The following is a 115,343-nucleotide window of genomic DNA, read 5'->3' as shown; positions in this document are numbered from 1 at the left end:
CTTATCGTAAGGCCCGACGAAATAGGGCTGGGTGCCCCCGGTGAGATCAGCCCTCCCAGGTGCCGGAAGCGCATTGGCGTCGATCACCTCAAGCTTTGGATCACCCCCCAGCTGAACTGTCTCAGCACATCCTCCAAGCGCCAACAGAATAGGGCCCGTCAGAGAGTAAAGACATAAGAATTTCTTGTTCATTGTGCTGCAACAGTCAAAAGAGTAAAAAATCAGGGATGCGCAATGGGAAGGCCAATCCTTGCTTCTGCCTTCATCTTGCTGATCCAGACGAAGGCGAGGGACGCAAGGCATGCGAGCGCCGGAACCCGCAACGGATAGTCCGTCACCGACGCAAGCCCTAAAAGCAGAATAAGGATAAGGCCAAGCCGCCCGAGATTACGGGAACAGGGATCTTCTCGGCCCTTGCTGCTGGCAACGGTAACTGCATGCATGAGCCAGAGCAGACAGGAAGAAGCGATGACGACGACGGGCAGGCCCCCCTCAAGAACGATCTCAATCCAGTCGTTATGCACATGGTTCATATATACTGGCGACAAGAGGCCGTCCGGCTCGTGGATCAGGTAGACACTTTCGAAACTTCCTTGCCCCGTTCCCCAGGGCAGATAATTCTCGACCATGCCCATCACAGTCGGCATGATCCGCGCGCGCAGTTCGGTGGACTCATCGGTATGGACAAGCCTTTGTAGGGCCATGTCGCGTCCCGCGTAAACTGCGAACGAAAGGATCGCGATGCTACCAACCAGCCCGAAGGCGAGGACGGCTCTTTGCTTCGCGACATTCGGTGAGGTGCGGCGCCCCGACCGCTCAATCCGACCTTGTTTGAACAGAAAGACAGAAGCGATCGAAAACAAGCCGACCAACAGACCGGCGCGTGATCCGGTGACGAGTATCGACGTTGCGATAAACGCACCGAGGATGATCGCCGCGAACCTGCTCAGAAAACCGCTAGCGTTTCCCGCCCATTGGGAACGATGTTGCTCAACGATATAGGCAAGCATCGGGATCACACAGGCAAGAAATGCCGCCTGGTGATTTCGATTGGCGAATATACCGACGGGCAAGTGTCTGTTCGTGACATCATAGAGGTAAAGTGCACTTCCAGGTTCGCCCGCCATCTGCAGAAGAGCCCAGGTTGTCGTCAGAAGCCCAATTGCAAATAGCAGATAAACGAAGCTTGCTAGCGCACTAACTCTAAGCTGCACCGCCAGCACCAGACATGCGAGGGGCGGCACAACACTCCACAATCCATTATATGTAGCCGCAGAGGCCATTGTCATGGGGCGCCAGACTCGCTCGGCCTCGATTACCTCATCAATCTGGCGAACGAGTACGCGATCCGGAAGCGCCTGCCAGAGGATAGGCGGCAATGGCATCAACTGACAAACGATCAGCAGGAATATCGAACCTCCCGAAAGAAGCAGAAACCGGTTGGATCGGTAATCCATGGCCGACAACCTGAAGAGTCCGATAAAAAGGACAACCAATGAGACCGCCCTCAGCACTACGAGGGAGGCAACATCGTCCCTGGCGGTTCCACCGCAAGAAAATGCGAGGATTAAAAGCAACGCAAGCGTATAACGAGCAAACTTATCGTTATTGGGCTGTGAAATTGTCGATCTCGAAAGGCAACAGCCGCGGTAGGCATTCAGCATAGCTACCGCACTGCGGGTCAAAACACCCACACATGATGATTAAGCGCAACTGCTAGTGAGATTGCGCGAGAGATGCAAGGACCATTTCGTTTAGCTACAATGGCATAGCGAGCCTTTTATATGCTGCCGATTGCGACTCTCGGAACTGCGCGGGTGTTAGGTACCGGCTGACCCCGCTCGGATGGCAATACTCGTATGCAGCGAACGTTACTGAATGAACAACGGTTTAAGCCTGCTTTGATACCTGCTAGATCGTCATTCTCTAGCCCTGCTGCAGACTGCGAGCTATCCGGCAAACTCCCTAACGCGCGCCAACCCAAGCTATAGTCAATTCCTCGCATATACATCAGCGTAGCGGATGATATCGTCTTCTCCGAGATAAGCGCCGGTTTGGACCTCGATGAGAAGCACGGGCAGCTTCCCGGTGTTTTCCAGCCGATGCCTGGCTCCCAAAGGAACGTAGATCGACTGGTTCTCCGTGATCAGGGATATCTGGTCCTCGATAGTGACCTGAGCCGTGCCGGCGACAACAATCCAGTGCTCGGCGCGGTGGTGATGGCTTTGCAGGGAAAGGGACGCCCCTGGCCTCACCATGATTCGTTTGACCTGGAAGCGATCTCCCGAAGCGATACTCTCGTACCAGCCCCATGGCCGAAGATCGCGGTTGGACATGTTCGCCTGTTTGACCCCATTTTCCCGAAGCAGAGCCACCGCCTCGCCGACACGTTGGCTTTCAGACATAGGCGCAACGAGTACGGCGTCCGGCATAGCGACCGCGATCATGTCTTGCAGGCCGATACCGACAAGATGTAGCCCTTCCCCTTCTGTCCTGAGAAGCGTTCCAGAACAGTCTATCGCCGTCACATCGTTCGAACAAACATTTCCTACTGCGTCCTGGCGGCCTTCGTTCCACACGCTTGCCCAACCACCGAGATCAGACCATCCAGCCGTGAGCGGCATCACTGCGAGATTGGAGATCTTCTCCATAATCGCATAATCGATCGAGATACTTTCTACCCCACGCCAGGGTTCCGGCTCCAGCCGAGTGAAGTCAAGATCCAGCCGCGCAGCAGCCAGCGACGACGCGACGGCTGCTGACATAGCGGAAGCATGCGCCGAATAAGCGTCAACGATCGCCTGAACCGAGAATAAGAAGATGCCGGCATTCCACAGGAAATTACCAGCCTCGATCATTAAAGAGGCCCTTTCTGCGTCTGGCTTTTCTACAAACTGCCGCAGTTCCTGTGGGCCGCTGACGTTTAGCTCCCCTGGTTTCAACTCCAGATAGCCATATCCCGTTTCAGCGTGAGAAGGGACTATACCAAATGTGACGATATCACCCGCCAACGCCCGCGGTTTCGCCGCCTCGATGGCCGCATGAAATGACGCGACGTCCGCGATCTGATGATCGGACGGCATCACGAGCATCAGCGCTTCAGGATGCCGATCGCGAAGCCACAGTGCGGCGGCAAGAACTGCAGGCGCCGTGTTACGTGCCTCCGGTTCAATCAACACCCCGTCAGGTTTCACGCCCAGGGCCGCCAGTTGCTCCACTATCGTGAAGCGGAATGGCTCGCCCGTCACAATGATGGGCCGATCGAAAGCGGGACCGAGAACGCGCCGGGCTGTCGCCTGGAACAGGCTCTCGTCGTCAAGCAGTCGAGCAAACTGCTTTGGAAATGACCGCCGGGACAGCGGCCAGAGCCGAGTTCCAGACCCCCCGCAGAGGATGACGGGACATAGAGGGACAGGTTTAATCATAATGGTCCGCTTTTTTCGATGGGAAATGCCTGCCTGTCGAACGTGTTCGAAGCCGTCCGTCAGACAACGTGAAGGGAAAGATCAACATACAAATCAATCAAGATCGGCCTGTCACTACCGCGGAATAGCGCTCCCGCCTGGCGGCGAGCAACGAACGCGCAATTCCGGTAATTGGCCTCTCAACATATCGGAAAACAACGAACCCGATAATTACCGACAATATCGTACAAAGTAGGATATAAGACGTAGCTGACAAATAGCTCGAGTTAGCAGCAGTTATTCCCACTCTTTTCCAGATCATCGTAGTCATTCCAATCACGAATATATGCGACAGATATAGCGAGTATGATGAATCACCAAGGGCTTGGAGAAGAAGGTGCATTCCGGGTCGAACTTTAATGCTTGAAGAGACAGCGAAATACACCAAAAGAGCTGAGAAAGCTCCAGCTGTCCAAAGTCTGGAATCGACCGAAGAACAGAACACAATAAGGGCAAAAGCCGCAAACGCCGCGAAAGGAGCGATTCGACGGGATGCTAACCATCCTTTTAGATAAGCCAATCCCACTGCCATGCCGAGCACAAACTCGAGCGCAATCGGATTCGAGAGAAAACGGGCTATTGCCCCCTCCCCCGGCAATAAATGGACAGCGATGACCGAAATAACAATTATCGCCGTTGAAGGCAGAACGAACCTGCCTATGCTACCTGAAGAAATAAATAGCGCAAATAATAAATAGAAGTAAATTTCGTATGTTAATGTCCAACCCGGCACTAACATGGGCATGACAGCCTGCGGTATGCCGGGATGAAAATGCGGTATGAACAACAGGCTCTGGATGACGTGTCCAGTATCCAGAACTGCGGAGTTAAAGATACCGGGGCGTATGATCAAACCGATAACCATCAACACCGACATGAGCCAGTACATGGGTGCAATCCTGACCAACCGCTTTTCCATAAAGAGGTACGGCGAAGGCGTCGCATTTGCTCTACTGACCGAATAGATCATGACGAAGCCACTGATAATGAAAAATATGTCGACGCCAAACTCGCCCCACGCCAACACGTGTGCGCCAAGGATAGGCCGCACTTCTGCTCACGTGGAACAGTACGACCATCAACGCAGCTATTCCACGAAGGTACTGAATAGACAGGATGTCTGCGTGGTGTGACCGTTTCATCGCATATGCATCCCTGTTCGCGGCCTGACGGCGGCAGAATGTGCAACTGGACCAGTGGGACTTGCAGGATGCAGGCTTTCGTAAAGTGCGTTCATTCGGCTCACCGAAAGACTCTCGCAGAATTCCATTTTGAAGCGCCGTCGAGCTCCGCATGCGAGCTCGTTGCACAACTGGTCGTCCAACAATATCCGCGTACAAGCTGCGGCCAGGGCCTTGGGGTCATTTGGCGGCACATTCAATCCGCTTTCGCCGTGCTTGTTGACCCACGGCACGCCGGAACCTGCAATGTTGGTCGCCACCACTGGCAGCCCGTGAGACATCGCCTCGATCAACACCACACCGAAGGCTTCCGAACGCTCGACCGAGGGCATGCAATACAACTCGGCGAGAGAGAAGAGCTCATGCAAAGCCTCATCTTCAAGACGACCGGCGAGGATCACCCTGCTCTGTCCACCCGTCGCCATTATCCGCCCCTCGAGGTCCGCCCGCAGAGGACCGGATCCGACAACCACGACTATCGCTTCATCGGGCAGCATCGATGCGGCCCGAATCAAGGTGTCGAAGCCCTTATAGGGCACCAACCGCCCAACGCTCAGGATTACCCGTCGTCCTTCCAACCTTGATCTTAGATCAGGAGGGATAGCGCTGCGGGAGCTTCCCGCGAATAGACTGACCAAACCACTCTTGTCCGGGACTCCCAGCGGCACTACAGCAATCTTATGGCGGAAGGGTTGAAGCACAGCGGAGGCATCCGCATAAGGGGGCGAGGTACAAATGATCTTGTCCGCCCGGCGGAGCATCAGCTTCTCTACCGGGCGTAGGAAGCGTCCCAAAATGCCCTTGCCAACCACGTCGCTATGCCAGTGAACGATCAGTTTCGTTCCAGTCCCCAGAAGCGCGCTGGCCAGTGCCGCCAACATATTGGGAGCATGCAAATGGACAATGTCTGCTTTTCGCCCTTCCTTCAGAAGCCACCGGAAATAGCGCCACCCGATAGGTTGTGATGCCTGTGAGAAAGCAATTGGCGCACGCAGCACCCGCACGCCATGAAGATCGATCTCCTGTCGTGCTTCCCCTTTCCCGAAGCATGCGACGGTGACGGTGTGCCCATCGGCGGTCGCGCCTCTGGCCAGGCTCTCAGTCACGCTTTCTATACCACCCATGTCCGGTGGATAGTATTTTCCCCAGTGTACTATGCTTGCCATGATACCTCTAAGAGCTGTTTAGACATCGATTTGTCTCACGTCAGGCGACAGACGTATGATCCGATATCCAGACCGTAATCCGATCAGGCTCGAGCGGATTACGCGTCATTCTTCCTTTGTTTTCCGCATTCTCCCCTGGCGGGCGATGTCGCCCGCTTCGAAATGCTTTAGACTTGGACAAACAGGAGCGATCGGTGGTGTCCTTTGCGAAGATGACACACCATCCAGTTGCTCTATTAACGAGAAACAGATCGCCTTAAGTCGATGATCACATGCGTGGGCGATACCAGTCGGCATGGAAACATGGATCGGCATTAATTACTCTATGAAGTCCGCTATTCGACCATTAGGAATGCTCCGATGACCAATAGACGGCTCGGAACGGCCGAAATGGCAGACCCGCGCTTGACGCGGACAAGATCGTCGATGGCAAATGAAACATCGTTTTCGGCACCGATGTCCCGTTGCGATGGCGAAATCCGATTTCATCTTTACTTTTGGAAGCGGGTGCGCCGATCTCCTTTGGCAGTATTCCTCAATACAGACCGTGGACGACGCATGCGCTTTCTTGCACCAGAATAATGCCATCGCCATGAATAGCGCCATTCTGCGGGATCACATGATCTAGGTCAGCACTAAAATGTTTCAAGATGCTCCACACTGGTTTCGCCACGCGCATAAGTTGGGCGATCCGATGGTATCGTCCCGAAAACGCAAGCGATATGGCATAGGAACGGTCTCAATTCTTAGCAGCACAAAATGTAAAACACACCGTCTCGCCAACTTCTCCAGCAATATAGCGTCCACTCACCCGCGGGATGTGATCAATCGCCTTCAGGGGCGAAAATTTTCAGCCAACGATCGGTTCGGGCTCGCAGCCGCAAACGATGATATCTTCTAGCTGATCACGCCGACAACATTCAATCGTCAACGTAGAACGCCGCGAGCATTCTGCCATGCCAACTCAAGTGGGATAAGATTAATTATGACTGCTGGCGAAGGTTACCCGAGGAGTAGGGTCAAACAGATCATTCCCACGAATATCCCGGTTGAAACAACCCACAACTCTGGGTACCATGCGCCCTTGCGATACATCGCAAAGCACTGGACTAGATAATATCCCAGCATCAGTGCCGCATAACCACCCACGAAAGTTTCGAGCACATGGTCTGGCGCGTCAGTTCGCGACACCTCTGCAACGATTATGAGCAAGATGAAGCTTGCAGGAACCAAGAAAATGGAAGTCCATATCGCGACTTTTCCCGATCTTTTGAGCCTCGTATTGAGCAGATCATTCATTGCGATTGCCGACCACAGTATTGTTTGAATTAATATTATTTCACCCGCCATCTCGTGGCGATGAAATGTGTCAACGAATCTATCCCCTAATAGCCATCCCAAATGTTTGGCCAGAGACCATTGCCCGAAAATGCAAGCACCGACGATAGAAGCGATTATGGGAAGAATTTTCCTAATCCGCGCTTCATCCCAACTGAAGATCTGTCGAAACTGCCAGATAATTACGATCTGATGCGCGACGAGCGGCAACGCCGTGGCCCTATATAATACGGAGTAGAGGCCTACCACAGCATCCGAAGCACCGAAACTGAGAATGGTTCGCCCAGCCGTACTTACGAAAACGCCCAGAAGCGCGGTAGCCAACAACGGCGCGGCAAGTCGCAGATTGTCGTAGATGTCGGACAAGGCAAAAGTCGTTCGTACCGCCAGATACGCGCGCACCGTTGTCATTAACAGCACCACCCCGTAACCTAGCAGAAGCGCAAAAATCCAGCCTATTGATCGGCCGCAGCAAGCGAAGAGAGCACCGCCCGCCAACGCAACCAACCAGAACGACGCCTCTAGTATCACCGCTTCGGAACTTTGACCCCGCGATTTCAGCACTGTCGCCCAAAATCCCTGCAGCATAAGCAAGCCGGTTGCTAGCGGAACTAATAGCCATGGCGAACCAATATCATCGACAAAAAATGATCCTGACGCAGCAATCGCCAGCATAGCAGCGCTACTAACCACGATTAGAAGAAGCAGCGTGTCCCAACGGGCGCTACGGTCCTTGCGGATAAGGATTAGCGGTACCGTGTTCGAAAGTCCGAGCGCAGCCAAAATCGAAAGGAAGCTTCCGATAGCCTGTGCTGTCTCGATGCGACCGTAATCGGCCACCGGCAGAAGATTGGCCAATGTAATTGGCGCGAAGAATAGAGCTGCGCGAGCACCAACAAAGACCCCCCCGAAAATTGCCGTACGAACGTAGGTATTCATTTCAATCTTACGAACACCCGCTCGAGTAGCATTGAACGGTCAATTTCTTGCAGATCGCTACGCTGGGACGGCTCAGCGGGAACTGGCAGCGTTCGCATTGGTGCTGACACATAAAAACCTGGCTCTAATAGGTTTCGCGATACTGTAAGCCCCGCACCGACGACAATTTTGTCAGCAATCAAAATTCCGGCCAGGATTAGTGCCCTCGAACCGATATAGACATTATTGCCTACGACTACACGACCATCCACGCGATAACGCCCAGCACCCTCATCGGCATGTACATAACCATGAGTCCACACCTGTGAGCCTTGTCCGGCAAGAGTGGTGTAATCTCCAAGCAGCACCGACATAGTACAATCAATCTTGTGAGACGCGGTAATTTTCGCCCATGTTCCAAGTTTCAGTTGCGCGCGCTGGAGCGTGACCCCTCGTGGTGCTCGTGATACTATATTTCGATTCCCAATCCCTGAATTATTGCCCAGCCACATGTCGATTGGCCCAGTACAAAAGTTCATATGTCCAATATAAGCACCGGAGCGCATTACTAAACGATCGATCCGGATCACTGAGCCATGGCCGATCCGACATCCCGCTCCCAAGTAAAGTCGGCGGGCTGAGACCAATGAGAACCCTACACGCACACCCTTATCTATCTTACCTCCAATCGCGTTTACCACCAGCCGTACAACTGGAGTCGGGAAAATAAACAGGAGAAGCGCCCGGAATATCTGCATCGAGGTTTCTTTCAATCAACGAAGATAGATTCTGTTGATCCAAGGATCGAGAAGCTCTGGCTGTGTATTGGGACGAACGGGCTTCACAGGAGAATACGGCAGCGGGTTGAGCGAATAGACGACCTGGAAGATCAGTCTGCTGCCGTCTTCTACCGGCTGCCCCTTATGGATGCCATAGGTATTCTCGAAGAATGCCTCTCCCGCCTTACCGGTCATAGTTTCAAATCGGTCTGAACCAAAGGTATTGAACACCTCCTCATCACTAAAGCGACGTATCTTGACTAATCGAGAGTCATTTCCGGAACCACGCACGTAAACATGCGGTCCGCTCCTGGGTCCAACATCAGTAAGGTATACGAACAGTTTCACAAAACGCCAGTCATCGACATCGCGATGGCAGTATTCGACATGCTGTGGTCCGCCCTCTGTGGGATAGCTCCACCAACATGCCATGTACCCGATTGTCGGCCTGCATCCCAAATAGGTGCTAGCAATGTCGAGTATACGGGAATCGTTCGCCAAATGAAGAAGCCAAGGAGCGGCGAGGATATCCTCAGCGCGATGGTGCGCAACATGAGCCCGTTTATCGCGGTGTTCCGAATCCGGTAGAAATTCAGCGCTGCGAACTCGGTACGGGTCAAACACTTTCTTGCTTAGGAAATATTCCCGTAATTCGGCGCATTGATCCGTGGTCAACACTCCGCCCATATGATGAATTCCGACCGTGTCGAGATTCGCTGCGCCTGCCTCAGCGAGTTGAGGTGCGGTAATCCGGGCCTGGGGACGTCGCCTCGCGACAAGTCCAGCGATAGCGTTCCGCGCATCTGGTGAGAGGATGCGGCGCTGTGCGTAGAATGGCCACCACCGAGGATCAGTGGCTACCTTAATGACAGTACGTAATTTCGACATGTCTCGGGCTCACGCTTTGCATTGAATATGTCTGTTCGGAACCTAATCTGATGTTCTGAATGGGGTGGTAATACAGGCGCGCACAACTACCCATTGATCTGTTGAGCAGGAATACCCGCCACCACGGCCCCGGCTGGCACTGGCTTTGTGACGATTGATCCAGCAGCCACAACTGCGTTCTCCCCGATGGTAACTCCGCCGAGGATGATTGCCCGCGCTCCAACCCAAACACCTTTTTCGAGAAGAACAGGCTTTGATATATGTCCGTATGGCGGAGTCCTGTTGGAGAACTCTAGTCCAGCGGTCTCAATCATTACATCGTGCGACAGACGAACATTGTCCCTTAAGGTAATTGAGCTGTGAGCACCCAAGACCACACCTGTACCTATGGTGACGCCGTCACCCAGAAGGATGTTCTCGGGATACTTGATTTGAACGCTCCAGTGGCATACGCAGCCGATTCCGCGTTCTTTCACCAAGGTGCCAAAGCGGATTCGCCCCCATAACCACGACAGACGCTCATATAGCCAGATTATGGTGTGCATGGTTATGCGAGCGGCATACGTTGAAAGTAATATCCGCTCCAGGCGAAGAACCCATATTCTCATCGATGGACACTCATGAGGACAATGCAATACAATGTACAGATCATTCCAAAGATCAATTAGATTCTCGAATCGTTACTATAGATCTAGCAAAACCACGAGAAATAACCCAAAATATTATGGCCGCATTTAATGTATACATACCTTTTGATAATAAAAAATCTGTGACGGGTGCAAAAAATAATACAACACACAGAAATGTGTATAATGGCTGCGCCCCTATATCGCCCCGAGCCGAAGCCACGCCTAGACGACGAGCGCAAAAGCCGCACAACATTGTTATCAAAGGCGCTGCCCACGCGAAATCCACCCACAAGGGGCCGAACAGCGAGGTGAACACGCCGACACGTGGGAAAATTTCCATAACATCGACTTGTTTGGCAAGACCAAATATGCTTAGCGCCTTGACATACGCATCTAAGTGCAACAATCCGTAGGAGTGGACCTGATGGTCATTGTTAAGCCACAGTAATTGAAACTCAAAAAAAGAATGCGTGTAATACTGAAATAAAGGCAAGGATGCGGTGAGGAAACTTGCAAGGAAGTCCGATCCCGTCCTCAGACCTCGCTCTGCCCATGCCGTGGGTGTCACAGTGTAGCCGTAGGCCGACATATAGATAGAGTCGACGGGATCGATCCCCATTCCATCGAGGCGTTCAGTGAAGACGATCGCCGAGATCGCGCCCAAGCCTAATACCGATAAAAGGCCAGGCCATCTCATCGGCTTGGGAAACATTTGCCCCGAGTAACTCGTTAAAGCGATGCCGAAATAGATCATCGCCAGCCCGACCATCAAGGACGAACGGGATAGTAGCACAAGTGCATCCAGCGACGGGACGAGGAATAAAATTAAGGTGAGAAACAGAACCGTTCGGCTTCGTTTAATCCAAGGCGTCCCAAGATAAATCAGGAGAGGGAAATAGCCGAACGGATAGATAACACTGGAGATCATCGACAACGGTCCTGCGCCATTGTCGATCAGCTCTGCGCGCATCGCCAACGCATCGAGACCTGCTGTACCACGTACGTAGTATGTATCTAACTCCTTAAGAATATTACCGATCGTCCCTAAGATAAAGGTGGACAAGAGCAGCATCCGTGCACGCTTCTTCATCCATTCTGACGATCGCGCTCGACCAATAGCGTTTGGTAGCGTAGCACCAGCAATTATGCTTCCGCCCCAGAAGCTTACGCAGCTCAATATGATGAATATTACACTACCAAGTTCCACTGATACTGTTGGCGTCACCGGCGTAACGAAAAATACGACCAGATAGACGCAGAAACCTAGCAGCAGGACCCGTTCAGGATGGTAGAGCATCTATCAGATCTCGTCATCGAAGGCAGTCCACAAGCACGGCGTGTTTGCCTCAACAGCCCGAGCTAGCGTCCGACCCAGAACGCCGTGGAAGTGCTTAGGAGCGATGCCATAACCCGGCCGCACCGAACGCACATCGCCTTCCCCGACCACCGCCCCAGCAGGCAGATCACGGACGAAGTATAGAGAACGACGGAATTGACGATTGCCTACCTCGCTTGACTTCAATCCATAATCAATTTTCCCGAGCGCCTCCCATACGGTCTTTGCACTATGGCACAGGGCGACTAATTCCGCAGGCTCGAGTGAAAAGCTATCATCCGGCCCGCCTCCCGAGCGATCGAGAGTGAAGTGCTTCTCGATAATTGCTCCACCCAACGCTACGGAGGCGATCGCAGTGGTATTATCCAGCGTGTGATCTGAAAGCCCTACCACATGTCCGAAGCGTTGGGCCATATCTGTCATTGTACGCAAATTGTAGTCTGCCGCCGGTGCTGGATAACCGCTGACGCAGTGCAACAGCGCCAGTTGGGTGCAGCCACTGTCACGCGCCGCAGCGGTCGCTTCAGCAATCTCCTCAGCGTCCGCCATACCGGTCGATATGATCAGGGGTTTTCGAGTGGAGGCGGCATAACGAATCAAGGGGAGATCAACGGCCTCGAACGAGGCAATTTTATAGGCCGGTGCCCCAAGATCTTCGAGCAAGTCGACAGCAGTTGCATCAAACGGTGAGCTGAAGATGGTGATCTCTAGCCGACTGGCCTCGTCGAACAGCGACTTGTGCCACTCCCAGGGCATATGAGCTTCTTCGTAGAGGTCATAGAGTGTGCGCCCGTCCCACAGGCCGCCCCTGATCCGGAACTGCTCGCTATCGGATTTCAGAGTGATTGTGTCGGGACGATAGGTCTGTAGCTTCACAGCATCAGCACCGGCCTTCGCAGCCCCACGCACGATGCGTAGCGCTGTTTCCAGGTTGCCGTTGTGATTGGCCGAAAGTTCAGCGATTACATAGGGAGGATGATTGCTGCCGATAGCGCGGCCATTGATCACTATCTGCTCAGACATGGTGAGCTTCCTTTCGGTGCAATAACTTCGGTAGCAGTTCCTCGCGCTTGGCCGCCCACTCGCCGGACAGCAGTCCCAGCCGGTAGATATCAGTCAATTGGCCGTCAACGCGGTGCTGTTGGCGGAAGATGCCCTCCACTTGGAACCCGAATTTCTGATGCAGCTTGATGACCGACTTGTTGAAAGCCAGAACCTCACAGTAGATTTTAACCAAATTCAGATCGTTAAAAGCATATTCAAGCGTGAGATATTCCATCCGCACGCCACTTCCCTTTGGCGCATCAGGAGAGGCATAGAACGCCCAGCAGCAATTTGCGCTGTCGCGGTCTATTTCGGTCAAGCCAACAATCCCCGAGGGTATTTCCTGGAATTCGTACATGAAGTAGCGGACGTCTTCGCGCTCGCGCACATTCGCCCACCACGCCAGATGCTCATCAAGCGAAATTACATGGCGAGTGTACATGTTTGCCCGCACGTTCGTTGCATTCCGCCAGCTAAGCATCAACTCCAATTCTTCAGGCGAAATTGCGCGAATACGTCCAAGTGCATTCATGCCATATCTCCATCTCTTCCTGTTCTGTCGAACAGCCAGTTATTCAAAGAATCAACACCGGAACCGTCACAGATTTGGGCAGCACTGTGTGCCATCCGCGGCAGTAGCGACATGTCCTCGTCGAATAATTTCAGGCAATGCGCGAGGCTAGCTGAAAGGTTCATTCCCACGTCGATCGTCATTGCGGCACCGGTCGCGGCGAGGGCACGGGCAGCGTCGCGCTGGTTTTCTGCTAGCACCAATTGCAGAGTTGGTAGACCTAATGCGCAGCGTTCCCACGATGTGGAACCCGCAGCTCCGATCGCCAGATCGCTTTCTGCCATTATCTGGGCCATGTTTGTGGCATTGACTATGACCCGGGTCGGCCACGGCAGTTGGGAGGCCGCTGCTCGCACCTCGGCAACCCAAGGCGCGCTGGCGCCCATCACGACAGTTATCTCGTAATCAAATGGCAAACCAGCACTTTGGAGCGCCTCAAGCACGCGGCGAGTAGCGTTGTTCTTGTCGATACCGCCCAGGGTAATCAAAATGCGGCGCGGAACCGGCATATTTCGACGAGCTAGCGCTTCCCTCCTTTTTTCAGCGAACTCCGGGCGCAGGAGGGCGAAGCGCGGGCCGACGAATAGCTGGCAGATGTCAGGCAACAGCCCAGCATAATCAGACTCTTTGCGGCCTGCGTTCTGATCGAGTAGAATATCCGCGTCGTGCTCCCGATCGGCAAGGTCGTCAATCACAAGAAGGCGCGCGTTGGGAGGCCGAACGGCGGCTTCCCAACGGCGGTCAAGCGCATAATGATCGACGACAAGCCAGTCGGGTGCGAAAGCATTTATGTAGGGGACGCAATCTTTCGCGTCTTCCTGCCAGCGCATCCCAAGCCACGATGCGTGCGCGGGTGATATTTCGTCAAGAGGTCGAAATAATTTCCCGGGTGGCGGCAGGAGTATCAGTCCATATCCGCGCTCGCGCACAAGCCCGCCGAGATGTCCAGGAAAATCACGACAGAGGAACAGAACTTCGGCTCCGTTGCCAACTAGCGCGTTGGCTAGTGTCAGGCAACGCATAACATGACCGGTGCCGATCGACAGCGATGCATCTGCACGGAAGAGGACGCGAGAGAAGGGAATGGTCACGAGGACACCTAATATGTGTATGTCGTGATTGTAGCTTCAATCGCGTCAGCGACACAGGCGATGTTCTCTAGCTTCATGGCTCGGCTATCAAACAACGGCTCATTCACAATGCCGGGATAGGAAACTCGAACAAAATGCTCCAGCAACCAGCGTCCTGTGCCTTCGTCGCCCACACCTGACTGCGATTCCTCAAGGAGCAGCCGCACCGCATCCTCAATGGTCCGACCGTGAAATGCTGGGAGTTTGGCAGCAATTATCGGATGTCTGAGCGAAATGCAGCGTCCCTTACCGAACACGGCTTCCAGGCCCACCGTCCCGGTCACGGTCATCGTCCCGATAGTTTGGCTCTGCGCCTCGGCCATATTCATCGTCATCGGCAGCAGCACCAGCCGCCGCTGACGCCGAGCCAATTTTATGAGCTCTTCTGACACTTCATATTTGGCCTTGGGGTTCAATTTGACCGCGACTACGACGTCTTTTGGCGCAGCCCGCATGATCGCTTCAAGCGTGGCGACCTGATCGGCATAAGGATACCCCCATATATCAAGGTTTGCCTCAGGCTGCATTTGCAAGGGGTAAAGCAGCGCCCGCTGGCCGGACGGCACCGGTCGCGCTAACTCATTCCATGCCTTAAGCCTCGCACTTACCTTGCGGTTTAGCAACAACTTATGCGCAAGCGAAGGCGTGTTATAGCGTTCTCCGCCCAACCGGGCCGTCCAAGTCCGCGCTGATGAGACTGCCTTGCGCACCTTCTGCAGCCGATCAGGTTTGCGCATATATGTCGGAATGGTTTGTCCCGTCGATATTGACCGTACGTGCTGGTCGATTTTATCCAGACTCCATACTTCACCACTCCCACCGAGAGGATTTTGGGTGTCATCCTGAAGAATCATCAAACGATCGGCCGGATAACGGGTCATGCTAGGATGAAGATAACGAAGTCCGCGGCGCTTGCAGGCACGGATCACCAACTGCTCATGGAACAGAGTTGATTCACCGATTACCACATCGGGCATTAATGCATCCAGCGCGGCTTCGATCCTAGCTTCGTAATAGGTGTAGTGCCTATCGCCATTTCCGAAATGCGATCTGCCGCGGTCGGCTGCAAGCGCAGCATTGAGCTCGGCCTTCGGTGCCCGCAATTCAGCCTTGCGCGGGTAAGGTATCACCACAACCGCATCGGATTTCGAGCGACTTGCACGCGGTTTGAATGCATGATTTTGGACGATCCAGCCGATGGCATGGCCGCGTTTGCCCAGTTCGCCGGCTACCGCTTCCCAAAACACGGTCTTGCCGCGATTTTCGATGAAACAGATCCGGCTCACGCCCCTTTCCTGCCCATGCTTGCGTTTAGGACGGACATCAGCAATTCGGCCCGCACCCAATCTTCTTCGGTGTCAATGTCCTGAACCCGGTGACGCTCGATGACGGTGCCGTAAGCACCTTGGGCAAGAACGCCTGCGCCGGAATTCGCCCAATCGCCTGCCTTTGCCCAATAGAACTGACCGGCATCGTGCCAAGTTTCCTCAAGGTCCTGAGATCGTGTGAGCATGTGTTCTTGCTTTATCATCTCGATCGCGCCTTGCGGAGAACGCCGGAGCGCGCGCTGGATCGGGAACGGGAAGGTCGTCACGGCAACGACAAACCGGGCTTCCTCTCGCTCAAGAGTTGCAAGCCCCTCAGCAAGGTCGCTTCCCTGCACGAAGGGAGCTGTGGCATATAGACAGCACACCGGCGTCGCGGGGGGTATGGCGAGCCGAGTGGCAGCATCGGCAATTACACGCGCGGTTGGCGTCTTATCATCCGACAGCTCTGCACAACGTAGGAACGGTACCTCGACACCCATCTGCGCGGCCAATTCAGCAATTTCGGCATCGTCTGTTGAGACGACGATCCGATCGAAGCACTGTGCTTCGATGGCAGCTGAAATTGACCAAGCAATCATCGGCTTTCCAAGGAAGGTGCGAATGTTTTTACGGGGAATTCTTTTCGATCCGCCGCGGGCAGGAATGACACAAAGTGTCATTGCTCCAACGCCATCATGAGCGTAGCAACCACCCTGTCTTGCTGCGCGTCCGTCATGACATGGTACATTGGGAGACTGATAGCTTCCGCGTAATATCGTTCGGCTTCGGGGAAGTCGCCCGGACGGAAGCCCATTGCCTGATAATAGGGTTGGGTGTGGATAGGGATGTAGTGTAAATTCACGCCAATGCCAGCCGCCCGCATTGCTTCGAATACGGAACGACGGCGGGCGACGGGCACGCGGATGACATAGAGATGCAGACCCGAATAGCTATCGGGATGCTGCCATGGCAGTGTAATAGGAAGGCCAGCCAGCAACTTGTCATAGCGACGGGCCAACTCGTGGCGACGCGCAACGAAAGCCTCCAGACGCTTCATCTGGCTGATGCCGAGCGCCGCCTGCAACTCAGTCATACGATAGTTGAAGCCCAGCGCGACCTGCTGATAGTACCAAGGACCATCCGGCGTGTGAGTCATTTGATCCGGATCACGGGTGACCCCATGACTCCGAAGAAGCTCCATGCGTGAAGCAAGCACCGCGTCGTTCGTAAGCGCCATACCACCTTCCGCCGTGGTCACTATCTTGACCGGATGGAAGCTGAACACGGTGATATCGCTATAGCGCCCGTTGCCAATAAACTCGCCGCGATACCGACCGCCGATCGCATGCGAGGCGTCCTCAATGATGCGAAAGCCGAAACGCTGACCCAATGCGTGGATCGCCGCCATGTCGCATGGTTGGCCCGCCAGGTGGACTGGCACAACCACTTTGGGAAGTCTTCCCTGGGTTTCCGCTGCAACCAGCTTTCGTTCCAGCGCTCTAGGGCACATGTTCCATGTTCTTGGGTCTATGTCGACAAAGTCAACCTCAGCGCCGCAATAGAGTCCGCAGTTCGCTGATGCGACGAAGGTGATCGGGGTCGTCCACAGCCGATCTCCCGGCCCCAAATCAAGTGCCAAGCAGGCGATATGCAGCGCCGAGGTGGCGCTGTTGACAGCAACGCCATGGGCAGCGCCGACGTGCGCAGCTACTGCTGCCTCGAACCGCGGGACCATTGGACCCTGTGTAAGGAAATCAGATTGCAGGACGCCGATGACAGCATCGATGTCCTCCTGGCTGATATCCTGACGTCCATAGGGGATCATCAATCAGATGCTCCCGATCTTCTGGCGATTTTCCTCAATCCAGCGGCGTAAGGTTTCCGGCGCCATCCATTCGCTGTTGTTGTCGCTCGTGTAGCTGAAGCCCTCCGGCACGCGCTTGCCATCCTTGATCCGCGCATGGTCCTTGTCCCAGTCATGGATGGCTGGCAGGATCTTGAAATGCTCCGGATATTCATATGTGTAATATGCATCCTCAGTGCTGATCATCTGCTCGTGCAGCTTCTCACCAGGCCGAATGCCGACAACCTCCTGACGTGCCTCTGGAGCAACTACGCGCCCCAGATCCGTCACTTTCATTGATGGGATCTTCTTTACGTAAACTTCGCCACCCTCCATGTCGGTGAAGGCGTGCCAGACCAGTTCCACACCCTGCTCTAGAGAAATCATGAACCGCGTCATGCGATCGTCTGTAATTGGCAGCACACCCTTGTCGCGGATCGACATGAAGAAAGGTATCACGGAGCCGCGTGAACCCATGACGTTACCATATCGCACAACCGCAAAGCGCGTATCCTGATTGCCGGCATAGGAATTGCCGGCAACGAACAGTTTGTCGGATGCAAGCTTGGTTGCACCGTAGAGATTGACTGGACTACTGGCCTTGTCGGTAGACAACGCCACGATGCGCCGCACCTTCTTGTCGATGCACGCATCGATTAGATGCATTGCTCCGCTCACGTTAGTCTTCACGCACTCGAATGGATTATATTCGGCAGTAGGCACGATCTTCGTCGCCGCAGCATGAACGACATAATCAACCCCATCGAGGGCGCGATGCAAGCGCTCACGATCTCTGACATCACCGATAAAGAAGCGTACACGGGGGTCATCTTGGAACTTCTTGGCCATCTCCCACTGCTTCATCTCATCTCGCGAATAGATGATAACCTTTTTCGGAGTATATTTGGCCAATGTCATCGGCACGAAGGTATTCCCGAACGAACCTGTTCCTCCGGTAACCAAAATTGTTGAATTGTTGAGCATTAATTCTCCATGAGAAGATGTATCGGACAATCCACTAAAGGTTATCATTGATATTTAGTGATGTTGGTTGGTGAATCGAAAAAAGCTCATTTATTTTAACAATGCCGCTCGCTCGTCACATCCAAATTCTACAAGATTTCAATGCATAAAATCTTAGGATGGGACCTATAAGGAAAATTATCTTCTAATGCGTGAGGCAACTAGTCAGGTGCATAAACGCATCCCGCAGGCCCGGGACGAGCGTGAAGAAAACTCAGATGCTAATTCGCCGCGATCAGAGCTGCCTTCATTCAACAACAGAAGACATCGCGCGACTGTTTGCCTGCCGACTTCACGGCAGCTTTGGCCATACCGAAATCCGAGTGCGGTATGATCTAGAGCATTCGATGTTCCCCGGCTAATCCGATTCAGTGCCAAAGCTACCGCACGGCAGGTGAATACGCCTTCCGTTCTATTGGGTGCAGGCAATATCCCTTCACCAATGCTTGGCCGCGTAAACGATTGCCTCGAATTTGAAAAGGGGTATCATCTTGATACGTTTGATCCAGCGGGGCGGGCAGCGTGAATTTTTGATCGGGGTGCATTGCGTGTTTAGGCTCTCCCCACCATCGGAACTTGACTTAGCCCACATCGCGAACGAACCTTAAGCGCTGTACAAATGAACGTCCGAAGGGTTGAGCCATGATGGACTGGAACACTTACTTAACTACCCGGCATAATTCTGGTCAGCCTATCATCAAGCTGCTCGATCCGGCCATTAGCTACGGCACGGAGCAGGATGATGCTCTCCGCCCTACGCCGGGTGTGCAGATCGGCCGTGTGATCAACGTCGTTTTGCTCCTTGGCTTGCTGCTTTATTTCTGTTCTGCAAGGTGATGCTCATTCATGCGGGGGACGGGACTGGAAGAATTCCCGACTTGTTTCCTGGCTTACGCTTCTTTGAACATCGGCGCCCGCCCTAACATGGCCAGCATGCCCCGCCTGGGCGACCGTCTTGTCCGCAGCATAGGACCTCTTTCCTTGCTCGATTAAGGCAGGCACTGCCTCGGCGTGTCCCATGTCAGGTCCTGTCGGCAAACCGTCCAACTCCCGAAGGACGTAGCTCCCACGAACATCGTTATAGCCGCCGATGGCGCGGTGAGGCACAGTGCCCATCTCGGATTCGTGAAGGCGGTCCTGGACCGTGATGCGGATCGATTCTTGCTTCTCACCCATCCAACGATCTATCATCCTCTCACGCACCATGTACTGATGGTCGGTGAGATCCGTTGCCCACAATTCTGGCGCATCGAGCCCCGGATTGTTGAACTGCTCGTTGCGATACCACCGCGCCAGGTCCTGGCTGAGATTTTCACTGAGCTGCATACCATGCGTCTCAGCATAGCTCGATCCCGTGAAAGCTGCTGGGATAGTTCGTCCAGCTTCTCAGCCGATTCATGGTAGGAGCGAGCACGCGACAAGGCATCCTCCTGGCCCTGAGAGGAGGAAGTCATGGTTGAAGCACGGCTGAATGTCCCACCCCTATCATAAGTGCCGGCCGATAAAGACACATTGTTTCCAGTCGAATGTTCGTCGCGTACGCCGTTGAAGGAACTACTGGATTCATCGCTACCTCGAATTTCCTTGAATCCTTGGTTCAAGTTGTCCTGCTGGTTCCCGGTAAACCCAACACTCCCGCTGAGGTTTGAGCCAACGCCGGAATGGCCACCCTTTCCGCCTAAACCAAGCTGACCGCCCAAGCTGCCACCGGTCTGTTCAATCCAAGATATGGACCAATCACGCCCACGACTTTCAGACTGGTTCAATGTGGTCGAGGATCGTTGATCAAAGCCCGAAGAGCTGCTGCCTGTGCTGCGGTCAAATTCCTCCATTGAGGTGTTGGAGCTGCGCCCTTTGCTGCTATCCCAGCCGGAAGAGCGTTCGCTGGACACACTGGATGCGCTTCGGTCCGTCTGCGTGCTGGTGAGAATATCGTTCGCAGCTGCCCTGTAGGCCTGCGCCTGGCGGTGTGCTTCATGGGCTTGCTCGCGCAGTTCGGACACGAAGCCTGTGCTTGCCGTCGGGGTGAAGCCTAGCCGTGAAATGGCCTGGCTCGTATCGATGACCTCCTGCCCGTTGCCGAAGCTTGCGACGGTCGCGCCATTATCCTGTCGCGCGCTAAAGGCCGACGCTCCCGCCTGGAAGTTCGGCGCGCTATTCCATTGATCGCTCTGGCGCATATTCGAGGTCTGGTTCGCCCAGCTCACATTTCCATAGGAATAATTGCCCGTGCTCTGTTCAACGGCTGCCGCTTCAGCAGCATTCTGGGCTGGGGCCAGCATCGACATCGACTGCCCCGCGATCGACATGGCGCCGCGCGCCAGACCAGCGGCGAGGAAGGGGACGCTCATCAGCATGAAACCTGCGATCGTCGCTGTCTCTGCATTGACAGCGCCAATGCCCTCGAAGGATCCAAGGGTGAGCCCGCCCCCCGCCGCTGCGGTCGCCGCGTTTTGCGCGCGGGTCATGCAGATCATGTGAAGGATCACATAGAGCGGCCCCCAGGCCGCAAGGTAGAAGAATCCGGTCGCATAGCCCTTGAGCGCTGTCACCCCGGTCTGCGGCATGAGGAACAGCGGAAACAGGACCGGAAACATCGCGAAGAAGACGACCGTCAGCACGACATTGAGGATCGGAACCCAGGTCATCGCCTGCTGCGCGATGCTGTTATAGGTGTTGCGGGCCTGGATGTCCGCCCGGGTCTGCGCGAAGGCGTCGATCGCGCTGCCGCTCATATTGTGGCGCGCCTGCATGAAGGCGTGGATTGCGCTGTTCTGGCGCATCGTCTCGGCAAAGCCTCCACTCGCCTGCGTGAAGGCCTGGTTGACGATCGGCACGTCATGACGCAGCTTCGCCTGCGCCAGCGTTTCGCTGAGCCGGGGATAGACTTCCATCCCCCATATCTTCGAATTGGCCTCGATCATCGATGCCCATTGGGCGTCCAGCATCTCATAGGCCTGGGCACATGTGACGATATAAGGCGTGGCCGTGCCGCCGCTGCGTTCCAGCCACTCCTGCGAACGCGATTGCGTATCCGAGGCGATTGCGCTCCATAAATCGGTGGCGTTCGCCAAATCGGTCAGCGATTTGCGATACAGCATGATGTCGCCAAAGACGCACTGCTTCATATACTGATCGAGATTGGCGGAAAATTCCGCATCGCGAATGGTGAAATGGCGCGTGGCGTCGAAAAGACGCGCGCCGTAAATGAGACCGTTGCTGCTGTAATCGAGTTCATCGGGCATCACGAACACCGTCTCGGCGGTACGGGTGAGATAATCCCCGACCTGCGTCGTGAAGCCCGCAAGAACGCCGAGCCCCAGCGGCACATTGGCGATCGTGGCGGGGGCAAGGCCTGGATTGATCCGATCGGTGACCTTGACGTCCACCGTTGGAACCATGAGGCACATGTAGATGGCCGTCGACTGAAGGAACCAGTTGACGCCTGCTCTCACATTGAGGGTAAAGGCGAGCGCCAGCAGCGAGTAGATGAGGCCCATCACCATGACCACGCGGATCATGGAGCGGTAGCCCCCGCCTCCCGTCCAGGCCGCCACGGCATTGAAGGTGTTGACGAGATAGTCGCCGCCGCCAATCGTGAAGACCTCCAGCATGGCGCTTGCCTCTCTTTATTGAAGCCCCTGGGCGCTCAGGCCGCGTGAAAAGCCCAGCGCCGCCGACATGCCGGGCGACATCATGTTCTGCAAAGTCGATTCCAGGAAAAGGCTTCGATCAATGACCTGGTAGGTCAACTGGAGCTTGTTGCTGAGCTTGACTTCCCGGCTCACGAATTTCTGCCGCGTGGCCGCGATCTGTGCCTTCCACTGCTCGGCTGTCGCCTGGTCGGCGGTCTGGTAATGGACCTTCGCCTGCTCGACCCGGTCAAGCATATTGTCGAGCATCGCATTCAGTATATCGACCGCCACGATCTCGGAGAGCGCCTCGATTTCTCCATTCGTGAGCGCATTATGGGCCAGCGCCTGCACGGTCACGATCTTGTAGAGCGGAATTGTCGCTATATTGAGCAATTGTCTTTCCGCAGCCGTCAGCGTCCCGTTCGTGCGCGCGTTGACGCTCATGTCGCTGATCATCTGTCTGATCCGGGGACGAAGAGCCGCGGAAGAAGGAATGGTGAGCGTCGCCTCGCCTACATCGTAGCAATTGCTGTCATTGCAGGTGAGCACCTTGACCGCAGGCGCATTGTCCGTGCCGTCGAGCAGCGCCGTCACGACCGCTTCCTCCGCAGGTCCGTAAATGACGACCTCCCCACCAACGGCCGGGTCGGTCGCAGGACGGGTGACGATGGTGCCCACCAGCGTCATCACATATTCGGAGAAATCCTGATCAAACGCCCCAAACTTTGCCGATTTCTTGAGCGCCTCCCAGGTGTAGTTATGGCTTTCTCCGACCAGATGATCCCTCATCGCCATGTCCGCGTTGGCCGCGATCGTGCTGTCGCGGCTGCCGCCATTGTTGCAGCCCTGGCGCGAGGCCGCCCAGTCGGAGAAGACACCTTGGGAGTTGCCGATCGCCTCGCATATCGTGGCGCGCGTGGTGTCCATCGTGGGCCAGATGCCGCCCACAAGCGCCTGCGCCGTCTCGCAACTCGAAATGTTCATCTGATTGAGGAGCTGCGCCTTCTGGCTGAACTCGTCCATGACCTTGCCAATTTCCGGGGAAACGGAATCGATCGCGAGCTTGAAGGCGAACCCCAGGGCATTGTTGGCCGTAGCCTTCAGCATCGCCACGATCTCGGACGCGTTGATGAACGAGAAACTGCCGCTGAAGAGATCGATGCCACCACATCCCGCACGGGCGGAAGGGAGCTGGAGATTGAAAGGAGCGACGCTTTTCTGGGGAAAACGCGTCCAAACATTGCCCAGCGAATAATAGCCCGCTGACTGGCCCTGAAAGGCCGAGGGCCCCGTCACATTCGCCGCCCCGCCCGCTTCGCTGAAGAAATTGTTCATTTCCGAGGCCACATTGGCGTCTGCTACGCCGATCACGGCAAAATGAACGGCGGCCGTCATCGCGACCACCGACCCGGCCCCTTTCAGGAAGCGGCCGATCCCCCTGGACCTTTTGCCCTTCGCCATCAGAAATCGCTCCCTGTCTTGATGTTGGTGAGCATGAAGATGCGGTCCATGATCTCGTCGGCCGACAGGATGCCGAAACCGACGGGGATGGTGCGTCTTGTAACAGTGTCGAACAGCACCAACGCCGGCGTCTCGTTGCCAGGCACGCCCATCCGCTGGCGTTGCCCCGCATCGACGACATAGTCGGGGAAATCCCGTGTAGGACCGCCATCCATGGAGATCGCCATCACCGTCATCTCGTGACTGTCAGCAACCGAGCGCAGGATCGGTCCGAAAATGTCGCAGGCGCCGCAGTTCTGGGCATAGAAATAGAAAAGGCCATAGCGCTGCCCAAGGCTTCTGAGCACAGCATCGCGATCGGCCTTGCGATTGTCGAGCCAGGCGCGCTTCCCCACGGTGTTGACCGGGCGCTGAAGAGTATAGTCAAGCTCGGGGTGCTGCCAAAGGGCGCGCTGCCATGTATCCGAGAAAGTGGATGCACGGTCGAGCTGTTCGCGTTGGAAGCGCACATAGGCGATCACATTCTCTTCGCTCGGCTCAAGAATGGCCCTTGCCTTGAGTTCGTCGAGATCGCGCTTGATAGCCGCCACGCGATCGGCCGCGCTGGCCGGCGGCCCCTTCCGTGCCGGCGTCTTGTGCTCTTGAGGCTTGCGGCAATAGAACCACTGGCCGAGCTGGCGCTCCCCGCAATAAAAGTCGCGCGCCTCGCCCCGCTCGTCCACTTGCGTGCCCGACATCTCCTGTCCCTGCGTCTGTGCAGGTCCGGCTCCCCCCGTCAGGACCAGCAACAGCGCCAGGTACCTGGCAATTCGCTTCATAGCGCCACCTCCCCGCTCATTTCGCCGCCAGCAGGTCGGCAAGCCGGCGGCAGGCCTGATTTCAGGCACTGCGGCCGCTTCCTTCCGCATCGCCTGGTCGTGGGCTGCCTGGATGGCATGTCACTGGCCGTGCAATTCATAATAATCCTGGATCTTCTGCTGGATGTCGCTCATCGTCTGGGCTTCATCGGGCATGCGCGCGGCGTCCATGAAATCTGAATAGACGTCGGTGAAATCCATTTTCGAGAGATCCAGACGCGCGAACTCATCGACGGTGAAGCCCTCGCACTGCTCGTTCTTCGGCTTCCCGAAGGGCTTGCCGATCTGGGGCCGCCCCTGCTCCTGAAGGATGCGCGAGAGTTTGCTCTCAAAGCAGCAATAGGTTTTCCGCTTCGTCGTGCAGACGCCCAGCACGCTTGACGAACAATAGCTTCCGACAAAGGTGCAAAAGCCCATGCGGTCCTTCACATCGAGCATCTTCTCCTCGGTTGAACACATGAAGGTGGTGAGGAACTGCGTCGCGACGCCGGCCAGCACCGCGACATTGCCGCTGATCGCCCCGGAGAGCGCCGCGCCGCCGATCCCGAGCGGCAGCAGCCCGGAGACCTTGCCTGCACAGCAGTTCACTACGCCGAAGATCGGCTTGTGACAGGTGTCGCGGGCGCCAGGAAACACATGCATGTCATCGGGATCGAAATCCTTGCCGGCCGTGTCGATGGCCTTGAGGGCAACAAGCGCATCCTTGAATTCGTCGGACGCTTCTCGTGTGATCGCCTCGCAATCGCCGTTGATACAATAGACGTCATCGCCACAAACATAGCTGGGCGGCTGCTCTGCCTTGCCGCCCGGCACGGGGCAGCGATAGACTTTCTCCATCATCCGGCAGCCCTCGCCCGAGCGTTCCTCGTCCAGACAATTGTCATATTGCCAGCTGCATTGCGGATTGCCCTGCAGCTCGCCGCAATCATTCTGCGGGTCTTCGGTATGACAACCACCGTCCGGACTTGCGATGGCGCCTGCCGGACACTGCTGATGCGAGGCGGCTGCCTGGCTATGGGCTTGCGAGCATGTCTGGTCCGACAAGGTGAAATTTGCCGGGCAATAATAAATGGGTTGCGCCGCGACGCTGGCCGTACATTGCGTACCCGATAGCACAAAGCCAGTCGGGCAGCTGTAGATCGGCGTCGCCGCCTGGTCTTCGGTCCGGGTACAGCTTGTGCCGCTCAGCAAATAACCGGTCGGGCAGGAATAGACGGGCATGCCGGGCAACGTGTCGGTTCGCGCACAGCTGGTGCCATTGAGCGCGTAACCGGACGGACAGGCGTAGCTCACCGAAGCGGCGATCTGTTCATTCACCGTGCAGGTCGTCCCTGAAAGGCTTCCGCTGCCGGGACAGCTATATTGGACATTGGCCTGTTTATATTCGGACCTGACGCACGTCCGGCCGGACAAGGCATAGCCAGCAGGGCAGACATAGGTGACAGACGCGCCCGTCACATTGGTGCGATAGCAGGTCGTTCTCTGCAAACTGCCGCCTTGCGGACAGGTGTAGGTGACGACGCCATTCTGGACGACGTTCGACACGCACTGGTTATAGGCGGGATCGAAATTCCAGAAGGCGCTCGGGCAGGTATAGGTCGTCAGCGGCTTATAGAGGCACCAGCGATCACCGTATTTCTTCTCCTCCCGAAGAAATTCTATGCTGCCAGGATTGGTGCCCGTCGGAGCGCATTTCCTGCTCGCAAATTCCGCCTTGCGCATGACGCAGTGCGGACCGCCGGAAAAGCCGCTGGGATTGTAGTAATAATAGGGGCAGGCATAGGCAGGCGTCGCCGATGTTGTACTGGTCGTGACGCATTTGTCGCCCTGCACCGTGCCGCCGCTTGGACAGCTATAGGTGGCCGTCGCCTGATAATTGGCGCTCTGCGAACAATTGCCGTTCTCAAGGCTGTATCCGGGCGGACAGGAATAACTCTCCGTGGCAGGCTGCGACAGTTGGCGTGTGCAGGTCGTTCCACCCAGGGTCCATCCGGGATCGCAACTATAGGTCGCGGTGGCGGCGTAGCTGAAGTTGCGCACGCAGGTCGTGCCTGAAAGCGAATAATCGCTCGGGCAGGAATAGACCGGAGTCGCCCCGATGGTAACAATGGTCTGGCAGACCGAACCCGCCAGATTATATCCATTCGGGCAGCTATAGCCGGTCTGGTCGGCACCCTGGCTGACAGTTTGGCTGCACCGGCTGCCATTGAGCGTCCATCCCCCAGGGCAGCTATAGGCGCTGACACTGGCGGGCTCGGTCTGCGCGCATCGCGAACCGTCGAGGGTCCATCCCGCGTCGCAACTATAGCTGATGCTGGCCTGGATGACCTCAGTCATGGAACAGCTCGTGCCATCAAGCGTCCAGCCGGCGGGACAGGAATAGACCGTCTCGCTCGGAACGGATGTGACGACGACCCCCATGTCGCAGGTCGCATCATGGAAGACCTGCTGCTCTTGCGCCGGCAGCGGCGTGCATTCTCTCGAAGATCCGCCGATCTGCTCGCCGCCAAGATGTTCGGTCGGGTCGCTTTCGATCTGCCTCGCGCGCGCTGTCACATCCTCCAGCTCCTCATTGCTGAAGGTCGGCCGCACCTTATCGGCGTCGGTCGCGATCCTGTAGATGTCGCTCGATCCCTTGAGCGCGTTGCTGTCGTTCACGAGCCTGTCGGGATCGCCGAAATAATCTGCCTGCGGGAGGTCCGTTCCCTGGTAACCGGGCACGATCGCCGCCTGCGCATCATTCCGGGGTATCCAGGCATCATCGCTCCGCATCGCATTGCCGAGCGCCTTCCCTTCCTCCCGCGCCTGGTTGACCGTCATCTGGGCCGGCGCGGGATGAGGAGTGCCAAGGAGAGCCAGCGCGAGGAGAAAGCGTCGCAGCCTCATGGGCGGTTGGCCGTGAGGCTGGAGAGAGCGATCGCGGCGATCCGCGCGCCCGGCCCGTTACCCTCTGAAAAGCTGCTCAGCGCATAATGCACCGTCACATTGCCGGTTATGCGGTCATGAGGCGGCACGTTGGTGCGGCAATCGAAGCCCGAGCAGGGGTCAAAGTCCGACGAGACCGCCACATAGGTCGGCACCGCCTGCACGTCGAACGCGCGGAAAAGGCGCGGATCTATGCCGATATTGGGCAGATCCTGCTCGTCCACGATCTTGCCCAGTCGCGCGGAAAAGGCCTTCATGCTGTTATCGGGGAAGCCTCGGAAGACGACCAGCCCGCCCGCCTTGGCCGTGTCCCGTACCATTTGCTTCAGGGAAGCCGGCGGCATGGAGAAGCTCGCAAAGGCGATGAACTGTGGCGCCTCGCCAGCCTTGCGATCGAGATTGGCGGCCGCCCCTGCCACAATCTCATCGAAGTCGACCGCTCCCTCAAGCCCAGGCGGCAACGCACCTGCAGCCATCTCGCGCATGGCCTGAATGCCGCCCTTTTGGACGCCGGCCGCCTCTTTGCGGAAACTGTCGCCCCGATCCTTGACATGACTGGCAAAGGCTTCCGCTTCTTTCTGGAACCCGGCGGCCCGCGCCTTGATCTCCTGGACGTCAAGGCCCTCGACCGACTGTGCGAGAAGCGCGGAGATCCCGGCCATCCCCAGCACCGCAGCCGCGCCCGTACGAAACCAGCATGTCTTCATGGTCGCATCGCCCGATATTGCGTCTTCAGCTGGAGCCTTTCCTGGCCGGGCCCGGGTTCGACCCCGCGCACCTCAAGGGCCAGCAGGAGCGTGATCGCGCCAACGACAGACAGAAGGCCGATGATGGCTGCCATGACGATCTGCGCCGCGCTGACAACATAGTCCTGGACGCGCGCGCGCCAGGGCCGCCCTCCTTCGCCCGGATTCAAGCATCGGCCACACCGCGGACAGGATTCGCCGCCCGGAACTTCTTCGCTCACATCACGCAGCAATTTCTTTTCCTCCAGACAAGGTAGCCCATGTCTTCGCCGCCTGCAGGATAGGCCCGCCCGGCATCGGGAGGCATGGTGGAGGCGCCGATCGGCGAACAGGCAAAGCGCCCCGAGACCGTCGGGATCGGGTTCACCATCTGGAACCGATATTGCTGCTTGCGCATGATCGGCATGACATATTTCTCGCACAGGCCCTTCGCGCCCATCGTTCCCCATGCCAGCGCCTGGCGGTGCATCTTGTAGGCGAAGCGGGAGAGGGCGAGGCGCGACGACTGGACGTGGCCGATCGAGGAGGCGATGTTGCCGTTCATGGGATACATCGACCCCTGACAACCAGCACACCAGAAAAGGGAATCAATCGGCATCGAGGCCGTCGCGCTCACGCAGTCGGCCGCGCACGCTGCCTGCGCGACGGGATTGGCAAAGACGATGGCTTCCGGGTTGATGAGGCCCGACAAGGCGTCGTCCTGCCAGAGCGGATCGACCTCGGTCATATAAGCGATGTCGAAGCTCGCCTGCTCGAAGCAGACGAAGTCCGTGAGCAGCTCCATCCAGTAGAGCAACGGATACACATACCAGTGCACATGCCATTTTGCCGTGCTCTGCGATCGCCCGCCAACCATGGAGGGGCCGGCCATATAGCCCTGGCCAATGTCAAAGCCCGGCGCGATCCTCACGCCGCCCAGATTGGGGAAGCACCAGGGCTTCATCGTTACATCGGCAAGGCGCGCCGGCTCCCAGAAGCCGACCGATATCCCGACCCGCGGGATAGGATCGGCGCAGGCGCAGATCGGCGAGCCGGGATTGGAAGCATCCGGGCGGTTGCCCGGCCAGATCTTGAGGCCGCCCACCGACAGCGGGAAAAGGCACGACCAGCAGACATCGGTGATGGGATTGACGAACTTGCCGTTGCAGGTCGGCGCAGCTTGCGCCTCTGGCGCTATTGCAAGACCAAGCAGCATCGCCCAGAACGCAAGGACCGCGGCGCGAAGAAGGCGCGTCATTCCATCTCCTCCCCGTTGCCAGGATGGCCCTTGTCGTCCGCGCGCCGCTTGGCGCCCCAGTAGAGCCGGCTCTGGAGGAGCGTCGCGACGATGAGCAACGCGGCGATCCGTGGCGCGGCTGAACCGATGAGTCCTCGCAAAGGCGTGATGAGCCCCACGGCAAGGGCCGTTGAAAGGCACAGCAGCTGCCAGGTCCGTCTCTTCGCGCGCAGGGGGACGGTCTCGGGAGCCGCCATGGGCGTGCGCAGCAGATCGAGCCAGAGAGGCATCAGCCCGCCCCTCCCTGCTTAAGGACCACCTCGCTCACCCGCATGACCTTGCCTGCGGTCTTCACGACAGCGGGCGTGTGCCTTATTCCGAACCGGCTCGTCAGCCGCCCGGCCTGGTCAAAATAGAAGCGGCGCTGCCGGCGCGTCATCTCCTCGATCGGCGAACCCGACACGAGGATGATCTTGGCCTGCGCCTCGCCATAGCGCGACAAGGCCCAGGCCATCTGCGCAGGATCGTCCCCATGGACGAAGACCAGCTCCTGGCGCGGCCGCACGAAGTCCAGCGGGTTGATCTTCTGCCCGGCGGCAGCGATCAGCCGCCCCCCATGGTCCCGAATATCCCGCTCCAGCACGATTGAGGGATCATAATCCCAATTCCTGGATCGCTCCGCCCGCGTGATCCCGGCCACCGGATCGGGCTGGCGTACCTTCCTTTCGACGCGCCTGGCAAAGGCAGCCTCCATCCGCGCCAGCTCCCCACTCGCCTCCGCGCGCCTGAGGCGGGTTTCGATCATTGTCAGCAGATCCGGCTCGATCACGGGAAAGACATGCCCCGCCTGACCATAGTCCTTCGCTTCACCCGCCATGGGGGGAAGGCCGAGCGAAACCGCCAGAGTTGCGAGCGCCAGAAGCGTGGTGGGAACGAGCCGCCTCACAGCAGCGGCACGCCCGTGCCAATGACCTGCCGCCCGCACACGAAACCGATATCGGCATAGCGGCTGTCAAACCCGTCCTTGTGGCCTGACCCCGCAAAATAGCAACCCTGCGGCACAGGGCCTGTCTTTCCTGGGGTCAGCGGTTCTCCAAGACGCGTACGCGGCTTCATGGTCGCAACCGGCTTGCCGTTAATCGTCACAACCCGCCCCGCATGGCCGACAATGTCGCCCGGCATGCCCAGGACACGCTTTCCGAAAAGCCGCGGCTCCTCGCCGAAATGGGCTCGCACCAGCGCATTTTGCGGCGGCATGAAGAAGACATAATCGCCCCTTGCCGGACGCCGCCCTTCCTCGAGAAGGAAAGCCCAGTTGGGCAGCGAATGGGTAAGATTGATGAGCAGGACATGGGACGCGCGCCATTCGCGCAGCGCATTGAGGCCAAGACAGAAGAAAAGCGCGCTTCCGAGCATCAGCCAGCGGCGCCCCCTGGGCCACCGCGTCCCGTCACCTGTCGCCTGCGCCATCAAACCCTCCAAAAGTTGCGACCGAGGCGCCGGCGCCGGGATCGGAAGGCCCCATGGGCAGCGCTGCGCTCTCCCCTGCCCTGCCGCCAGCGTCAGGGACCTGGCCTTCACCCGTCGCCATCGGGTCATGCTGCGCCGATGTCCCGGCTCCACCCGCCATTGCAGCCTGGCCCAGCGGCGCGGCGGGTTCGGCGCCGCGGGACAGATGCTCCATCTGCTGCGCGCTCGCTCGCCTGGGAAAGGCGATGCCAGAGCCATAGACCGCCTTTTTGAGACTCTCGGTAATATCGGGCACGTTTCGGCTGAGGACCGCCTCCCCGACCATCACGATCTGCCCGTTTCCCGATCGGCGCTGCAGTTCCTGCTCGAGCGCTCCCATGAACTGGCGCATCTCCGCCTCGACCCGCTCGGGCGGCGAGGCCGAACGCGCCTGCGCCTGCACATAGTCGCCAACGATGGTCGACAGGCGGGCAGAAACAATCTGGTCACGGTGCGGCGCCAGCAGGGATTTTGTGACCCACATGGCCCAGACAAGGAGAAGAAGGGCAAGGCCAGCGCCCAGCATCTGCCAGCGGGTGAGGCCGGCGAAGGCGGCCCTGCGCCCCGCACTCGCTGGCGGTGGCAGTGGCGCGGGCATGGGGAGGTCGAGCTCGACCTGGCTCGGCACGGGGTCAGTCATGGCCAATGCTCCTGCCCGCACGCAGGATCTCCGACAGGCGCGCCCGCCGGAGGATGAGGATCACAAGCGTCACGGCCAGATGAGCGATCATCAAAAAGTGGCGAAAGCCACGAAGCCGCTGGGCATCCGCCGCGACATAGCGGACCGACATATTGGCAAGCTGGTGCATGACCCCGTCCAGCGAGAAGCCGCCCAACAGAAAAAGGAAGAGGACGAACGCCCCCCAGCTCAGAAGCAGCGTCGTCACAAGAAAACCACTCGCCTCAAGGCCGACATAGGCGATGCCGCGCCAATGCCGGGCAACGCTTCCTTCCGGAGATTGCCATTCCATCCTTCTACTCCGCGGCCAGGGGAGACGAGCCCGCTTGCGGATCGTTCGACCATTTTTCAGGATTTTGCGGAAAGGCGACGCGCTCTATCGCCTGTTCCATGCCTAGACCCCGTGCGACCAGATCCTCGATCGCCGCAAAGGTCGCTGGACTGGACGAGAAGAGAGCCGCTGAAAAAGGATCAAGGACCAGTCGGCCGACAGCAAGAGTTTCCGGCCCCTTGATCATGACATCGGAATATTCAAAGCCGTTGCGTTTCAACGAGCGCAGCAAAGCGTCTGTATAATCGTCCATCTCGAAACGGTCGTGCTTCTTGAAGTCTGCGATCGTTTCCGCCTTCTGCTGCAGAATCACGAACCAGTCGCTATTTTCGAGCGCGGCGATCGATCCTGCCGACTTGTAATAATCGTTCAACGACTGGGTCGCCGTGACGAGCGCAGCGCCATATTTGCGGCAGGTGCGCGCATAGGTCTCGATGAAGTCGGCCATAGCTCCACCGCGCAGCATCTGCCACGCTTCATCGAGCAGCAGCGCCTTGGGCACGGCCCGGTCGACCCTGCGCATCATCTGCTGCGAGAGGAACATGATCGCGGTCAGGACCACGCTGCGCAGTTCCTCGCGCGCGGAGAGATCCGAGAGCTCGAAGACCGTGAGGCCGGCCGAGAGCTCAAACGACACCTCACCCCTGAAGAATCGCCCATATGTGCCTCGCGTGGAAAAGGGCAGCATCGCGATCCCGAGGTCTGCCGCCATCTGGTTGCCGGTCTCCTCGAGCGCCGCGATGACATCGTCGATCGAGCCGGCGCGGCCTTTTTCCTCCCAGACGCGGTTGACCGCGCCGTCGATCAGCCCGCGCTCGGTGTCATTGAGCCTGTCGATATGCCGCGCCATCTGATTGACGATGGCTTTGAGCATCGCCATGCAGTCGAGCAGATAATCCTCGTCCCGCCCCGCTTGCTCCGCGTCGATCATGCTGAAGGGGTTGAGGCAGAAACCCGAGGACATGGTGAACTCGACAAAGGCGCCGCCCTGGAGCTTGACCGAATGCTCGAAGGAGCGCCCGTCGTCGATCACCACGACCTGGGCCCCCGCGCCGCACAGCGAGGCACACAGCTCCTGGAGCGCCACGGACTTGCCCGAGCCTGATTTTCCGAACACCGCGACATTGTGGTTGCCCGCACTGTTTTCAAACGGGCTCCAGAAGAAAGGCTGCCCCCGGCGGCCGATCAGCAGCAGATGCGGGATCGGGCCGCCCAGATATTCGCCCTGGAGCGGCGCCAGATTGGCCGCCGTTGTCGTCAGCATGGTGCGCATGCGCTTCATGCGCTCCAGGTCCTTCGACAGGCCATTGGCCATGGTCATGGGCATGGCGCAGAGCAGTCCCATGATCTGGAGATAGCGATCGGCGAGCAGGTCCCAGCCCGCGGCCCGGTAGACAGATTTCAGCGCACGCTCATGGGCATCGCCTTTGCCCAGAGGCGAGAAGGCGGTCACCGAATGGAAGACACGCACGAGCTTGCGCCCCTGCTTCATCTCGTCGTTTACATGCCGCCATTCCCGGCTTTGCTCCTTGAGCTGGGGCAGGAACCGGGCCGATTTGCTGTCGGCAAGGCTCGTGGTTCGCATATATTTGAAGCCCGCCTTGCTGCTCGCGGCCTCCGCATCGGGAAAGTCGATGCAAAGATTGGTCGAGACCGGACAGGGCATGCGCAGCTTGTCGGCGAACATGTCGCCTATCAGCCGGGCCATGTCCCAGGGCGCCCAGCGCTCGGGAAGATTGCGCACCGAAAAGGACCGGATCTCAAAACGGTCGGGATGAATATCGCCAATCTCCGGCGTGCCGTCGATCTCGCGGCCCGTGGGTCGGAAACGCTCGGTCCGCAGCAACAACCGGCCTGCCTCGACGCGCAGCTCCATGTCGCGGCGGATCGCCTGGTCAGCGATGCTGTCAAACGCGCTGTAGCTCACCGCGTCGTCCCCGGGCGCGGTCGTCGGCGAGGTGATGTCATCGATCCAGGCGATAAGCGCCTGCGGGTCCATTGCGCGGGCGCCGACATTGATCGAGGCCAGCGCGGAAATGAGGCCGTCCCTCACCGTCATGATCTCCTCATTGGAGACGCGTGAACTCTCGGGCGTCGAATAGGAGAGTGCGACCCGATGGTTGCGCAGCGAGAAGGGCGCGTCAGCCGATAGCGAGGACCAGACACCATCGGTCATGTGGGCGACGCGGTGCTTGGCGATGCGCTCATAGATGCCCCGCGCCAGATAACGCGGCACATACCATCGCGAGAGAAGCTCGCTCACGCGCGGACTCATCCACTGGTGGATCTGGAGGCAGCCGGGCGTAGGAATTGCCTCGGAGAGCAGTTGGGCGAGGATTTCGCCGCTGCGTTCGTCGGCGCCGATCATGGGCGCCGCCTCAAGCACGAAACCGCGCGAGGCGCTGTTGTAGAAAATGCCACTTGCCGGGTCGTAGCTGCGATAGGGAAGCCAATGCGCCAGCATCGGCACGCCAAGCTCCGGCCGCTTCGCCTCAGCCTGCTTCAGATCGCCCAGAAGCCTGCCGAGGAACCCATCGAACATCGCGCTCGCACCCATCTCAGTCCTCCCCTGGAATGCTGGCGGGAAAATCAGGAGCGCGCAGCGTGACCGGGCGGGACGCGGACCGCTCCAGGCTCGTCGGCGGCGGCAAGGTCCGGGGGTTATCCGCCCCCGACGGGGCAGACCGGACGGGCACGTCCACCGCCTCGGATCGCTGACCTGCCGCGAAAGTGGCCGCGGCGTCCGGCTTGGCCCCAGGCACAGCGCCGTCCTTCTCTCGTTCCGCCAATCGGGCGAGGCGGCGCGCCACGTCCGCCTTGATCCGCGCCACCGGATCTGCGGCGCGCGCGCGGGCGGCGGCGACTGCATCAGGATCGGGCAGCTGCCGATCGGCTCCATCCGGCACATCGGGCGGCCCCGGCATCAGCGGCGCAGCGCTCAGCGCATTGCGCAGCGGGAACGGCCCAGGCGAAGCCGCGCGCCATTCGCCGTCCGCCACGACCGCATGGATGGCGCTCGCCTCGTGCAGCCGGCCCTGCTCGTCGACATGGGCAGGAAAGATGATCCGCAGCACTCGCTCGCCCGTCCGCCGTGCGCTCCCGCTGCCAGTCCCGTCTCCCGTGCCCGCAAGGATACGGCCGGGCGGCCTCGCCCGCCTTGTTCCTCCCTCGAAGATGCCAGAGGCGGGTATTGCGGAGGGATCGTCGGTGATCATCGCAAGGGCGCGGTCATCGATCACCGAGCTTGGCGCGCAGATGCCATCAGGCGCGGAGCAGGTGAAGCTGCCCTTCACGTTGCTTCCAAGGCCCGCGCAGGCGCCCAGCGATGCGAGAGCGGGCAGGCAGACCGCGAGGGCGGGTCGCCGTGGGGACCTGCCCGGCAGGAACCGGCTCACGACCGGCTCTCCTTGAGCCATTTTTCGAGGACCGCGCGCGGACGATAGCCTTCCAGGACCGCGCCATCGCCGCGGACGATGACAGGCGTACCGTTAAGGCCGTGCTCGCGCGCGAACGCCTCATTGGCATCTAGGCCGGACGTATCGCAGTCAGGCGTCTCCTTGAGAGGCTCGCCCGCATAGGCGGCATGTAGAGCCCGCTCGCGGTTTTTCGCGCAATAGACCCGATCGGCCAGCGCGCGGCTGCCCAGCACCGAAATCGGCCGCTCGACCACCTGGACGTTCATTTCTCGCAGGACTTTGGAGAGAGCGCGGCAATAGCCACAGCGAAAATCCGAAAAGACGGTGATGCGCGGACCCTTGCGGTTTCCCCAGATAATTGCGCCATCCTCGCCAAGCTTTGCGAGCGATAGCGAGCGAGCGCCCTGCCCACTGGCGGCCGCTGCCTTTCCCGCCGATGCAAGGCCGGGCTGTCCAGCGTGCGAGCGGGTGGCGCCTGCCGCGGCGTTTGCCGAGGCGGCGGCGCCCACCAGCATGTCCGGGTTCATCTCGAGAAGCCGGGCAGCCGTCAGGTCCTGCCGGGTCTGCATGTCATAGACGCGACCGATAACGAGAAAGCGGGCGCCCGGATCGACGTAGAAAAGGTTGGCGCCCGCGACGATCTCACAAAGGCCCCTGATCTTCGTGCAATCCACCGCGTCCACGGGGGTCCTGGGAAGACGTGCCCGCAACGCCGCGCGCACCGTCTCGTCGGGCACGTGCACATCGGCGGCAAGCGCCAGGCTTGCAAGGCCGACAGCGCCCGCCGCCGCGATCAGGAACCGGAACCGGCGCACGGAGCGCCCAACTTGGCGCAGCAGATCAGTTGCGGACATAGACCCCCTCCAGGAAGACGATTTCGACATCGATGCCGGTCGGCATCTCGATCACGGGCTGATATTGCTCGGCCCGCTCGATCAGATATTTGGAGACCATGTCTCCCGTCTGAGCGACGCCCTCGCCCAGACCACCTTCAAGGATATCCGAGGTGGAAAGCTTGTCGCGCTTGCCGCCGGTACTGATCGTGGCCCCCTGAAAGACGCTGTTCGCATTGGCGGAGAACCCGCGGCCAAAGCCGCCCGCCAGCCCGGCGAGGAACGCCTGCGTCACCAGCGACCCCTCCCGCGAGACGACCCGGCCGCGCACGCCGGTCTTGCCTCCGAACGCGATGAACCCCTTCACCTCGGACACCGCGTAGCGGCCGCCGGGCTGCGGACAGGTCATCTTCTGGAGCTTGACATAGACCTTTTCGCTCGAGAGATCGCCGCGCGCCGCGCCGTTGACGAGGCAACCCTGGATGCGGGTGGTGAGGAGCCTGCCATTGGCGAAGACAGACCTCGCCGGCCCGGTAACCCGCAGGACAACCGGAAGCGGATCGGATTGGCTGCCTACCCCCGCGCTCGCATCGACGCCAACGATGACGCGGGCGCGAGCGAAGCTGTTCGGCGGCAGATAATTGGGGCTGTCGGTGTAGACCGTGTTTCCCTTGGCCGCCCTGGTGGCCGTCCCGCCCTCGCCGCCGGCAAAGCTCACCATCTTCACTTCGCTTGGCCGCAGCAGCGCTGCCGGCCCTGCAGACGGTGAATTGTTCGGCCCATCGGGCGGGAGGGCGCGCCTGTCCTGCGCTGCGGGCGCCTGCGGTCCACGATCTGCAATCCGGCGCCTGAGCTGCTCATTTTCCGCCTGGTAGGCGCTCAATACCCGCTGGCCATCTGCCTGCATGGCCTGGTTCTGGCCCTTGAGAGCCTCGAGCTGCGCTGCCAGCGCATCGAGACGCTGCTGCTGTCCGCCGACCGCCTTGAGCTGATTTTCCTGCCGCTCGAACTGTTGCTCGGAAAGCGCCATCCATTCCTGCTGCGAGAGGTTGCGATTGACCAGATCCCTCGTCGAAACCGTGACGTCGCTCTTTTCGTCTGTTTGCGGATCAGCCTCTGGCTCATCGCCGCTGAAGATCCAGAAGCATGAAAGGGCAAGGCCAACGGCCGCCGCGCTTGCAAGAAGCATCCGCTGCCGGCGACGGACCTGCTCATTGGCGGCGAGATCAGGGGCGAGAGGAGAAACGCCCGCATCGTCGCCAGGCTCAGGCGTCTGGCGGCGGGTTTTGAACAGATCGGCGATGCGCATCATGGCCTCCCGCTGCGCGAAACAAGATAGGCGGTTGTCGCCTTGCCTGGGCCGAGACGGGGCTCTGCGATCGAAACCGCGAGCGCATCGGAGGGCGCGATCGTCCCTTCATCGAGCTCGACCGGATCGCCGCTGCGGTTTTCAATGCGCAGGATCTTCCCGCTAAGGTCAGCGCCGCGATATTCCGCAATCATCCGCACCGTGAGATCGCCCACCTGCACAGACCGCAGCGAGCGCTGCCGCATCTCGTAGCCAGCGGCCGTGTGGCCGCCCGCCATCGCCTCGATCAACGCTACCGCCGCATCCTGCGGCGCGGCAACCGGCCCGGTCCTCTCCTCGACAGCACTCTCGATCTCGGGATTGGAGACGAACACCTGCTCTGCCTGGTCACCGCCGATCCTGCACAGGAACTTGTAGACATAGCCGCGCTTGCTCGTGCCGAAGAAGGACAGGGCCGTCTTGCCATATCCGTCCGGCACGGAAAGATAGATGTCTCCGCGCACCGGTTCGTTGACCACCGAGAAATCATCGCCCGGATTGCCCGTGGCAATCTTCGAGACGCTGGCAAAGCCATCATCCACAAGGCTGATCCGGGTGAGATCCTTCGCGGAGGCGTGACAATCCACCTGCGCGCTGTCCGATGCCATGATGGTCTGGTCGGCAAGGGCCGGCGCGCTTTCAAGGACGAACACAAGGGCAAGAAGGCAGGCGCCGACCATTCGGCTCGCGGTGCAATGAACGCGCGTGAGAAAGGCAAGGCCGGTCACAACGCCGGCAAGAAGAGCGATGGACATCATGGATCCTTCCCGTCGGACTTCTCGACGATACCAAAGCCAACCAGCTTCAGGCTGAGCCCGGAATATTCCCAGTCGTAGCGGAAGGTCCGGCGCTGCCTGGAGACAAGCTTGCTGCCTACGACCGTGTTCAGGTCCCCCGTCACCTCCGAGCGGAGCTTGCCGGTGTCCAGCGACATCGACTGGATCGTGAAGAATTGCGATACGGAGGATCCACGCTGCTCCTCGACGATCTTCAGAAGATCGGCCTTGATGGCGCCCTGCACCCGGGGCGCTGTGATATCGAGAACGGCGTCGAGCCAATATTCCAGATTTTGCGGGCTGCGATTGAGCGTCAGCAGGACGACATCGCGAGTGATCATCTCGAGATAGTCGCGCGAAACGCCTGAGGAGCTGATGGCAAGCGGTGAACGCAGCACCGGCTGCAGCACGATCTCGCGATCGCGGGTACCAAGGCAGAAAAGCAGGACAAGGCTGAGGGCTGCGAGCAGAGCAGCCATTATCCCGAACAGGTTTCGTTGTCTTATAACCCGCTGGTGATGGGAATGCTGGTAGGACAGGTCCATGTCAGCCCGCCATCAGTCGGAGGTAGGAGGGTGGCGTGGCCTGCAGGCCGGTAAAACCGGACGGCAGATGCCAGTAGGCAAGGTGCAGAAACCAAGATCCCGCGCGTCCTGCCTTTGCTTTCCGCAGACCCCACCAGCCTGCCGCGGCGAGCGCCATGCCAATGAGGATATGCTGAAACAGGATGCCCCAGACGAATGGAAGAACCATCGCCAGGAACTCATCGAGCGTCCACAACCCGATCAGCTCAGGATCGTCCAGATGAGCCGGAATCATGTATCTGTCCTGCGCCATATCACCACCCTCCCCCTGGCCAGACTGGAGCAACACGCGCGCCAGCCTCGCCAGGAAAGCTTCAGATCACGGCCGTCACGGTCGAGGTCACGATCGGTATGCCGGTGCCGGCGCCGACACCCACGCCCACCGGAATGGCGATCTGGCCGAGCGAGAAGCGGCCCGAGGCAAGGCCCACGATCCCACCGACAAGCGACAGGATGGTGATGATGCGGCCGCCCGATCCCTCGAGAAAGCCGGTGAAGGTGGTTTCAGCCGTATCGAATGTCGCATCGGCGCCGGCAAAGGCCGGGCCTGCGAACAGGAAAAGGGCAAAGGCGACCAGGAGCATGGCGAAGACTGCCGCCTCCACGCGCCCGGCTGAGTTGAGGAGAGAATGCATCGGATTTTCCTTCGGTGAGCGACGCAATCAATCTGCGCCTGGTGAAAGGATGTTCCATAGTTAACGAAGGATTCAAGCTCCGATCGTAGCCATATGTCGGTATTTACCTGTTGTATTAGATAATATCGCTTCAAACTAAGTCTTCGTCCCTGAAGAAGGGACTCGTTTGATAGTTTAGGGACAATCTGTTCCCGCAATGGTGGATGCTGATCCTTATCACCGGGACAGATCGTGACGCCATATAATTATTGATTCGTTTTCCTTTCGACTCGCAGTGACTTGGATGTATCTGCCGTATCTTTGGGAAACGCACGCGGGCGTGAGCGACAAAACTTGCAGGTAGGAGGCTTGCCCGATGGCAGCGCTCGCCAGTGCGGACCCCCCCCACGATCAAAAGCCCCTCGGGTGGGGCAAAGCGCCCTATTTTTCAGGCAATGCGACCATGTGGTCATTCTCTGCTGCCCGGCTAAGAAGGCGCTCTGACACGGCACTTTTGGGTATCAAGGATTGGCAAGTTTTCATTCATTGTGAAGCAAATATTCGCATAAGGCCTTGTCGTGATGGAAAATCTCTGATCAACTCCCCTTGTCATGAACGAATAAACAGGGAGGGGCGCTATGACGCGACTTGTGAAGTCGGCTGCCGATTCTGACGGCGTTGACGATGCTGACGATCAGGAATTGCGTGCCTGCATCAGCTTCATACTGGAAATTATTGACGGCAGGAAGCTCACGCTACGGGCACTTTCCCTCGCCTGCGGCATCAACAAAAGTCGTCTTGGACGGATCCTTCATCGCAACCCCCTCCAGCGCAGGGCGCCGCAATTAACCGAGATACACCGGATTTTCAGGGCCCTGGGGATCAGCCTGATCGAGGCCTCGGTCAATGTGGAGGCAAGGCTCTGCGAGGAGCCGGAGCACCGTCCCCTCTTCAAGCTCCTGGCGCGCTTCTATGTCGACCTTCCCCGGTCGATCATGCAGGCAATCAAGGAGATACACGGCGTGGACGGATCTTTTTTCAAGGAAGAATGGTCCCAAAGCCTGACGGCGGGCGTGACAAAGAAGATGATGGACACCGTCCTTTCCATGCTCGCCCGCCGCAATTCCTTCATGGAACTCTGAGCGACGCGGCCAGGCCAGTGGCCGCGGCCACCATCTACCGCCTCAGAAGATCATGATATTGGCCCGCCTGCTTGCAGGTTCCCGCGCAGGAGAGCGCGCGGGTCCCGCAAGAGGGGCAGGCCTGCTCACCAGACCCTCGAGCCGGTTCCAGTTCGCAAGAATATCGGCGACATAGCGCCGCGTCTCGGCAATGGGCGGCATCTCTGCGTTGCGGATCCGCCCCGGCCCGGCATTATAGGCGGCAAGGGCAAGTGGATAATGGCCAAAGCGGTCAAGCTGGGCGCGCAGATATTTCGCGCCCCCGAGAAGATTCTGGACCACATCATAACGATCGACGCCCAGTTCGGCGGCGGTTTGCGGCATCAGTTGAGCAAGGCCGAAGGCATTTTTGGGCGACACCGCACGCGGGCGGTATGCGCTTTCCTGCATGATCAGCGCGTCGAAAAGTCCCACGGGAATGCCAAATTTGCATGCCATGGCGTGCATGGCGTCAAAATGGGCGGCTCGCCGCTCTTCGGCAGCCGCACTCAGGAAGCCTGCCGGCCGATAGGCGGCTGGCGCACAGTCAGGAAGGGAAATGTCGGCCTGGAATCCTCCAGGCTGCATCCACCCCGGAATCGGCATGGCGGCGATTTCATGGCTTTGCGAACTGTGATCCCGCCCCTCCCGCTCGATCGCGCGACCGCACGGCCAGCCAGTGGCGCGGGCCTCCTGCCACTTCCGCGGAGCGCGGCAGAGCCCATGGATCCGGAACCGCGAAACAGGGTCGATGCTGTCGTGGAAAGCGTCGGCTGAACCGTCGCGCTCTCCCGCCTCGACAGGAAGGCGGGCCGAACGCCCCGCCATCTGGATCAACTCCACCTTATGGCTCGGCTCCCCCGCTCCTGCCTGGGCGCAGCCCGGCCAAATCAGCAACCATAAGAACAGAATTTTCCTTCTGCGCATGAATGCTTCTCCATTCCTTTAGACTCATTTGGACATCATGCCGCAAGATCCTGTCAATCCTTTCCTTGGCCGCCCAAATGGCACCCCATTCCAGCAAAGACATCTCCAGGGTCAGTTTTCCCGAATTGACTCGGGAGCACGGCAAATGCGCGTCCGCCATGGGGCAAGGAGATGCATCGGCATCGACGAGGCTGTTCCGCCCCACATGTCCGCCCTCGACAAAGGCGGTGACATGCGCTGTCGCGCCGGCCAGCGGACCCGAAAAGATGCGCCCTCGAGCCACGAAGGGCCCCGTCATCTCGCTCTCGCATCCTTGCGCGATCGGCGGAAATGCAAACCCGGACTTATCAATCCGCGATACCGCATGCGGCTTGTCATTTCCTGTCGATCTGGTTGAATGGCTTGATGCAGCACCGCAACTCTCTTGGTTATGTGATCGGGAGCCACGGCAGGGCGATGATTGTCTGGGGCCATGATGCCCGCGAAGGACGCAAAATCTTCATCGACGAAGCCGACAGGGGCGGTGGCCAGGGCCTGTTATGCGAATGCGGCTCGCCGCTCGTAGCAAAGAAGGGTGACATCAAAGAAGCCCACTTCGCGCATGCATCCGGGCATGGTGTATCCTGCGAAGCCGCGACTAACGCGGCTGCCCTGAACTTCATAGCGGCCATTTTATTGGAGCGGCGGTCGCTTCGCATTCCTCCCGTCTTGGGCAGGGTCGGCCATGCCGAAATATTTTCGATCGCAGAGCAAAGCTTCGAAGAGCACCCCGTTCATGTGATCAATGCCCAAAAAGGCCAAAGCCTGCGTATCGTTACCCGGATCAAGCGGAAGACCATGGATCAGTTTGCTGATGCCGATCGCCTCAAAGGCATCTCGACCATTCATATCGATCTTTTTGAATATCGGAACGAAGAAGATGCGGAAATTGCGGACGCCCTTATGCGCGGTGCGCGCCGTGAATGGCTGTACTATGCCAAGCCTCTCAACAGGAGCCTACTGAACCCCCGGCAGGCAAGAGCGCCCAATATAATTGACAGGGAAGAGATCGCCAGAATCACGAAGGCGCTCGGCTTCGATTGAACGCGTCGTGAAGCCTGGACCATGATGCCCAATATCTTGGAGGGCCGAACAGTCGCAGAGCGGGACTCACGCTCGCGCGTCGCCCCGATCTCCGCCCCGCATTCTCCTCCCTGCGCCCGCACAGAGCGCGGGATTTCCCATTCCGACTGCCACTTCGCTTCACCAATAGCATTTGCATTTTGGCTCACGAGCGGCAACAAGCCCGCCATTACTTCCTCACAGGTCTTCAAACATGACAATTGACGCTCAACCGGATGTCACCGCCCTTGCCGTGCAACTGCTGAGCGCCTTTGTATCAAATAACAGCCTTGAAGCCGGAGCCTTGCCAGAGCTGATCAGAACCACCCGCGCAGCCCTCAGGCAGGACCTGATCAGCCCGGCGACAATCCCGACGGCGGAGAAGTTCACGCCGGCGGTTTCGATCCGCAAGAGCATCGCTTCGCCCGACCACATCCTCAGCCTCATCGACGGTAAGCCGTACAAGACTCTCAAGCGCCATCTTTCAGGACACGGCCTCACACCCGCGCAATATCGTGAGCGCTATAAGCTCCCGGCAGACTATCCGCTGGTGGCGGCCGGCTATTCGCAAGCGCGCCGCGCCATCGCCCGAAAACTGGGCCTTGGCCGCAAGCCCGCAGCGCTTGCGAATGCTCCCGTGCCATCCCCGACCACCGGTGCCGCCCCCGCATCGGACATCCCGGCGCGACAGCCCGGCCGCAAGCCAGCGGTCAAGAAGCCGGCGGGGTCGGCCAAGACCCTACGCAGTGCGTCGCGCAAGAACGCAGTGCCAAAGCCTGTCCTTTCGATCAGGTTCCCAAACCCATAGTAACTGTCGGCCGTATCGAGGTCTGCACCTGAGCGAGACGAACTAGCTCCGGTCGCCCAGGAGCGGGAGCGGCGTGCCACTGGCATAGATGAAATGGTAAGGCTCGGCAGCAAATCAGGCTTAGCCGTCCCCGGCAAGGCTGGGGACCATGTTGCCTGCAGCGTCATCTGGCAAAGCGCCCCGAACATCGGCGCCAGCGCTTTTCGTGGCGGACGTCGAACCCAAAGGCAGTTGATCGATTCCGGCCTGCTCTTGCTGGCATTGCGCTGCCTCGCGGATCCTCGCTGCGGAATATTTCTGCCAATTCCCCTCGCGCGCCCATGCCTCAGCGATGATATGCTCGTCGGCGCAGCTCTTGCGTTGGCCGTACATCTCTACCGATCGCCGATATTTCCGTTCCAGGATTTCAGCTTCACTCAACTTGCATCCGCAGAGCGTCAAGCATAGTGCAAACAGGATCACGCCCCTCATCCCGGCAAAGCTAGCCTTCCGTCCAAAATGAGTCCATCCGGGAAACTGATGCACGGCCCGGACACAAGCCTCCTTGCGGAGTGGCCGCAATCTTGACATGCCTGCGCCGCCGCTTGGCGCTGCCCGGCCGAAGGCAATTGAAGGAAGCGCCAGACGTCCGCTGCCAGATCAGGGCTCTCTGCGATCCGCTCCTGTTCGGTTCACTAGCACCTCAATACCGGTTCTTCACCTGCATCAATCAATCATGACATGATTTGAATGCTCGGTTCTTTCCTCATTCCACGAAATGGGTTATAAATGGGCTTATCAGAATGAAACTCATCTTGACTGATTTTCCAGTTCATGAGGATCTGCGTGGCTCGATATTTCTTCAATATGCAGTCGGAACCGGATCTCGATGGAACCGAATTCGACAGCGACAAGGATGCGAAATGCGCGGCGGTGCAATTCGCCGGATCACTCCTGGCCCACGAACCGGGCCTGATTTCGGCATCGGATAGCTGGCGCCTTGAGGTGGCTGACGAAGGCGGAACGATCATCTATGCCTTGACGGTAGCGGCGAACGACGTGCCGCCAGGGCGCCCCTCTTTCGCCACTTGAGTGACGCGCCGGCCTTGGCGCCTGACAAGAGTCAAGCTGCGCTGCGGGCAAGGGCAGGAATTCCCGGCGCCGGTCATGCAACGCCGCTCAAAGCGGATGGCGCCGGGACCCCTGAAGCGGCGCGCAAATGCGCACCGAGCCTCAGATGCTCAGCCTGAAAAGGGGTTGTCCGGCCGAGGACAAAAGCATTAGCAAGCATTGAAGGACGAGGCCAAGATTTTATTCTCGGCAGTCCAAGAAATGGGACGGCGATCGGTAGGCCAGGAACCCCTCGCGCCCGCCCTTCAGTCCATCGTTAGCCATCACGCAACAACCATGCCCCCCGGCTCGCTCGCCTGGTTGCACGGACCGGCAGCCCTGCAGGCAAGGGTCGGACAGGATCCTGGGCGCATCCAGAAAGGATCGACTACCTCTCTCCTCAAAATGCGATTTTGCCGAGACATTCTGGCGTGGTTCATGGCATGTGCACGAAGGGAGGCCAAGATTGACCGGATTCACCTTTGTACATGCTGCCGATCTTCACCTGGATAGTCCGCTCCTGGGATTAGCGGGTAAATCCGCCGATTATGCCGCGCGCGTGGAAGCAGCGTCGCGCGAAGCCTTCGACAAGCTGGTAGCCCTCGCGATCGACGAACGGTGCCGGTTCATGTTGCTGGCCGGCGACATCTTCGATGGGGATCTGCGCAACTTCCAGACCGGACTCTATTTCATGGAAGGCATGCGTCGGTTGGACGAGGCCGGAATATCGGTCTTCATGGTGCTGGGGAACCACGACGCGGGCAATCGCTTTGCTGATAAACTATCCCTGTCCGGGAATGTCCATGTCTTTCCCAAGGCCCGGGCAGCAACGCATCTCCTCGACGATGTGGGCGTCGCCATCCACGGCCGCAGTTTCCCGCGTCCTGATGTTTCAGAAGACCTTGCGCGCGAGTACCCGGCAGCAACCCAGGCGCTGTTCAACATCGGCGTGCTCCACACGGCATGCGCGGGCAGTGAGGGCCATCACGCCCGGTACGCGCCCTGCACGCGCGAACAGCTCGCCAATCATGGCTATGATTATTGGGCGCTGGGTCATGTCCACGCCCATGCCGTGCTCGGCGAACACCCGCACATCGTCTATCCCGGTAATCTCCAGGGCCGGCATCCGCGTGAAGCCGGAGCCAAGGGGGCCGTACTCGTCAAGGTCGATGAAGGCAGGGTCATCAGCCTTGAGCATCGCGCACTCGACGTGGTGCGTTGGGCCTCGATCATGGTCGACATATCGGGATTGAACGATCAGCCGGAACTTCTGGATCTCGTGCGCCACCATATCGTGCAAGAGGCCGAGCGGGCCGACGGACGGCCCATTGCCTTGCGGCTGAGTGTGACCGGCTCGACGCCGCTGCATTCCAGGCTCACTCTTGAGCGCGCTGCTTTCCGGGAGGACGTGGAAACACTGCTCGCCACGATCCCGCACGATGTGTGGCTGGAAAAGCTGACACTCGAAACGCGACATCCCGTGCAGCCCGGGGCAGTCGATCCGACCGTGGCTGGAAAGCTTGAGCAGGAGGTTACCCGCCTCAGCCAGGACAGCGGCATTGCCAGGGCTCTGGAAGCGCGGCTTGCCGAAATCCGGACGAAACTGCCCGCGAGCGCGCATGCCGATGCCTTCATCGAGCAGATGCGCGCCGAAATCCCCGAGCGCGCGGCGGCTCTTGCGCGCAGTCTTGTCAGCGAGGCCGGTCATGCGCCTGACCAAGCTTAGCCTCGAAAAATATGGCGGCTGCGCCAGCCGCGAACTCCTGATCCCGGACGCAGCAGGCCTCACGGTCGTGTTCGGCGCCAATGAGGCGGGCAAGAGCACGTGCCTCGAGGCGATCAGCGATTTCCTGTTCTCAATCCCCAGGAACACGCAGCGCGGCAGCCTGTTCGGCTATGATGGCATGCGCATCGGCGCATCGATGCTGATGGCCGACGGCAACCTGCTGACGCTCAAGCGGCGCAAGGGCAATGGCAAGACCCTCGCCGACCCTGTCGGCACCGCGCTCGATGACGCCGTGCTGGGCCCGGTCCTGGGTGCAATAACCCGGGAGCGGTTCGAAACGCTTTTCGGGCTCAACCACGAGACCTTGCGTAATGGCGGGGAACGATTGCTTCATGCTGATGGGGACATCGGGCGGCTGATCGTGGAAGCGGGGGGAGGCCTCCGGACGCTGGTATCCCGCCTCGAAGATATCGACACCGAAGCCGACAAGCTCTTTGATAGCAGGCGTTCTGCGAGCCGTGTCTTCTACCAGCAGCTGAGCGCATTCGAGGCCGCCGAGAAGACCGCGCGAAGTGCCCAACTGACCCGTGAAACCTACGAACAGACGCGCAAGGCTGCGAGTGCCGCGGGCGAAAGGCTCGACGCGCTACGCGCCGAGAGACGTGAACTCGGCATGACGACCGCCAGGCTGGAGCGCGTGCTGCGGGTCGGGCCCCATCTGCGTGCGCTCGACAATCTGACGCAGGAGTTGAAGGCCTATGACGATATCGCCTCCTTTTCGAGTGATTTCGCCGCCAGGACCAGAGCCGCTCTTGGCAGGCGGGATGAGGCAGAACAGCGGCTCAAGGGCGCGACCGACCGGGGGGGCCGCCTGAAGGCCCGGCTCGATGCGCTGGTCGTGAACGCCGAGCTCAAGGCCTCCGAACAGCGTTTGCGTGATCTTGGCGAGCGCGCCATTCACGTCAGCAAGGCCAGATCCGATCGGGCCAATCGCCAGCGTGAGATTGACGAGGGGGAGGCTCAATTATCCCTACTCCGCCGAATGCTCGACCTTGCCGCCGACGCGGACCTGGCCTTGCTCCTACCGGACCAGTCCGCTCTCGATGACGTTCTGCGCCTTGCCAATGAAATGGTGGAACGGCGTCCCGGTCTCGCTGGCGCCAGAGCACGCCTTGGCGAACTGGCAGATACACTCACGACGATCGAGGATCGTCTGCATACCGCGCGTGAAGCAGGAGTGGACGCTCCGCCCGAGACATCATCCTCCGTCTTTGCCAGCCTCGCGGCGCAGAAGGCGGCATATCAGGCACGTTGGCAGGCGCTGGAGACTGACAGCGCCGCCTTGGCGCTTCGGCTTGCCGCGCTTGGCTTCGAAACGATTGAGGCCCTGGCGAGCCTCCCCTGTCCAGACGCGGACGCCGTCCGCATGGAACAGGGAGCTCGCGACAGCCTGATCCTGCAGATCGGAGAGCAGGAGCGGTTCAAGCGCCAGGTAGAGCGCGACATTTCCGCAGCGGAAGCCGAGATCGGCGAGCTGCAGGCATCAGGGACGATCGCGAGCGACGCCTCGCTGGCCGAGGCACGCGCCCTGCGCGCCGATGCCTGGAAGCCGCTCAAGTCAGCCTTTGTAGCAGGACAGCTGCCCGATGATGCCGCTGATCGCCTGGCGTCTGCCGACCGGCTCGAGGCGGCCATCATCTCTGCCGACGAACTGGCTGATCGTCGCGCCGCGGAAGCTGAACGGGCCGCCTCGCTCACCCACGCACTGCGCCGCGGCGCGGAGGCGGGCGCCGCGGCAAAGGCGGCCGAGGTCGAAGCGGCCGCTCTTGCCGCACAGCTGGAAACGCGGCAGACCGCCTGGTCGAACAGTTTCGCGCAAGTGGTGGCCATGCGTCCTGAACTCGCATCGTTGCTGCAATTCGCCCAGGCGCGGCAACAGGTGCTGGACGAATCCGAGCGCATGCGCGCTTCGTCAGCTGCGCTGGCGATCGACCAAGCCCAGCTTGCACCCACCGTTGAGCTACTTGAACGGGTGGAACAAAGCCGCAAGCTCGACCCCTCGCCGTCGTTCGCGGCTCGGGTCAGCGCGGTGCAAAGCGCGATTTCACGGCACGAACAGGCGCATGCCGACTATACCCGGGACATGCGCGATCGGGAAGAACTCTTACGACAGCACAGACAGGTCGAGGCAGAGTTGCGGCTCCTGTCAGACGCGCAGGACGCCTCGATGGCGGCATGGCCGGCCGCCACTGCTGCGCTGGGGCTCAAACCGGATATTCTGCCGGGCGATGCCCTTAATGCGGTCACGGAATGGGTTGGCGCACGCGGCCTGCTGTCAGCCATTGGTCAGTCCCGCCACCGGCTGCAGCGCATGGACGAGGACGAAGCGAACCTTGCGGCAGATGTCAGCAGCCTCGCGACGGAGCTCGCGATCGAGGTCAGCGAAGACTGCGTTGTTGCAGCCCAGATGCTGCTTGCGCGGTTTGAGGCCAATGCCACCGTCCAGACCCAATATGATGGGTTGTTGCCCGAATATGAGGAAGCCAAGGTCGAAGCCGACCAGGCGCAGGAAGCCCTTGGCGCTGCCATGGAAGTACTCGCCGCGCTCGCCGCGTCGGCGAAGCTCGATGCCGGTAATGTTGGCGCGATGCTGGAAGTGGCGTCAAGGTGCGAAGCGCGCGCCAGATTGTGCGAGCAGATTGCCCTGGCGGAGCGCACTGCCATTGATGTGGGCGACCAACTCGAGATCGGCGCCCTGCGCGCGGAATGGGCCGAACGGGACCTTGATGACGTTCGGGCAGAAATCAACGAACAAAAATCGCGTGCTTTGGAGGTCGAGAGCGACATTGAGGCAACTATCCTTGCCGAGAAAGCGGCACAGGACGATCTGGCTGCCTATTTAAGCCAGGGCGAGGTCAACCACGCGGTGGCCGAACGCGAGGCGGCGGCGGCCCAGATGCACCTCGCCCTCGAACGCTATCTGGAACTGTCGGTGGCGCGCGAGCTGGTGACCTCGGCCATGGCGACGATCCGGGCCGAGCAGCAAGATCCCCTCATTCAGCGGGCAGGCGAGCTGTTTGGGGCAACTACGCTGGGGGAATTTGCCGGCATCGAGACCGATATTGACGACAAGGGCCTCCCTGTGGTTGTCGGGCGGCGAGCCAATGGCGGTCTCGCTCCGGTAGCCGCCATGAGCGACGGGACGCGCGACCAGCTTTTCCTCGCGTTCCGACTGGCCAGCCTTGAAAATTACGGCGGCGCGACGGAGCCCCTGCCCTTCATAGCCGACGACATTCTCGTGCATTTCGATGATGAGCGCAGCCGGTCCACCCTCGATCTGCTAGCCCAGTTCGGCAAAACCAACCAGGTCCTGCTATTCACGCACCATCGCAGCGTTCGGTCGCTTGCAGAACCGCTGGCAGCACACGGGCTCGCCAACATCATCGACCTCGACAGGGCTGCGTGAATCAAGCGTCCGAATGTCGGTCTGATAGCAGAATTCTAGCTGCGGCCAAGAATTGAACGGGAAAGTTCAGCCAATCCGCCTGCATCCAACCGCGCCGAAAGCGCATCTTGCTGCAGCAAGGCCTGAGACAGGTGGGGATGAAATTTTTCAAACAACAGGTTCGGCGCATGCGCGAAGAGATCAACGGCCTTGCCGCTGGCCAGCGCAGAAAGCGTCTCGATCAATGGGGGTGTTGCGTCCTTTCCGAAGACTTCCAGAAAGCCGTCATGCGTCTGGACCGTAAATCCGCTGGCGCGTAGGGCCAAGGCCAGCGTCGTGGTTCGAATCGAGCCCGTTCTGGTCGCGAGCACGGCAGCCTTGTCGCCCAGCTGCGCTATGCGACCGGGATCGAAGCGCAGCTGGATGTAGTGACTGCGGGCTTCCTCGAGCAATTCCAGCGCGGTTGCATCCATGTAGATCGGGTGATGCCTCCTCTCCAAGATATCGAACATGCGTTCAATCACACGGTCATGGATGTTGCCGGGCTCGCCCCCGAAGAGAGGGGGGACGCCGGCCTTTGCCGGTGAGACCATGATGATGCGGTCTCGGTCATGGACTTCCAGGACCAGCCAACGCCGTCCTGAGAATATGAGTAGCATTCCCGGAGCAATCATATTGTCGATCGGCAGCGTGCCCAGTTCCTTTCCACCGGAAATCAGCCGATATTCCTCGGGCGTCTGGAAGACCGCATAGAAGCTATAATGTTCGACCAGCTTTTCGCCCATCGCGCCCAGAAGCAGCAATCCGTCATCAGCCTGTTCGATGAGCGCGGTCTCGGGATGTCCCAACGCGCGGAGCACATCGAGAAAGAGCTGGGTATCGACCTGTCGGAACGGCCCTTTAAGGCAGAGCATTGCGTAGAGTTGTTGCGCGCGCGCACCGCCGCGCTCCGCGATCACGGATAAGATCTGGTGGACGAGTGTGGAGAGGTGCAGCGCGCCGCGCTGTGGCGGTTCGCACCAGCCCTCGAGCAGCAGTTCGATCATCGCGGTGGCTCGCACCAGGCCAAGTCGCAATTGGTCGGAGAAGTTGCTCGCCGGCTCGAGCTTCGCCTCCACGACATATTGCCTGAGAATGGCCGGCTTGCCGAGGCGTCGTCCTGACCGACCCAGCCTTTGACGAAGCGAAGCAACGCTGAAGGGGGCGCCGATCTGCCCGACACAGGTCACCTCGCCAATGTCGATGCCGAGTTCGAGCGTCGAGGTGCAGACCGCCGTGGTAGGAGCGTTGCTGTCCTTAAGGCGCCGTTCGACAAAATCGCGATGTTCTCGGGAGAGGCTCGCATGGTGGGGGTGAAATTCCTGTGGCAGACGCTCATTTTCGCACAATGTCCGCAAGCGATCCGAATAGATTTCGACTGCCTGGCGCGCGCCCGCGAATACCAGGTTATCGCTGCCCCTGAGATGCTCGAAGAGATGGAGAGCGATGGCGTCGGTTGCCGATGGTCGCTCGTCATTCCTGCCACCGGTAACATAGCCGCGCAGCTGGAGTTGCAACTCTGCCGATCCCCCTGCGGCAACCACCTCCTTCACTTCCCCGGGATCATCGGGACGGAGATAGGCCTTTGCCAGCCCCATGTCGCCGAGCGTGGCCGAGAGGCCGACACGGCGGATTGCGCGGTCCAGTGACTGCTCAAGGCGCGCGAGAAGCGAGCGCATCTGAATGCCGCGCTCGCTGTCGAGCACGGAGTGCAGTTCGTCGAGGATCACCGCTCGTGTTGCGCCGAACAGCCGGGGTATCTCAAGTCCGCGGCGAATGAACAGGGCTTCGAGCGATTCCGGCGTGATCAACAGCACGCCTCCGGGCCGCTTGATGGCGCGGGTCTTGACCGAGGATGGTACATCGCCGTGCCATGGGATAACTGGCAGTTCGGTCTCACGGCAGATATCCTCCAGCCGTCGGGCCTGATCGGTGATGAGCGCCTTCAACGGTGCGACGTAGAGAATGTCGAAACCCGATATTTCGCGCGGATCATCGAGCACCTGGGAAAGCAGCGGAAGAAATGCGGCTTCGGTCTTTCCTCCCGCGGTGCTGGCGGCAACGATAAGGTCGGCATCGCCCTCCATGAGCACATGCGTTGCACGTGCCTGGATATCGCGCAGTTCACGCCAGCCCTGCTCGCGAATCCACTTCTGGATCGGCCTGGCAAGCTTGTCGAATGCGGCGCTCACAGGCGGAAGCTGGCAAGCTCATCAGTGTGTGGGACCGTGCCGACAATCTCATCGACATCGCTCATGTCATCGCCGCCATCCTGGGCGATGTCGAGCTTTTCAATGAGGTCGGACCATGCGACGCCAGGATTCTGCTCGAGGACCGCAAGGAGGTTCACAAAGGCGGTGACCGTGTTGCGCGGTGTCCGGAAATAGGCTTCCCCGATCCTGTCCGAGCAATGGACCATGAAGGCTTCCAAGGCGTCGTCTGGCAGCGTCGCGCTGTCGCCCTGCATGACGGCGCGAATATTGGCGAGGAGCACGAACAGGTCTTCAGGCGTCAGGCTCGCAAGGCGGATGACCGGTCCAGAGAGATCCACCAGACCATCGCGGGCAAAGCTATTCTCCGCCAGACGCGATTGCAGGGCATCGTAGCTGTAGAGGCCCCGCCGCGTATTCATGAGGAACTCGGGCGTCCCTCCCATGAGGAAACCGAGATTTTCTGCGCTGCCCTGCAGAACGTCGTTCAGGATGCGCAGGATCTGCTCATAATTGGCATTGCGTGCCTGTGACGAGGTCAATTTGTAGAGGTTGACCATCTCATCGAGGCCGACGAGCAGGCCCTTGTAGCCTGCTTCACAAACGAATGCCGACATCAGCTTCAGGTGATCGTAGACGCTCGCGTCGTCGACGATCGTGCGAACCCCCAGGGCTTTGCGCGCGTCGGTCCTTGTGGTGAACTCACCGCGCAGCCAGCGGATCGCCGCCGACTTCAGCTCCTCATCACCCGTTTCATGACCTTCCCAATAGCGGCGGATAACCTGCGCAAAGTCAAAGCCGCCGGTCAGTTCCTCGAAATGGGCCAGACGCTGACGAATGATTTCCACCGTCGGCTGGTCTTGCGCCTCGGCATCATGCTGGGCCTGGCTGACGAACCGCTCGACGACACTGGCAAGCGCGCCGCCATCAGGCTTGGTTCTCGTGGCGAGATTTCGCGCCATTTCGGCATAGAGGCCCCGCGCCTGCCCGCCGGTCGCATGAATTCTCCGGTCGGGCGCGAGATCGCCAAACATCACGACCAGCCCTTTTTCAAGCGCCACGAGGCGAATAAGATTCATGAAGAAGGTCTTGCCCGACCCATATTCGCCGATGATGAAACGGATCGCGGAACCGCCATCGGCGATCCGGTCCATGTCCTTGACGAGCTCCTCGATCTCACGGGCGCGACCGACCTGGATGTGACGAAGTCCCAGCTTGGGAACGACACCTGCTCGCAATGCCTGGACGATCGTATCACGCTCGCGAGGCTTCAGTTTCGACATCAATTATCCCCCTTTGACATCTCGGCCCGCAACGCTTCCGCGATGTCCTGTGACACATCATAGCCATCATATTCATCGAGCAGGGCTTCATCGAATTTTTCGAACGCCCACTCGTTTATGGCCTCTAGAGCACCCGATGGCAGCAAGCCCTGTTGCCCGGCAATGCCTGCGAACTCTTCTTGAGTCCAATTCCCGCGCTGGACGAGCAGATCGACGAGAGCGGCATGCCTGTGGTCGAGCCCCGCCAGTGCCGATAAAAGCGCGTGTGTGCGAGGCGCATCGTGGTTCGCGTCATCGTCCGCCGCGAAAATTTCGCCCAGCACGTTCGAGACGCGCTCGGTATCGGTCCGGATCGCGGCGATGCGCGCCGCGTCGAGCGATCCCACCCTGGCTTTCGGCTCGGCAGGAATACGTTCGCCCGGGGCTTCCGCTTCGGCTGCCCTGACCCGCACCGGCCCGTCGGGAACCTCGCCGGCATGAAGGTCTGCGTATACGAGCCCAGCATCGATCCCCAACGCCTTGTAGATCTTCTCGATGCAGGCTACCTCCTCGGACTGAATGACGCTGTCAGCGTGGGCGGTCGCGACAACCGCCGCACGAAGCGCGAGGTGGTGCTCGGCGTCAACCTCCTTCAATCTGGTGCGCAGCCACGACATGTCAGGCGGCACCTCCAGATACCATTTCAGATTGGCGTGGAGACGCTTTCTCTCAAGGTCGGTGATGCCCACGGTCGCTTCGACCTTATCCCGCAGCGCCCGCCGTTCCGCTTCGACGATCTTGCTGTCCGAATGCGCGACAAAGGTGGCCAGTGCCAGCTCGAACAATGCCGCCCGATAGGCAGCCGAGACGACTTCCAGCTGCTCGACCGTTTCGGCGAGATCGAAAATGACCACCGGTTCGTCAATCCTGGGCCCGCGCAGCGAGAATCTCGGATCAGGCGCCATGCCGAAGCCTATGCGGGCAAGCGCATCGGCCGCACCGGTCAACTGGCGTTTGCCAAGCTTGTCGGGAGAACTACCCTCCATGCGAGAAACGATCTCTAGGGCCGGGACCAGTCCGCCAGCCGCCACCTGCTCGCGCACCCACTTCTTGAGCTCCTGCAACTCTGCTGAAGGGAACAGCCCCCACAATGCAGCGGGGAGCAGCGCCTGTGCCTCGATCGATCCTCTACCATCGGCATTGCGTCCAAGGTAACGGCTGAACTTGTCCAGCTCGTCCATCGACTCATCCGCTATCTTCTGCGCTTTCTGGATGGGTGAACGCAGATCGGACACGTCAGGGACAGCGACGTCCCTGCCTTCACCCGCCGTGAGATTGACCGAGCAACTGAATTCACTTGATGCCGCACGGTAGTTCATCGCCAGCTGCTTGCGCGGCGTTCGAACCTTCAGGCCATCGGGATAAAGTGCGTCGAACTTCAGCTTGAAGAGCGCCTTGAATTCTTCGCCACAGCGTTCGGCCGGCGTCCGCAGGCGGCGCTCGGGATGACACATAAGCCATAGATGCAGCCATTCAGCGTCGAAGGCTTTACTCTCGGCGATCATCCTGCCGAGCGCGAATTTCAGCGAGAAAGGCAAGTCCCAACTACGGTTGTCGAGGATGGATTGCTTGAGCGCCGGATCATCGAGCGGCATTCCTCCCATCGCCACGATGCGGGCAATGTCGAGAAACTCCCCGAGATATCTCTGCACCGAATAGTTCTGCGCAAAGAGGGCCTTGAGGCGTTCGACTTCGGCCACGATCTCCTTCTTCTCTTCTTCTGGCGGCTGGTCGACCAGAAACCGCCGTTCCAGACCATAGAAGAAAAGAAACATGTAGCCGGGGTTGACAGTCGCATCCCGGCGGCCTCCCTCCAGCCAGTCGAGATAGGTGGCGCGACAGACAGCCGGGATGGTCGAATATCCGGGCCAGTATGACATGCCATCGCCATTCCTATCGGAATCGGACGATGCGACCGATAGGGAGGGGTCAATATAGGCCCGGCATTTCTCGCCATAGCCATGCGAGTTCATCCTGGGCGGCGTCCCCACATAGACCATGCCCTCAAACTCACGCCCTGCGATGGTTATTCTCTCCCCCTGCCGCACCCACCCTTGGAGCTTGACGGCGGAACGCGCCGTACGGCTGGCCGGTTGCGGCACAGCGGGCATAGGTGGCGTCTGGGAACGCGGGTCGGCCCCGAAAAGCTTCTGCCGCAGTTCATCGATACGGGAGGGACGGGCGAGCGCCGGATCGGCTAGCTGGTTCAAGATCGAACCTTCGGCGGACAAGCCTTCCACCTGCTGCGCGGCTGATTGTCCCTCCGCAGCGCGTCTTGGCAATGCGGCTTCTAGCGCTTCCGGGTCGGTGCCGGCACGAACAGGCTCGGATTTCTCGTGCTGAAGCCGATATGCCTGCGGGGTTGCGGACCCGTTGGGACTGCCAGGCTTATCCTGAGCCCCTGACCCAGATAGCCGCGAGGCGCTCGCCTGGACAAGGTCGGCGTACTTTGGATCGACAATCAAGGACGCATCGCCAAAGAGCCGCTCTTTGAGTTCTCGCGTCCTCGACGGTGCGGGATCATCGGATATTGCCGGCTGGTCGGGTAATTTCGACCGGGGCGACGCTGTGCTTACGGTTACCATGCTCGCTTCAACGGCGCCTGATCCGGAAGCCATGGATTGTTCCGTGGCTTCCTGTGACCTTGGAGGGTGCGCGAGAGGGGCGATTTCAGGATATTCCAGGCGCGTGGCCGTTCTTGAATCTCGTGCTTCTCGTTCGCCAGGCCCCAACCGGCGTCGCCGGACGGGGTTATTGCTCGCAGACCTCGTGACATTCTTGGCTGCCCGGCGCTTTTCGTACCAGATTATGAATATGAAAGGTGCGAACAGGATGAAGAGCGCTTCGATCGCGTCAGGGAGGCTGTCTAATAGCGCGGCCGCTATTGTCGCGCTGGCAATAAAGAAAACGACATAAAGTGCGATGATGCGAATGATTTTCCAGATGGTCCCCATGTGGAAGGCTTGCCATTTTGTAGCCCAGAGGTCACGCCGATTTTTGTTCGCTGGATCTAGGCAATGGCGACACGATGGAGTTGCAACATTCACGTGTTTGCGGGCCATCGCCATTTAGCTGGCCCCGTTAGCCTCGGCTCGGACATGGCCTTGCCTCGCGCCCGTCATACCGAGCCATGTCAGCCGGCAAAACGGTTTAAGCGTTGTTTCACGTCATTCGCAGGAAGGCGGCAGCGCGGATGGGCGAAAAGCTGGGTCAGGCCGCCATGCAGCCGGTCGAATTGCACATGGGCGCCATCAGCCAACTGGTCGAAGAGCCATAGAACCCCGTGCATGGCGATCTGTTCGGCAGCTGCCAATTCGCGCAGGATCCCATCGCCGGTGAGCAGCGTCCACGTCCGCGACTCCGCAAGGGCGAAGGCAAACGTATCGGGCACAGAAAGCTTCTGATACTGGCGATTGACGCCGGTAGCGCGTCGCAGCTCGGAGGCCGTGAGCTCCTCGACGCGCAGCCCGAGCACGATTAGCCTGTCTCCAAGTTCCCCCTCCAGTTCACGGACGTAGAGGAGATCGGGCACCGCGAACTCGAACGGCAGCAGGAACATCTCATCGAGAAGGTCCGCGCGTTCGAGGTCGATAATGACCGAAGTGTCAGATACTAGGACCGTCACGGATCAGGCTGCCACCTGATCCAGTCGCCGATCGAGCTCACGCACGGAAATGCCCAGCAGCTCGGCTGCCCGCGACTCTCCGATCACGCCTTCGGCCAGAGCACGATAGCATAGGCGCTCGAACCGACGCGGCTCTTCAAGTTCCGGTCGCATGCTCTCCGGCTCCTCGAAGGGTGCCGTCCGCCAGCCTCGTTCCGCGAAAACCTTGAAGAGGCGGGCGCATGCGGCCTGGTTGATGATACCCAGATCCTTGCAGCGATAAGCCAGGGCCTGGATGCTGACTCCGAACAGCTTCTTGAGGGCCACCAGCTCGCCGATGCTGATCGAGGAGCGATGGGCGCCGACTTCGGCGCGCAAAACATCCGCCGGCATCAGGAACGCACCGGCGAAGCGATGCGCGGCCTTTTCCTCATTCACGCCCCCGGAGGGAGCGATGACCATATGGCCAAGCTCATGCGCCAGATTAAAGCGCTTGCGCTCCGACCAGGAGCTTTGCTTGATGACGATAACGCGCGCCGCATCGCTGCCCTTGCGCCGCACCTTGGCCGCAAGTCCGTCCACGTCATCAAGATCAAGCGACAGCACCTTGATGCCGCGCTCCTCCAGCAACTCGGCCAGATGTGGGATCGGATCGTTGCCGAGCCCCCAGTCGTCCCGAACCGAACGAGCTGCATCTTCGGCATCGCGTATATCGGCCACCGGATGCGGCGCACTTCGAGGCTGCTCCCACTCGACGCTGCGCATCTGGAGCATGTCCTCGACCGCGAGATAGCGTTCAAGCATGTGGATGGCGCGAGCCTCGAGCATGGCTTCCTCGCGGGAGGACGTGCCGACCTTCTTGCGGAAGTCTACACCCTCTAACGACAGCTCGCCCTCGCTCAGCAGATATTCCTCGGAAACCGCCAATGCCCTGGCAAGCGCGATCAGCACGCGAGAACTCGGCATGTCCTCGTTGCGCTCATATTTGCCAATGGCCTGGGCGGACACGACGCCGTCCATCGCATCGGCCAGCGCACGCAGCGACAGGCCGGACGCCGACCTCGCGACCTTGAGCTTGTTTCCGATCATGATGGTCTCCTTCATCGACCCCGCAGGCCGGTTTCCATAAATGCGATATAAATTGAATTTTGTAAACTGAAACCTCTTGAAATGGGCCAAGCTGATCCTAAGTTTTGCTCAATGCTGCGGTGTCCTTGGTTATTGTAAACCGGTGGCGCGGGGGAGCCGGCCTCTGTCCGGTCTGCGATGCCGAGCAGGAAAGGGGTGGGCTATGAGTTTGAGTAACGCGCAACTGCGATATTATGACAGCAACGTCCTGCGCCTGCCGGCGGAGAAGCGGAAGGAATATCATGCGCAGGTCGACCGGCTGATCACGGAGCTGTGCAAGAGCGTCCGCGACAAGACTGAAATCAAAATCACCAAGGTGGTGAAGGCAGGGTCCTTCGCGAAATTCACCATCCTGCGCCGGACGGCGTCGGACCCGGTGGACGTCGATGTGGTGTTCTACATCTCGGACCGTGACGCGACGAAGGAAACCTGTCCGTCGTCAGAACATTTGGCACAACTCGCGGCGTAGATTAGCGGAGTGCGGGCTTCGTCTGGGGGTTGATGTTAGGCGGCGAGTTTGCGGTGTTGCAAGCGCCGATGTTCGATGGTCTGTCGCTTGATCCTTTCACGCTGTTTGATGATGGCTGGTGCCCTGCCGAAGTAGGCGTCGGCGGGCGTCACGTTGTTCAGGCTCTCGTGGTAACGCTGGTTGTTGTAGTGCTCGACGAATGCCTCGATCTGGGTTTCGAGGTCGCCGGGCAGGAAGTAGTTCTCCAGCAGGATGCGGTTTTTGAGGGTCTGGTGCCAGCGTTCGATCTTGCCCTGGGTTTGCGGGTGCAGCGGGGCACCGCGAACATGGCTCATCTTCCGGGCCTCGATGTATTCCGCCAGTTCGCCCGCGATGTAGCTGGGGCCATTGTCCGACAGCAGCCTTGGCTTGTGCAGCACCGTGGCGCTGTCGCAGCCCGATGCGGCCAGTGCCATGTCCAGCGTGTCGGTCACGTCCTCGGCGCGCATGTTGGTGCACAGCTTCCAGGCGATGATGTAGCGTGAGAAGTCGTCGAGCACGGTCGACAGGTACATCCAGCCCCACCCGATAATCTTGAAGTAGGTGAAGTCGGTCTGCCACATCTCGTTCACCCGCGTGGTCTTGGTGTGGAACTGATCGGCGGCCTTGATCACCACATAGGCCGGGCTGGTGATCAGGTCATGGGCCTTCAGAAGGCGGTAAACCGTGGCTTCCGACACGAAGTAACGCCTTTCGTCGGTAAAGCGCACCGCCAGCTCCCGTGGGCTCAGCTCGGACTGCTCCAGCGCCAGTTCGATGATCTGATCATGGATGTCAGGCGGGATCCGGTTCCACACGCGGCTCGGTGCCGATGACCGATCTTCCAACGCCTCCGGTCCGCCTGCAAGGAACCGGTCGTACCAGCGGTAGAACGTCCGGCGTGCGATCCCCAGCTTGTCGAGAGTGAGCTTCGCCGGCAGATGCGACTGCTCGACGATCCGGATGATCTCGAGCTTCTCGGATGCGGGATACCTCATTCGTCGTCGCCCCCATCCGCGATCATGCTTTTTTTGAGCAGACGGTTTTCGAGCGTCAGGTCGGCCACGCATTCCTTCAGGGCACGGGCTTCGCGGCGCAGGTCCTGCACCTCGCCGCTGGTCGCGGCACGAGCCGTGTCACCCGCCAGGCGCCGCTTGCCCGCTTCCATAAACTCCTTCGACCAGGTGTAATACAGGCTCTGTGCAATGCCTTCCTTGCGGCATAGTTCGGCAATGCTGTCTTCGCCGCGCAGCCCATCGAGCACGATGCGGATCTTGTCTTCGGCCGAGAAGTGCCGCCGGGTCTGCCGCCGGATGTCCTTCACCACCCGCTCAGCAGGGGCCTTGGCAGACGATTTTTTCAAGGAGTGTTGGGGCTTCATCTTCGTTCCTTCGTCACTACGACGAAGCCCCAACACTCCTTAAATCACAACCTCAAATCTGTGCCATTGGTGCTGACGGCGGACAAGGTAGACCGTCGCCTGAGACGCGGGCCACCGTTACGCAAAACCTGACCTTCCGCAGCTGGGACTGAAAATTAGGCGCTGAACGGCGAAAAAGGGTCGACAGCAGAGACGGCAATCATAGGCCAATTCAAGATTTTTGTAGGATCGGCGCCAGGTCGCGAAATGCATTGATGACACGCTGGACGTTGGCGACATTCCCGTCCACATTATACGCGATCAATAAGCGGCGCTCAAATGTCAGCGTCTGCAGACCTTCCACCAAGTCATCACGGGGGGATCCGCGATGGAGGAAATCGGCCAACGCTGCGATGCCTTCTTCAATTCTGGTAAGATAGCCATCTGCCGTGGGAATATCAGCTTCCACGCTCACCCATTGGTGAAGTGCAATCAAATCCTCTATCGCCAGTGCCGACAGTTGCACATCACAGGTCATGCCTTGGCGATCGAGGCCCTAACCTGCGCAAATGCCTTGTCGAGCGGCAGGGGGGACGGGGATCAGCCAGGGCTTCCGCAACGCGGACGCGCACCAGTTCATCCAATACAGCCTCTTCGCGATCCAGCGCGCGCAAACCCGCTCGCATCACTTCGCTCATAGAAGCATATCGGCCGGACGCCAGATGGCGCTCGGCATGCAATGACATTTCGCCAAGCGTTACCGTGATTGCCTTCGCAGCCATGCCTACCTCCGCCCCAATATGATTTTATCATATCGCATCTTCAGTGCGGATGCTAGTGGCTGGTCAGCGGCAATGCGCCGGAGTTGGATGCCAGGAACGGGAAAGCGGACCAGCCGCAGCTGGGAGTGAAAATCAGCAGTTGAATGACGGCAAAGGGTCGGCAGCGGATCCGCACGATGGTGGTCTAGTTAGCATCAGATGCCGTCAGTGGCTAATGTCCACCGCTCAGATCCATCGACGCGACGAGTTCTACCACCTCAAATCATAGCTCGTCCATCCCCGCTGGCGTGCCGCGTCAGCGGTCGCCGCTTTCTTGCCAGTCGCCTCTTTGAGCGATTTGCTATGGCCCCAGAAGACCTCGGTCCGGCCGTTTTCGAGCTGCGCGACTATCCGCCAATAATGCGTAAAAGGGGATGCCGTGGGGGGCGATCGTTTTGACGTAGCCGTCGCTCAATGTCGCGGTGAGATAACGCTTTCTGGGCTTCATCGTCTTCAACGGCTCTAGCGCTGCTTCTTCGCCATGGTTGCTGTGAAATCGGGGTCTTTGTTGGCAACCCAGTCGACAAATTTGCGGATGTTGGGGTTGGCCAGCAGCCCCTCCACATCCATCCCGTGGCGCTGGAGTTCCGAATTGGTGAAATTGGCGATCAGCGTCTTCTGGCAGACAGGGTGCATCGGCACGACATCGCGCCCGCCGCGACTCTTGGGCACGGGGTGGTGCCAGATGATGGTTTTGCCGGTGGGCCGGCCACAGAGCCAGCATGAGGGTGCGGCCGCAGGAGCTTCTTCCTCGCCATGATCGTCCTCGTAAGGGCCATGTTTCGAATGCTTTCGGGCCACGCGTTCACCTGTTTTATCTGAATTTCGCCTGTCTATAGTGGTCAGCTTGGCATGACCATACTGGCATCTCTGCCACGACCGATGTGGTTAGCGGACTGTCCGTTGGTGGGGATGGAAAATCTATGGGTGAAGGACCGCAAAGGGTCGATTGAGCACGTCCCCGTTCGACCGTGTCGTCCAGGATGGGCTTTAGAGCACGACGACGGGGATGGCGTCCAATTTCGCAGCGCGTTTGGCGAACTTCCGGTCGAAGGTCAGAAATTCAGTGCATTGGGCGGATCGTGCAAGGTGAAGAGCGTCGGCAAAATCCATTCCATGTTCCATCCAGTCGAGGGCTAATGCCATATGGCCAGGCTCTTCGACCAGCATTCCCGGAAGACCGGCTAGGCCGCGTAACGCGCGAGCAATATCGTCGGGTGCGAAACCATAACCCGCTCGCAGCACCCATTCTGCCTCCAATAGCACTGTTACGCCGAGAAAAATTTCGTTGCCATCAACGATGCTGCGGGCTGCCTTCGCCTGTTTTTCGTCATCGGCAGTCAGCAAGCGGACGACAATGTTGGTATCAATCCCGCGCACGCCGCTTTGCTTCCTCTGATATGACCATATTCATCTCATCGATAGAGAGAGCGGGCTTGGTTGAACGCAGCGAACCAAAGACCGATTCGATATCCGTGGCGGCAAAAACAGGCGCAGCCTTCAGGAGCACGCCCTCATCCGTTTCTTCCACAATTAGCTTGGTGCCCGCTGCCCAATGTTTCTGTTCACGGATCGCCTTGGGCAAGATAACCTGCCCTTTAGTTGAAACCGTGGTGGTGATCCGTTCCTGAACGCCCATGGCGGCCTCCGTGAGTAAGACAGTGGTAAGATAGCATTGGCTGTGGTCTGTGGCAAGGAGCAGCCGGTCCGCACATCGACAGCGAAATTCGGCGGTCGAATGGCGGGCATGGTCGGGTTTCAACGAGGCTGAACGCCGGATCGTGGGACTTTGCGGCCGTTCCTGCGGCGGCGGCTGAGCGGCGGCTTCCGATCAAACCGACGCTCGCGATCCGTAGTGCCCGACGCCGTTAGACGAGCGAGCCAGGCCCAGTTCGGCTCAAACTCACGCTCACTCACATCTCATGCTCCCGCCCGCCGCTAGGCATCTGCAAGCGAATGTCCGGATCCGGGAGGATCTGTGCTGCGAAACCCATGACTGTTCTAAAAGGCGGCCTTATCTGTTCGATGATACCGTCTGGCCCGGAATTTGGCGAAGACATCGAATACGAAGATCGCCAGCGCTCCTACACGTTGCTGCTGGCGAGTCTTCCGATGCTCGACGGGTGGAAGCCGACGGCCGAACCTCAAGATCTCGATACGATCGCGCAGAATCGGATCGGTGCCATGGAACTGGGCGAATATGAGATCGGTCATTCGGTCGAAGGCTGGATAGGCGATCCTGGGCGGAAGCTGCGCGAATATCGCTTCCGCTTCAACAATGCGCGCAAAGCGCTCATCCGCGACGCACTGGTGAGCTTGATAGACGCCATAGATGCGGATGCTCCATCAGGGCCGTGGCAGGGCCAGACCCTGAGCCAGGGATTGGCTTGGATACGGAAATTTGGGACCCGATGCGGGAGCACGTGAAACAGATCGAGGTGCTGCTTGGCTCAAGCGTAAAGCGGCTCAATCGCTGGACCGACATGCGGCGGCATATTCGATTCGGTGGCTTCGCGTTTGATGATCGATTTTCGTCATCAAAGCAACTGGATGTAGGCAAATTGCCTTTTCACGATCATCAAGAATGAAGCTGCCGCAATTTGCACGCCGCTCCACATATCTGGGGCTGAACGACCTGCAAGGATCGTCAGCGGTGGCTCAGCTTCGCGCCAATCTTTGTCCCACGATCGAGATATGAGCCAGCTTGTCGGGATTCCTTACGATGTAGATGGCGCAGATGCGGCCATTGCGTATGTCGAGCGCCGTTGTCTGCACCACACCGCCCCGATCCACACTGAGATAGCCCGGCAAACCGTCGATCCGCGCGGTGCGCAAGAGCGTCGGGGGAGTCGCCTTCTTCCGCCGAAGCCCAGCGAACAGTCGCAACGCGCGGTCGATGCCGTGCACGATATTACGGAAAGCCAGGGCCTTCCCCCCACCATCGGTGTGAATCTCCACATCCCGTGCCAGAATCTCCGAGAGCCGCTCTGTGTCGCCATCGCGCGCGGCGGTGAAGAAGGCGCGAGTGATCCGGTCTGCTTCTGCTGCCTCGACCGTGAACCGTGGGCGGGCGTCCTGCACATGTTTGCGCGCCCGGGACGCAAGTTGACGAACAGCAGCGGGCTCGCGACCAAGCGTGATAGCAACATCTGCCAATGTCACGTCGAACACGTCGTGGAGAAGAAATGCCGCTCGCTCCAGCGGGGAAAGGCGCTCCATGGCGAGCATCAGTGTGACCGTAATATCGTTGGCAATCATCTCATTCGGTTCGTCAGCACCGATCAGCGGATCGGGCAACCACGGCCCGACATACACCTCGCGGCGCGCGCGTGCCGACTTGTGTCGGTCAATGCATAGCCGGGTCACAATCCGCGTCAGATATGTTTTTGGGGAGTCGATCCCTCCCTCTGCCCGTTCCCAGCGCAGCCACGCATCCTGAACGACATCCTCTGCATCACTGATCGAGCCCAGCATGCGGTAGGCCAAGCGCAGCAATCGCTTCTGCTCCGCCTGGAAGTCGGCGGTTCGTTGATCGATCCGCGACATCTTCTGCCCTTCGCTACCGCCGCTGATGCCCACTGACACTGGCGCCTCCTTTATGACGTTGTCCTGGACGATGCAGCCCCCTTGAGTGTGACATAGGCCTGGTCTCGTCCGATCAATATTTCGAAAGCATGTCACACTCCTGGCATCTGCCTCGTCAAGTCGGCGGGCATCGCTGTGCGGCGCCGAAACGAAGGATAGCATCATGAGCAAGAACAATAGGCTGATCTGGCATGAAGTCGCGCCGCAGGGGGCAAAGGCGCTGTTTGGCATTCAACACTATCTCACCACCGGCACAAATCTGCCGGAGGAACTGATGCACCTCGTCTTCCTGCGGGTCTCACAGATTAATGGCTGCGCCCATTGCATCGACCTGCACATGCGAGACCTGCTCAAGACGATGCCGATCGACAAGGCCGCGCTGGTCCCGGTGTGGTCTGAAGTCCCGCACCTGTTTCCCGAGCAATATGGTGCGGCGCTGGCCTGGGCCGAGGAGGTCACGCTCGTCAGCGAAACGCACGCATCCGACGACGCTTATGCGGCTGCGGCGGCGGCGTTCGAGCCTAAGGATCTGGTCGATCTCACCATCGCCATCGCTGCAATGAATGCCTTCAATCGCCTCGGCGCACCGTTCCGCCTGCCTGTGAAGGCCCAGGCCTGAAAACCCTCCGGCGACGGCTCGATCCTGCCTGTCAATCGCGGCGGGGTCGACCATTGAACCCGAGCAGAATTGCGGCCACCAGGAGAGCCGCCGCCAGCGTAAAAGCCAGATGCATTCCGGACGCGATGGCCTGCGGGCTCGCCGCTTTGACATTCAGTCCACCCACGCCGCGCGCAAATACCGCTCCCATGGCCGAGGCTCCCATGACCAGCCCCAGATTGCGCGATAAACCGACAAGCGCGGAGACGACACCCCGTTCAGCAGCATCGGCAGCTGCCATGATCGCGCTGTTGTTGGCGGCCTGGAACAGGGCATAACCCGCGGTGATCGTCATGACGGCGGCCACATAGCCTGCAGTTCCCCAGGAAAGCGGGAGGCAGATCAGGGCGCAGCATCCTGCCAGCAGGGCAAAAAGACCGACGAAACCCACATGATTGCAGCCGAAACGATCGACACATCGTCCGGCAGGAAAGCTTGCGAGTGCCGCCACCAGCGGCCCTGCCGACAGGAAGATGCCCGATATAGCAGGCCCAAGCCCAAGCGCGTCACTCAAGTAGAAAGGGCCGACGATCAGCGTCGTCATCATGACAGACGATACCAAGACGCTTGTTCCAAGGCTGGAGCGGATGACCGGGCTGCGGAACAATCCCAGCCGGATCAGGGGCGATGCCACCCTCCCTTCGACAACAAGGAACATCATAGCTGTCGCTATCGCAGCTGACAGCAGGCCGATGTTGCGCCAGCCAAAATCGCCATGGCCGATCGTAAGCGCCAGGGTACAGGCCGTCAGCGCCACGGTCATCAGCGCCAAGCCAGGCAAGTCGAAGCCCTTGGCGCTGTCTTTTGCTGCCACGCACTTTGCCATCGGCAAGGCGCGATGCAAAAGCAGAAAAGTCAGCAGTCCAATTGGGACGTTCACAAGGAAAATCATGCTGGTGCCCGCCCATCCGATCAGCATGCCGCCCAGGGCTGGGCCCAACGTCGTTCCGGCAGCCGACATGGCGCCCAGCAGTCCCATCGCCCGACCCGTGCGCGCCGCAGGCACAACATCGCCGACAAAAGCCATCGTCAGCGCCATCATGATTGCCGCGCCCCCGCCTTGCACCAGGCGAGCGATGACCAGCACTCCAAATGTCGGGGCCACCGCACAAAATGCCGAAGCCAAGGTGAAGATGGCGATGCCGCCGAGCATGAGCCTGCGTCGCCCGATCATGTCGCCGATGCGTCCGGCGCTCACGACCATGGACGTTACCGTCAACAGATAGCTTAGGACAATCCATTGAGCGGACTGGAAAGATATGCCGAATTCCCGCGATAGATGGGGCAGCGCCATGTTGGTGGCGCTTGTCGCGAGCGAAGGCATCAGCATTGCGAGGGAAAGCCCGGCCAGGGGCCAACCAGCCAGTCCTCCCTCAATCTGAGCGTCCCGTGCGCACTCCAACCTGTCCAGCTTCTCGACCTGCAGCATCTCTTATTGCCCTTGCAACCAATCACCTTGGGCTGCACGATGCCACTTCAAGTCGACTTGAGGTCAAGCATGAAACTTCTCGACATTGCCGAGGTAGCGAAGCAATCGGGCTTGCCCGCCTCCACGCTGCGATTTTACGAGGAAAAGGGACTGATCATATCACTGGGCCGGCGAGGCCTCCGTCGCACCTTCGAGCCGGACATATTAGGCCGGCTGGCTTTGATCGCGCTGGGACGCATGGCTGGTTTTACGCTCGATGAGATCGCCGCGATGTTCGGCCGTGAGCCGCCCGCACAACTGGATCGAGAGTTACTCAGCGCAAAGGCAGAAGAATTGGAGACGACCATCGGGCAACTCGCAGCTCTCAGAAATGGCCTCCGCCATGCCGCCACCTGTCCCGCTCCCAGCCATATGGAATGCCCTTCCTTCCGACGATTGCTGAAGATCGCCGCGGCGCGAAGCAACAGGTCTCGTCCCAAAGGAGGACGCACAATATAATCGGATCGTGGTGACCATGCAGGAACCTGTTTGCTATCATGGCCTTCATCCGACAAGCCGGCCGACGCGAAACCGCTGGCAGTAACATGCGGGAAGGTCATGGCTTGAAACGCCAGGGGAGACCGCTTGGAAAGCACAGCTGGAGGGCAAGCCATCGATGTTACGGGCATCGTCGCGAAAAAGCCGGGGCTGGCATGCAGCGTCGTCGGCGCCCCCTCTTCATGCTTGCGGCGCCACGCTGCTCATTGATCTTGATCCTGTCAATTGTTCCCCGTCCAGCACGCCGATCCTCTTCGGCTAATGATGCGACCGGGGAAAGCAGCGAAGCCCGACATACAGAACCAGAGGCCAGAACAAGGTGTTCACAATGTCCAGCGAGGTATCGTGCCATCGCCACGAGCCGTAATGGAGACGATCGAGAATTTCATTCCCTGCCTCGAAAAGGGCGACCGTCAGAAGGGGTATCGGCGTCGAAAGGCGCCTGCCGGTCACAAGCCTGCTAAGGACAAGGATGACCATTCCGGCATGCACGTGAAGCAGGCTGTCGGCAGCGCCAGTGCCATCCCCGATAGCGCGGATAATCTGAGCATAGAGGGCCGGGACGTCCATTTCTACCGCCTAATCGATATGCAGGGTTCGGGAAACAGGCGTCGCCATCGTCCGGTCGGGCGAATTTCGCCGCAGGCAAGAAGCATAATGCGAGGAATTTTCTGCGCTTTTTACGCAGGCCACCGCCGCAATGGCGTGTTACCCCGGGTGCGTGCTGGACCAGTTGCAGTCGGCTAACCCGCGCGCTTGCGCATGAGCGCGGCGGGCGTCGGCGCCCGCGACTGGACCTGCCGGCGCGCCTGGGCGATCGCGGCCTGCAGTTCATGCTGGCGGAACGGCTTTGTCATGCGGACAACATCACCGGGCGCCTCGTCCAGGCCGTCATGGCCCGAGACAAGGATCATCGCGACATGGGCGTGGGACTCCGCCAGGCTTCGCACGAGGTCGAGACCCGTCATGCCCGGCATTACATGATCGGTTATGAGGATTTGCGGTTGCACCCCCTCGTCCAGTCTCGCCAGGCATTCTTCGGCGCTAGCGACCTCAACGACCGTGTAGCCCTCCTCCCGCAACATCGCGGCAGTCCCCCTGCGGACGAGCTGATGATCATCGACGATGATCGCAATCCCGCCAAGTTCCGCTCCGACGGCCGCGATCCTCGGGGTGGGACGAGGGGCGATGGCCGTGTGCGTGATAGGCAACCAGAGACTTATATCGGTTCCGGCATGCAGTTCGCTCCTGATGTCCATGGCGCCCCCAAGCTGCTGCACGACGCCATGCACCATCGCCAGGCCCAGCCCCGTGCCAGCACCGGCCGGCTTTGTCGTGAAGAAGGGCTCAAGCGCCTTGGCCTTGGTCGCCTCGTCCATGCCGCCGCCCTCGTCGCTCACCGTCAATCGAAGGAAGGAATCGCGCTTGTCTTCACTATCCCCGGGGGCCGATGGATAGGTTGCGGAGATGGAAAGAACGCCGCCTTCGGGCATTGCATCACGCGCGTTCACGGCAAGATTGAGGATCGCGATCTCCAGTTGCTGGCGGTCGGCCAATATATTGGGCAGATTGGGCGGAACCATGACCCGCAACTCGATGCGTGCGCCCACGGTGCTTGAAAGCAGCGCTTCCATTCCCTTGAGAAGAGAGCGTACATCCACAGCGGTCGAGGTCAGCGGTTGACGGCGCGCGAATGCGAGCAGGCGCTGAACGAGCGCCCGGGCCCGCTCGGCCGACTCCATCGCCATTTGCGCATGCGCCTGGGTTGGATCCTGCGATGGGTTAGTCTGAAGGATGAGATCCAGGCTTGTCATGATCGGTGAAAGCAGATTGTTGAAATCATGCGCCACATTCCCGGTCAGTTGCCCCATGAGCTCCAGCTTCTGCGTCTGGAGCAGCTTTTGATGGGCCGCCTCAAGTTCCCTCGTGCGCTCTGCGATCCTCTCCTCAAGGCTTCGGTTGAGCTGCGCCATTTCAGCAACCAGTCGTCCATTGGCGAGGGCCGTCGACGCTGCATGGGCCAGTGACTCCAGGATCGCCGCTTCATCGGCATCGGGATGTCCGGTCGCGGCCCAATAAGCCCCAAGCGCCGCCACCGGACGGGCGGCGCCGATGGGAACCATCAGCATGCTTTTGACGAAGGTCTGCCGATAGGCTTCCTGCGGTATCCTGGGATCCAGCCTGATGTCGGGGATGGCCGCGGATTCCCGATTGAGCATGGCCCAGCCGGAAACGCAGGTTTCCTGGGGAAAGCGCATTCCTTCCCACAGTCCCTCCATAGCGTCTTCCGCATAATAATGGCATTGGTCCCCATCGCGCAGCACCACCGCTATTCCATCGGCGCCGACAGCGGCGCGCGCCGAATCGCGCAGGATCTCGACCACTTCGCTCAGATTCCCTGCTTCCGAGAGCCGCGCCATCGCGCTCGCAGCGATCGTCCACCGGGAGGACAGGAGGCCGCCTGGCGTGTCTTGTGCGCCATTGCCGTCTGACAGGGGCGTGCATCCTGTTTGCATGATCTTACCTGTGTCCTTCATCGGCCCGCATGCGCCGCTTTTGGTAGGGGATGGAACCAGTCGCGAAAATTCCCAAGAGCCCAGATGGTCCTTGCTTCGGGCGGAGCGCTCAGTGCACGCGTCAGTGAAGGGCGGCCGAAATGATAGCCTTGTAGCCATTGGGCACCGGCCTGGCGTGCAAGTTCGGCCTGGCCTGCCGTTTCCACCCCTTCCACCACGACCGCCGGCGCGAGCGATCGGGCGAGGCCCACAAGATGTTCAAAGGTCGCACGACGCCGTTCATCCTGCATCGCGTCCCGGATGAAGCCGCCATCGATCTTGATGATATCGGCCAGCAAAGCGGCGGTCTGCATGACCGACGCACGGCCCGCGCCGAAATCGTCGATCGCGACCAGGCAGCCCAGATCCTGCATCCGCGATATGAACTCGCCTGCCTCGTCGAGCGACGGAATCTCGGCGGTCTCCGTGATCTCGATCACCAGCCTGCGCGCCAGATCGGGATGACGCGCAAGGCGAGACAGGAGGTCGCACCAGGTCGCAAATTTGCCATAGCGGTGAAGAGACGCGCTGCTCGCTGAAATATTGACGCCAAGGCGTATGACCGGATCTGCTTCCAGGTGATCGAGCACCAGCGCCATCATCCTTCGATCGAGCTCTGGCGCCAATCCCACCCGCTCAAGCGCACGGATCCCGGCCTCGCAGGCGCGAAGCTCTCCATCTTCCCCACACAGCCGCAGCAACCCCTCGAAATAGAGGAGACGGCTCTCGTGCTCGGGTGAAACAACCGACTGCCAGACGAGCGCGGCGCCGCCCCTGTCGATATTCTCAAGGAGACTGGCGCATTGCCTCATATCCTCCCGGTATCTCGATATTTCGGATCTTCCGCTGACAAGGGGCAAAGCTGCTATCTGATTGCGAGCGTTCATCCTCGCCATCTCGACATCCCCCACGCCGATCTCGGCAGCCCCAAGGCTCGGTACGATATAAAAGGGGCCGATTTCCGACATGATCGGCCGCGATCCAAGATCTGCGCAAAGTCGATCGAGCAGAGGGCCTGCCGCGCTCCGCCCATGCGCCACAACCTGGATAGCTTCGGCATTTTCCAGCTCGATCATCTCGCCCCGCGGCACGACCCGCCTCATTGCCGCGCGAAGCCGGCCCAGGGCAGCGGCGCGCGCCTCATGTCCGAAGGCCAGTTCAATTGCCTGGAGATTGGCGATAGAGGCGACAAGATAGAGCGCAGGCGGGCGCAAGGCAGTGCTTGCCCTGAAGAAACTTGCCTCCTGCCTACCCACTGCTATCGCCTCCTTGACCGTCCGATCCTATAGGCATTCCCATGGATTCATCAATCGAATCCTTTGTGCGAGAATGTTACCCTACGCTTATTTCCTTTGATTGGACATATTCAAATCGAGCCAGTGAAGCGAATGAATGGCGTATGATATTCTTATCTAGGCGGCATCGAACATAAATGACTTCATGTTACGATTTTGCAGACTGATTGCTTTTCCATTCCATCGTTTCGGGTGAGCATCAATTGGCGCGCGAGGCTTGTGCCGCGCAAGTCTGGCAACCAGGACGACGCCCAAGCGTTCTAACACCGACCCTCCCCGAACCTTGGAAGGTGCCGCGAGGCAAGGGCCACGCCCACCTGCCCGCCCTGGCCGGCGGCTCCAGCAGCCCTTCCAGGAAAACCCGGCTCCCGCCCCAATCGGCGAACGATCCGCTGAAACGACCAGCCCCTACCCCGCTCGGACGCGCGCGCCGCAGCCTGCAAGGATGACCCCACAGGAACGGGGCTGGCCGGCATCAAGATTGACCATGGTCACTCCTTGGCGGGATGCCGCCAATCCGGGGGCGGATGACCATCGGTCAGGAATCGAAAGAATTGCAAGGCAGCACTCTCCATTCGAATCCGTGTCATTACTTATATCGCGGCGCGAGGTATCGCTTAATTATTTGTTCACGGCTTCCCGGCAATGTGAGTGAACCGATTTCCCGCTCGGCTGAAAGATATGACGTGCCGGTATCGGGTTAGTCGGCGCGCGCCCGCTTGACGAGAGCGCGAGGACGATAAAAGCACTGAAATTGTTGTAACTTTTCGCCGCCCTATATCGTTAGGGGTATTCCAAAGGCATTAACGGTCCATTAAATTTGTCAATTGAAGATATTAGAGGCAATCGCTATGGTGCATTCACCATTCTTAACTTGTGTCGCAGAGGTTTGGGGGAAGAAATGACTGGAATTGAAGAAGATAAGGATTCTCTCGTCTCACTAACCGCCAGCATCGTCTCAGCCAACGTTTCCAACAGCCCGATGGCGGTTGAAGATTTGTGCAACATGATCAAAAGTGTCCATACTGCCTTGTCAGGCCTTTCGGGTCATGAAGCTGAGCCCATTTCACGGCGGGAACCTGCGGTTCCTGTTCGTTCCTCTGTTAAGGAAGATTATATTGTCTGCCTTGAGGACGGGAAGAAGCTCAAGACATTGAAGCGTTACCTGCGGGCCCGTTACCAGATGAGTCCCGAGGAATATCGCGCCAAATGGGGGCTGCCGGCCGATTACCCGATGGCGGCTCCGAGCTACACGAACCAACGCCGGGAACTCGCCCATAAGATAGGGGTCGTTTGCGGGAGGGGGCGAAATCCTACGCTAAGGATTTGGGCCAGCGATATTCGCCGGTGAGGTTGATGTGCTCCCATCCCAGCGGCGAGACATGGGCGAGGAGATGGGGCGGGACGGCAAAGCCATCAGCGGCTCGGCTGCTGACGACTTCTCCGAGCTTCATCGTGTTCCAGAATATGATGGTGGCGGCCAGCAAGTTCATGCCGGCGATGCGATAATGCTGGCCTTCGCCTGAGCGATCCCGGATTTCACCGCGCCGATGGAAGCTGATAGCGCGCTTCAGGGCATGATGGGCTTCGCCTTTGTTGAGGCCGATCTGGGCCTGGCGCTGCAAGCCGGCGTCGAGAATCCAGTCGATCATGAACAAGGTTCGTTCGACCCGGCCGACTTCCCGAAGGGCGAGCGCCAATTCGTTCTGGCGAGGATAGGATGCCAACTTGCGTAGAATCTGGCTGGGGGCGACAATGCCGGCGGCGATCGTGGCCATGATGCGCAGGATGTCGGGCCAGTTCCGCTCGATCAGGGGTTCGTTGATTTTCCCGCCGACCAGACCCCGCACGTTGGCGGGCGTTGCGCTGGGAGTGAAGGCATAGAGCCGCTTTTGAGGCAGGTCACGGATGCGCGGCGCGAACCTGTAGCCTAGAAGGGCGCAGGCGGCGAACACATGATCGGTAAAGCCGCCCGTGTCGGCGAAATGCTGACGGACATGGCGGCCTGCATCGTTCATCAGCAGCCCGTCGAGAATATAGGGCGCCTCGCGGCTCTGTTGCAAAAATCGTGAAGCTTGAGCATGCTTGGCGGAGATTGGACGGACGGAACGATGACGGATTTCAAGTGGCGCCATTTCCAGGGTGATGTGATCCTGTGGGCGGTGCGCTGGTATTGTCGCTATCCGATCAGCTATCGCGACCTTGAGGAAATGCTGGCGGAACGCGGCATTTCGGTCGACCATACGACGATCTATCGCTGGGTCCAGTGCTACGCCCCGGAGATGGAGAAGCGGCTGCGCTGGTTCTGGCGGCGTGGCTTTGATCCGAGCTGGCGCCTGGATGAAACCTACGTCAAGGTGCGGGGCAAGTGGACCTACCTGTACCGGGCAGTCGACAAGCGGGGCGACACGATCGATTTCTACCTGTCGCCGACCCGCAGCGCCAAGGCAGCGAAGCGGTTCCTGGGCAAGGCCCTGCGAGGCCTGAAGCACTGGGAAAAGCCTGCCACGCTCAATACCGACAAAGCGCCGAGCTATGGTGCAGCGATCACCGAATTGAAGCGCGAAGGAAAGCTGGACCGGGAGACGGCCCACCGGCAGGTGAAGTATCTCAATAACGTGATCGAGGCCGATCACGGAAAGCTCAAGATACTGATCAAGCCGGTGCGCGGTTTCAAATCGATCCCCACGGCCTATGCCACGATCAAGGGATTCGAAGTCATGCGAGCCCTGCGCAAAGGACAGGCTCGCCCCTGGTGCCTGCAGCCCGGCATCAGGGGCGAGGTGCGCCTTGTGGAGAGAGCTTTTGGCATTGGGCCCTCGGCGCTGACGGAGGCCATGGGCATGCTCAACCACCATTTCGCAGCAGCCGCCTGATCGGCGCAGAGCGACAGCCTACCTCTGACTGCCGCCAATCTTTGCAACAGAGCCTCATAGATATTGCCTGGCTCGACACCGGCAGCGCGAAGGGCATCGTGCTGCAGGTCGAGCGACTGCGAGCCGTCGGCTTTGGACACGCGGGCGTAGCCGATCAGCATGGATCACAAACGAAGGTTTGAGGCGGTGACGAACATGAGCACATAAGATTGGGCTATTGTGTATCTTAACCAGCATCTCAATCAAGCTATCTCAAACCGTAGCTCGGAAAGAATAAGGAGCATGTATGCCGCGTCGCGTGACCCTGACCGATCGACAGCGCGAGGCGCTGCTTCACTTGCCGGTCGATCAAGGTGAGCTGCTGCGGCACTATACCCTCAGCGATGAGGATCTCGGGCATATCCGCCAGCGCCGGCGCGCCCACAATCGTTTTGGCTTCGCGCTGCAACTGTGCGTCCTGCGCTACCCGGGCCGGGTGCTCGCTCCTGGCGAGTTGATCCCGGCGCAGGTATCGGATTTCATCGCGGCCCAGCTCGGCCTGACCAGCGACGATCTACTCCTCTATGCCGCGCGCGAGGAGACCCGGCACGAGCATCTGGCGGACCTTCGCCGAATCTACGGCTATCGCTCCTTTTCGGGGCGGGGCGCACGGGATTTGCGCGAATGGATCGCTCGGGAAGCCGAGGCGGCGACATCGAATGAGGATCTTGCCCGTCGCTTCGTTGCGGAGTGTCGCCGCACCCGCACGATCCTTCCCGGCTCCTCGACGATCGAGCGCCTTTGCGCCGATGCGCTGGTTGAGGCCGAGCGCCGGATCGAGGATCTTATCGCCCATCGCATCACGCCAACCCTGAGCGAGAATTTGGCTCACCTGTTGGAGGATACGGTGGATGGTCGCGTCACGCGCTTCGTATGGCTGCGACAGTTCGAGGTTGGCGCAAATTCAGCAGCCGCTAACCGGCTGATGGATCGACTGGAATATCTTCAAAGGTTCGATCTTCCGGCGGATTTGCTGGACGGCGTGCCGGCGCATCGTGTGACCCGGCTTCGCCGGCAGGGCGAGCGCTATTACGCCGACGGCATGCGTGATCTGCCCGAAGACAGGCGGCTTGCGATCCTCGCTGTCTGCACCCTGGAATGGCGGTCATCGCTGGCCGATGTCATCGTGGAGACCCACGATCGCATCGTAGGCCGTCTCTATCGGGCCTCCGAACGCCTTTGCAACACCAGGATCGCCGACGAAAAGGCGGCCGTTCGGGACACGCTGAAGTCCTTTGCCGAAATCGGTGGTGCTTTGCTTGGAGCGCAGGACGATGGCACGGCCCTGGACGGGATAATCGCCACCGGTCCTGGCTGGGAACGGTTCAGAACCCTTGTCGCCACGGCCTCCGCGCTGACCAACGTGCTCGCGGCCGACCCGCTCAGCCGTGTGCTGGACGGCTATCACCGTTTCCGCCTCTACGCGCCCAGGATGCTGCGCCTGCTCGACATGCAGGCGGCGCCGATCGCCACGCCTCTTCTGGCGGCCGTTGCGATGCTGCGTAACGGGATCAAGGTCGATCCGCCGGTGGATTTTCTACGTCCCAACTCGAAATGGCATCGTCATCTTTGCGCTGAGCCCAGCGGCGACCACCGGCTTTGGGAAATCGCGGTGCTGTTCCACATCCGCGACGCCTTCCGGTCCGGTGACATATGGTTGGCGGGATCGCGCCGCTATGGCGACCTCAAGCAGCTTCTGGTCCCGCCACAGGCGATAGAGCAGACCGCGCGGCTCGCCGTGCCGCTGCGACCCGGCGAATGGCTGGCCGAGCGCAGGGCTCGACTGGATACACGGCTGAAGGAGTTTGGCCGCGCGGCGCGAACCGGCACGATCCCAGGCGGCATCATCGAGAACGGCAAGCTGCACATCGACAAGCTGAGGGCCGACACGCCCGAAGGGGCCGAGGATCTCGTGCTCGATCTCTATCAACAGCTCCCGCCCGCGAGGATCACCGATCTGTTGCTGGAAGTCGATGAGCGAACCGGATTTTCCGAGGCGTTCACGCATCTGCGCACCGGCGCGCCCTGCAGCGACCGGATCGGCCTGATGAACGTGTTGCTGGCGGAAGGCGTCAATCTCGGTTTGCGCAAGATGGCGGCGGCGACCAACACGCACAGCTTCTGGGAATTGCTGCGGATCGCGCGCTGGCATGTCGAAGGCAGCGCCTATGATCGGGCGCTCGCCATGATCGTGGAGGCCCACGCCGCCCTGCCCATGGCCGCCTTCTGGGGACAAGGGCAATCGGCATCCAGCGACGGGCAGTTCTTCCTTGCTACCGAGCAGGGCGAGGCGATGAATCTGATCAACGCGAAATATGGCAACGTCCCGGGCCTCAAGGGATACAGCCATGTGTCCGATCAATATGCGCCGTTCGCAACCCAGGTGATCCCGGCAACGGTCAGCGAGGCTCCCTATATCCTGGACGGGCTGCTCATGAATGACGCGGGCCGCCGCGTTCGCCAGCATTTTGCCGACACGGGCGGCTTCACCGATCATGTGTTCGCCGCCTGCGCCTTGCTCGGCTACAGGTTCGCCCCCCGTATCCGCGATCTCCCTCAGAAAAGACTCTATGCCTTCACGCCCAACGCGACGCCGGCCAATGTGCGAGCGCTGGTCGGAGGTAAGATCAATGAACCGCTCATCGAGCGCAACTGGCCCGACATCCTGCGCATCATGGCGACGATCGCAGCGGGGATCGTCGCCCCCAGCCAGATTCTTCGCAAGCTCGCCTCTTACCCGCGCCAGAATGAGCTGGCCCTCGCATTGCGAGAGGTGGGCCGCATCGAGCGAACCCTGTTCATGATCGACTGGATTCTTGATGCCGGCCTCCAGCGCCAGGCTCAGATCGGCCTCAACAAGGGTGAGGCCCACCACGCCCTAAAGCGCGCCATCAGCTTCCACCGCCGAGGTGAAATCCGGGATCGATCCGGCGAAGGCCAGCACTATCGCATCGCCGGAATGAACCTGCTCGCCGCCATCATCATATTCTGGAACACCATGAAGCTCGGCGAGGTCGTCAATACCCGGGCCGCCAGCGGTACCCATATCGCGCCTGATCTACTCGCCCACGTCTCGCCGTTGGGATGGGAACACATCAATCTAACCGGGGAATATCGCTGGCCCAAATCCTTAGCGTAGGATTCCGCCCCCTCCCGCAAACGCCCCCTACGATTGAGAAGCGCGGCGGAATCTCTTAGATTGATCGCTGGAGGCTTTGTTCGCGGAGACGCGCACATTGCCTTCTTTTCGTTTTAGGAAGCGCTGCCCTAAGCGACAGAAGCCAGAGCTTTGACAATGCGGCATTCCGCGATGGAGCCGACCATGTATCTTGATCCTATCGGTGCAGACACGCGATGATGGCGGTCACGACGGCGGTGGTTTCCGCGACGTCGCGCACCCTCACTGTGTCGAGGCCGATTTCAGCAGCGGGATAGTCATTCCCACCGGGGAATATCGCATCCCCAATGAACAGCATCCCGTCGAGCGGGACACCGCTCTCGGCACTCAGGCGCTTCAGGCCATAGCCCTTGTCGATCCCTGCTCTGGTCACGTCGATCGATGTCGTGCCACCGAGATTGATCGAGAGCTCCGGCAGCTTCGCGCGCAACGTGGCCTGCAACGCGGTCCTCTTCTTTCGGTCAGGATCCCACGCTTCCTTTTCCTTCAGCGGCGCTGCCTGCCCCAGGCCCGAAAAGGTGATCTGGCTGCCCCGGTCCTCGATCCGTTCGCCCCAGATACGTTCGTCGGCGAGACCGGCATCGGTCAGCGCCTGATCGAAGGCCGTGCGGATCTTCGCCTTCTCCGCGTCGTCGAACAGTTCGGCATAGACCGCGCGCCAAGCGCCATTGATGAACCGATAGAGTTTCGTGCCTGTGGTCGGCATCAACCAGAGACGGTCGAGCGCGACGCCGGCAGGAAGGCGCGAGGCGATCTGCTTTTCGAACTGCGGCCAGTCCCCGCCCGAGATCACCGCCACATCCGTGATGGCGAGCAATCGGGCGAGGATTGCGGCCATATCCTCCGATAACGGCCGCTTGCTCTCGGCAAGCGTGCCGTCGAGGTCGAAGGCGATCAGCCACTTCATGCCGCCTTCCCTGCCGGATCGCGGTAGGCGAGCAGCCTGAGCGCATTGATGACGACGAGCAGCGTCGATCCCTCATGAACCGCCACCGCTGGCCCAATGCCGAGGCCGAGGATGGTAGCAGGCACCAGGAAGGCGACGACACCCAGGCTGACGAAGACGTTCTGCCGGATGATTCCACGGGTATGGCGGCTAAGACCGACTGCGAATGGCAGGTGCGCCAGATCGTCGGCCATCAGCGCCACGTCGGCTGTCTCCAGCGCAACGTCCGACCCCGCCGCGCCCATCGCGATGCCGACCGTGGCGCTTGCCATCGCCGGCGCATCGTTCACGCCGTCGCCCACCATCGCGACCTTGTCTTCGCCGGCGAGCTTCTTGATCGCGGCAACCTTGTCTTCGGGCATGAGGTCGCCCCACGCTTCGTCGATCCCGACTTCGTCGGCGATCGCTTCGGCGACTTTCTGGTGATCGCCGGAGATCATTATCATCCGCGACACGCCCATCTCGTGCAGCCGACGCAACGCGGTCTTGGCAGCTTCGCGAGGCGTGTCCATCAGGCCGATCGCGCCCAGGTCGCGGTCCCCCTTGCGGACCACCATTGTCGTGCGGCCGTTCTCGCGCAGCTTCGCGATTGCGTCCTGCGCGCCCTGCCCCAGCGCCGGAATGCCCTCACTTCCGAACATCTCGGCCTTGCCGATCCACACCGTCTCGCCATCCACGCTCGCGGTGACGCCCCGACCGGTCAGGCTCTTGAGGTCGCCGGCAGTCGGCACGGCACGATCGTTCAGACGTTCGCGGCCGTCCTTGACGATCGCTTGGGCCAGGGGATGGTCGCTCAACGCTTCGACGGCGACAGCCAGCGCCAGCAACTCGCCTTCATCGGCGCCATCGACGGGCACGACATCAGTGATGCGCGGACGACCTTCGGTCAGCGTGCCCGTCTTGTCGAAAGCGATCGCTTTGAGCGACCCGAGGTTTTCGAGCGGTGCACCGCCCTTCACGAGCACGCCGCCCCGCGCTGCACGGGCAACGCCCGACAGGACCGCGCTCGGCGTTGCGATCGCGAGCGCGCACGGGCTTGCCGCCACCAGCACCGCCATCGCGCGATAGAAGCTGTCGCGGAACGGCTCGTCGACGACCACCCATGCGAACAGCAGGAGCACTGACAGGACCAGGACGGCGGGCACGAAGATCCGTTCGAACCGGTCGGTGAAGCGCTGCGTCGGCGACTTCTGCGTCTCCGCTTCGCTCACCATCTTCACGACCTTGGCAAGCGCGCTTTCATTGGAACGGCGTGTCACCTCGATCTCGATCGCGCCGCCGCCGTTGATCGTACCAGCAAAAACCCGGCTTTCCGCGTCGACTGCATCGGGCTTGGCGCGTGCCGCTGCGGCATCTGCGACCGGCACCTTGTCGACCGGGATGCTTTCACCCGTGACCGGGGCCTGGTTGATCGCGCTGGTGCCCTTGATGACGAAGCCGTCGGCAGGCAGGCGCTCGTTCGGGCGGACGATGGCAATGTCCCCGACGACCATCTGCTCGACCGGGATTTCGCTGGTCTGCCCGCCGCGTCGCACGGTCGCGGTTTCGGGCGCGAGCTTCGCCAGCGCCTCGATCGCCTTCTTGGCGCGGCCCATTGCATAATGCTCAAGCGCATGGCCGAGGCTGAACAGGAACAGCAGCAGCGCACCTTCGGCCCATGCGCCCAGCGCAGCGGCGCCGGCCGCAGCGACCAACATCAGCGTGTCGATCTCGAACTTCTTCATCCGGAGGTTGTCGATCGCCTCGCGCAGCGTGAAGAATCCGCCGAAGAAATAGGCTGCGATATAGCAGGCGGTCGGCAGCCATTCGGGCGCGCCAGCGACCAGCCTCTCGATCGCGTAGCCGATCCCCAGCAGCGCGCCACAGGCGAGCGCGAAGATCAGCTCGGTATTGGGGCCGAGAAATTCGGCGTGGCTATGGTCGTGGCCATCGCCGGGGCCGTGCTTCTCTTCGCCCGCGCCGTGGCCCCCGGGGCCGTGGTCGTGGCCGGCATGTTCATCGGCAGCGACCCGCTTGCCCACCCTCACCTTCAGCTTGCGAAGCGCAGCGCGCACCTCCTCTTCGGTGGTTTCGCGGCGATCATATTCGACCCGGACAGACCCGCTGGTGCTGGCGCTTGCCTGGACCACGCCGGGCAAGGCGCACAGCGCATCGCTGACCGTGCGCGCCCGACGTTCGTGGTTGATCCCCGTCACCTGCCAGATCGCATGGCCGTAGCGCTCGGTGATTTCGGCACCTGCGGCGCGCACCATTTCGCGCAACCGTGGCAGCGGCAGCTTGGCGGCATCGAAATGGATGCACAGCGCCGCTGGCGTGTTGCCGTCGAGACAGATCACATGCGCCCGCTCGACACCTTCGCGCTTTGACAGGGTTGATACGAGACGGTCCAGGCAGGCATCGGCCGCGTCAGGAAGGTCCGGCAACAACACTGGAATGTCGAGTTCGAGCTTGTCGTTCATGACGACCTCCTTTCGCTTTTCTTGGTTTCGGCGCGCGCGTCGCGCAGGATTTCGACACCGCCCTTGATGGCGATGATGGCGGTGGCGAAGCCGACCAGCAGGTCCGGCCAATTGGTACCCAACCACAGCACCAGCACGCCGGCGATCAGGATGCCGCCGTTGGAAATGAAGTCGTTGAAGCTGAAGGTGGTTGCGGCCCGGAGATTGACGTCCGGATCCTTGAGGCGCTGGAGCAGCCGCAGGCAGAGGTAATTCACGACGCCGGCGATCGCGGACATGACCATCATGGTAGGTCCGATGGGCTCGCTGCCCTGCACGTAGCGCCGTCCGACATCGATCAAGATGCCGCCCGCGAAGATCAGCAGCATGACGCCCGAAGCGACCGCGGCGCGTGTCTTCCATGTCTGGCCCCGGGTGAGCGCCACAAGGCTCAGCGCATACACAGCCGTATCGGACAGGTTGTCGACGCCGTTGGCGATCAGCGCGCTCGAGTCCGCGAAGAAGCCGGAAACGAAGAAGCCCGCAGCGATCGCCGCGTTCAGCAGCAGGACGATCCACAGTGTGCGGCGCTCCTGCCCGCCATTGTTGTCGTTGCCCGGGATCATCCCATCATCTCCTCAAGTGTCAGCAGGGCCAGGAAGCCGACGAAAAACATCGAGCTGATGAGCGGGGTGTCGGGTTTCTCGTGCGCCTCGACCAGCAACTCCTCCGTGACGAGGTAGAGCAGCGCCATCAGCCCGAAGCTGAGGAAGCCGGCGATCATCACCGGCGACAGCGCGGCGACCGGCACGGCAGCGAGCGCGCCGATCGGCAGCAGCAGGGCCAATGCCGAGACGATCACGATGATGCGCAAGCGCGAGCGATAGGTTTCCGCCAGCTCGTCGGTCAGCGTCAGTCCCAGAAATAACACTTCCAGAGTGAGCGCGATCGTCAGCAGGAGACCTGCCTTCTCGCCCGCCACGAAAGCGAGGCCGAGCACCAGGCCGTCGACCAGAATGTCGATGCCGATCGCGGCGAGTAGCGCCATCGGCCCCTTGAAGCGGGCCTCAAGAGCCTTGAGCCCCAGCATGGTCGCGACGCCCGCCGCCCCGCCGATCAACGTCGCGCTGGGCGATGCCTCATGCTTGACCTGCGGCAGGATTTCGGTCGCTGCCGCCGCGAACACGACGCCGGCAGCGAGATGCTGTAGGCCCGCCACGAGGCCAGGTTTCAACTTGGTGCGGCTCGCGACAATCGCGCCGAGCACGACCGCCAGCACAGGCGCAAGCGTATAGAGCAGTGCCTGCATTTCCTAGGACTCCTCCGGGGTTCGGTGGCAGACGCGGATCTTCCCGCGTCGCGTGAACGCGATCGATCCGCCCGCCACGACAGCCCGCGAATGGTCGCCGCGAAACTCGTCACCGGTTCGCTGCGCGCGCAGGATCTCGGTCCTGCCCTTCGGCAGCCAGGTGACGGCCATTTTCAAGCCGTCATCGATGAAGTCGACATCGGCGCGTGTGCCGTCGTCGCAGTACATGATGCGCTGCGCGATTAGTTTCGACGTCAGATGCTTTTCATGCGCCGGCTCGGTAGGCTGGGTCGGCGCTGGATTACACGCCCCTATAACCGCCCCGGAGACGAGAACGACGCCGAGGCGCGCGATCGCCAGACCGGCCCGATTCAGGCCGCACAAGGTTGTCACATTTGAAATCGACGTGTCAGACATCGGTCTCTTCCGACGAAGCGCCCTGTGGCGTTCGAAGGCAGGGCAGTTCATCGCGTGCCTTCCTGCTCGCAGATCCGGGTACGGCCATCGCCTTCCACGATGGTGAGCTGCGACCCCTTGAAGGTCGCGGTGGCTGTTTCGCCGACATATTGCAGGCCCTGCGCTGGCGCGGTCAGCATCATCGGCGGTCCCCCGTTGGAGCGCCGCAAATCGATCTGCAGGCCGTTGTCCTTGTAATCGACGAACAGCGGTTCCCCGTCGGAACAGCGATATCTATGCCGCCCCATTTCCCCGGTCGCCACGGCGCTGTCGGACGAATGGATCTGCTGCTCCGTTGGCGGGGCTGGCGGCTTTCTTTCCGAGCACGCCGCGAGCCCGACAACGAGGATGACGGCGGGCAGCACCCGCTTACAGTGCATCATCATCGCGCCTTCCTCCTGCAGCGGAAGGGGACGCGCTGACGATTGATAGCCCGGGCAGGCTGACCTACCCGCCAGCGGAGATAGGTTGCGAGGCGATCGTCAGATTCGACCATCAGGGATCGCAGGCGGCGCAACATCATCGCCGCGAACGGCAGGGAGAGCGCCCCGCGCAGCGTGCAGCTATGCGTTAGCCTGGTGCCGCCATCGTCCCCCGCCAGCTCGTACCGCTCTTCGAGCGTGAACAGATAGGGGATGCCGCAGGACCAAGCGAAGGCGTGCGGTTTATCGAATCGATCAATCCGTGCTGGCGTCCGAATTGGCCGGGTGATGCCCTGGATCGCAAAGGTGCATTCTGTGTCGCCGAGCCGGGACGGATCATCGAGAAATACGAGCGGACTCCACGCCCGGCGATGATCCGGATCGGTGAGTGCCGACCAGATGCGCAGTGGCCCGCCGTGAAGCATCGAGCTGGTTATGGTGCGAGGCATATCCCCATCTCCCAGAGATGGGCGGGGCGATCGCGGATCGCCCCGCCCATCCATCAGGCCAAGTTGTTCACGAAGGTCTGACCGTGGTCGTCCCCTTCATGCTCCTCATTGTAGTGCTCGGGTTTCTCGATCACTTTCTGCCCGAACCGGGCATAGAGTGTCGGCAGCACGAACAGCGTAAGAAGCGTCGCCGAGATCAGACCGCCGATGACGACCGTCGCCAAAGGCTTTTGAACCTCTGCGCCGGCGCCTTCGCCCAGCGCCATCGGCACGAAGCCGAGGCTGGCGACTAGCGCGGTCATGATGACGGGTCGCAGACGCTGCATCGCGCCAACATGCGCGGCTTCCTCGCGGCTCATCCCTGATCGGATCAGATCTTGGATCGAGCTGACCATGACGAGGCCGTTGAGGACCGCGATGCCCGAGAGGGCGATGAAGCCCACTGCCGCCGAGATCGAGAAGTCCATGCCCCGCAGGAACAGCAACAGGACGCCGCCCACCAGCGCGAAAGGCACGCCGGTGAACACGATCGCGGCGTCGCGGACCGATCCCAACGCCCCGTAGAGGAGCAGCAGGATCAAAATGAAGCAAGCCGGAATGACCAGCTTCAGCCGTTCGCTTGCCGATTGGAGGTTCTCGAACTGGCCGCCCCATTCGAGATAGGTGCCGGCAGGCAGCCGGAGTTGGCTGCCGATCGCCGCCTGCGCATCCGCCACGACGGATCCGACGTCGCGGCCACGCACGTTGGCTTGCACCACCACGCGCCGCTTGCCGTTCTCGCGGCTGATCTGGTTCGGACCATCGACCACCTTGATCTCGGCGACGCTGGACAGCGGTACATAGCCGCCGCCTGCCACCGGCACCTGCACCTGTTGGAGCAGGCCGATGTCGGCACGCTGCGCCTCCGACAGGCGGATCACCACGGGGAAGCGACGGTCGCCCTCGAAGATCTGGCCCGATGTTCGCCCGCCGATCGTCGCAGTCACGGTGTCCTGCACATCCTGAGCCGTAACGCCCAACCGCGCCATCGCGTCGCGGTTGACGCGAATGTCGAGCATGGGAAGACCGGTCGTCTGCTCCACCTTCACGTCCGCTGCGCCTTGCGTTCTGCGCAGCACCGCCGCGATTTGCTCGGCCGTCCGGTTCATCTGGTTGAAGTCGTCCCCGAACACCTTCACCGCGATGTCGCCGCGCACGCCGGCGATCAGCTCGTTGAAGCGCATCTGGATGGGCTGGGTGATCTCGTAGGCATTTCCCGGAATCTTCGCGAGATTACCCTCGATCCGGCTGACCAGCTCCTCCTTGGGAAGCTCAGGATCCGGCCAATCCTTGCGCGGCTTCAGGATGACGAACATGTCGGTCGCGTTCGGCGGCATCGGGTCGGCCGCCAGCTCGGCGGTGCCCGTCTTGGAATAGACGAATTGCACCTCCGGCTGCTTCGACATCATCCGCTCGATCGGCACCTGCATCGCCTGGCTCTGCTGGACCGACGTTGCCGGAATGCGGAGCGACTGGATCAGCAAATCGCCTTCGTCGAGCTGCGGCAGGAACACCGAGCCGAGCGTAGTGAAAGCAAGCGCCGCCACCACAAGGCTTCCCACACCCGCACCGATCGTCAGCGTCGGGCGCTTCATGGCCCGGTCGAGACCGGGTTCGTAGCGCTTCTTCAGCCACGTGATGATGCGGCCGTCCTTCTCCTCGACCTTCTTCGACAGCCAGATCGCAATCATCGCCGGCACGAAGGTGAGAGAGAGGATGAAGGCGAAGGCGAGCGCGATGATGACGGTCAGCGCCATCGGTCCGAACGTTTTACCCTCCACGCCGGTCAGCGTGAGCAGCGGTACGTAGACGAGGATGATGATTGCCTGCCCGTACACAGAGGGACGGATCATCTCACGCGCAGCGGCTGCCACGGTCGCGAGCCGTTCCTTGACGCTGAGCAATCGGCCTTCATGATGCTGTTGCTCGGCAAGCCGGCGCAGCGCGTTTTCGACAATGATGACGGCGCCGTCGACGATCAGACCGAAGTCCAAAGCCCCAAGGCTCATCAGATTGGCCGAGACCCCAGCGCGCAGCATACCAAAGCCTGTCAGCATCATGGTGATCGGGATGACCAACGCCGCGATCAGGGCCGCACGGAAGTTGCCGAGCAGCAGGAAGAGCACGACGATGACCAGCACCGCGCCTTCGGACAGGTTTTTCGCGACCGTCTTGATCGTCGAATTGACCAGCTCGGTGCGGTTCAGCACCGGCTGAATTACGACGTCAGGAGGCAGCGAAGCGTTGATCGTCTTCAGTTTCTCAGCGACCGCGGTCGACACGATGCGGCTGTTCTCGCCGATCCGCATGATCGCCGTGCCGACGACGACTTCGGTACCGTTCTCCGATGCCGAACCCATGCGGATCGCCTGACCCGTCTTCACAGTCGCAACTTGTTCGACCGTGATCGGCACGCCGTTACGTGTCGCGATCACGGTCCTGGCCAACTCGCTGGCATTGCGAACGAGCGCATCCGAGCGAACAGCCAGACCTTCGCCATTGCGATTGACGAAGCCACCGCCGACGCTGGTGTTATTGCGCTCCAGCGCATTTCCCAGGTCCGTCAGCGTGATGCCGAGCGAGGCCAGCTTCTGCACGTCGGGCACGACGAGGAACTGCTTGGCGTAACCGCCAATCGAGTCGACACCGGCGAGGCCCGGTGTGGTCTTCAGAAGCGGCGTCACGATCCAGTCCTGCGCGGTGCGCAGGTAGGTCGCCTTGTCCTCTTCGGTCGTCAGTCGCTCGCCCTCTGGCGTGATGTAGCTGCCATCGGGCTGTTGGCCCGGTTCACCGGGCTTGTGCTTGTCGTCCTCGCGATGATCGAGACGAACGGTGTACATGTACACCTCGCCCAGGCCTGTCGCGATCGGACCCATTTCAGGGTTCACGCCGTCGGGCAGATTCTCTTGCACGCCCCGCAGACGCTCGCCCACCTGCTGGCGGGCGAAATAGATGTCCGTCGCGTCCGAAAAGACCGCCGTGATCTGCGCGAAGCCGTTGCGGCTCAACGAGCGCGTATATTCCAGGCCGGGGGTGCCGGCGAGCGCGGTTTCGATTGGAAACGACACCTGCTTCTCGACCAGCTCGGGCGAGAGGGCAGGCGCGCGGACGTTGATCTGGACCTGATTGTTGGTGATGTCCGGCACCGCGTCGATCGGTAGCCGGTAGAGGGAAAAGGCGCCGATGGCGGCGACGATGACGGTGAGGAGCAGGACTAGCCAGCGCTTCTCGACCGCCCAGGTTACGATACGGGCGATCATGGCTTAATCCTCGTGGCTCGCTTCGCCCTTGCCGATCTCGGCCTTGAGCGTGAAACTTCCGGTGGTGGCGATCTGTTCGTTGCCGGTCAGGCCCGACCGGACGATCACCGTGTCGCCCGACGCATCGCCGAGCTGGACCGGGGTCGCCTTGAAGCCGGTGGGCGTGCGCACGAACACGACCGACTTGCCCTCGAAACTCTGGACCGCCGTCGTCGGCACGCGGACCGCCCCGCTCCCGCCGCTGCCCGTCAGCTGCACGGCTGCCGTCACAGGCTCGCCGACCCGCCATTCGCCACCGCGATTGTCGAGGGTGGCGAGCGCAGGCACGAGCCGCGTCTGCGGATCAAGCGCCGGCGACACGAAGGTCACGCGGGCGGTCGCCTGACGGCCTGCCGCCTTCACCAGCACCGTATTGCCGGGACGCACCCGGCCCGCATCCTCGGGCTTGAGATTAAGCGCGATCGACACCTGGCTCAGGTTGGCGATGCGATAGAGTTCGGCATCCGCCGCGACCGTTTGTCCCAGCGTCACGGGGCGCGCAATGATCTGGCCCGAGATCGGCGCGGCAATGCCGAGCCGGTTGAGCCCGCCGCCGCCGACACCCGCCGCCGAAACCATGCTCTGCGCCTGCGTCAGGGCGATCCGCGCCTCCGTCGCCGCTGTGCGGGCGGCGATCAGATCCTGTTCAGGGGAGACTCTCTGCGCGAACAGCCGCTGTTCGCGCGCGAGGTTCGAATTAGCGAGCTGAAGCCGCGCCCGCGCCGCCTCGACCTCGCCCTTGATCTGCGCCGCCTCGCGGCTTTCGATGACCGCAATGGTCTGGCCGCGTCCGACCGATTGGCCGAGGTTACGGGTGAGCGCGACCACGCGTCCCGCAATTGCGGCCGAGACGACCTGCGTTCCCTGTGGGTCGCCCTCGATGATCGCGGGCAGCTCGATCGTCCCGGCCCCGCCGATGATCGGCCGTCCGACCTGGACGCCCGCTGTGGCGATCTGGTCGGCACCCAATGTGACGACGCCTTCACCGGCATGACCGCCTTCAGCACCGCCCTTTTCCGTGCCCGCTGCCGTCTCATTGGCAGCTGCGCCTTCGGCAGTTGCCTCGTTTCCGCCATCCTTGCCGCCGCAGGCAGCCAAGAGCAGGGCGAGCGACGCCGCGCCCGCGAGATAAAAGCTCTTCATCACTGATTCCCCCCATTGGGCGCACGAGCGGTCAGTCGCTCCACTTGCGCGCGGGCATTCTGGTAATTGGCAAGCGCGTCGATCGCGGCGACCCGCGTTTCGGCGAGCGTGCGTTCAGCATCGAGCAATTCGAGCTGGCCGAACTTGCCCTCGCGATAGCCGATCCGCGCGATGCGGGCGGCCTCCTGTGCAGCCGCCAGCGCCGGCCCCGACGCCGCACGAGCCGTCGTTGCGGCATTGGCCGCCTGCGCCTGCGCGTCCGTGATCGCCTGTTCGATGTCGAGCGCGGTCACGCGGCGCTGCGCATCCGCCTGGGTCCGCTGCGCGGTCGCCTGCGCAATCGCGGCGCGACCATTGTTGAACACCGGGATCGGGATCGACACGCTGAACACCGCCGCCATGTCGTTGGTCGCTTCCAGGCGGCGGATCGACGGCCCGACGTTCAGGTCAGGCACGCGATTGGCGCGCGCGAGCCGCACGCCGGCTTCGGCAATGGAGAAATCCGCGTTGGCTGCCGCCAGCGCGAGTGTGCCGGTCGTGTTGACCGGTGCCAACGGCCCATAGACGTTCACATCGGGAAGGCGATCGAGCAGCGTGTCATCGAGCAGGCCGTCGATCGGCCGTCCGATCCGACGCGCCAGATTGGCGCGGGCCGCCTCGGCCAAGCGAAGCTGCCGCTCCACATTGGCGTCGGCATTGATACGCGCGACATCCGCGCGCTGTTGCTCGAGTGGCGATGCCCGCCCTGCCTGCACGCGAACGCTCGCGGCCCGCAGCGCATCGCTGGCGATCCGGGCCTGATCGCGGGCTGTCATTACCCGGCGATCGGCCGCGACCGCTTCGACATAGAGCTGCGTTACCTGAAGCCGGACATCCGCCGCGATGATCGCGGCCTGGATCTCGGCCCGGGACAATTGCGCATTGGCGACCGCGACGCGGGCGCCGCGCTTGCCGCCTAGCTCGATCGGGATCGCAAAGCCGACCGTGGTTTCCGCGCTGCGGACCCCCCGATACGGCCCGGAGCCGATGACATTCTCGACTTGGCCTTGAACCACCGGATTGGGCCGCAAGCCGGCGACTGTGCGACCTGCACGGGCCGCGTCGATTCCAGCTGTCGCCGCTTCCGCAGCAGGGGCCGAACCGCCCGCTGCACTGACCGCTTGGTCAAGCGTGTAGACCGGCGCATCCTGCGCAACAGGCGCGGACGGTCCGACCTGCGCCTGCGCCATCGTGGCGCAAGACGCTGCGGCCAGCATGGCCGCGAGGATACGATTCATGAAAATAGGACTCCTGACGATGATCGACAGGGGCGCGCCAACGCACGCCCAAATCGGACGTCAGGCTTGGGGGGGCCTCAAATGGACCATGCCGGTGCGGCCGTCGAGCGACGCAGAGGCGGAGATTGTCGGCTTGGGCACTGTGAGGACGGGGGTATATTCCATCGTCGTGCGCGCAGGCGCGCCGACGTCGTGTCCGTGACAATAATTGTGATGATGCGGGACATTCTTGTCCGAGTCCGATGGCACCTGATCGATGTCACCGGCGGTATGGACCGTGAACTCAACGCCCGCGATGCTTCCCCCCGCCAGATCGGCGGCATGGGCCATGCCGGAGAAGCTGGTCAGGACCAGCATCAGGCATGTCAGGAAAGGCAAAAAGGCTCGCACTAGCTTGCCTCTATCACGGAAGGGTTTTCATGTCATTGCACTAATTCGAACCAAGGGTCACTGAGCCGGAACCCGAGCGGGATCGGTCGCGCCCGTTCCAGGCGAACCCGACCGCAATGGCGACCGCCATCAGGAGTTGCGCCAGCACCGATTGCCAAGTGGGAAACACGCCGAGCATCGACAGCCGTGGCACGTCCGCGAGCGGTGCGATGTTGATAAGGCCGGCTTCCTGGAGCGCGGCGACGCCTTTACCCGCCAGCACGACGGTCAGGACCGCCATGAGCCAGGAGCTATAGCGGAAGAACTGCGCGATCGGCAGCTTGCGACTGTAGCGAAGCATGGCCCAAGCGATCAGGCTGAGCAGTCCAATCGCCGACCCGGCCCCCGCGAGAAGCATCCCGTTGTCACCTTGCGCCGAAAGCGCGGCATAGAACAGGATCGTCTCGAAGACCTCGCGATAAACTACGACGAACGCCAGCCCGAACAGGAACCAGCCCGACCCGCCCGAGAGCGCCCGCGACATCTTCTCGCGAATATAGCGCTGCCACTGATCGGCCTGCGCCTTGCCGTGCATCCAAATCCCGACCGAGAGCAGCACGACCGCGGCGAACAGCGAGCCAAACCCTTCCGTCAGCTCCCGGCTCGCACCGCTGATCCCGATCGCATAGGTGGCGACCGCCCAGGTGATCCCGCCCGCGATGATCGCGCTGACCCAGCCGCCATGCACGTACCGCAGCGCCTCGCCGCGCTCGGCTTTACGCAGGAACGCGATCATGGCGACAACGATGAGCAGGGCTTCGAGCCCTTCACGCAGCAGGATCGTGAACGCGCCCAGGAACGTGGACGCTTCGGTGGCGGCATCAGGCGCGAGCGCCGCTTCCGCATCGTCGAAAAGGCCGCCCAGTACTGCGACCTTCTCCGCGAGATCATCGGGCGACGCGCCCCGGTCGATCGAGGCGCGGAACTCCCCCATCGCGCCCTCGATTCGACCCATCAGCGTCGCGTCGCGCGCGGTGAGTGTTGGCTCGATCGGCTCGAACCCATCGAGATAGGCCGACAGCGCCAGCTCTTTCGCCATGCGCGCATCGCCGCGCCGCGCAGCCGCCACGCTTTCGGCGAGTTTGGCGCGGGCGACCGCGAGCGAGCCGGGAGCCTGTTGTATCACCTGTTCGGGATGACGACGCAGGAACGCGAGCACTGGGTCAGCCTTGGCGTCGCCGATCGCCGCGCCGAGCGCGGCCGGGGTGAGCGCGACCAGGGTTTTCAGGTCCGGAATGCGCCGGCGAAGGGTCGGGTCGGATTTCCAAAGCCGCTCGCCTTCGCGCGCCTGCGCATCCGTGAAGGCGAAGCTCCCGGCTCGGAATGCTAACGCCCAGCGCTGATCGTTGGGCAGATCGGCGAAGCTCTGCATCGCGGTCCCGTCGATGCCTTGCGTCACCACCTGATAGAGCGCGAACACGCTGCGCTGGCGCGCGCGCTCGGCATCGGTGAAAGCAATCGGGGGCGTAGCGAGCTTGGCGGCGTCAGGGCCACGGCCGTTGCCCGTCATCCCGTGGCAGGACGCGCAGGATTGTCGGAACAGGGCATCGCTGGAGACGAGGTTCGGAGCCTTATCGGGCGCGAGCGGCACCGGGTAGGCGCGCAACAGATCGGCCGCGAGCCCGTGCGCCAATGTTGCCACCTGTTCAGTCGGTCCCTTTTCCGCGATCACCGCCTGGAGGTTGGCAGCCCGCTGGATGAGGGCTTGACGCTCCGGCTTCGCCGGCAGGCCCTGAAGCCGTGTCGAGACCGACGCGGCGAACTCCGTCATCTCGGCATATTCCGACGTGCTCTTGATCCGACCGTTGGCGACCGCGCCGCCATAATCGACGGCCATATAGTCGAGCAGCCGCCATGCGGTTTGCACGTCGCCGGGTTCGGCGATTGCCGCAGCAGGGATCAGCAGCGCCGCGAGCGCGGAGAGCAGCCGCAACGAGAGCATTGCCCGGATCAACGCGAGCAGACGCACTACCGCTCTCCCAATTCGCGCCGAGCGCCAGTGACGATTTCATAAGCGGAGTGGAGGAACAGGAGGGCGATGAGGCCGGCGACGGCGAGGTCCGGCCAGGCGCTTCCTGTCCACGCCACCAGACCGGCCGCGGCGATCACCGCCACGTTGGCGAGCGCGTCGTTGCGGCTGAACAGCCAGATCGCGCGAACATTGGCGTCCCCTTCCCGGAAACGCGCAAGCACCAAGGCGGACACGACATTGATCGCGAGCGCGACAACGCCGATTGTGCCCATCAGTTCGGCATCGGGCGCGGTTGCGTTCAGGGCGCGCCAAATCGCGAAACCGATTACGCCCACGCCAAGCGCACCGAGAAACAACCCCTGCGTCAGCGCGACCTTTGCCCTCGCCCGTGCGGACCAGGCAAGCGCGAGAAGACCGATAAGGCTGATCGACCCGTCCCCGAGAAAATCGAGGGAATCCGCTTTCAGCGCTTGGCTATCGGCGATGAACCCGCCGAACAGCTCGGCGACTCCGAAGCCGAGGTTGAGCACCACGACGGTCAGCAGCGCACGGCGATAGGCCGGATCGGTTTGCGCGCGCGCGGGCTCCCCGTGGCACCCGCAGCTTTCGGTAGAAGCATTCATGCGGCCTTCCTTACCACCTCCAGTCGCTGTAGAAGCAAGCGAAATGTGCGACACGTTCGCATAAGCAAGGATGGCATGATGAAGCCGGTGATGATTGGGCAGCTCGCCAGCGAGACCTCGACGAAGGTGACGACGATCCGCTTTTATGAGTCGATCGGGTTGCTCCGATCCGCCCCTCGCACGGCGTCGGGTCGCAGAACCTACGATGCCAGTGACATTGAGCGTTTGCACTTCATCCGCAACGGTCGCCGGCTTGGCTTCTCCGTCGACGAGATCCGTTCGTTGATGGGGCTGGCGCAGAACCCGGACCAGGATTGTGGTGCCGCCTCAGCTATCGCTGCTCAGCACCTCAAGGATGTGGAGGAGAGACTGGCGCAACTCGCGGTGTTGCGGGATGAGTTGGCAATGCTCAGCCAGAGCTGCACCAAGGCGCGCATGGCCGATTGTCGGATCATGAAGGCGATCGGCAAAGGCCACCCTCAAGCCGATCAATAATAATCGGCCAGCCTGAGCTCGCGCACATCACCCGAGGCCATCGTCAGCTTTACGAGGGTGCCAGCAGGCCGGGAGCGCACTTGCCAGAGCTCCCCACGCGTATAGTTCGCATCGATCGAATGGCCGTTCACCGCCACGATCCGGTCGCCGACCGCCCAGCCAGCCTTTTCCGCGGGACTGTTCGCCGCCACATGAACAACGGTGAGCGCCGTTGGTGAGGCTGCGAGGCCAAGGCCGCTACGGTCCTTCAGCATCGGCAGGCGACGACGAGGACCGAGTGGCCGGAGCCACACGAATCCGGCGGTCACGTCGAACACCACGTCGAATTGAGCGATCAGCGGTAGGCCGACATTGCCAACCGTGCTGGTGGAGAGCCAAGCTCTCATCCCGAGTGTGGGGACGTTCGAGACGCCAAGCCCTTCGATGTTGATGTTCTGGATCGTGAAAGCATCGTTGATACGCACACCATCGACGCCGCCGATCGCCGCGGTCGAGACGAGCTTCCCGTTCAACAGCCCTTGATCGCGGGCATAGGCCGACGAGAGCATCAGCGCGGCCGAGCTGCCAAGATCGATCATCAAGGGCACGGGAGGCAAACCCGAGACGGAAGCTCGAATGAACAGCTCCTGCTTGGCACCGCGCCCGAGCGCGACAGCGCGCCAGTCGGGACCGGCGAGAAACGTGCCTGACTTGACGACCGCCATACGCCTTTTCGCGAAATCGAGCGCGATGCAGCTACCCGTGAACATATCGGCACCGAGGAGGATATCGATCGGTCGTCCGAAGGCCGCCGACACTGAACTCAGATCACCAACGACGGCAAAGGGTAAGCGACGGGTTTCGCGGGCGAGCTGTACGTCGATGTCGCGGACCAGCAGCACCGGGGCCTTGGCGCTCAGCCCGCTAATCATGCGCCGCTCACCATCGTTCAAGCCGAGCTTCGCCGCGAGCGCCGTGCTCATGATCGACGCGCCGCTGCCACTGTCGAGCACCGCCCGCACCGGCACTCCGCGCACTTGTGCCGAAACAAGGAGGGTATCACCCGTGCCGACTTCCAGCGGCTCCCATTCGAGGTGAGCCGCACCGAAGTTCCACGAGCCCGCAGACCGGGAAGTCTGTCGCGCGAGCGTTGGAGAACCGAGCACCAAGCCGGTTCCACAGGCCACCAGCCGCGCCACTAATGAGCGTCGAGACATACCGATTGCTTCAACACGGGCCGTCAAAAAGCCACCTCCAGCCCCCCGTCCGCAGGAGAGCAAATTGCGGTTACATGCTCCAGCCACTGGAGGAGCAAGTGCTTTTGGTGCGCCCGAAAATCCTCAGAAGCGCTTGGAGAACTTTAGATGAAGGATGGTGCAGACCGCTTAGATGCCTTCCCGATAACGAACGGTTCCGGGGGACGCTGGGCCGATCGGGACCGCGAACGGTGTAAACGCTCGCGCTAAGTGGCGGCATTCTGATCGCGCTATTTGTCGGCGAGCGTCGCTACGCGGCTACCGGCTTGGTCTCGGCCGATCGCACATAGGCGTAGAGTTTTGGCTTGGAGATGCCGAGCATCGAGCAAATCTTGGCGATCGGCATCGTGTTCTCGTGGTAGAGCCTGACGGGCAGGTCGCGCTTGTCCTTGCCGAGTGCGGCCGGCCGGCCACCCTTCTTGCCGCGAGCGCGGGCTGCGGTGAGACCGGCCTGGGTCCGCTCGCGGATCAGGTTGCGCTCGAACTCCGCCAATGCCCCGAACAGGTGGAAGGTAAGCTTGCCCGACGTGGTGGTCGTGTCGATCGCCTCGTGCAGGCTCAGCAGCCCGACCTTTTCCTCGTCGAGGTAGGTCATCCATCCGATCAGATCACGGAGCGAGCGGCCGAGCCTGTCGAGGCGCCAGACCACCAGTGTGTCGCCGGCGCGAAGCAGCTCCTTCACCTTTTCCAATCCAGGGCGAGCGGCAGTCGCCCCGGAGGCCTTGTCGGTGATGACCTTCTCGCAGCCGGCAGCCTTCAGCGCATCACGCTGGAGGTCCAGGTTCTGCTCGGCGGTCGATACGCGGGCGTAACCGATTTTCATGCGTAGGGCCGGTGGCGCCCCGATCGGGCGCGGTTTGGGAAGAAAGTCGTCATCGGCAGGTCTATGTTGCCCTAGTTTTCTTTACCGGGTAGATTTACGTCGAACAGGCCGGTTTGGCAACGCGAGCGGACTCGCATGGCGATGGGCAGGCAAATCTCCGTTTTCCTTACCTGCGACACGGACCGTCGGCGGTGACGCATCCGGCGCTTGTCCCGCCGCTGGCGATCGAGCGCTACCGCGTCCTTGAACCGCACCTCGCCGATGGCATCCCGCTCGCGGACCTCGCCCGCACCGGCACGCTGAGCGAGCGGACGTTGCAGCGCTGGCTCGGGCGCTACCGTGCCGAAGGACTTGCCGGTCTCGCGCGTCTGCCGCGCAACGATCGGGGCAGGCTGCACCTGCCGGAACATCTGGTCGAACTGACCCGCACTCTCGCCACCAAGCGCCCGCGACCCCCGGTCGCCGCCATTCACCGAAAGGTGCAGGAACTCGCCATCGCGCATGGACACCGAACCCCCAGCTATGCGGCCGTCGCGCGTGTCGTCAGGGCGATACCGGCAAGCCAGATCGCCGCAGCCTCCGATCCGGCCGTCTACCGCGACCAGCACGAGCTAGTGCATCGGCGCGAAGCCGCGACCTCGAACGAGATGTGGCAGGCCGATCATACCGTTCTCGACATTCTCGTGCTCGATGATGCCGGAACCCCGGTGCGTCCTTGGCTGACCGTCATCGTTGACGATCACAGCCGAGCCATCGCCGGTTACTTCCTCAGCCTCGATGCCCCCAGTGCCCTCAACACGGCGCTCGCCTTGCGGCAGGCGATCTGGCGCAAGCCCAATCCCGAATGGATCGTCAGCGGCATTCCCGAACAGCTTTACGTCGACAACGGCTCGGATTTCATCTCCGAGCATATCGAGCAGGCGTGCATCGCCCTCAAAATCCGCCTCATCCATTCGCTGCCGGGGCGTCCTCGCGGGCGCGGCAAGATCGAGCGGCTGTTCCGCACCATCAACGACATGTTCCTGCCCGACCTGCCCGGCCACCTGATCGCGGGCAAGCCGCTGTCGGCGCCAGTGCTCACGCTCGACGAGCTGCGCGCCCGCTTCGAGGCGTTCGTGTGCGGCGTCTATCATCGTCGCCCGCATGGCAGCACCGGCGAACCGCCGATCACGCGCTGGCAGAAGGGCGGGTTCCTGCCCGCAATGCCCGACAGCCTTGAACAGCTCGACATGCTGCTCGTGCACGTGCCCAAGCCCCGTAAAGTGCTGCGCGACGGCATCCGTCTGATGGGCAGGCGCTATGTCGAACCCACGCTCGCGGCCTTCGTCGGCGAGCAGGTCGAGGCGGTCTATGACCCCCGCGACCTGACCGAGATCCACGTCTACCACCAGGGCCGGTTCGTCTGCCGTGCGCTCAGCTCCGAGCACGCTGGGCACCCGTCGTTGCGCGCGATCCAGCGCGCCCGGCGCGGCGCGAAGGAGCGCGACAAGCAGGTGCCTGCCCCCACGGAGACCTTCGATGGCGACCAAGAGGATACGGCTTCCCGGCCCACCACCTACCGAGGGCTCCGGCTCTACGCCGCTGACGATTGAGTTCCTGGTCGAGCAGCCGTTCCTGGCGACCCGCGAACATGCCCGGTTCGTCGAGTTTGCCGAAGCCTGCGCGCACTACCGCTATATCGGCGTGTGTCATGGCCGGCCGGGCGTCGGAAAGACGCGATCGGCGCGCGAGTTTTCCAGCTTCCCCGACCTGGGGGAATATGCCGCGCTCCGTCCCATTGCCGCGCTCCTTGGCGAAAAGGTCGCTCGCTGCCGCGCCGTCTTCTACACCGTGTCGGTCAGCAACACGCCCAAGACGATCGACGCGGTGTTGGGCCTCAACCTCATTAAGCTGGGCTATGCCCGGCTGACGGTCGCGGGCGGCTCGCAGGACGAAATCACCCATGACGCCGCCCGCATCGCCTGCCCCCTCGTCATCGTCGACGAGGCCGACCGCCTGACCATAAAGTCGCTCGAACATCTCCGCGACATGGCCGATCGCCACGGCTTCGGGCTGATCCTGATGGGTATGCCGGGCTTGGAGAAGCGCCTCGCCCGCTATGCCCAGCTCTACTCGCGGATCGGCTTCGTCCACGAGTTCAAACCGCTTACCGAGACCGAAATGCGGCTGCTGCTCGCGACCCACGCCGGCGATTTCGGGATCAGCTTCGACCCGGCCCAACTCGACGCGATCGAAGCGCAGGCAGCCGTGATCCGCATCACGCGCGGCAACTTCCGGCTCATGGAGCGCCTGTTCGCGCAGATGCGGCGGATCATGACCCTCAACCGCGTCGAGGAGGTCACCGCTGACATCGTTCAGGCCGCGCGCGATTGCCTCGTCATCGGACCCGGCAACTGACAAATAGCGCGATCAGAACGCCGCCATTTAGCGCGAGCGTTTACAACCCATGGAAAAGCTGGGGCGAGTTGCTGGTGTCAAAACCGACCGGTTTTGACCCGGTTGAGGCATAGCTGATAGCCGTTACGATTCGATTTGGTAGGAAGGGGGTGGCCGCTTGCCTGCTGACGATCGCCCTATCCTCGCGACTATGGGGGTCGGCCCGCGTTTTGGCCTGCGCCTCTGATCAAACCGTCAGCGCGGCGTGAAACTTGAAAGGAAAGACGCCGTGAACGAAATGACAAAGCAGGAATTGGCAAGCAAAGTGCCCGCGGTCACGCTGGGTTTCTGGATCATTAAGATACTCGCGACCACCCTCGGCGAGACGGGCGGCGATACCGTCTCAATGACCATGAACCTCGGCTACCTAGTCGGCACCGCGATCTTCCTGACGGTGCTGATCGCCCTGGTCTGGTGGCAGGTAATGGCGACACGCTTTCACCCTTTCCTCTATTGGGCAACGATCATCGCCTCGACGACGGCGGGGACGACGATGGCGGACTTCGCCACGCGCTCGCTCGGTATTGGCTATACCGGAGGATCGGCGCTGCTGCTCGGCTGCGTTCTGGCCTCGCTGATCGTCTGGCATCGGGCGCTCGGATCGATTTCAGTCGATACCGTGCGCGAGCCGAAAGCCGAGCTGTTCTACTGGATCACGATCACCCTCTCGCAAACGCTTGGCACGGCGCTCGGGGACTGGACGGCCGATACCGGCAACCTCGGCTATATCGGCGCAGCGGGTATCTTCGCGGCGCTGCTCGCCGTGTTGGCGCTGCTCTACTACCTGACCAATGCAAGCCGCGTGCTGCTGTTCTGGGCGGCCTTCATCCTGACCCGCCCGCTGGGCGCAGCGGTCGGCGATTTTCTTGACAAGCCGCTCGATCATGGCGGCCTCGCCTTCAGTCGGCCGCTCGCGTCGGCGGTGCTAACGGCCGCAATCCTGCTCCTGATCGTGGTCCTCCCCCAACGGGCCGGAGAGCATCCCAATCGACCGAGCCGCGATTAAAACTGCTGCGCCTCGCCCCAGTAAGTGTCCCTTATCAATCGGGTATTAGCGCGAAGCCTCGAAGCTGGAGATTGGCTAATGTCGTGAGCGCGGAATCGTCGATCACCACGCCGGGCGTTACCTGATCCGACGTTATTTTGTTGGCGATCATGGCTTGGCTGCACACATGGACCCAAACGCCCGCGGTCCGGAGAGCCTCGATGAGCATGACATTCGGGTTCTCGGCCACTTTCATGCGGGCGGCGTAGGGCGCGTTCTGCAGGATGACGGGGGTTGCGGGGCCATGGATGATCACGACGATATCGCCAGGCCCTGGACGCACCTTGTCGGCGCCGAGCAGATTGACGAAGCGCGCAACCTTTTCAAGGCTGGGATTCAAGTGGTCGGGTGCGCTTGCGGCCTTGGTGATGTTGAACAGGACACGGTAGCGGAGCTTGGGATCGGGGCGCTCAGCGGCGCTCGGCACGGCCACTATGCCGCCAAAACGCGGTATCACGGGATAGAGGAGGTCAGGTGGTGCCGCCACCGAAGTCCCGCCCATCAGCGTCGTGGCCGCGAGTAAAAGCCCGGTAAGAACTCTTTTCGACAACGTTGCTCTCCCCTTGAGCCGCAGAGGCTGGATGCGCACCGCGAAAACGGTGACCTGCCGCTAAGCAACACTAAACTGGCCCATCATCCCGTTATCCTCATGTTCAAGGATATGGCAGTGGTACATGAAGGGAGCACTCTTGGCCGGATGATCGAAGCGGATGAGAAGCTCCACGGGCTCCCTGACAAGCACCGTGTCGCGCGGCCCCTGATCAAGAACGTCCGGCCTCCCGCCGGCCCGGCTGAGAACATCAAAGTGGACGCCATGAATATGGATCGGGTGGCGCATCATTTCGCCAGACACCTCCCATATCTCGGTGGAGCCGAGCTTCACGGTCTCATCGATGCGGTTCATGTCGAATGGCTTGCCGTTGATCGTCAGCCCGCCACCTCCGCTTGCTGATCCCATCATGCCGCCCATGCCCATGTTAAGGACGAGGCGGCGGCGGCGCACCGCCTTGCTGGCGTCAGGCCGAGCTCGCGATGCGAGAAGGGCCGGCACCGCCCCGCTGGCACGAGCCTGTCCCATCGGCCGCGGCTCGAACCGCACCACGGTCGCGGGCGCGTTGGCATTGCCCCTGCCGGCGCTTCGCCCCATCATCCCCATCCCGCCCGTCATCGAGTTGTTGCTATCGATCGCCGTCACAAGCGAAGCGGCTCTGCCGTCCGTGAAATCCACGAGAAGCTCAGCGCGCTGCCCTGGGGCCAAGGCTATAGCCGCGATCTCCACTGCCCTTTCTAGCAGGCCGCCTTCGGTGCCGATCCAGTGAAAGCTGCGCTGATCGCTGAACGATAGTTCGTAGATCCTGGCGTTCGATGCGTTGACGAGCCGCAGGCGGACCAACCGATTGGGGACCACCGCGGAAGGGTTAACCGCGCCGTTCACCAGGATCGTGTCGCCGCGTCGCCCCTGCATGGCGACCATCATGCCGCCCGGCAGGACAAGGCGACCATCTTCAAACTGGCGATCCTGAATAAGCAGCGGCAGGTCATCCACGCCATATTCGGAGGGCAGGCCCAGGCCCTGCTCTTCGTCATCGGTTACCAGCAATGCCCCGGCCAACCCTGAATAGACTTGCTCGGCCGTCAAACCATGGACGTGAGAGTGATAAAGCAGCGTCGCTGCTGGCTGCCGGATCGGGAGCGTGGGTCGCCAGGTCGCACCCGGCGCGATCAGCTGATGAGGGCCTCCGTCCAGTTCTCCGGGGACCAGAAGCCCGTGCCAATGCACAGTCGTGTCCGCCCCAAGCCCGTTGGTCACGGCAGCCGCGACATCATCCCCGCGACGCACCCTGATCGTTGGCCCGAGATAGCTGCCATTGTACCCGAGCGTGTCGCTCGGGCGGCCGGGATAAAAAGAGGTCGTTCCCGATTGGACACGTAGGGCGAACGAGCGGCTCGCCCCTGCGTCCAGCAGGGGCGGCACCGGAAGCGGAGTCTGCCCGCCGCTGCCAGTCGAGGCGGAGCGCGAGCAAGCGGCGGTGGCGAACAAGGCCGCTCCGCCGACCAACAGCGAGCGTCGGTCCAACATCTACATCTGATCCAAGACGAGACGCAGCCTGGAAGCCAGCTGGGCAGTCGCGTCGATCGGCTCCGCCGCTTGGCGCTCAAGCGCCTCAGCGGTTCGGCTTACCGTTCGCTTACAAGGTGCCTCGACAGTTCTGGCGAAATAGCAGCTCACAACGAACCTCCTAAGCGGGCGCTTGATTCAACGCCGTTCTATCATATATGCCTCATATAGGATTCTTGGAGTAGCCGTGTCACTTTTTCTCGCTGCGATGTCTCCGGAGCTTTTGGAGGAAAAAGCCGGCGAAGCTGAAGCGTTCTTGCGCTCGCTTGCGAGCCGGCACCGGCTGATGATCCTGTGCAGCCTGCTTGGCGGGGAATTGTCGGTCGGCGAACTGGGCGAACGCCTTGGGCTGACACAGTCCAATCTGTCCCGGCATCTGGCAACGCTGCGCGACGAAGGCCTGGTGGGAACGCGCCGCGCGCGAACTACGATCTACTACCGGATCACGTCCGAGCGCGTGCTGCCGATCCTTACCGAACTCTACAAGCTGTTCTGCGCCGAGGGCGGCGTCGAGCAAGGTCCATCCTGATGATGGAGGGCTTCACCCCATATTCGGCTATCCTGGGCGGTGCGCTCATCGGCCTCTCGGCCGCGCTCCTCTGGATTGCGAACGGACGGATCGCCGGCATCAGCGGCATCGTCGGAGGCATTCTTGCGCCGGCTCGAGGCGATGCAGCGTGGCGCGCAACGTTCCTGGCCGGCCTGATCGCCGCGCCCTTGCTCTATCGTGCGGCAGGGCGCGCGCTGCCAGACCTCACGATGCCTGCACCCCTCATGGTCGTGGTCGCGGCCGGTCTCCTGGTAGGATTTGGGACGCGACTAGGAAGTGGCTGCACCAGCGGGCATGGCGTCTGCGGGATAGCCAGGCTCTCGCCGCGCTCACTTGCCGCAACCAGCGTCTTCCTCATCACCGCTGCGGTGACTGTGTATGTCGCCCGCCACATCGTCGGACTCTGAGACAGTGACGAAGCTCCTCGCCGCCTTAGCCTCGGGGTTCATTTTCGGCTTGGGCCTGATCGTCTCCGCCATGGTCAGCCCAAGCAAGGTTCTGGCGTTCCTCGATGTCACCTCGCCATCTTGGGACCCGAGCCTCGTCCTGGTGCTGGTCTCGGCGGTCATCGTTGCAGCGTTAGGGTTCGCACTCGGCCGAAGGCGCACTGCCCCGCTTTTCGCCGCTACGTTCAACGGACCATCGAACCGGGCCCTTGATGGAAAGCTTCTCGTCGGCGCCGCCCTGTTCGGCATCGGATGGGGCCTTGTCGGATATTGTCCTGGCCCCGCCCTCGTCGCCTTGAGCCTGGGTGCGCCGGCGGCGCTGGTGTTCGTCATGGCGATGCTGGTCGGCATGGGCTCCTTCGCTCTTCTCGAACGCTATCGGGCGGCGAGGGTGGGAAGCTAACCTATGACGCCGGTCGATCTCCTCACCCTCCTATCCGGCGTGATCGTTGGTTTCACGTTGGGCGTGATCGGCGGCGGCGGCTCGATCCTGGCTATGCCGTTGCTCCTTTACGTCGTCGGCATGAAGGACCCGCACGTCGCGATCGGCACGAGCGCGCTGGCGGTCGCCGCCAATGCCTTTGCTAACCTGGTCCAGCACGCACGCGCCGGAACCGTGAAGTGGCCGTGCGCCCTTGTTTTCGGAGCATCGGGTGTCACCGGTGCCCTGATTGGTTCGACCCTCGGCAAGATGGTGGCGGGTCAGCACCTGCTGGTGCTGTTCGCAGGCGTCATGGTCGTGGTCGGGGTTTCCATGCTGAGAGGTAAATCCGGCGGCGGTGATCCCGGCGTGCACATCACGCGGCCGATCGCTGTACGGCTCGTCGTTATCGGGCTTCTCGCCGGCCTGCTGTCCGGGTTCTTCGGCATCGGCGGCGGCTTTCTGATCGTACCCGGCATCATGCTGGGAAGCGGCATGCCAATCCTCAATGCGGTCGGGTCCTCGCTGTTTTCCGTGGGAGCGTTCGGCTCGGCGACAGCCCTCAACTACGCACTGTCAGGGCTCGTGGACTGGCGCGTGGCCGGCTTCTTCATCGCGGGCGGCGTCGGCGGCGGCATCGCTGGCATGCGAACCGCAGTCCGCCTTGCCGACCACAAGAGCCTGCTCACTCGAATCTTCGCCTTCGTCCTGTTGGCCGTGGCCGCCTACATGCTGTTCCGCAGCCTGGGCGCGATCGGCAGCTAAGCACCCTTGGAGACCGATCATGATCTTTCGTCAGCTTTTCGAGCCGGAGTCCTCGACTTACACCTATCTCCTCGCCTGTCCCGAGACGCGCAAGGCAGTCCTGATCGATCCTGTCCTGGAGACGATCGAACGCGACCTGGCGGCACTTCAGGAACTGGATCTTGAACTGGCCTATACGCTGGAAACCCATGTGCATGCGGACCACGTCACATCGGCCTGCTACCTGCGAAGCCTGACCGGCTCCAAAATCGCGTACCCCGCCATGGACGGCCTGCCCTGTGCTGACGTTGGGGTCGCCGAGGACCAGCCATTGACGGTCGGCGCGCTCACCCTTCAGCCACTGTTTACGCCGGGGCATACCGACGCCCATCACACCTACCTTGTTGATCAGCCCGGCGTTCTCCGCGCTTTCACGGGCGACGCACTGCTCATCGACGGCTGTGGCCGCACCGACTTCCAGAACGGTGACGCCGCCACGCTCTATCAGTCGGTGACGCAGAAGATTTTCACCCTGCCAGGCGATGGCCTGATCTTCCCCGCCCATGACTACAATCATCGCCATATCACGACGGTGGCGCAGGAGCGCGAGCGGAACCCCCGTCTTGCGGGCAAGACCGTTCAGGAATTCGTGGCGATCATGGATGCTCTCGATCTTCCATATCCCAAGAAGATCGATGTTGCCGTTCCCGCGAACAAGCTGTGCGGTGATTGCCCGACAGACCTGCCCGAGCTGCTACGCCAGATTGGCGGCAAGTCCGAACAAGGCTGAGAGACTTATACAGGTTCATTTTAGGAGAAGATTGATGCTGACACGTACCTCGAAACAGCTGGTTTCTGAAGCCAATGCCGTTGTTGAAAGTCTCTCGCCCGAGGATGCGGCCCGGCTCGTCGGGGCTCCCGACGTGCAATTTGTTGACATCCGAGAGCCGGCGGAGGTCGCGAAAACGGGCCTCGTCGCTAGCGCGGTGCATGTGCCGCGTGGCCTGCTGGAGTTCCAGGTTGACCCGGAAAGCCCTACTCACAATGCGAAACTCGCCGCCTCATCGCGGTTGGTGCTCTATTGTGGGTCCGGTGCCCGCTCGGCTCTTGCCGCGAAATCACTCAAGGAAATGGGCGTTGAGAACGTCGTCCACGTTCCGGGCGGGTTTTCGGCGCTCAAAGAGGCTGGTGCCTCGATCGCACCGGAATAGGCCCAAAGTGCGATCAGGCGCCCGTTCTCGCTGGAGGAAATGATCATTGGATAGCCACATTGCTTTTTCCAGCCTCGGCTTAAGTCCGATCGCCCTTTCCATCGGGCCGCTCGACATCAGGTGGTACTCGCTGGCTTATATCATCGGCATCATTGCCGGATGGTGGTATCTGCTGCGGCTGATCGCTCAACCGGCCGCTCCCATGAACCGCCAGCAGGCGGATGATCTCGTATTCTACGCAACGCTCGGCGTAATCCTGGGTGGTCGGCTAGGCTATGTGATCTTCTATGGCCCCGAGATGATCCTTCACCCCCTGCAAATCCTAAAGCTCTGGGACGGCGGCATGTCATTCCACGGGGGTGCCGCCGGCGTCTCGCTCGCGCTGATCCTGTTCGCGCGACGGCACCGTCTCGATTGGCTGCGGGTCCACGATTATGTCGCCTGCACGGTGCCGATCGGCCTGTTCCTCGGCCGCCTCGCGAACTTCGTGAACGGCGAGCTTTGGGGCAAGCCGTCCGACATCCCTTGGGCGATCGTCTTCCCCGGAAGCCACGATGGCCGGCTCTGTTGCAAAAATCGTGAAGCTTGAGCATGCTTGGCGGAGATTGGACGGACGGAACGATGACGGATTTCAAGTGGCGCCATTTCCAGGGTGATGTGATCCTGTGGGCGGTGCGCTGGTATTGTCGCTATCCGATCAGCTATCGCGACCTTGAGGAAATGCTGGCGGAACGCGGCATTTCGGTCGACCATACGACGATCTATCGCTGGGTCCAGTGCTACGCCCCGGAGATGGAGAAGCGGCTGCGCTGGTTCTGGCGGCGTGGCTTTGATCCGAGCTGGCGCCTGGATGAAACCTACGTCAAGGTGCGGGGCAAGTGGACCTACCTGTACCGGGCAGTCGACAAGCGGGGCGACACGATCGATTTCTACCTGTCGCCGACCCGCAGCGCCAAGGCAGCGAAGCGGTTCCTGGGCAAGGCCCTGCGAGGCCTGAAGCACTGGGAAAAGCCTGCCACGCTCAATACCGACAAAGCGCCGAGCTATGGTGCAGCGATCACCGAATTGAAGCGCGAAGGAAAGCTGGACCGGGAGACGGCCCACCGGCAGGTGAAGTATCTCAATAACGTGATCGAGGCCGATCACGGAAAGCTCAAGATACTGATCAAGCCGGTGCGCGGTTTCAAATCGATCCCCACGGCCTATGCCACGATCAAGGGATTCGAAGTCATGCGAGCCCTGCGCAAAGGACAGGCTCGCCCCTGGTGCCTGCAGCCCGGCATCAGGGGCGAGGTGCGCCTTGTGGAGAGAGCTTTTGGCATTGGGCCCTCGGCGCTGACGGAGGCCATGGGCATGCTCAACCACCATTTCGCAGCAGCCGCCTGATCGGCGCAGAGCGACAGCCTACCTCTGACTGCCGCCAATCTTTGCAACAGAGCCTTATAAAGAACGGTCAAATCTGCTTATGTGATAAGTGCAATTATCACATGTTCGTTCACCAACCACCTGAGTAGTTGTGCAGTGTTTTGGCATTCACTACACATCCGGCATGGAGCGCTTCCATCCCCTCGCCGCCGACACCGACGTCCCACCCGAGGAGCTCGCCCTCGCGCAAGGCGAATGCGCGCTGGCGCTCGGCCGGCTCGACGGGCTCCTCGCCAGCCTCACCGATATCGAAAAACGGCTGTTCTGCGTAGGGCTGCTGCGGGAGGTGTTGCTTTCATCCCTGGCGCAAGCGGGATTTGCGGACGCCGAACACCGGTTCAACGCCTGGTTCGCCGGGCTCGACCGCGGCCCCCAAGAGACACCCCTCACCGGCTGCTCCGCCTATGCCGTGGTCCGCGCCCTGCTCGGCGAACTCAGCCGTCATCCGTGGGAACCGCTCGCCGATGCCGCGCAGACCATCGCTCTGGCCGCTCGCTTCGGGGCCGACCGCCCGATGCAAGCCGAAGACGCGCTGGCGGAGGAAGCGATCGGCAGGGCGATCACGCTAATGAAACAGGCCGGCGCGGATGACGAGACCCCCCTGCCCTTCGCGGGTCTGGCCCGCCTGCACGCGCTGCTGCGCGCCGATCCGCGGTTCGCGCCGCTGGAGCGCGCGGTGCAAATCCGTTCGTTTGGGAACCGCGCGGTGGCGATCGAGCAGGCCGCCACGCGCACCCCGCTCTGGGCGGTCGATGCCGCGCTGGGGCGGCTGCTGACCGCGTCCGGCGCGTGGGCCCGCGCCCTCCCCTGCCCCGGCGCGGTGACGGCGCAAACGCTGCAGCCGCAGCTCTGGCCGGGCGAACGCGCCATGCTGGCGGCCCGCAGCCTCCAGCGCAGCGTGACCCGGCTTGCCGAGCTGGTCGCGCAAGCGCGGCGGCGCGCGGTGCTGATGCGCGAGCAGTTGGGGCACCTGCGCTCGAGCGCGCGGGCACCGCAGGTGTGGATCCTGCTCGCTGGTTTTGCGCCACTCGGGCTCGATCAGATCACCTGGGCGTTCGGGATCAGTCGGCGCGGCACCTATGCGATCGGCGACGCCCTTGTGGCGGCGCGCATGGCACGGCGGGAGACGGTCAAGGGGAAGGCCCTGCTGGTCGTCGAAGAACCGGGAAGGGATGGGCAGCCGGCGTCTTTGGACCAGGCTACCGCCCTCCCCCATGCGGCTCTTGCCGAGTTCGACGCGGCGATGGGTGAGATCGACCGGCTGCTCGCCGGCAGTTCTGGCCATCCCTGACGCGGCATCGCGCGCATTCGGCGTGTATGAAAACTGATCTCTTCTTGACGTTATGTACAGATATCATACATAGACAGAGAAAGAAGGAGATGGCCAATGGCCACAACTGCCCATTCCGGCGTCCCCGCCAAAGCGCCCAGCCGCAAGGATCTGAGCGGTCCGGCGCTGCGCACCTTTTTCCGCATTGCCGACGCCTGGGACCTCAAGGAAGCCGAGCAGATGAAGCTTCTCGGGCTCGACAGCCGCTCGACCTTCCAGACCTGGAAGCGCGGCGCGGTCGCGGCGATTCCCAAGGATGCGCTGGAGCGCATCTCCTATGTCATGGGGATCTACAAGGGGCTGAAGATGCTCCTGCCCCGTACCGCCAACGAATGGGTACGCAAACCCAATGAGGCGCCGCTGTTCGCCGGACGCCCGGCGATCGAGCGGATGGCCTCGGGCAATGTCGCCGATCTCTACGTGGTGCGTCAATATATCGACGCGCAGCGCGGCTGATGGATGCCATTGCGACGACGCAAGTGCGGTGGCAACCGTGCTACCGGATCGTCGCAAGCCGGTTCCCGCCCATATCGCTGTTTGAGGATGTCGCGGATCCGGCCGACCTGGAAGCGGTCTATGCGATCGAGGCGATGACCAACGACCGGCTTCGCGACGAGGTCGGGGACCTCGCCCTCGTCCCACCGGAGGACCGCGTATCGGGACCCGGAACATCGGCGATCATGGCAGCGTTCACCCACCTAAATCCCGATGGCAGCCGGTTCTGTGACGGCAGTTTCGGGCTGTTCTACGCTGCCAGCACCATCGAGACTGCGGTTGCCGAGACGCGCCATCACCGAACCCGCTTCATGGCGTACACCCACGAACCGGCGCAGGAACTCGACATGCGCGTCTACGCGGTCGACCTGGACGCCATGCTCCACGATATTCGCGGCCTGCGCGATGAACGCCCTGCCCTCTACGCCCCGGACAGCTATGCCGCCGGCCAGGCGCTTGGCCGGCACCTGCGTGAGCAAGGTTCGGATGGCATCGTGTACCAAAGCGTGCGCGACGCCGACGGCGAGTGCGCCGCGGTGTTCCGCCCTCGCCTACTCGCCAACAGCCGACAGGAGCGGCACCTGTGCTACGTTTGGGATGGCCGGGCGATTGTCACCGTCTACGAGAAGAAGACATTCGCCTAAAGGTCCTGCGGACAAGCTAACCTTTCGGCCTTGAGTGACGCCTGTCAGGAATAGACCCCGGCAGCCATACGATCGAGATCTTCCATGACGATATCGATATCGCCATTCGCAACCAATTCCGCGGCCGTTTTCCCAACTCCAGAAATGGGTTGATGCTTGAACCAGATAACCGCCTTGCCTTCTTCGCCTGCAAGTTCTGCCGCTCGCGTTATAACTCGGGCTATTTCCTCCAGTTTGGCCCAGTCGGCCCCAAGCTGCGATTTTGGCCAAGTCGGAGAACGTTTTGGGAACGTGGCATTCGGTATTGACGATGGAAATCATAGAAGAGGACAGTTCGCTCCATCATAGGGAGTGGGTTGATGGATCGGAGTATTCCGGGCGGGGATTTGATCGGACGATGGAGCCTGAGCTTTGCCGATATTGATTTTGTAAATTCGAAGCCGGCCCTGACGCGCCTTGGCCTCGCCGCGCAGCTGAAATTCTTCGCTTCCCTGGGGTTTTTCGCGATCGATCCCGGCTCAATCCCTACCGATGGCCTCTCGTATCTGGCCGAGCAACTCGGTGTCGAGGCTGGCGAGATAGCCGGTTATGACTTTTCCAGTCGGACAGCACGACGGCATTGTGCGGAGATCCTGATCCATCTTGGATATCACCGCATGAAGCGGGTGGATCGCGCGCAATTGACGGAATGGATTGCTGGCGAGCTGTGCCCGGGCGGCCAGTCGATCAATGCCATGCTTGAGCATGTTTTCCTGTGGTGCCGGGACCGGCGTATTTATGGGCCGTCGCGCAAGGAGCTTGAACGTGTCGTTCGCTCACAACGGCAAGATTATCTGGACACCTGGCTGATCGGAGCCAGTGATCGGCTTTCGTCAGATGCGGTGGCGTTATTGGAAGCCTCGCTTGCCGATCCGGACAGCTCGACCGGATTCAACAGGATGAAGGGTGACGCCGGACAGGCAACGCTCGACAACATTCTCGACGTGACCGAGAAACTCGCCTTTATCCAGAGACTTGATCTTCCCCATGATCTCCTGACGGCTACGGGCAAGCCATGGGTCGATCAGATTGTTCGCCGCGTTGCCGGTGAAAAGGCCTCGGAGATGCGCCGGCATGCGCCGGCGCGACAGCTCGGCCTTTATGCGATTTATCTAATGTCGCGGGAGGCGCAACTCACTGACGCGATGATCGACCTGCTGATCGAAACCGTTCACAAGATCGGAACGCGCTCGAAACGCAAGGTGGTGGGCGATATCGCGAAAGACATCGAGCGGGTCTATGGAAAGGAGCGCCTGCTGGTCGAGATCGCCAGCGCCTCGATCAATGAACCATCGGGGCGCATCTGCGATGTCATTTTCCCGATCGCCGGTAAGGCCAAGCTGGCGGCGATCGTCAAGGAGAGCCATGCGAAGGGCGCTCTGGACCGGCGCATCTACAAGGTGATGCGTGGTTCCTGGGCCAATCATTACCGGCGCATGCTGCCAAGCCTGCTTTCCGTACTTGAGTTCCGGTCGAACAACGCGGTGTGGCGGCCGGTCCTGGCGGCCCTCGACTGGATCAGGAGCAAGGTGGATGGCGGATGCCGCTTCGTGCCATTGCAGGATGTTCCGATCGATGAGGTGATTCCAGCGCGATGGCGCAGTTCCGTCATTGATGACGATGGGCGGGTAAACCGGATCAGCTATGAGCTTTGCGTCCTGACGCAACTGCGCGACCGCATCCGCTCCAAAGAAATCTGGGTGGTCGGGGCGGATCGCTATCGCAATCCCGATGACGATCTTCCCAAGGACTTCGAGATCAGGCGAGATGCGTACTATTCCGGCCTCAGCCTGACGCCAGATGCGCAGGCGTTTTGCGCCTCGATCCGGGAGGAGCTTGAACGGGAACTGTTGCTCCTCAATGCCAATATTCCACAAAACGACAAGGTCCGGCTCCTGTGGCGCGGCGACAACCGGATATCGATTACACCGTTCAAGCCCTTGCCCGAACCGAAGGGTCTCGCTTCGATCAAAAGCGAGATCGGTCAGCGCTGGCCGATGACCGGACTGCTGGACGTGTTGAAAGAGGCTGCTCTGGACACGGGATTGATGGATGCTTTCGAAACGTCGGCCTCGCGGGTTACCCTGTCGAAAGCAGCCTTGGCTCAGCGTCTTTTGCTGTGTCTCTATGGCTTGGGCACGAACGCCGGGCTCAAGCGGGTCGCTGGCGCAACACCCGATGTCAGTTACGAGGAATTGCTGCATGTCCATCGCCGTTTCATCCACGCGCCAGCGCTGAGGGAGGCGTGCGCGCGGGTAGCAAACGCGACACTGGCAATCCGCAATGCCGCAGTATGGGGAGATGCGGGCACGGCATGCGCGTCCGATTCAACGAAGTTCGGCGCGTGGGACCGCAACCTGATGACGGAATGGCACGCCCGCTATGGCGGCCGTGGCGTCATGATCTACTGGCATGTGGAGAAGCGCGCGACCTGCGTTTATTCCCAGCTCAAGCGGTGCTCTTCCTCGGAGGTCGCCTCCATGATCGAAGGCGTGCTACGCCATTGCACCGACATGGAAATCCAGCGCCAGTACGTCGATAGCCACGGCCAGAGCGCAGTCGGCTTTGCGTTCTGCCGACTCCTTGGATTTGAGCTTGCCCCGCGGCTGAAAGCAGTGGCACGCCAGAAACTGGCCCTTCCCCAAGCCGGCATGCGCACGCGGCTTTCCAATTTACTGCCGATCCTCTCCAGCCCGATCGACTGGGACGAGATCGAGCAACAATATGACGAAATGGTCAAATATGCCGCTGCCATGCAATCGCGCACCGCCGATCCGGAAGCGATCCTGCTCCGGTTTGCCAGAGCCGAAGTGATGCACCCGACCTACAAGGCGCTGAGTGAACTCGGCCGCGCGGTCAAAACAATCTTCCTATGCCGGTATTTGCGTCAGGAGGCATTCCGCCGCGAGATCCACGAAGGGCTGAATGTGGTTGAGAACTGGAACGGCGCTAATGGTTTCGTGTTCTTCGGCAAGGGCGGCGAGATCGCCACCAACCGCATCCATGAGCAGGAAATCTCCGTTCTGGCGCTACACCTCCTGCAAGCGTCGCTGGTGTATGTGAACACCCGCATGCTTCAGACCGTACTGGTTGAGCCGAAGTGGGCGGGGCGGATGACGCCGGAAGATTATCGTGGTCTCACGCCGTTGATCTACAGTCATGTGAACCCTTATGGCCGCTTCGACCTCGACCTGAACGACCGGATTGATTTTGGACGGCTTGCAGCGTGAGGCGGCTGATCGGCCTATAACATTTGGGTACACCCCAGAGTGATAGGGCCGAGTGACACCATTCGTCTGTCACAAAAGGGTGGGTTTGCGCTCAATGTGACGATACACTGCAAGAGCCACCCTAATGTGACGGATTTTGCACTTGGCTCGTATCGGATATGCCCGCGTCAGCACCACGGACCAGGATCTGGATATCCAGATTGGCCGCCTCAAGAATGCAGGTTGCGAAATTATCCGTTCCGAGACCGGATCGGGGGCCTCGCGGAGCGGGCGCACGGAACTGGAAACGATCATGCAGTTTATGCACACCGGCGACGAGCTGGTCGTGCTGCGGCTCGACCGGCTCGGCCGCTCCACGCGCGATGTCCTGAACCTGGTGCATGAGCTTGATGAAAAGGGAGCTTCGCTGCGCATCCTTGAGCCAGAGGTGACGACGGCGGGCGACATGGGGCGAATGGTCATCACCATACTCGGCATGGTCGCCGATATGGAGCTGAAGTTCATCAAGGATCGTCAGCGCGCCGGGATCGAAGCGGCGCGCGCCGAAGGCGTTTACAAAGGCCGGAAGAAGAACGTCGATGACGATGAAATCCGCCGTCGCCTTGCCGCCGGCGCCAGCAAGGCCCGCGTTGCCCGCGACCTGAAGGTCTCACGAATGACCGTCTATCGGGCGCTCGACATTATTCCGTCACAGACCAAACTGCCGGAAAAGCCGCCCACTGCCAGCATCGCCCTGCATCTGATTATCGAGAACTTCAACAAGCGTGGAAGAGGTAGAAAACCCGCTCGGGAGCGGATTGAGGCGATGCTGGAACGCGACTACGCCATGGTAAAAAACGGCAATTGTGATTACAAACTGACCGTCGCCTATGACCCCGATCCGGATGGCATTTCCCTTGATGAGGAAATCCAAAGCCTCCTCTCCGAGATGTTCAACATCGCAGAGAGCTACAATTGCTCCATGGAAGCCGATATCTACGAGGTCGGTGGTCAGCAACGGTCCTGGTAGAATCAATCAAGCGTTCAGTGTTCGTTCTTCAACCTGGCCAAAATCGCAGCTTCGGGCCGACTGGGCCAGTTTAATCTGCACGGTCGGGGCGGAGGGATACAGAGTCATGGCCTTAGGATCCAGGCGAGCAACGCGAGCCAAATGCGCCATGGAGAAGCGCAGGCGCTCCGCCAGACGACGGGGCGAGATGATCTCATTCTCGCGAATGTCATCCTGGAAGGCTGCAGTCATAGGGCAGTCCATATTCAACATGTGAAGACAAAACTCTCACGTCTCAGAACCGCTGAAGATTGTCCTAGCTCCAATGCTGATCGAGCAGCGCTTTCAACGCGGCCTCCGCTTCAGCCCGCGTACCACCGGCATGCGGGAGCAAGGTAAGTTTGAGACCCTTACGATCCACCGCCTCCACTTTCAGCAATGGTTTCCCCCCTTCGGACACGATCGTTTCCGGCTTTCCTGACTTCTTGGGGGATCCTGACCTCTTGGGGGGATCGGCGGCCAGAGCGAGCGCGCGTATGATATCGGGGACCGGCATCGGTGCTGCGCGATCGGACTGCACCTGAGCGAGACGTCCCGCCTCGGCGAACACACGCTGCCGCCGATCCTCCGGTTTCAAGAGAGGCTTGATCGCGGTGACATGCTTGATCCTGAGATCCTGCGGAAGGGCGAAGGCCGCCATCAGTTCCGCCGGCAGCCGGGCAAGGTCGAGATAGCGGCTGAGCCAGCTTTCCGTGACATTGATCCGCTCGGCCATCACCTTCTGGCGCCCCTCATAATAGGCGTCGAGCGCGCGCAGATAGTCGCGCGCGCGCTCCAGATCGGTGAGATCGTCGCGCGCCCGATTCTCGAGGTCAGCGAGACGGAAGGCCTCCTCGTCGGTAAGGCTACGGATATCGACGAGAAAGCGGAAATCCGGATAGTTGTGGGCGCGCAGCCAACTGATCGTCCAATGCCGGCGCGCGCCGCAAATCACCTCGAAATCGAAGGCAGGATCGTCCTTCACGCGGCGAACGATGGCGGGCATTTCTTGCTTGCCCTGCGCCTTGATGCTCTCGATGAGGTCGGCGCACCGCTCCTCATTGAGGAGCGCATATTCGCGGTTATGCCCCGCCCACATTCGGCAGCGCGCGGGATCGACAAGCTCATGGGTGCGCGAGACGACGCTGCCCGTCGCCAATTCGGCAAGCCGGCTTTCCCGGCCCGCCAGCACGCTCGCACCGATGCCAGGGCGCCGCGCCGCTGGGGCTTGCGCCCCCGGGTCGATTCCGGCGACCAGATCAGCCGCGAAGTTGGCGTTCTTCTTGCTCATCATCCACCCCTTCTACCCGGAATTGCACCGGTGCAATTTTGCTCGCATCAGGCGAGTCCCTCCTTGCGAAGCCGCGTCAAATGGCTCGGCCACATCGACCGAATGTCGACCTCAATTTCACTGTTCACGCCATCAAGATAGGCAAGGCAGCGGTTGCGCACCGTCGAACTGGTGACCGGGCCGTCCAGCTCGTAGACGGTCATCAGCCGCGCCGTTGCATTGTCGATTTCGGCCGAATCCTTGAGCGGCGTACGGACGATCGCGTGACCGAAAAGGGTCCGCATCAGGTTCAGCAGTTCCTTCTGCATCGACTTATTCTCATCGACCTTGGACGCCACAAAGCGCAGGAACTGCAGCGACGGCGCCAAGCCGCGATCGGCCAGCGTCTCTATGGTCTCATCGAGCATGGCGAGGAAGGCCGCCGTCGACGAGAAGTCCATCACCGTCGGCGGAACCGGCACCACCAGCGCATTGGCCGCGCGCAGCACCGAAAGCGAGATCGCGCCGAGCGCCGGAGGCGGATCGAGAACCACCACATCGAACCGATCGGCAATGCTCGCGATGCCTTGCGCCATGCGGTCGATCAGGTTCCCCTGCCCCCGCGCCATGCGCGCTGCGATTTCATATTCCGACTGGAACAGCCGCAGATTGGCCGGAACAAGCTCGAGGCCGTCGAAGTGGGTCTTGCGCAGGGCATAGTCGAGCGACTCCATGTCGTCGTGCCGCAGGAATGGATAGAGCGTGTCCTCCTCGGTCAGGTCGAGGTCGGGCACATAGCCGAATAGCGTGGTTGCCGACGCTTGGCTGTCGCAATCGATGAGAGCCACCCGGTAGCCCTTGATCGCGAGATATTGGGCCAGGTGCACCGAAAGAGTCGATTTCCCCACCCCGCCCTTGAAGTTCTGCACCGCGATAACGCAGCAGGGATCGGTTGCGGCCCGCCAGGGCCGGGTGCCGAACAGTCCGCGCATGTCGTTGAGCTGCGCCAGGGTATAGCCGACACGCCGATTATTCTCGGTTCGCGGAGGCGGCGGCAAGCGGCCGTCCTTCTCGGCCTCGCGAATGGCCGCCGCGGTTCGGCCGACCAGTTCCGCGGCCTTGCCAATCGGGAACGTCGGCTCGCGCCGCTCGTCCGCCCGGGCACTCCGCGCGGAGTCGCGGAGCCGCTCGAGGACAGAGCTGGTCCGTTGTGCGAGCGTCGAGACGGACAGCAGGTCCTGCGTGCCCTCAATGTCGAGTGATGCAGCCAAGAGAGGCCCCCTTGCGAAACTAGAGGGGGCATAGCTCAATTTGCACTTTTAGGTCAATCGAAGGCTGATTTTCGCAAGTCGGCCCAGCCCGAAGGGCGAAACTTGCCCAATCTGCGCCGCAGACCTTTTGCGCCCCCTCGCAACCTGACCCCTTGGGGGCAGTTCACCCCGAAATTGCACCGGTGCAATTTCGGCTCAGGGGCGCCCGCGTCGTGCCAGGAAACTCTCGCAGAAGCCGGTCCAGGATGCGATCAGCTTGGCGCCCTTGAGCTTCGCCAGCCTTTCGCCCATCTGCGCGCGATAGGCATCGGCAATGAGATCGATGTCCCAACCGCCGCCAGCCGAACGGCCGATGGCCGCGAGCGTGTCCGAGCCAAAGCGGATCGTGCCGTTCGGGAAGGTGACCTCCCCTGCCCCAGCCTTATCCTTTGACACCAAGGCCGCCACCGCCGCCTGTGTGACAGCCTCGACGGCAACGGTCTCCACCTCGTCCTCGCGCCGCGCCTTTCTGCCCGCAGAGTGCCGACCGATCTCATCCACGGTCGCGATTTGGGCCGGAGCATCCTTGGGCTCAAAGCGGAATTCGATTTCGGTGACAGTTCTGCCCTGGCGGATCTCCCGCCACTCCACGCGAAAATGGGCGAGCTGGTCGATTTCGGCCTTCGCCTTTTCGAGAACTTTGCGGCGCAGCTGCGCGAAATCCTTGTAGACGTCCGGCGCGATGCCGAGCAGCGCACGCAGCGCCGTCATGTCGCCCTTCCAGAGCGACTGGCGCCTATGCAGCCTCAGCGCCCCGATCTCGTACAGCTTGAGCGCATAGGTTGATCGGAAGCCGAGCACCGCCTGGCGGTTCAGGACCGCATAGGTCTCCGATTCCTGGATCAGCTTTCGGGCTTCGGGCGTGAACTCCCACTCGATCCACCCAGCGTCCGCGCCCTCTTCGTCTTCCGCTTCTTCGCGCGACGACGAGATAAGCGAAAAGCGCAGCGTCGCCTTCTTGCCGCGCCAGGACTTGTCGTCGACCGCGAAAAGCGTGCGGTGCAATTCCTCAAGCATATCCGAGATGCGCTCATTGCCCTTGTGGCCGCGGCGAATGTCCGCCTTTCGCATCTTGTGCGGGCGGTCCTCCCAGGCATCACCGCCCGCGGTCAAAATCATCAGCGCAAGCAAACGCGAAGCAGTCAGGCTAAGCGACTGGCCTTTGACGAACTTGACCTCGACGATGCTGCCGGGCTTGGCGAACTCGTCACCGCCCTTTGCCTGCAGGGCGGCAGCCACCCGCATCGCCCGTCCCGGAGAAGCGTCATCGCCGGTGGGGGAGGGCGTTACAGCGTGATCTAGGGCTTGCTCGTCATCCAT

Annotated in this window: 103 protein-coding genes and 7 pseudogenes (1 of these 110 running past the window's edge); 33 read left to right on the top strand and 77 right to left on the bottom strand. The window is 60.9% G+C overall.

What is annotated here, in order from left to right; translation table 11 throughout:
• From K426_RS25780 to pseB, 17 genes are all read right to left on the bottom strand, one after another.
• Positions 1–192, bottom strand: the 5' end (the start) of a protein-coding gene (locus tag K426_RS25780) for a polysaccharide biosynthesis/export family protein (protein ID WP_046765048.1). It extends 546 nt beyond the left edge of the window; only the first 192 of its 738 coding nucleotides appear in the window; it begins with the start codon at positions 190–192; its stop codon lies off the left edge, out of view.
• Positions 193–221: 29 nt separating this feature from the next.
• Positions 222–1,664 carry an O-antigen ligase family protein gene (locus K426_RS25775; RefSeq protein ID WP_082749206.1) on the bottom strand — a complete coding sequence of 481 codons (1,443 nt, stop codon included), beginning with the start codon at positions 1,662–1,664 and terminating at the stop codon, positions 222–224.
• 327 nt (positions 1,665–1,991) lie between these two features.
• A complete protein-coding gene (locus K426_RS25770) occupies positions 1,992–3,425 on the bottom strand; it encodes a mannose-1-phosphate guanylyltransferase/mannose-6-phosphate isomerase (protein WP_046765050.1) in 1,434 nt (477 codons plus the stop codon).
• Between the two features lie 97 nt (positions 3,426–3,522).
• Positions 3,523–4,434, bottom strand: a complete 912-nt coding sequence (locus K426_RS25765) for an acyltransferase family protein (protein WP_237230198.1) — start codon at positions 4,432–4,434, stop codon at positions 3,523–3,525.
• Between the two features lie 168 nt (positions 4,435–4,602).
• Complete coding sequence (locus K426_RS25760; RefSeq protein ID WP_082749204.1) at positions 4,603–5,811, bottom strand: glycosyltransferase; 1,209 nt, start codon at positions 5,809–5,811, stop codon at positions 4,603–4,605.
• A 1,002-nt stretch (positions 5,812–6,813) separates the two neighbouring features.
• On the bottom strand, positions 6,814–8,088 hold the full coding sequence (locus tag K426_RS25755) for a hypothetical protein (protein ID WP_046765052.1): 1,275 nt from the start codon (positions 8,086–8,088) through the stop codon (positions 6,814–6,816).
• On the bottom strand, positions 8,085–8,825 hold the full coding sequence (locus K426_RS31565) for an acyltransferase (RefSeq protein WP_145907771.1): 741 nt from the start codon (positions 8,823–8,825) through the stop codon (positions 8,085–8,087). Before K426_RS31565 ends, K426_RS25755 begins: the two co-directional genes overlap by 4 nt.
• Before the next feature lie 15 nt (positions 8,826–8,840).
• Positions 8,841–9,734, bottom strand: coding sequence for a phytanoyl-CoA dioxygenase family protein (locus K426_RS25750; protein ID WP_066564091.1), 894 nt, complete (start codon positions 9,732–9,734; stop codon positions 8,841–8,843).
• Positions 9,735–9,820: 86 nt separating this feature from the next.
• A complete protein-coding gene (locus tag K426_RS30650; protein WP_082749203.1) occupies positions 9,821–10,342 on the bottom strand; it encodes an acyltransferase in 522 nt (173 codons plus the stop codon).
• Between the two features lie 52 nt (positions 10,343–10,394).
• Positions 10,395–11,660: a hypothetical protein gene (locus tag K426_RS25745; RefSeq protein WP_145907768.1), complete on the bottom strand. Its 1,266-nt coding sequence runs from the start codon at positions 11,658–11,660 to the stop codon at positions 10,395–10,397.
• A gap of 3 nt (positions 11,661–11,663) precedes the next feature.
• Entirely contained in the window at positions 11,664–12,722 is a 1,059-nt protein-coding gene (gene pseI / locus K426_RS25740; RefSeq protein WP_046765055.1) for a pseudaminic acid synthase, read from the bottom strand.
• Positions 12,715–13,275 (bottom strand): UDP-4-amino-4,6-dideoxy-N-acetyl-beta-L-altrosamine N-acetyltransferase, encoded by a 561-nt coding sequence (gene pseH / locus K426_RS25735; protein WP_046765056.1) that lies wholly within the window; start codon positions 13,273–13,275, stop codon positions 12,715–12,717. Before pseH ends, pseI begins: the two co-directional genes overlap by 8 nt.
• Positions 13,272–14,405, bottom strand: coding sequence for a UDP-2,4-diacetamido-2,4,6-trideoxy-beta-L-altropyranose hydrolase (gene pseG, locus K426_RS25730; RefSeq protein WP_046765057.1), 1,134 nt, complete (start codon positions 14,403–14,405; stop codon positions 13,272–13,274). Before pseG ends, pseH begins: the two co-directional genes overlap by 4 nt.
• Positions 14,406–14,413: 8 nt before the next feature.
• On the bottom strand, positions 14,414–15,730 hold the full coding sequence (locus K426_RS25725) for a hypothetical protein (RefSeq protein ID WP_046765058.1): 1,317 nt from the start codon (positions 15,728–15,730) through the stop codon (positions 14,414–14,416).
• Positions 15,727–16,431 carry a pseudaminic acid cytidylyltransferase gene (pseF, locus tag K426_RS25720; protein WP_046765059.1) on the bottom strand — a complete coding sequence of 235 codons (705 nt, stop codon included), beginning with the start codon at positions 16,429–16,431 and terminating at the stop codon, positions 15,727–15,729. The genes K426_RS25725 and pseF overlap by 4 nt, the downstream gene beginning before the upstream one ends.
• Entirely contained in the window at positions 16,428–17,576 is a 1,149-nt protein-coding gene (gene pseC, locus K426_RS25715; protein WP_046765060.1) for a UDP-4-amino-4,6-dideoxy-N-acetyl-beta-L-altrosamine transaminase, read from the bottom strand. The genes pseF and pseC overlap by 4 nt, the downstream gene beginning before the upstream one ends.
• Before the next feature lie 3 nt (positions 17,577–17,579).
• On the bottom strand, positions 17,580–18,578 hold the full coding sequence (gene pseB, locus K426_RS25710) for a UDP-N-acetylglucosamine 4,6-dehydratase (inverting) (protein WP_046765061.1): 999 nt from the start codon (positions 18,576–18,578) through the stop codon (positions 17,580–17,582).
• A 681-nt stretch (positions 18,579–19,259) separates the two neighbouring features.
• On the opposite strand from pseB, the gene K426_RS25705 reads away from it, so the two are divergent.
• A complete protein-coding gene (locus tag K426_RS25705) occupies positions 19,260–19,454 on the top strand; it encodes a hypothetical protein (RefSeq protein ID WP_046765062.1) in 195 nt (64 codons plus the stop codon).
• A gap of 3 nt (positions 19,455–19,457) precedes the next feature.
• Here K426_RS25705 and K426_RS25700 read toward each other — a convergent pair.
• The 20 genes and pseudogenes from K426_RS25700 to K426_RS25605 form a co-directional block, all read right to left on the bottom strand.
• Positions 19,458–22,231 (bottom strand): annotated as a pseudogene (locus K426_RS25700) (conjugal transfer protein TraG N-terminal domain-containing protein).
• 15 nt (positions 22,232–22,246) lie between these two features.
• Positions 22,247–23,647 carry a conjugal transfer protein TraH gene (locus tag K426_RS25695; protein ID WP_066564318.1) on the bottom strand — a complete coding sequence of 467 codons (1,401 nt, stop codon included), beginning with the start codon at positions 23,645–23,647 and terminating at the stop codon, positions 22,247–22,249.
• A gap of 65 nt (positions 23,648–23,712) precedes the next feature.
• Positions 23,713–24,450, bottom strand: a complete 738-nt coding sequence (locus K426_RS25690; RefSeq protein WP_443018233.1) for a conjugal transfer protein TraF — start codon at positions 24,448–24,450, stop codon at positions 23,713–23,715.
• A gap of 201 nt (positions 24,451–24,651) precedes the next feature.
• A pseudogene (locus K426_RS32705) lies at positions 24,652–25,521 on the bottom strand (conjugal transfer protein TraN); the annotation flags it as partial.
• Positions 25,522–27,452: 1,931 nt separating this feature from the next.
• The gene (gene trbC / locus K426_RS25680) at positions 27,453–28,202 is read right to left on the bottom strand and encodes a type-F conjugative transfer system pilin assembly protein TrbC (protein ID WP_046765065.1); all 750 of its coding nucleotides are present in this window, start codon (positions 28,200–28,202) and stop codon (positions 27,453–27,455) included.
• Positions 28,199–28,474, bottom strand: a complete 276-nt coding sequence (locus K426_RS25675; RefSeq protein WP_046765066.1) for a hypothetical protein — start codon at positions 28,472–28,474, stop codon at positions 28,199–28,201. Before K426_RS25675 ends, trbC begins: the two co-directional genes overlap by 4 nt.
• Positions 28,459–29,478 (bottom strand): conjugal transfer pilus assembly protein TraU, encoded by a 1,020-nt coding sequence (gene traU, locus K426_RS25670; RefSeq protein ID WP_046765067.1) that lies wholly within the window; start codon positions 29,476–29,478, stop codon positions 28,459–28,461. Before traU ends, K426_RS25675 begins: the two co-directional genes overlap by 16 nt.
• On the bottom strand, positions 29,475–29,747 hold the full coding sequence (locus K426_RS25665; protein ID WP_046765068.1) for a hypothetical protein: 273 nt from the start codon (positions 29,745–29,747) through the stop codon (positions 29,475–29,477). Before K426_RS25665 ends, traU begins: the two co-directional genes overlap by 4 nt.
• Positions 29,747–30,403, bottom strand: coding sequence for a type-F conjugative transfer system protein TraW (traW, locus tag K426_RS25660; RefSeq protein ID WP_046765069.1), 657 nt, complete (start codon positions 30,401–30,403; stop codon positions 29,747–29,749). The genes K426_RS25665 and traW overlap by 1 nt, the downstream gene beginning before the upstream one ends.
• Positions 30,400–30,927 carry a S26 family signal peptidase gene (locus tag K426_RS25655; RefSeq protein ID WP_046765070.1) on the bottom strand — a complete coding sequence of 176 codons (528 nt, stop codon included), beginning with the start codon at positions 30,925–30,927 and terminating at the stop codon, positions 30,400–30,402. Before K426_RS25655 ends, traW begins: the two co-directional genes overlap by 4 nt.
• Positions 30,908–31,606, bottom strand: a complete 699-nt coding sequence (locus tag K426_RS25650; RefSeq protein WP_046765071.1) for a TrbI F-type domain-containing protein — start codon at positions 31,604–31,606, stop codon at positions 30,908–30,910. The genes K426_RS25655 and K426_RS25650 overlap by 20 nt, the downstream gene beginning before the upstream one ends.
• Positions 31,599–31,937, bottom strand: coding sequence for a hypothetical protein (locus K426_RS25645; protein WP_046765072.1), 339 nt, complete (start codon positions 31,935–31,937; stop codon positions 31,599–31,601). Before K426_RS25645 ends, K426_RS25650 begins: the two co-directional genes overlap by 8 nt.
• A 4-nt stretch (positions 31,938–31,941) precedes the next feature.
• On the bottom strand, positions 31,942–34,533 hold the full coding sequence (gene traC / locus K426_RS25640; RefSeq protein WP_046765073.1) for a type IV secretion system protein TraC: 2,592 nt from the start codon (positions 34,531–34,533) through the stop codon (positions 31,942–31,944).
• 1 nt (position 34,534) lies between these two features.
• On the bottom strand, positions 34,535–35,371 hold the full coding sequence (locus K426_RS25635) for a hypothetical protein (protein ID WP_052757483.1): 837 nt from the start codon (positions 35,369–35,371) through the stop codon (positions 34,535–34,537).
• The gene (locus K426_RS25630; protein WP_046765074.1) at positions 35,368–36,246 is read right to left on the bottom strand and encodes a DsbC family protein; all 879 of its coding nucleotides are present in this window, start codon (positions 36,244–36,246) and stop codon (positions 35,368–35,370) included. The genes K426_RS25635 and K426_RS25630 overlap by 4 nt, the downstream gene beginning before the upstream one ends.
• Positions 36,233–37,534, bottom strand: a complete 1,302-nt coding sequence (locus K426_RS25625; protein WP_046765075.1) for a TrbI/VirB10 family protein — start codon at positions 37,532–37,534, stop codon at positions 36,233–36,235. Before K426_RS25625 ends, K426_RS25630 begins: the two co-directional genes overlap by 14 nt.
• Positions 37,534–38,328, bottom strand: coding sequence for a type-F conjugative transfer system secretin TraK (locus tag K426_RS25620; protein ID WP_145907806.1), 795 nt, complete (start codon positions 38,326–38,328; stop codon positions 37,534–37,536). The genes K426_RS25625 and K426_RS25620 overlap by 1 nt, the downstream gene beginning before the upstream one ends.
• Positions 38,328–38,894 carry a type IV conjugative transfer system protein TraE gene (locus K426_RS25615; protein ID WP_066564064.1) on the bottom strand — a complete coding sequence of 189 codons (567 nt, stop codon included), beginning with the start codon at positions 38,892–38,894 and terminating at the stop codon, positions 38,328–38,330. The genes K426_RS25620 and K426_RS25615 overlap by 1 nt, the downstream gene beginning before the upstream one ends.
• Before the next feature lies 1 nt (position 38,895).
• Positions 38,896–39,186: a type IV conjugative transfer system protein TraL gene (traL, locus tag K426_RS25610; RefSeq protein WP_066564062.1), complete on the bottom strand. Its 291-nt coding sequence runs from the start codon at positions 39,184–39,186 to the stop codon at positions 38,896–38,898.
• Between the two features lie 61 nt (positions 39,187–39,247).
• Positions 39,248–39,568 (bottom strand): hypothetical protein, encoded by a 321-nt coding sequence (locus tag K426_RS25605; RefSeq protein ID WP_066564060.1) that lies wholly within the window; start codon positions 39,566–39,568, stop codon positions 39,248–39,250.
• A 617-nt stretch (positions 39,569–40,185) separates the two neighbouring features.
• Between K426_RS25605 and K426_RS25600 the strand changes: the two genes are divergently transcribed.
• On the top strand, positions 40,186–40,689 hold the full coding sequence (locus K426_RS25600) for a hypothetical protein (RefSeq protein WP_066564052.1): 504 nt from the start codon (positions 40,186–40,188) through the stop codon (positions 40,687–40,689).
• Between the two features lie 42 nt (positions 40,690–40,731).
• Here the strand turns inward: K426_RS25600 and K426_RS31560 are convergent, their stop codons facing one another.
• Complete coding sequence (locus K426_RS31560) at positions 40,732–41,634, bottom strand: lytic transglycosylase domain-containing protein (protein WP_145907764.1); 903 nt, start codon at positions 41,632–41,634, stop codon at positions 40,732–40,734.
• 330 nt (positions 41,635–41,964) lie between these two features.
• Here K426_RS31560 and K426_RS25585 point away from each other — a divergent pair, with 330 nt between their 5' ends.
• From K426_RS25585 to K426_RS25560, 5 genes are all read left to right on the top strand, one after another.
• Positions 41,965–42,717, top strand: a complete 753-nt coding sequence (locus tag K426_RS25585) for a hypothetical protein (RefSeq protein WP_066564044.1) — start codon at positions 41,965–41,967, stop codon at positions 42,715–42,717.
• Between the two features lie 232 nt (positions 42,718–42,949).
• Positions 42,950–43,543, top strand: a complete 594-nt coding sequence (locus K426_RS25580) for a MucR family transcriptional regulator (RefSeq protein WP_082749202.1) — start codon at positions 42,950–42,952, stop codon at positions 43,541–43,543.
• A gap of 825 nt (positions 43,544–44,368) precedes the next feature.
• Positions 44,369–44,614: a DUF6894 family protein gene (locus tag K426_RS25570; RefSeq protein WP_145907761.1), complete on the top strand. Its 246-nt coding sequence runs from the start codon at positions 44,369–44,371 to the stop codon at positions 44,612–44,614.
• 484 nt (positions 44,615–45,098) lie between these two features.
• Positions 45,099–46,358 (top strand): metallophosphoesterase family protein, encoded by a 1,260-nt coding sequence (locus tag K426_RS25565; protein ID WP_021244665.1) that lies wholly within the window; start codon positions 45,099–45,101, stop codon positions 46,356–46,358.
• A complete protein-coding gene (locus K426_RS25560; RefSeq protein WP_021244666.1) occupies positions 46,339–49,824 on the top strand; it encodes an ATP-binding protein in 3,486 nt (1,161 codons plus the stop codon). Before K426_RS25565 ends, K426_RS25560 begins: the two co-directional genes overlap by 20 nt.
• A gap of 35 nt (positions 49,825–49,859) precedes the next feature.
• On the opposite strand, the gene K426_RS25555 is transcribed toward K426_RS25560, so the two are convergent.
• From K426_RS25555 to K426_RS25535, 5 genes are all read right to left on the bottom strand, one after another.
• Entirely contained in the window at positions 49,860–52,034 is a 2,175-nt protein-coding gene (locus K426_RS25555; protein WP_021244667.1) for a DEAD/DEAH box helicase, read from the bottom strand.
• Positions 52,031–53,335, bottom strand: a complete 1,305-nt coding sequence (locus K426_RS25550; protein ID WP_021244668.1) for an ATP-binding protein — start codon at positions 53,333–53,335, stop codon at positions 52,031–52,033. Before K426_RS25550 ends, K426_RS25555 begins: the two co-directional genes overlap by 4 nt.
• Complete coding sequence (locus K426_RS25545) at positions 53,335–56,442, bottom strand: tellurite resistance TerB family protein (RefSeq protein ID WP_237230196.1); 3,108 nt, start codon at positions 56,440–56,442, stop codon at positions 53,335–53,337. The genes K426_RS25550 and K426_RS25545 overlap by 1 nt, the downstream gene beginning before the upstream one ends.
• A 65-nt stretch (positions 56,443–56,507) precedes the next feature.
• Positions 56,508–56,999, bottom strand: coding sequence for a hypothetical protein (locus K426_RS25540; protein WP_021244671.1), 492 nt, complete (start codon positions 56,997–56,999; stop codon positions 56,508–56,510).
• A 3-nt stretch (positions 57,000–57,002) separates the two neighbouring features.
• Positions 57,003–58,067: a helix-turn-helix domain-containing protein gene (locus tag K426_RS25535; protein ID WP_031290937.1), complete on the bottom strand. Its 1,065-nt coding sequence runs from the start codon at positions 58,065–58,067 to the stop codon at positions 57,003–57,005.
• A gap of 202 nt (positions 58,068–58,269) precedes the next feature.
• Here K426_RS25535 and K426_RS25530 point away from each other — a divergent pair.
• A pseudogene (locus K426_RS25530) lies at positions 58,270–58,545 on the top strand (CBASS oligonucleotide cyclase); the annotation flags it as partial.
• Positions 58,546–58,610: 65 nt separating this feature from the next.
• Here the strand turns inward: K426_RS25530 and K426_RS25525 are convergent.
• The 7 genes and pseudogenes from K426_RS25525 to K426_RS25500 all read right to left on the bottom strand — a co-directional run bounded on the left by K426_RS25525 (position 58,611) and on the right by K426_RS25500 (position 62,413).
• Positions 58,611–59,974 (bottom strand): IS3 family transposase gene (locus tag K426_RS25525; protein ID WP_145907759.1). Its coding sequence is split into 2 segments (ribosomal slippage): positions 58,611–59,626 and positions 59,626–59,974, totalling 1,365 coding nucleotides; the frame shifts between segments, so codons are not numbered across the junction.
• Positions 59,975–60,185: 211 nt separating this feature from the next.
• Positions 60,186–60,491, bottom strand: coding sequence for a type II toxin-antitoxin system RelE/ParE family toxin (locus K426_RS25515; RefSeq protein ID WP_021244680.1), 306 nt, complete (start codon positions 60,489–60,491; stop codon positions 60,186–60,188).
• On the bottom strand, positions 60,481–60,699 hold the full coding sequence (locus K426_RS30635; RefSeq protein ID WP_236614749.1) for a ribbon-helix-helix domain-containing protein: 219 nt from the start codon (positions 60,697–60,699) through the stop codon (positions 60,481–60,483). Before K426_RS30635 ends, K426_RS25515 begins: the two co-directional genes overlap by 11 nt.
• Before the next feature lie 247 nt (positions 60,700–60,946).
• Positions 60,947–61,222 (bottom strand): annotated as a pseudogene (locus K426_RS32700) (hypothetical protein).
• Between the two features lie 14 nt (positions 61,223–61,236).
• Positions 61,237–61,575 (bottom strand): hypothetical protein, encoded by a 339-nt coding sequence (locus tag K426_RS25510; RefSeq protein ID WP_021244682.1) that lies wholly within the window; start codon positions 61,573–61,575, stop codon positions 61,237–61,239.
• A 189-nt stretch (positions 61,576–61,764) separates the two neighbouring features.
• A complete protein-coding gene (locus K426_RS25505) occupies positions 61,765–62,154 on the bottom strand; it encodes a type II toxin-antitoxin system VapC family toxin (protein ID WP_021244683.1) in 390 nt (129 codons plus the stop codon).
• On the bottom strand, positions 62,141–62,413 hold the full coding sequence (locus K426_RS25500; protein ID WP_021244684.1) for an AbrB/MazE/SpoVT family DNA-binding domain-containing protein: 273 nt from the start codon (positions 62,411–62,413) through the stop codon (positions 62,141–62,143). Before K426_RS25500 ends, K426_RS25505 begins: the two co-directional genes overlap by 14 nt.
• 317 nt (positions 62,414–62,730) lie before the next feature.
• Here K426_RS25500 and K426_RS25495 point away from each other — a divergent pair, with 317 nt between their 5' ends.
• Both K426_RS25495 and K426_RS31910 read left to right on the top strand, forming a co-directional pair.
• Complete coding sequence (locus tag K426_RS25495; RefSeq protein WP_145907756.1) at positions 62,731–63,201, top strand: hypothetical protein; 471 nt, start codon at positions 62,731–62,733, stop codon at positions 63,199–63,201.
• Positions 63,198–63,362 (top strand): hypothetical protein, encoded by a 165-nt coding sequence (locus K426_RS31910; protein ID WP_158511788.1) that lies wholly within the window; start codon positions 63,198–63,200, stop codon positions 63,360–63,362. The genes K426_RS25495 and K426_RS31910 overlap by 4 nt, the downstream gene beginning before the upstream one ends.
• A 70-nt stretch (positions 63,363–63,432) precedes the next feature.
• Here the strand turns inward: K426_RS31910 and K426_RS25490 are convergent, their stop codons facing one another.
• The gene (locus tag K426_RS25490) at positions 63,433–64,320 is read right to left on the bottom strand and encodes a sigma-70 family RNA polymerase sigma factor (RefSeq protein WP_031290939.1); all 888 of its coding nucleotides are present in this window, start codon (positions 64,318–64,320) and stop codon (positions 63,433–63,435) included.
• 202 nt (positions 64,321–64,522) lie between these two features.
• Here K426_RS25490 and K426_RS25485 point away from each other — a divergent pair, with 202 nt between their 5' ends.
• Positions 64,523–64,978: a carboxymuconolactone decarboxylase family protein gene (locus K426_RS25485; protein ID WP_021244688.1), complete on the top strand. Its 456-nt coding sequence runs from the start codon at positions 64,523–64,525 to the stop codon at positions 64,976–64,978.
• 31 nt (positions 64,979–65,009) lie between these two features.
• Here the strand turns inward: K426_RS25485 and K426_RS25480 are convergent, their stop codons facing one another.
• Positions 65,010–66,446, bottom strand: a complete 1,437-nt coding sequence (locus K426_RS25480; protein ID WP_021244689.1) for an MFS transporter — start codon at positions 66,444–66,446, stop codon at positions 65,010–65,012.
• Positions 66,447–66,515: 69 nt separating this feature from the next.
• On the opposite strand from K426_RS25480, the gene K426_RS25475 reads away from it, so the two are divergent.
• Entirely contained in the window at positions 66,516–66,944 is a 429-nt protein-coding gene (locus tag K426_RS25475) for a helix-turn-helix domain-containing protein (protein WP_021244690.1), read from the top strand.
• Between the two features lie 405 nt (positions 66,945–67,349).
• Positions 67,350–67,730 carry a hypothetical protein gene (locus tag K426_RS31905; RefSeq protein ID WP_158511787.1) on the top strand — a complete coding sequence of 127 codons (381 nt, stop codon included), beginning with the start codon at positions 67,350–67,352 and terminating at the stop codon, positions 67,728–67,730.
• Here the strand turns inward: K426_RS31905 and K426_RS25465 are convergent.
• Together K426_RS25465 and K426_RS25460 are read right to left on the bottom strand one after the other, a co-directional pair.
• Positions 67,727–69,499, bottom strand: coding sequence for an ATP-binding protein (locus K426_RS25465; RefSeq protein WP_081659699.1), 1,773 nt, complete (start codon positions 69,497–69,499; stop codon positions 67,727–67,729). The two genes, K426_RS31905 and K426_RS25465, sit on opposite strands and share 4 nt — an antisense overlap.
• 17 nt (positions 69,500–69,516) lie before the next feature.
• A complete protein-coding gene (locus K426_RS25460; RefSeq protein WP_145907753.1) occupies positions 69,517–70,794 on the bottom strand; it encodes an EAL domain-containing protein in 1,278 nt (425 codons plus the stop codon).
• 940 nt (positions 70,795–71,734) lie between these two features.
• Here K426_RS25460 and K426_RS30625 point away from each other — a divergent pair.
• Complete coding sequence (locus tag K426_RS30625) at positions 71,735–72,184, top strand: MucR family transcriptional regulator (protein WP_082749201.1); 450 nt, start codon at positions 71,735–71,737, stop codon at positions 72,182–72,184.
• Here K426_RS30625 and K426_RS25455 read toward each other — a convergent pair.
• A pseudogene (locus K426_RS25455) lies at positions 72,147–72,881 on the bottom strand (Tn3 family transposase); the annotation flags it as partial. The gene K426_RS30625 and the pseudogene K426_RS25455 overlap by 38 nt on opposite strands.
• A gap of 63 nt (positions 72,882–72,944) precedes the next feature.
• On the opposite strand from K426_RS25455, the gene K426_RS25450 reads away from it, so the two are divergent.
• A complete protein-coding gene (locus K426_RS25450; protein ID WP_001389365.1) occupies positions 72,945–73,709 on the top strand; it encodes an IS6-like element IS6100 family transposase in 765 nt (254 codons plus the stop codon).
• A 47-nt stretch (positions 73,710–73,756) separates the two neighbouring features.
• Here K426_RS25450 and K426_RS30615 read toward each other — a convergent pair.
• Positions 73,757–73,870, bottom strand: a pseudogene (locus K426_RS30615) (recombinase family protein); the annotation flags it as partial.
• Between the two features lie 125 nt (positions 73,871–73,995).
• Here K426_RS30615 and K426_RS25445 point away from each other — a divergent pair.
• Positions 73,996–76,887, top strand: coding sequence for a Tn3 family transposase (locus K426_RS25445; RefSeq protein WP_013849879.1), 2,892 nt, complete (start codon positions 73,996–73,998; stop codon positions 76,885–76,887).
• 196 nt (positions 76,888–77,083) lie between these two features.
• Here the strand turns inward: K426_RS25445 and K426_RS25440 are convergent, their stop codons facing one another.
• The 13 genes from K426_RS25440 to K426_RS25380 form a co-directional block, all read right to left on the bottom strand.
• Entirely contained in the window at positions 77,084–77,833 is a 750-nt protein-coding gene (locus K426_RS25440; RefSeq protein ID WP_004212890.1) for an HAD-IIB family hydrolase, read from the bottom strand.
• Positions 77,830–80,331, bottom strand: coding sequence for a heavy metal translocating P-type ATPase (locus tag K426_RS25435; RefSeq protein ID WP_004212886.1), 2,502 nt, complete (start codon positions 80,329–80,331; stop codon positions 77,830–77,832). Before K426_RS25435 ends, K426_RS25440 begins: the two co-directional genes overlap by 4 nt.
• Positions 80,328–80,936 (bottom strand): cation transporter, encoded by a 609-nt coding sequence (locus K426_RS25430; RefSeq protein ID WP_004212885.1) that lies wholly within the window; start codon positions 80,934–80,936, stop codon positions 80,328–80,330. Before K426_RS25430 ends, K426_RS25435 begins: the two co-directional genes overlap by 4 nt.
• A complete protein-coding gene (locus K426_RS25425) occupies positions 80,933–81,619 on the bottom strand; it encodes a ZIP family metal transporter (RefSeq protein ID WP_004212882.1) in 687 nt (228 codons plus the stop codon). Before K426_RS25425 ends, K426_RS25430 begins: the two co-directional genes overlap by 4 nt.
• Positions 81,620–81,622: 3 nt before the next feature.
• Complete coding sequence (locus K426_RS25420; RefSeq protein WP_004212881.1) at positions 81,623–82,036, bottom strand: hypothetical protein; 414 nt, start codon at positions 82,034–82,036, stop codon at positions 81,623–81,625.
• Between the two features lie 47 nt (positions 82,037–82,083).
• Positions 82,084–82,461: a hypothetical protein gene (locus tag K426_RS25415; RefSeq protein ID WP_009824022.1), complete on the bottom strand. Its 378-nt coding sequence runs from the start codon at positions 82,459–82,461 to the stop codon at positions 82,084–82,086.
• Complete coding sequence (locus K426_RS25410) at positions 82,458–82,946, bottom strand: SRPBCC domain-containing protein (protein WP_013849881.1); 489 nt, start codon at positions 82,944–82,946, stop codon at positions 82,458–82,460. Before K426_RS25410 ends, K426_RS25415 begins: the two co-directional genes overlap by 4 nt.
• A 53-nt stretch (positions 82,947–82,999) precedes the next feature.
• Entirely contained in the window at positions 83,000–86,245 is a 3,246-nt protein-coding gene (locus tag K426_RS25405) for an efflux RND transporter permease subunit (protein WP_004212878.1), read from the bottom strand.
• A gap of 3 nt (positions 86,246–86,248) precedes the next feature.
• A complete protein-coding gene (locus K426_RS25400) occupies positions 86,249–87,427 on the bottom strand; it encodes an efflux RND transporter periplasmic adaptor subunit (protein WP_004212877.1) in 1,179 nt (392 codons plus the stop codon).
• Positions 87,427–88,704, bottom strand: coding sequence for a TolC family protein (locus K426_RS25395; RefSeq protein ID WP_013039111.1), 1,278 nt, complete (start codon positions 88,702–88,704; stop codon positions 87,427–87,429). Before K426_RS25395 ends, K426_RS25400 begins: the two co-directional genes overlap by 1 nt.
• Before the next feature lie 60 nt (positions 88,705–88,764).
• Positions 88,765–89,061, bottom strand: coding sequence for a hypothetical protein (locus K426_RS25390; RefSeq protein WP_007406840.1), 297 nt, complete (start codon positions 89,059–89,061; stop codon positions 88,765–88,767).
• A 73-nt stretch (positions 89,062–89,134) separates the two neighbouring features.
• Positions 89,135–91,102 carry a cytochrome c/FTR1 family iron permease gene (locus tag K426_RS25385; RefSeq protein ID WP_004212871.1) on the bottom strand — a complete coding sequence of 656 codons (1,968 nt, stop codon included), beginning with the start codon at positions 91,100–91,102 and terminating at the stop codon, positions 89,135–89,137.
• Positions 91,102–91,728 carry a cation transporter gene (locus tag K426_RS25380; RefSeq protein ID WP_004212870.1) on the bottom strand — a complete coding sequence of 209 codons (627 nt, stop codon included), beginning with the start codon at positions 91,726–91,728 and terminating at the stop codon, positions 91,102–91,104. Before K426_RS25380 ends, K426_RS25385 begins: the two co-directional genes overlap by 1 nt.
• A gap of 75 nt (positions 91,729–91,803) precedes the next feature.
• Here K426_RS25380 and K426_RS25375 point away from each other — a divergent pair, with 75 nt between their 5' ends.
• Positions 91,804–92,223, top strand: a complete 420-nt coding sequence (locus tag K426_RS25375) for a MerR family transcriptional regulator (protein WP_007406847.1) — start codon at positions 91,804–91,806, stop codon at positions 92,221–92,223.
• On the opposite strand, the gene K426_RS25370 is transcribed toward K426_RS25375, so the two are convergent.
• Both K426_RS25370 and K426_RS25365 read right to left on the bottom strand, forming a co-directional pair.
• Positions 92,217–93,419, bottom strand: coding sequence for an aspartyl protease family protein (locus tag K426_RS25370; protein ID WP_013039112.1), 1,203 nt, complete (start codon positions 93,417–93,419; stop codon positions 92,217–92,219). The genes K426_RS25375 and K426_RS25370 overlap by 7 nt on opposite strands.
• Positions 93,420–93,708: 289 nt before the next feature.
• Positions 93,709–94,281, bottom strand: a complete 573-nt coding sequence (locus K426_RS25365; RefSeq protein WP_009824027.1) for a recombinase family protein — start codon at positions 94,279–94,281, stop codon at positions 93,709–93,711.
• Between the two features lie 191 nt (positions 94,282–94,472).
• Between K426_RS25365 and K426_RS25360 the strand changes: the two genes are divergently transcribed.
• From K426_RS25360 to K426_RS25350, 3 genes are all read left to right on the top strand, one after another.
• Positions 94,473–95,873, top strand: coding sequence for a Mu transposase C-terminal domain-containing protein (locus tag K426_RS25360; RefSeq protein ID WP_004212864.1), 1,401 nt, complete (start codon positions 94,473–94,475; stop codon positions 95,871–95,873).
• The gene (locus K426_RS30610) at positions 95,800–96,678 is read left to right on the top strand and encodes an AAA family ATPase (protein ID WP_009824028.1); all 879 of its coding nucleotides are present in this window, start codon (positions 95,800–95,802) and stop codon (positions 96,676–96,678) included. The genes K426_RS25360 and K426_RS30610 overlap by 74 nt, the downstream gene beginning before the upstream one ends.
• A gap of 277 nt (positions 96,679–96,955) precedes the next feature.
• Positions 96,956–97,723: a COG4705 family protein gene (locus K426_RS25350; RefSeq protein ID WP_041393782.1), complete on the top strand. Its 768-nt coding sequence runs from the start codon at positions 96,956–96,958 to the stop codon at positions 97,721–97,723.
• Positions 97,724–97,757: 34 nt separating this feature from the next.
• On the opposite strand, the gene K426_RS25345 is transcribed toward K426_RS25350, so the two are convergent.
• Positions 97,758–98,264 carry a DsrE family protein gene (locus K426_RS25345; RefSeq protein ID WP_014072613.1) on the bottom strand — a complete coding sequence of 169 codons (507 nt, stop codon included), beginning with the start codon at positions 98,262–98,264 and terminating at the stop codon, positions 97,758–97,760.
• A gap of 108 nt (positions 98,265–98,372) precedes the next feature.
• Positions 98,373–99,842, bottom strand: a complete 1,470-nt coding sequence (locus tag K426_RS25340; protein WP_014072612.1) for a multicopper oxidase family protein — start codon at positions 99,840–99,842, stop codon at positions 98,373–98,375.
• A gap of 295 nt (positions 99,843–100,137) precedes the next feature.
• Here K426_RS25340 and K426_RS25335 point away from each other — a divergent pair, with 295 nt between their 5' ends.
• The 13 genes and pseudogenes from K426_RS25335 to K426_RS25275 all read left to right on the top strand — a co-directional run bounded on the left by K426_RS25335 (position 100,138) and on the right by K426_RS25275 (position 111,425).
• Positions 100,138–100,410, top strand: a complete 273-nt coding sequence (locus K426_RS25335) for an ArsR/SmtB family transcription factor (RefSeq protein WP_335339811.1) — start codon at positions 100,138–100,140, stop codon at positions 100,408–100,410.
• 2 nt (positions 100,411–100,412) lie between these two features.
• Positions 100,413–100,838: a YeeE/YedE family protein gene (locus tag K426_RS25330; RefSeq protein ID WP_041393786.1), complete on the top strand. Its 426-nt coding sequence runs from the start codon at positions 100,413–100,415 to the stop codon at positions 100,836–100,838.
• 4 nt (positions 100,839–100,842) lie between these two features.
• Positions 100,843–101,280 carry a DUF6691 family protein gene (locus tag K426_RS25325; RefSeq protein ID WP_014072609.1) on the top strand — a complete coding sequence of 146 codons (438 nt, stop codon included), beginning with the start codon at positions 100,843–100,845 and terminating at the stop codon, positions 101,278–101,280.
• A 3-nt stretch (positions 101,281–101,283) separates the two neighbouring features.
• Positions 101,284–102,063, top strand: coding sequence for a sulfite exporter TauE/SafE family protein (locus K426_RS25320; RefSeq protein WP_014072608.1), 780 nt, complete (start codon positions 101,284–101,286; stop codon positions 102,061–102,063).
• 19 nt (positions 102,064–102,082) lie between these two features.
• Positions 102,083–102,832, top strand: coding sequence for an MBL fold metallo-hydrolase (locus tag K426_RS25315; protein ID WP_014072607.1), 750 nt, complete (start codon positions 102,083–102,085; stop codon positions 102,830–102,832).
• Positions 102,833–102,866: 34 nt separating this feature from the next.
• Positions 102,867–103,253 (top strand): rhodanese-like domain-containing protein, encoded by a 387-nt coding sequence (locus K426_RS25310; protein WP_014072606.1) that lies wholly within the window; start codon positions 102,867–102,869, stop codon positions 103,251–103,253.
• A gap of 46 nt (positions 103,254–103,299) precedes the next feature.
• Positions 103,300–103,797, top strand: a pseudogene (gene lgt / locus K426_RS25305) (prolipoprotein diacylglyceryl transferase); the annotation flags it as partial.
• A 77-nt stretch (positions 103,798–103,874) separates the two neighbouring features.
• Positions 103,875–104,639, top strand: a complete 765-nt coding sequence (locus K426_RS25300; protein WP_001389365.1) for an IS6-like element IS6100 family transposase — start codon at positions 103,875–103,877, stop codon at positions 104,637–104,639.
• Between the two features lie 163 nt (positions 104,640–104,802).
• Complete coding sequence (locus K426_RS25295) at positions 104,803–105,969, top strand: hypothetical protein (protein WP_007686500.1); 1,167 nt, start codon at positions 104,803–104,805, stop codon at positions 105,967–105,969.
• Positions 105,970–106,065: 96 nt separating this feature from the next.
• Positions 106,066–106,464, top strand: a complete 399-nt coding sequence (locus K426_RS25290; protein WP_007686501.1) for an MbcA/ParS/Xre antitoxin family protein — start codon at positions 106,066–106,068, stop codon at positions 106,462–106,464.
• Positions 106,464–107,147: an RES family NAD+ phosphorylase gene (locus K426_RS25285; RefSeq protein ID WP_013041559.1), complete on the top strand. Its 684-nt coding sequence runs from the start codon at positions 106,464–106,466 to the stop codon at positions 107,145–107,147. The genes K426_RS25290 and K426_RS25285 overlap by 1 nt, the downstream gene beginning before the upstream one ends.
• A gap of 359 nt (positions 107,148–107,506) precedes the next feature.
• Entirely contained in the window at positions 107,507–110,416 is a 2,910-nt protein-coding gene (locus K426_RS25280; protein ID WP_021224283.1) for a Tn3 family transposase, read from the top strand.
• A 142-nt stretch (positions 110,417–110,558) separates the two neighbouring features.
• On the top strand, positions 110,559–111,425 hold the full coding sequence (locus K426_RS25275) for a recombinase family protein (protein WP_006953933.1): 867 nt from the start codon (positions 110,559–110,561) through the stop codon (positions 111,423–111,425).
• A 6-nt stretch (positions 111,426–111,431) separates the two neighbouring features.
• On the opposite strand, the gene K426_RS25270 is transcribed toward K426_RS25275, so the two are convergent.
• The 4 genes from K426_RS25270 to K426_RS25255 form a co-directional block, all read right to left on the bottom strand.
• The gene (locus tag K426_RS25270; RefSeq protein WP_237230194.1) at positions 111,432–111,656 is read right to left on the bottom strand and encodes a hypothetical protein; all 225 of its coding nucleotides are present in this window, start codon (positions 111,654–111,656) and stop codon (positions 111,432–111,434) included.
• Positions 111,657–111,720: 64 nt separating this feature from the next.
• Entirely contained in the window at positions 111,721–112,734 is a 1,014-nt protein-coding gene (locus K426_RS25265; protein WP_013849890.1) for a ParB/RepB/Spo0J family partition protein, read from the bottom strand.
• A gap of 47 nt (positions 112,735–112,781) precedes the next feature.
• Positions 112,782–113,984 carry an AAA family ATPase gene (locus K426_RS25260; RefSeq protein ID WP_007688084.1) on the bottom strand — a complete coding sequence of 401 codons (1,203 nt, stop codon included), beginning with the start codon at positions 113,982–113,984 and terminating at the stop codon, positions 112,782–112,784.
• Positions 113,985–114,179: 195 nt separating this feature from the next.
• Positions 114,180–115,268, bottom strand: a complete 1,089-nt coding sequence (locus K426_RS25255) for a replication initiation protein (RefSeq protein WP_007688083.1) — start codon at positions 115,266–115,268, stop codon at positions 114,180–114,182.
• Between the last annotated feature and the right edge of the window lie 75 nt (positions 115,269–115,343).

The organism is Sphingobium sp. TKS (genome assembly GCF_001563265.1).
GTDB lineage: Bacteria > Pseudomonadota > Alphaproteobacteria > Sphingomonadales > Sphingomonadaceae > Sphingobium.
This window is presented reverse-complemented; position numbering and strand designations above follow the sequence as displayed.

What these genes read in the sequence shown, in the direction of transcription:
- K426_RS25775 (WP_082749206.1), bottom strand. Translation starts at nt 1,664, where the DNA reads ATGCTGAATGCCTACCGCGGCTGTTGCCTTTCGAGATCGACAATTTCA.
- K426_RS25770 (WP_046765050.1), bottom strand. Translation starts at nt 3,425, where the DNA reads ATGATTAAACCTGTCCCTCTATGTCCCGTCATCCTCTGCGGGGGGTCT.
- K426_RS25765 (WP_237230198.1), bottom strand. Translation starts at nt 4,434, where the DNA reads ATGATCTATTCGGTCAGTAGAGCAAATGCGACGCCTTCGCCGTACCTC.
- K426_RS25760 (WP_082749204.1), bottom strand. Translation starts at nt 5,811, where the DNA reads ATGGCAAGCATAGTACACTGGGGAAAATACTATCCACCGGACATGGGT.
- K426_RS25755 (WP_046765052.1), bottom strand. Translation starts at nt 8,088, where the DNA reads ATGAATACCTACGTTCGTACGGCAATTTTCGGGGGGGTCTTTGTTGGT.
- K426_RS31565 (WP_145907771.1), bottom strand. Translation starts at nt 8,825, where the DNA reads ATGCAGATATTCCGGGCGCTTCTCCTGTTTATTTTCCCGACTCCAGTT.
- K426_RS25750 (WP_066564091.1), bottom strand. Translation starts at nt 9,734, where the DNA reads ATGTCGAAATTACGTACTGTCATTAAGGTAGCCACTGATCCTCGGTGG.
- K426_RS30650 (WP_082749203.1), bottom strand. Translation starts at nt 10,342, where the DNA reads ATGAGAATATGGGTTCTTCGCCTGGAGCGGATATTACTTTCAACGTAT.
- K426_RS25745 (WP_145907768.1), bottom strand. Translation starts at nt 11,660, where the DNA reads ATGCTCTACCATCCTGAACGGGTCCTGCTGCTAGGTTTCTGCGTCTAT.
- pseI (WP_046765055.1), bottom strand. Translation starts at nt 12,722, where the DNA reads ATGTCTGAGCAGATAGTGATCAATGGCCGCGCTATCGGCAGCAATCAT.
- pseH (WP_046765056.1), bottom strand. Translation starts at nt 13,275, where the DNA reads ATGAATGCACTTGGACGTATTCGCGCAATTTCGCCTGAAGAATTGGAG.
- pseF (WP_046765059.1), bottom strand. Translation starts at nt 16,431, where the DNA reads ATGACACTTTGTGTCATTCCTGCCCGCGGCGGATCGAAAAGAATTCCC.
- pseC (WP_046765060.1), bottom strand. Translation starts at nt 17,576, where the DNA reads ATGATCCCCTATGGACGTCAGGATATCAGCCAGGAGGACATCGATGCT.
- pseB (WP_046765061.1), bottom strand. Translation starts at nt 18,578, where the DNA reads ATGCTCAACAATTCAACAATTTTGGTTACCGGAGGAACAGGTTCGTTC.
- K426_RS25705 (WP_046765062.1), top strand. Translation starts at nt 19,260, where the DNA reads ATGATGGACTGGAACACTTACTTAACTACCCGGCATAATTCTGGTCAG.
- K426_RS25695 (WP_066564318.1), bottom strand. Translation starts at nt 23,647, where the DNA reads ATGACGGCCGCCGTTCATTTTGCCGTGATCGGCGTAGCAGACGCCAAT.
- K426_RS25690 (WP_443018233.1), bottom strand. Translation starts at nt 24,450, where the DNA reads ATGTCGGGCACGCAAGTGGACGAGCGGGGCGAGGCGCGCGACTTTTAT.
- trbC (WP_046765065.1), bottom strand. Translation starts at nt 28,202, where the DNA reads ATGAAGACATGCTGGTTTCGTACGGGCGCGGCTGCGGTGCTGGGGATG.
- traU (WP_046765067.1), bottom strand. Translation starts at nt 29,478, where the DNA reads ATGACGCGCCTTCTTCGCGCCGCGGTCCTTGCGTTCTGGGCGATGCTG.
- K426_RS25665 (WP_046765068.1), bottom strand. Translation starts at nt 29,747, where the DNA reads ATGCCTCTCTGGCTCGATCTGCTGCGCACGCCCATGGCGGCTCCCGAG.
- K426_RS25655 (WP_046765070.1), bottom strand. Translation starts at nt 30,927, where the DNA reads ATGGCGCAGGCGACAGGTGACGGGACGCGGTGGCCCAGGGGGCGCCGC.
- K426_RS25650 (WP_046765071.1), bottom strand. Translation starts at nt 31,606, where the DNA reads ATGACTGACCCCGTGCCGAGCCAGGTCGAGCTCGACCTCCCCATGCCC.
- K426_RS25645 (WP_046765072.1), bottom strand. Translation starts at nt 31,937, where the DNA reads ATGGAATGGCAATCTCCGGAAGGAAGCGTTGCCCGGCATTGGCGCGGC.
- traC (WP_046765073.1), bottom strand. Translation starts at nt 34,533, where the DNA reads ATGGGTGCGAGCGCGATGTTCGATGGGTTCCTCGGCAGGCTTCTGGGC.
- K426_RS25630 (WP_046765074.1), bottom strand. Translation starts at nt 36,246, where the DNA reads ATGTCCGCAACTGATCTGCTGCGCCAAGTTGGGCGCTCCGTGCGCCGG.
- K426_RS25625 (WP_046765075.1), bottom strand. Translation starts at nt 37,534, where the DNA reads ATGCGCATCGCCGATCTGTTCAAAACCCGCCGCCAGACGCCTGAGCCT.
- K426_RS25620 (WP_145907806.1), bottom strand. Translation starts at nt 38,328, where the DNA reads ATGTCCATCGCTCTTCTTGCCGGCGTTGTGACCGGCCTTGCCTTTCTC.
- K426_RS25615 (WP_066564064.1), bottom strand. Translation starts at nt 38,894, where the DNA reads ATGGACCTGTCCTACCAGCATTCCCATCACCAGCGGGTTATAAGACAA.
- traL (WP_066564062.1), bottom strand. Translation starts at nt 39,186, where the DNA reads ATGGCGCAGGACAGATACATGATTCCGGCTCATCTGGACGATCCTGAG.
- K426_RS25605 (WP_066564060.1), bottom strand. Translation starts at nt 39,568, where the DNA reads ATGCATTCTCTCCTCAACTCAGCCGGGCGCGTGGAGGCGGCAGTCTTC.
- K426_RS25600 (WP_066564052.1), top strand. Translation starts at nt 40,186, where the DNA reads ATGACGCGACTTGTGAAGTCGGCTGCCGATTCTGACGGCGTTGACGAT.
- K426_RS31560 (WP_145907764.1), bottom strand. Translation starts at nt 41,634, where the DNA reads ATGCGCAGAAGGAAAATTCTGTTCTTATGGTTGCTGATTTGGCCGGGC.
- K426_RS25585 (WP_066564044.1), top strand. Translation starts at nt 41,965, where the DNA reads ATGCAAACCCGGACTTATCAATCCGCGATACCGCATGCGGCTTGTCAT.
- K426_RS25580 (WP_082749202.1), top strand. Translation starts at nt 42,950, where the DNA reads ATGACAATTGACGCTCAACCGGATGTCACCGCCCTTGCCGTGCAACTG.
- K426_RS25560 (WP_021244666.1), top strand. Translation starts at nt 46,339, where the DNA reads ATGCGCCTGACCAAGCTTAGCCTCGAAAAATATGGCGGCTGCGCCAGC.
- K426_RS25550 (WP_021244668.1), bottom strand. Translation starts at nt 53,335, where the DNA reads ATGTCGAAACTGAAGCCTCGCGAGCGTGATACGATCGTCCAGGCATTG.
- K426_RS25545 (WP_237230196.1), bottom strand. Translation starts at nt 56,442, where the DNA reads ATGGCGATGGCCCGCAAACACGTGAATGTTGCAACTCCATCGTGTCGC.
- K426_RS25535 (WP_031290937.1), bottom strand. Translation starts at nt 58,067, where the DNA reads ATGATCGGAAACAAGCTCAAGGTCGCGAGGTCGGCGTCCGGCCTGTCG.
- K426_RS25515 (WP_021244680.1), bottom strand. Translation starts at nt 60,491, where the DNA reads ATGACCTGTGATGTGCAACTGTCGGCACTGGCGATAGAGGATTTGATT.
- K426_RS30635 (WP_236614749.1), bottom strand. Translation starts at nt 60,699, where the DNA reads ATGTCATTGCATGCCGAGCGCCATCTGGCGTCCGGCCGATATGCTTCT.
- K426_RS25500 (WP_021244684.1), bottom strand. Translation starts at nt 62,413, where the DNA reads ATGGGCGTTCAGGAACGGATCACCACCACGGTTTCAACTAAAGGGCAG.
- K426_RS25495 (WP_145907756.1), top strand. Translation starts at nt 62,731, where the DNA reads ATGTCCGGATCCGGGAGGATCTGTGCTGCGAAACCCATGACTGTTCTA.
- K426_RS25490 (WP_031290939.1), bottom strand. Translation starts at nt 64,320, where the DNA reads ATGTCGCGGATCGATCAACGAACCGCCGACTTCCAGGCGGAGCAGAAG.
- K426_RS25485 (WP_021244688.1), top strand. Translation starts at nt 64,523, where the DNA reads ATGAGCAAGAACAATAGGCTGATCTGGCATGAAGTCGCGCCGCAGGGG.
- K426_RS25480 (WP_021244689.1), bottom strand. Translation starts at nt 66,446, where the DNA reads ATGCTGCAGGTCGAGAAGCTGGACAGGTTGGAGTGCGCACGGGACGCT.
- K426_RS25475 (WP_021244690.1), top strand. Translation starts at nt 66,516, where the DNA reads ATGAAACTTCTCGACATTGCCGAGGTAGCGAAGCAATCGGGCTTGCCC.
- K426_RS31905 (WP_158511787.1), top strand. Translation starts at nt 67,350, where the DNA reads ATGGAGACGATCGAGAATTTCATTCCCTGCCTCGAAAAGGGCGACCGT.
- K426_RS25465 (WP_081659699.1), bottom strand. Translation starts at nt 69,499, where the DNA reads ATGCAAACAGGATGCACGCCCCTGTCAGACGGCAATGGCGCACAAGAC.
- K426_RS30625 (WP_082749201.1), top strand. Translation starts at nt 71,735, where the DNA reads ATGACTGGAATTGAAGAAGATAAGGATTCTCTCGTCTCACTAACCGCC.
- K426_RS25450 (WP_001389365.1), top strand. Translation starts at nt 72,945, where the DNA reads ATGACGGATTTCAAGTGGCGCCATTTCCAGGGTGATGTGATCCTGTGG.
- K426_RS25445 (WP_013849879.1), top strand. Translation starts at nt 73,996, where the DNA reads ATGCCGCGTCGCGTGACCCTGACCGATCGACAGCGCGAGGCGCTGCTT.
- K426_RS25440 (WP_004212890.1), bottom strand. Translation starts at nt 77,833, where the DNA reads ATGAAGTGGCTGATCGCCTTCGACCTCGACGGCACGCTTGCCGAGAGC.
- K426_RS25435 (WP_004212886.1), bottom strand. Translation starts at nt 80,331, where the DNA reads ATGAACGACAAGCTCGAACTCGACATTCCAGTGTTGTTGCCGGACCTT.
- K426_RS25430 (WP_004212885.1), bottom strand. Translation starts at nt 80,936, where the DNA reads ATGATCCCGGGCAACGACAACAATGGCGGGCAGGAGCGCCGCACACTG.
- K426_RS25425 (WP_004212882.1), bottom strand. Translation starts at nt 81,619, where the DNA reads ATGCAGGCACTGCTCTATACGCTTGCGCCTGTGCTGGCGGTCGTGCTC.
- K426_RS25420 (WP_004212881.1), bottom strand. Translation starts at nt 82,036, where the DNA reads ATGTCTGACACGTCGATTTCAAATGTGACAACCTTGTGCGGCCTGAAT.
- K426_RS25415 (WP_009824022.1), bottom strand. Translation starts at nt 82,461, where the DNA reads ATGATGATGCACTGTAAGCGGGTGCTGCCCGCCGTCATCCTCGTTGTC.
- K426_RS25410 (WP_013849881.1), bottom strand. Translation starts at nt 82,946, where the DNA reads ATGCCTCGCACCATAACCAGCTCGATGCTTCACGGCGGGCCACTGCGC.
- K426_RS25405 (WP_004212878.1), bottom strand. Translation starts at nt 86,245, where the DNA reads ATGATCGCCCGTATCGTAACCTGGGCGGTCGAGAAGCGCTGGCTAGTC.
- K426_RS25400 (WP_004212877.1), bottom strand. Translation starts at nt 87,427, where the DNA reads ATGAAGAGCTTTTATCTCGCGGGCGCGGCGTCGCTCGCCCTGCTCTTG.
- K426_RS25395 (WP_013039111.1), bottom strand. Translation starts at nt 88,704, where the DNA reads ATGAATCGTATCCTCGCGGCCATGCTGGCCGCAGCGTCTTGCGCCACG.
- K426_RS25390 (WP_007406840.1), bottom strand. Translation starts at nt 89,061, where the DNA reads ATGCTGGTCCTGACCAGCTTCTCCGGCATGGCCCATGCCGCCGATCTG.
- K426_RS25380 (WP_004212870.1), bottom strand. Translation starts at nt 91,728, where the DNA reads ATGAATGCTTCTACCGAAAGCTGCGGGTGCCACGGGGAGCCCGCGCGC.
- K426_RS25375 (WP_007406847.1), top strand. Translation starts at nt 91,804, where the DNA reads ATGATGAAGCCGGTGATGATTGGGCAGCTCGCCAGCGAGACCTCGACG.
- K426_RS25370 (WP_013039112.1), bottom strand. Translation starts at nt 93,419, where the DNA reads ATGTCTCGACGCTCATTAGTGGCGCGGCTGGTGGCCTGTGGAACCGGC.
- K426_RS25365 (WP_009824027.1), bottom strand. Translation starts at nt 94,281, where the DNA reads ATGAAAATCGGTTACGCCCGCGTATCGACCGCCGAGCAGAACCTGGAC.
- K426_RS30610 (WP_009824028.1), top strand. Translation starts at nt 95,800, where the DNA reads ATGGCGACCAAGAGGATACGGCTTCCCGGCCCACCACCTACCGAGGGC.
- K426_RS25350 (WP_041393782.1), top strand. Translation starts at nt 96,956, where the DNA reads ATGACAAAGCAGGAATTGGCAAGCAAAGTGCCCGCGGTCACGCTGGGT.
- K426_RS25345 (WP_014072613.1), bottom strand. Translation starts at nt 98,264, where the DNA reads ATGGGCGGGACTTCGGTGGCGGCACCACCTGACCTCCTCTATCCCGTG.
- K426_RS25340 (WP_014072612.1), bottom strand. Translation starts at nt 99,842, where the DNA reads ATGTTGGACCGACGCTCGCTGTTGGTCGGCGGAGCGGCCTTGTTCGCC.
- K426_RS25330 (WP_041393786.1), top strand. Translation starts at nt 100,413, where the DNA reads ATGGAGGGCTTCACCCCATATTCGGCTATCCTGGGCGGTGCGCTCATC.
- K426_RS25320 (WP_014072608.1), top strand. Translation starts at nt 101,284, where the DNA reads ATGACGCCGGTCGATCTCCTCACCCTCCTATCCGGCGTGATCGTTGGT.
- K426_RS25315 (WP_014072607.1), top strand. Translation starts at nt 102,083, where the DNA reads ATGATCTTTCGTCAGCTTTTCGAGCCGGAGTCCTCGACTTACACCTAT.
- K426_RS25310 (WP_014072606.1), top strand. Translation starts at nt 102,867, where the DNA reads ATGCTGACACGTACCTCGAAACAGCTGGTTTCTGAAGCCAATGCCGTT.
- K426_RS25300 (WP_001389365.1), top strand. Translation starts at nt 103,875, where the DNA reads ATGACGGATTTCAAGTGGCGCCATTTCCAGGGTGATGTGATCCTGTGG.
- K426_RS25295 (WP_007686500.1), top strand. Translation starts at nt 104,803, where the DNA reads ATGGAGCGCTTCCATCCCCTCGCCGCCGACACCGACGTCCCACCCGAG.
- K426_RS25290 (WP_007686501.1), top strand. Translation starts at nt 106,066, where the DNA reads ATGGCCACAACTGCCCATTCCGGCGTCCCCGCCAAAGCGCCCAGCCGC.
- K426_RS25285 (WP_013041559.1), top strand. Translation starts at nt 106,464, where the DNA reads ATGGATGCCATTGCGACGACGCAAGTGCGGTGGCAACCGTGCTACCGG.
- K426_RS25280 (WP_021224283.1), top strand. Translation starts at nt 107,507, where the DNA reads ATGGATCGGAGTATTCCGGGCGGGGATTTGATCGGACGATGGAGCCTG.
- K426_RS25270 (WP_237230194.1), bottom strand. Translation starts at nt 111,656, where the DNA reads ATGACTGCAGCCTTCCAGGATGACATTCGCGAGAATGAGATCATCTCG.
- K426_RS25265 (WP_013849890.1), bottom strand. Translation starts at nt 112,734, where the DNA reads ATGAGCAAGAAGAACGCCAACTTCGCGGCTGATCTGGTCGCCGGAATC.
- K426_RS25255 (WP_007688083.1), bottom strand. Translation starts at nt 115,268, where the DNA reads ATGCGGGTGGCTGCCGCCCTGCAGGCAAAGGGCGGTGACGAGTTCGCC.